Annotated in this window: 83 protein-coding genes, 1 riboswitch and 1 other annotated feature (1 of these 85 cut by a window edge); of the genes, 62 read left to right on the forward strand and 21 right to left on the reverse strand. The window is 44.3% G+C overall.

All coding sequences use genetic code 11. The annotated features are described in order from the left end of the window. The first annotated feature begins 119 nt into the window (after window positions 1–119). The 7 genes from V6W81_RS12895 to V6W81_RS12925 all read left to right on the forward strand — a co-directional run bounded on the left by V6W81_RS12895 (window position 120) and on the right by V6W81_RS12925 (window position 8,419). Window positions 120–890 carry an ABC transporter ATP-binding protein gene (locus tag V6W81_RS12895; RefSeq protein WP_145048517.1) on the forward strand — a complete coding sequence of 257 codons (771 nt, stop codon included), beginning with the start codon at window positions 120–122 and terminating at the stop codon, window positions 888–890. After that, a complete protein-coding gene (locus tag V6W81_RS12900) occupies window positions 865–2,820 on the forward strand; it encodes an ABC transporter permease (RefSeq protein WP_338543573.1) in 1,956 nt (651 codons plus the stop codon). The genes V6W81_RS12895 and V6W81_RS12900 overlap by 26 nt, the downstream gene beginning before the upstream one ends. 209 nt (window positions 2,821–3,029) lie before the next feature. Then, window positions 3,030–4,454: a 4-hydroxyphenylacetate 3-hydroxylase family protein gene (locus tag V6W81_RS12905; RefSeq protein ID WP_338543997.1), complete on the forward strand. Its 1,425-nt coding sequence runs from the start codon at window positions 3,030–3,032 to the stop codon at window positions 4,452–4,454. Window positions 4,455–4,652: 198 nt separating this feature from the next. Continuing rightward, window positions 4,653–5,360 carry a response regulator transcription factor gene (locus tag V6W81_RS12910; protein WP_338543574.1) on the forward strand — a complete coding sequence of 236 codons (708 nt, stop codon included), beginning with the start codon at window positions 4,653–4,655 and terminating at the stop codon, window positions 5,358–5,360. Beyond that, window positions 5,338–6,789, forward strand: a complete 1,452-nt coding sequence (locus V6W81_RS12915) for a sensor histidine kinase (RefSeq protein ID WP_338543575.1) — start codon at window positions 5,338–5,340, stop codon at window positions 6,787–6,789. The genes V6W81_RS12910 and V6W81_RS12915 overlap by 23 nt, the downstream gene beginning before the upstream one ends. 95 nt (window positions 6,790–6,884) lie before the next feature. Beyond that, window positions 6,885–7,967, forward strand: a complete 1,083-nt coding sequence (locus tag V6W81_RS12920) for an AI-2E family transporter (RefSeq protein WP_338543576.1) — start codon at window positions 6,885–6,887, stop codon at window positions 7,965–7,967. Window positions 7,968–8,017: 50 nt separating this feature from the next. Further along, window positions 8,018–8,419 carry an Asp23/Gls24 family envelope stress response protein gene (locus tag V6W81_RS12925; RefSeq protein WP_145048527.1) on the forward strand — a complete coding sequence of 134 codons (402 nt, stop codon included), beginning with the start codon at window positions 8,018–8,020 and terminating at the stop codon, window positions 8,417–8,419. Window positions 8,420–8,512: 93 nt separating this feature from the next. Here V6W81_RS12925 and V6W81_RS12930 read toward each other — a convergent pair whose 3' ends face one another. Then, a complete protein-coding gene (locus tag V6W81_RS12930; RefSeq protein WP_260985413.1) occupies window positions 8,513–9,355 on the reverse strand; it encodes an AraC family transcriptional regulator in 843 nt (280 codons plus the stop codon). 216 nt (window positions 9,356–9,571) lie between these two features. Between V6W81_RS12930 and V6W81_RS12935 the strand changes: the two genes are divergently transcribed. The 3 genes from V6W81_RS12935 to V6W81_RS12945 all read left to right on the forward strand — a co-directional run bounded on the left by V6W81_RS12935 (window position 9,572) and on the right by V6W81_RS12945 (window position 13,711). Then, complete coding sequence (locus V6W81_RS12935) at window positions 9,572–10,576, forward strand: aldo/keto reductase (RefSeq protein ID WP_338543578.1); 1,005 nt, start codon at window positions 9,572–9,574, stop codon at window positions 10,574–10,576. A gap of 300 nt (window positions 10,577–10,876) precedes the next feature. Beyond that, window positions 10,877–12,418: an acyl-CoA synthetase gene (locus V6W81_RS12940; RefSeq protein ID WP_260985419.1), complete on the forward strand. Its 1,542-nt coding sequence runs from the start codon at window positions 10,877–10,879 to the stop codon at window positions 12,416–12,418. A gap of 48 nt (window positions 12,419–12,466) precedes the next feature. Beyond that, the gene (locus V6W81_RS12945) at window positions 12,467–13,711 is read left to right on the forward strand and encodes an aminopeptidase (RefSeq protein WP_338543579.1); all 1,245 of its coding nucleotides are present in this window, start codon (window positions 12,467–12,469) and stop codon (window positions 13,709–13,711) included. A 205-nt stretch (window positions 13,712–13,916) separates the two neighbouring features. Here the strand turns inward: V6W81_RS12945 and V6W81_RS12950 are convergent, their stop codons facing one another. Then, window positions 13,917–14,378 (reverse strand): AraC family transcriptional regulator, encoded by a 462-nt coding sequence (locus tag V6W81_RS12950; RefSeq protein WP_338543581.1) that lies wholly within the window; start codon window positions 14,376–14,378, stop codon window positions 13,917–13,919. Window positions 14,379–14,600: 222 nt separating this feature from the next. Between V6W81_RS12950 and V6W81_RS12955 the strand changes: the two genes are divergently transcribed. Further along, window positions 14,601–15,761: a leucine-rich repeat domain-containing protein gene (locus V6W81_RS12955; RefSeq protein WP_338543583.1), complete on the forward strand. Its 1,161-nt coding sequence runs from the start codon at window positions 14,601–14,603 to the stop codon at window positions 15,759–15,761. A gap of 160 nt (window positions 15,762–15,921) precedes the next feature. On the opposite strand, the gene V6W81_RS12960 is transcribed toward V6W81_RS12955, so the two are convergent. Beyond that, a complete protein-coding gene (locus V6W81_RS12960; protein ID WP_338543585.1) occupies window positions 15,922–16,554 on the reverse strand; it encodes a nitroreductase family protein in 633 nt (210 codons plus the stop codon). Between the two features lie 131 nt (window positions 16,555–16,685). Between V6W81_RS12960 and V6W81_RS12965 the strand changes: the two genes are divergently transcribed. After that, on the forward strand, window positions 16,686–16,925 hold the full coding sequence (locus V6W81_RS12965; protein ID WP_338543587.1) for a hypothetical protein: 240 nt from the start codon (window positions 16,686–16,688) through the stop codon (window positions 16,923–16,925). 199 nt (window positions 16,926–17,124) lie between these two features. Here the strand turns inward: V6W81_RS12965 and V6W81_RS12970 are convergent, their stop codons facing one another. Together V6W81_RS12970 and V6W81_RS12975 are read right to left on the reverse strand one after the other, a co-directional pair. After that, complete coding sequence (locus tag V6W81_RS12970; RefSeq protein WP_145048541.1) at window positions 17,125–17,898, reverse strand: M15 family metallopeptidase; 774 nt, start codon at window positions 17,896–17,898, stop codon at window positions 17,125–17,127. Between the two features lie 287 nt (window positions 17,899–18,185). Continuing rightward, window positions 18,186–18,551: an iron-sulfur cluster biosynthesis family protein gene (locus tag V6W81_RS12975; protein WP_056692205.1), complete on the reverse strand. Its 366-nt coding sequence runs from the start codon at window positions 18,549–18,551 to the stop codon at window positions 18,186–18,188. 224 nt (window positions 18,552–18,775) lie between these two features. On the opposite strand from V6W81_RS12975, the gene V6W81_RS12980 reads away from it, so the two are divergent. Further along, window positions 18,776–19,384, forward strand: a complete 609-nt coding sequence (locus V6W81_RS12980; RefSeq protein WP_338543998.1) for a DUF1349 domain-containing protein — start codon at window positions 18,776–18,778, stop codon at window positions 19,382–19,384. A 136-nt stretch (window positions 19,385–19,520) separates the two neighbouring features. Here the strand turns inward: V6W81_RS12980 and V6W81_RS12985 are convergent, their stop codons facing one another. Beyond that, window positions 19,521–19,985, reverse strand: coding sequence for an SET domain-containing protein (locus V6W81_RS12985; RefSeq protein WP_338543590.1), 465 nt, complete (start codon window positions 19,983–19,985; stop codon window positions 19,521–19,523). Between the two features lie 241 nt (window positions 19,986–20,226). Between V6W81_RS12985 and V6W81_RS12990 the strand changes: the two genes are divergently transcribed. The 4 genes from V6W81_RS12990 to V6W81_RS13005 all read left to right on the forward strand — a co-directional run bounded on the left by V6W81_RS12990 (window position 20,227) and on the right by V6W81_RS13005 (window position 26,801). Further along, a complete protein-coding gene (locus V6W81_RS12990; RefSeq protein WP_145048547.1) occupies window positions 20,227–21,783 on the forward strand; it encodes an ABC-F family ATP-binding cassette domain-containing protein in 1,557 nt (518 codons plus the stop codon). Window positions 21,784–22,173: 390 nt separating this feature from the next. Next, window positions 22,174–24,009, forward strand: a complete 1,836-nt coding sequence (locus V6W81_RS12995) for an assimilatory sulfite reductase (NADPH) flavoprotein subunit (RefSeq protein ID WP_338543999.1) — start codon at window positions 22,174–22,176, stop codon at window positions 24,007–24,009. A gap of 49 nt (window positions 24,010–24,058) precedes the next feature. Beyond that, entirely contained in the window at window positions 24,059–25,780 is a 1,722-nt protein-coding gene (cysI, locus tag V6W81_RS13000; protein ID WP_338543591.1) for an assimilatory sulfite reductase (NADPH) hemoprotein subunit, read from the forward strand. A gap of 301 nt (window positions 25,781–26,081) precedes the next feature. Then, entirely contained in the window at window positions 26,082–26,801 is a 720-nt protein-coding gene (locus V6W81_RS13005; protein ID WP_145048685.1) for a YebC/PmpR family DNA-binding transcriptional regulator, read from the forward strand. Between the two features lie 170 nt (window positions 26,802–26,971). Here the strand turns inward: V6W81_RS13005 and V6W81_RS13010 are convergent, their stop codons facing one another. From V6W81_RS13010 to V6W81_RS13025, 4 genes are all read right to left on the reverse strand, one after another. Next, a complete protein-coding gene (locus tag V6W81_RS13010; RefSeq protein ID WP_338544000.1) occupies window positions 26,972–27,451 on the reverse strand; it encodes a DMT family transporter in 480 nt (159 codons plus the stop codon). Between the two features lie 18 nt (window positions 27,452–27,469). Then, a complete protein-coding gene (locus V6W81_RS13015) occupies window positions 27,470–28,168 on the reverse strand; it encodes a Crp/Fnr family transcriptional regulator (RefSeq protein ID WP_145048563.1) in 699 nt (232 codons plus the stop codon). A gap of 34 nt (window positions 28,169–28,202) precedes the next feature. Continuing rightward, window positions 28,203–28,628: a DMT family transporter gene (locus V6W81_RS13020; protein ID WP_145048565.1), complete on the reverse strand. Its 426-nt coding sequence runs from the start codon at window positions 28,626–28,628 to the stop codon at window positions 28,203–28,205. A gap of 237 nt (window positions 28,629–28,865) precedes the next feature. Then, window positions 28,866–29,663 (reverse strand): Nif3-like dinuclear metal center hexameric protein, encoded by a 798-nt coding sequence (locus V6W81_RS13025; protein ID WP_338543594.1) that lies wholly within the window; start codon window positions 29,661–29,663, stop codon window positions 28,866–28,868. 432 nt (window positions 29,664–30,095) lie between these two features. Here V6W81_RS13025 and V6W81_RS13030 point away from each other — a divergent pair, with 432 nt between their 5' ends. From V6W81_RS13030 to V6W81_RS13110, 17 genes are all read left to right on the forward strand, one after another. Then, window positions 30,096–30,692, forward strand: a complete 597-nt coding sequence (locus V6W81_RS13030) for a biliverdin-producing heme oxygenase (RefSeq protein ID WP_338543596.1) — start codon at window positions 30,096–30,098, stop codon at window positions 30,690–30,692. Between the two features lie 49 nt (window positions 30,693–30,741). Beyond that, complete coding sequence (locus V6W81_RS13035; protein WP_338543598.1) at window positions 30,742–33,288, forward strand: diguanylate cyclase domain-containing protein; 2,547 nt, start codon at window positions 30,742–30,744, stop codon at window positions 33,286–33,288. Between the two features lie 144 nt (window positions 33,289–33,432). Next, window positions 33,433–35,052 (forward strand): TerB N-terminal domain-containing protein, encoded by a 1,620-nt coding sequence (locus V6W81_RS13040; protein ID WP_338543600.1) that lies wholly within the window; start codon window positions 33,433–33,435, stop codon window positions 35,050–35,052. Between the two features lie 6 nt (window positions 35,053–35,058). Further along, window positions 35,059–36,399 carry an ATP-binding protein gene (locus V6W81_RS13045; RefSeq protein ID WP_338543601.1) on the forward strand — a complete coding sequence of 447 codons (1,341 nt, stop codon included), beginning with the start codon at window positions 35,059–35,061 and terminating at the stop codon, window positions 36,397–36,399. Then, window positions 36,396–38,609, forward strand: a complete 2,214-nt coding sequence (locus tag V6W81_RS13050) for a DEAD/DEAH box helicase (RefSeq protein ID WP_338543602.1) — start codon at window positions 36,396–36,398, stop codon at window positions 38,607–38,609. Before V6W81_RS13045 ends, V6W81_RS13050 begins: the two co-directional genes overlap by 4 nt. A 117-nt stretch (window positions 38,610–38,726) precedes the next feature. Beyond that, a riboswitch (purine riboswitch) is annotated at window positions 38,727–38,837 on the forward strand. Between the two features lie 179 nt (window positions 38,838–39,016). Then, the gene (locus tag V6W81_RS13055) at window positions 39,017–39,964 is read left to right on the forward strand and encodes an EamA family transporter (RefSeq protein WP_338543604.1); all 948 of its coding nucleotides are present in this window, start codon (window positions 39,017–39,019) and stop codon (window positions 39,962–39,964) included. Window positions 39,965–40,180: 216 nt separating this feature from the next. Then, window positions 40,181–40,615, forward strand: a complete 435-nt coding sequence (locus V6W81_RS13060; protein WP_186380952.1) for a cupredoxin domain-containing protein — start codon at window positions 40,181–40,183, stop codon at window positions 40,613–40,615. A 258-nt stretch (window positions 40,616–40,873) separates the two neighbouring features. Next, on the forward strand, window positions 40,874–41,896 hold the full coding sequence (locus V6W81_RS13065) for an SDR family oxidoreductase (RefSeq protein ID WP_338543606.1): 1,023 nt from the start codon (window positions 40,874–40,876) through the stop codon (window positions 41,894–41,896). 11 nt (window positions 41,897–41,907) lie between these two features. Further along, on the forward strand, window positions 41,908–42,558 hold the full coding sequence (locus tag V6W81_RS13070; RefSeq protein ID WP_338543607.1) for a prolyl oligopeptidase family serine peptidase: 651 nt from the start codon (window positions 41,908–41,910) through the stop codon (window positions 42,556–42,558). A 174-nt stretch (window positions 42,559–42,732) separates the two neighbouring features. Then, complete coding sequence (locus V6W81_RS13075; RefSeq protein ID WP_338543608.1) at window positions 42,733–50,232, forward strand: fibronectin type III domain-containing protein; 7,500 nt, start codon at window positions 42,733–42,735, stop codon at window positions 50,230–50,232. 144 nt (window positions 50,233–50,376) lie between these two features. Beyond that, a complete protein-coding gene (treR, locus tag V6W81_RS13080; protein WP_056692148.1) occupies window positions 50,377–51,087 on the forward strand; it encodes a trehalose operon repressor in 711 nt (236 codons plus the stop codon). Window positions 51,088–51,326: 239 nt separating this feature from the next. Beyond that, window positions 51,327–53,396: a bifunctional aldolase/short-chain dehydrogenase gene (locus V6W81_RS13085; RefSeq protein WP_338543610.1), complete on the forward strand. Its 2,070-nt coding sequence runs from the start codon at window positions 51,327–51,329 to the stop codon at window positions 53,394–53,396. Window positions 53,397–53,480: 84 nt separating this feature from the next. Next, entirely contained in the window at window positions 53,481–54,752 is a 1,272-nt protein-coding gene (gene rhaA / locus V6W81_RS13090) for an L-rhamnose isomerase (RefSeq protein WP_056692142.1), read from the forward strand. Window positions 54,753–54,960: 208 nt separating this feature from the next. Next, window positions 54,961–56,634, forward strand: a complete 1,674-nt coding sequence (locus tag V6W81_RS13095) for a ribonuclease J (protein WP_145048593.1) — start codon at window positions 54,961–54,963, stop codon at window positions 56,632–56,634. A 319-nt stretch (window positions 56,635–56,953) separates the two neighbouring features. After that, window positions 56,954–57,937: a LacI family DNA-binding transcriptional regulator gene (locus V6W81_RS13100; RefSeq protein ID WP_338543613.1), complete on the forward strand. Its 984-nt coding sequence runs from the start codon at window positions 56,954–56,956 to the stop codon at window positions 57,935–57,937. Between the two features lie 200 nt (window positions 57,938–58,137). Continuing rightward, window positions 58,138–59,613: a glycoside hydrolase family 32 protein gene (locus V6W81_RS13105; protein ID WP_338543614.1), complete on the forward strand. Its 1,476-nt coding sequence runs from the start codon at window positions 58,138–58,140 to the stop codon at window positions 59,611–59,613. 93 nt (window positions 59,614–59,706) lie between these two features. Continuing rightward, complete coding sequence (locus V6W81_RS13110; RefSeq protein WP_338543615.1) at window positions 59,707–61,698, forward strand: sucrose-specific PTS transporter subunit IIBC; 1,992 nt, start codon at window positions 59,707–59,709, stop codon at window positions 61,696–61,698. Between the two features lie 73 nt (window positions 61,699–61,771). Here V6W81_RS13110 and V6W81_RS13115 read toward each other — a convergent pair whose 3' ends face one another. The 3 genes from V6W81_RS13115 to V6W81_RS13125 all read right to left on the reverse strand — a co-directional run bounded on the left by V6W81_RS13115 (window position 61,772) and on the right by V6W81_RS13125 (window position 65,469). After that, entirely contained in the window at window positions 61,772–62,671 is a 900-nt protein-coding gene (locus tag V6W81_RS13115; protein ID WP_056692131.1) for a manganese catalase family protein, read from the reverse strand. Window positions 62,672–62,890: 219 nt separating this feature from the next. Beyond that, a complete protein-coding gene (locus V6W81_RS13120; RefSeq protein ID WP_338543617.1) occupies window positions 62,891–64,612 on the reverse strand; it encodes a cellulase family glycosylhydrolase in 1,722 nt (573 codons plus the stop codon). A gap of 257 nt (window positions 64,613–64,869) precedes the next feature. Then, window positions 64,870–65,469: a TetR/AcrR family transcriptional regulator gene (locus tag V6W81_RS13125; RefSeq protein ID WP_338543619.1), complete on the reverse strand. Its 600-nt coding sequence runs from the start codon at window positions 65,467–65,469 to the stop codon at window positions 64,870–64,872. A 180-nt stretch (window positions 65,470–65,649) separates the two neighbouring features. Between V6W81_RS13125 and V6W81_RS13130 the strand changes: the two genes are divergently transcribed. The 5 genes from V6W81_RS13130 (at window position 65,650) to V6W81_RS13150 (ending at window position 73,481) form a co-directional block, all read left to right on the forward strand. Further along, window positions 65,650–66,420, forward strand: a complete 771-nt coding sequence (locus V6W81_RS13130) for an SDR family NAD(P)-dependent oxidoreductase (protein WP_338543621.1) — start codon at window positions 65,650–65,652, stop codon at window positions 66,418–66,420. Window positions 66,421–66,744: 324 nt separating this feature from the next. Beyond that, window positions 66,745–68,187 (forward strand): 6-phospho-beta-glucosidase, encoded by a 1,443-nt coding sequence (locus tag V6W81_RS13135; RefSeq protein WP_145048607.1) that lies wholly within the window; start codon window positions 66,745–66,747, stop codon window positions 68,185–68,187. Window positions 68,188–68,449: 262 nt separating this feature from the next. Continuing rightward, window positions 68,450–69,280 carry a BglG family transcription antiterminator LicT gene (gene licT, locus V6W81_RS13140; RefSeq protein WP_056692118.1) on the forward strand — a complete coding sequence of 277 codons (831 nt, stop codon included), beginning with the start codon at window positions 68,450–68,452 and terminating at the stop codon, window positions 69,278–69,280. 292 nt (window positions 69,281–69,572) lie between these two features. Next, window positions 69,573–71,468, forward strand: coding sequence for a beta-glucoside-specific PTS transporter subunit IIABC (locus V6W81_RS13145; protein WP_338543623.1), 1,896 nt, complete (start codon window positions 69,573–69,575; stop codon window positions 71,466–71,468). A 549-nt stretch (window positions 71,469–72,017) separates the two neighbouring features. Next, window positions 72,018–73,481 (forward strand): Msr family ABC-F type ribosomal protection protein, encoded by a 1,464-nt coding sequence (locus V6W81_RS13150; protein ID WP_338543625.1) that lies wholly within the window; start codon window positions 72,018–72,020, stop codon window positions 73,479–73,481. A 154-nt stretch (window positions 73,482–73,635) separates the two neighbouring features. Here V6W81_RS13150 and V6W81_RS13155 read toward each other — a convergent pair whose 3' ends face one another. Continuing rightward, complete coding sequence (locus V6W81_RS13155) at window positions 73,636–74,226, reverse strand: biotin transporter BioY (RefSeq protein WP_056692111.1); 591 nt, start codon at window positions 74,224–74,226, stop codon at window positions 73,636–73,638. Between the two features lie 112 nt (window positions 74,227–74,338). Between V6W81_RS13155 and V6W81_RS13160 the strand changes: the two genes are divergently transcribed. From V6W81_RS13160 to V6W81_RS13175, 4 genes are all read left to right on the forward strand, one after another. Beyond that, the gene (locus V6W81_RS13160) at window positions 74,339–75,181 is read left to right on the forward strand and encodes an ATP-binding cassette domain-containing protein (RefSeq protein WP_056692108.1); all 843 of its coding nucleotides are present in this window, start codon (window positions 74,339–74,341) and stop codon (window positions 75,179–75,181) included. Further along, the gene (locus tag V6W81_RS13165; RefSeq protein ID WP_338543626.1) at window positions 75,178–76,959 is read left to right on the forward strand and encodes an ATP-binding cassette domain-containing protein; all 1,782 of its coding nucleotides are present in this window, start codon (window positions 75,178–75,180) and stop codon (window positions 76,957–76,959) included. Before V6W81_RS13160 ends, V6W81_RS13165 begins: the two co-directional genes overlap by 4 nt. Window positions 76,960–77,057: 98 nt before the next feature. Further along, the gene (locus V6W81_RS13170) at window positions 77,058–77,351 is read left to right on the forward strand and encodes a hypothetical protein (RefSeq protein ID WP_145409359.1); all 294 of its coding nucleotides are present in this window, start codon (window positions 77,058–77,060) and stop codon (window positions 77,349–77,351) included. Between the two features lie 264 nt (window positions 77,352–77,615). Next, window positions 77,616–78,188: a GNAT family N-acetyltransferase gene (locus V6W81_RS13175; RefSeq protein WP_338543627.1), complete on the forward strand. Its 573-nt coding sequence runs from the start codon at window positions 77,616–77,618 to the stop codon at window positions 78,186–78,188. 125 nt (window positions 78,189–78,313) lie between these two features. Here V6W81_RS13175 and V6W81_RS13180 read toward each other — a convergent pair whose 3' ends face one another. Together V6W81_RS13180 and V6W81_RS13185 are read right to left on the reverse strand one after the other, a co-directional pair. Then, entirely contained in the window at window positions 78,314–79,873 is a 1,560-nt protein-coding gene (locus V6W81_RS13180; RefSeq protein WP_338543628.1) for a sensor histidine kinase, read from the reverse strand. Continuing rightward, window positions 79,873–80,556, reverse strand: coding sequence for a response regulator transcription factor (locus tag V6W81_RS13185; protein ID WP_056692096.1), 684 nt, complete (start codon window positions 80,554–80,556; stop codon window positions 79,873–79,875). Before V6W81_RS13185 ends, V6W81_RS13180 begins: the two co-directional genes overlap by 1 nt. 178 nt (window positions 80,557–80,734) lie before the next feature. On the opposite strand from V6W81_RS13185, the gene V6W81_RS13190 reads away from it, so the two are divergent. The 5 genes from V6W81_RS13190 to asd all read left to right on the forward strand — a co-directional run bounded on the left by V6W81_RS13190 (window position 80,735) and on the right by asd (window position 86,959). Continuing rightward, entirely contained in the window at window positions 80,735–82,939 is a 2,205-nt protein-coding gene (locus tag V6W81_RS13190; protein ID WP_338543630.1) for an ArnT family glycosyltransferase, read from the forward strand. A 91-nt stretch (window positions 82,940–83,030) separates the two neighbouring features. Beyond that, window positions 83,031–84,017 carry a glycosyltransferase family 2 protein gene (locus V6W81_RS13195; protein WP_056692090.1) on the forward strand — a complete coding sequence of 329 codons (987 nt, stop codon included), beginning with the start codon at window positions 83,031–83,033 and terminating at the stop codon, window positions 84,015–84,017. Beyond that, window positions 84,010–84,459: a GtrA family protein gene (locus tag V6W81_RS13200; protein WP_338543633.1), complete on the forward strand. Its 450-nt coding sequence runs from the start codon at window positions 84,010–84,012 to the stop codon at window positions 84,457–84,459. The genes V6W81_RS13195 and V6W81_RS13200 overlap by 8 nt, the downstream gene beginning before the upstream one ends. After that, window positions 84,449–85,321, forward strand: coding sequence for a UTP--glucose-1-phosphate uridylyltransferase GalU (gene galU, locus V6W81_RS13205; RefSeq protein ID WP_338543634.1), 873 nt, complete (start codon window positions 84,449–84,451; stop codon window positions 85,319–85,321). Before V6W81_RS13200 ends, galU begins: the two co-directional genes overlap by 11 nt. Window positions 85,322–85,419: 98 nt before the next feature. Further along, window positions 85,420–85,704 (forward strand) — a binding site (T-box leader). A 169-nt stretch (window positions 85,705–85,873) separates the two neighbouring features. Beyond that, window positions 85,874–86,959, forward strand: a complete 1,086-nt coding sequence (gene asd / locus V6W81_RS13210; RefSeq protein WP_145409352.1) for an aspartate-semialdehyde dehydrogenase — start codon at window positions 85,874–85,876, stop codon at window positions 86,957–86,959. Between the two features lie 64 nt (window positions 86,960–87,023). Here the strand turns inward: asd and V6W81_RS13215 are convergent, their stop codons facing one another. After that, a complete protein-coding gene (locus tag V6W81_RS13215; RefSeq protein WP_338543636.1) occupies window positions 87,024–87,875 on the reverse strand; it encodes an aldo/keto reductase in 852 nt (283 codons plus the stop codon). Window positions 87,876–88,055: 180 nt separating this feature from the next. Between V6W81_RS13215 and V6W81_RS13220 the strand changes: the two genes are divergently transcribed. Further along, window positions 88,056–88,571, forward strand: coding sequence for a MerR family transcriptional regulator (locus tag V6W81_RS13220; RefSeq protein ID WP_145047523.1), 516 nt, complete (start codon window positions 88,056–88,058; stop codon window positions 88,569–88,571). 134 nt (window positions 88,572–88,705) lie between these two features. On the opposite strand, the gene V6W81_RS13225 is transcribed toward V6W81_RS13220, so the two are convergent. Further along, window positions 88,706–89,674, reverse strand: a complete 969-nt coding sequence (locus V6W81_RS13225; protein ID WP_338543638.1) for a bile acid:sodium symporter family protein — start codon at window positions 89,672–89,674, stop codon at window positions 88,706–88,708. Window positions 89,675–89,828: 154 nt separating this feature from the next. Between V6W81_RS13225 and V6W81_RS13230 the strand changes: the two genes are divergently transcribed. The 4 genes from V6W81_RS13230 to V6W81_RS13245 all read left to right on the forward strand — a co-directional run bounded on the left by V6W81_RS13230 (window position 89,829) and on the right by V6W81_RS13245 (window position 94,987). After that, on the forward strand, window positions 89,829–90,296 hold the full coding sequence (locus V6W81_RS13230; RefSeq protein WP_310139503.1) for a DUF6376 family protein: 468 nt from the start codon (window positions 89,829–89,831) through the stop codon (window positions 90,294–90,296). Between the two features lie 154 nt (window positions 90,297–90,450). After that, window positions 90,451–91,206: an SDR family NAD(P)-dependent oxidoreductase gene (locus V6W81_RS13235; RefSeq protein ID WP_310139506.1), complete on the forward strand. Its 756-nt coding sequence runs from the start codon at window positions 90,451–90,453 to the stop codon at window positions 91,204–91,206. Between the two features lie 476 nt (window positions 91,207–91,682). After that, a complete protein-coding gene (locus tag V6W81_RS13240) occupies window positions 91,683–92,480 on the forward strand; it encodes a sulfite exporter TauE/SafE family protein (protein WP_338543642.1) in 798 nt (265 codons plus the stop codon). A gap of 125 nt (window positions 92,481–92,605) precedes the next feature. Beyond that, complete coding sequence (locus V6W81_RS13245; protein WP_338543643.1) at window positions 92,606–94,987, forward strand: polyprenyl synthetase family protein; 2,382 nt, start codon at window positions 92,606–92,608, stop codon at window positions 94,985–94,987. 136 nt (window positions 94,988–95,123) lie between these two features. Here V6W81_RS13245 and V6W81_RS13250 read toward each other — a convergent pair whose 3' ends face one another. Beyond that, window positions 95,124–96,890 (reverse strand): ABC transporter substrate-binding protein, encoded by a 1,767-nt coding sequence (locus V6W81_RS13250; protein ID WP_338543644.1) that lies wholly within the window; start codon window positions 96,888–96,890, stop codon window positions 95,124–95,126. A gap of 177 nt (window positions 96,891–97,067) precedes the next feature. Here V6W81_RS13250 and V6W81_RS13255 point away from each other — a divergent pair, with 177 nt between their 5' ends. The 4 genes from V6W81_RS13255 to V6W81_RS13270 all read left to right on the forward strand — a co-directional run bounded on the left by V6W81_RS13255 (window position 97,068) and on the right by V6W81_RS13270 (window position 103,545). After that, a complete protein-coding gene (locus tag V6W81_RS13255) occupies window positions 97,068–98,300 on the forward strand; it encodes an MDR family MFS transporter (protein WP_338543645.1) in 1,233 nt (410 codons plus the stop codon). Window positions 98,301–98,449: 149 nt separating this feature from the next. Beyond that, entirely contained in the window at window positions 98,450–99,265 is an 816-nt protein-coding gene (locus V6W81_RS13260; RefSeq protein ID WP_338543647.1) for a copper amine oxidase N-terminal domain-containing protein, read from the forward strand. 768 nt (window positions 99,266–100,033) lie between these two features. After that, window positions 100,034–101,779, forward strand: coding sequence for an ABC transporter ATP-binding protein (locus tag V6W81_RS13265; RefSeq protein WP_338543648.1), 1,746 nt, complete (start codon window positions 100,034–100,036; stop codon window positions 101,777–101,779). Further along, window positions 101,776–103,545: an ABC transporter ATP-binding protein gene (locus V6W81_RS13270; protein WP_145047532.1), complete on the forward strand. Its 1,770-nt coding sequence runs from the start codon at window positions 101,776–101,778 to the stop codon at window positions 103,543–103,545. The genes V6W81_RS13265 and V6W81_RS13270 overlap by 4 nt, the downstream gene beginning before the upstream one ends. A gap of 150 nt (window positions 103,546–103,695) precedes the next feature. Here V6W81_RS13270 and cyoE read toward each other — a convergent pair whose 3' ends face one another. Next, on the reverse strand, window positions 103,696–104,625 hold the full coding sequence (gene cyoE, locus V6W81_RS13275) for a heme o synthase (RefSeq protein ID WP_145047533.1): 930 nt from the start codon (window positions 104,623–104,625) through the stop codon (window positions 103,696–103,698). Window positions 104,626–105,125: 500 nt separating this feature from the next. Here cyoE and V6W81_RS13280 point away from each other — a divergent pair, with 500 nt between their 5' ends. Then, window positions 105,126–106,046: an NAD(P)/FAD-dependent oxidoreductase gene (locus tag V6W81_RS13280; RefSeq protein WP_338543650.1), complete on the forward strand. Its 921-nt coding sequence runs from the start codon at window positions 105,126–105,128 to the stop codon at window positions 106,044–106,046. Between the two features lie 146 nt (window positions 106,047–106,192). Here V6W81_RS13280 and V6W81_RS13285 read toward each other — a convergent pair whose 3' ends face one another. Next, a complete protein-coding gene (locus V6W81_RS13285; RefSeq protein WP_338543651.1) occupies window positions 106,193–106,780 on the reverse strand; it encodes a LysE family transporter in 588 nt (195 codons plus the stop codon). Between the two features lie 144 nt (window positions 106,781–106,924). Between V6W81_RS13285 and V6W81_RS13290 the strand changes: the two genes are divergently transcribed. From V6W81_RS13290 to V6W81_RS13305, 4 genes are all read left to right on the forward strand, one after another. Next, the gene (locus V6W81_RS13290; RefSeq protein WP_338543653.1) at window positions 106,925–107,485 is read left to right on the forward strand and encodes a helix-turn-helix domain-containing protein; all 561 of its coding nucleotides are present in this window, start codon (window positions 106,925–106,927) and stop codon (window positions 107,483–107,485) included. Between the two features lie 96 nt (window positions 107,486–107,581). After that, on the forward strand, window positions 107,582–108,160 hold the full coding sequence (locus tag V6W81_RS13295; protein ID WP_056692037.1) for a TetR/AcrR family transcriptional regulator: 579 nt from the start codon (window positions 107,582–107,584) through the stop codon (window positions 108,158–108,160). Between the two features lie 253 nt (window positions 108,161–108,413). After that, a complete protein-coding gene (locus tag V6W81_RS13300; protein ID WP_145047783.1) occupies window positions 108,414–109,895 on the forward strand; it encodes a DHA2 family efflux MFS transporter permease subunit in 1,482 nt (493 codons plus the stop codon). Between the two features lie 1,242 nt (window positions 109,896–111,137). After that, window positions 111,138–115,343: the 5' portion of an amino acid adenylation domain-containing protein gene (locus V6W81_RS13305; protein ID WP_338544001.1), read on the forward strand. 1,233 nt of this gene lie beyond the right edge of the window; the window shows 4,206 of its 5,439 coding nt (coding positions 1–4,206); its start codon is at window positions 111,138–111,140; the stop codon falls past the right edge of the window.

A 115,343-nucleotide genomic window follows, 5' to 3' on the forward strand; every position in this document is an offset into this window, starting at 1 on the left:
AAACAGCGGTTCGGATAGACTGAATGTATAAGTTGAAGGAAAGAGCTATGGAATGGAATGAACATTCAACATGCTTAATCCAACATAATGAGATACAGGTCAAGAGGAGTGGTTATCTGATGGAAATATGTTCAGTGCAACAGATTAGCAAAATTTATAAAGGTATTGTCTCACATGAAGCATTGTCAGGTATCGATTTAAGTATTCAAGAAGGTGAGTTTGTAGGCATCATGGGACCATCGGGTAGCGGCAAAACAACGCTGCTGAACATGATCTCCACAATTGACCATCCAACATCAGGAGAGCTTCGAATCGCAGGGCAGAATCCGTTTCAACTGGGGCACGACGAGCTCGCATTGTTCAGGCGTAGACAGTTGGGATTTGTTTTTCAATCCTTCAATTTGCTGAACACCCTGACCGTGAAGGAGAATATTGTTTTACCTCTTACCCTGGATGGAGTAGCCCTTCATGAGATGAATGAACGTGTTGAGCGACTTGCAGAGAAGCTGGGAATCACAGCGATTCTGGATAAGCGCACATATGAAATTTCTGGTGGTCAAGCACAGCGGACGGCAATTGCGCGAGCACTTATCCATGCACCCAAGCTGATTCTGGCTGATGAACCGACAGGGAATTTAGATTCTAAGGCTGCCCGAGACGTCATGGAAATGTTAGAACAGCGCAATCGGGAGGATCAAGCGACAATGTTACTGGTTACTCATGACGCTGTGGCGGCGAGTTACTGCAGTCGGGTTGTATTTATCAAAGATGGCAAGTTGTACAACGAGATACATTACGGCGATAATCGGGCGGCTTTTTACCAAAAGATTATTAATGTTTTATCCCTAATGGGAGGGTCAGGACATGAATTTTCGCCAGTTCGCTACTAATAATGTCGTTCGGAACAAAAGAATCTATCTGGCTCATTTCCTGAGCAGTACATTCTCTGTCATGATCTTTTTTATCTATGCCTTGTTATTATTTCACCCCGATCTAAGTGAGGGGTTGAAGGGCTCAAGTGAAACGGTCACATCGCTTGCTAATCAAGGATTTATTATTGCTGAGTTCATTATATTTATCTTCTCGTTTCTTTTCTTGTTGTACTCCGTTGGTTCATTTCTCAAGACACGCAAAAAGGAATTTGGTATTTTCCTGATCCTAGGCATGACGCGCAAGCAGATGAATCGACTTTTATTTATGGAAAACATGTGTATCGGCCTTGCCGCCATCATCACAGGAATTGGGCTGGGCTTAATCTTCGGCAAGTTGATTTTACTGATCTGTAGCTCTATGTTAGCTGTGGAAAATGGTTTGCGTTTCTATTTACCCTTGAAGGGTATGGCACTTACGATGGGTGCATTTCTACTGCTGTTTGTGGTCATCGCCTTATCTTCATCGCTGCTCATTCGCAAAGGGACACTGATTGACCTTGTCAAATCAGAGGAAAAACCAAAACCAGAGCCGAAGGCTTCTCGCTTGCTGGCATGGTTGTCCGTGGCTTTGATCGGTGGAGGATATGCGGGCGTGTTCACTTTTGTATGGGGATCGTATTCGTTTCCGATACTGTTTGGAAGTGTTCTATTCGTTATTGTAGGTACGTACTTGCTGTTTACCCAACTTAGTGTGTATACCATTCGGGCACTCAAACGCAATCAACGTCTATTTTTCCGCAAAACGAATTTGTTGTTTCTATCCGAGCTTACCTATCGGATGAAAGATAATGCTATTATGTTCTTTATGGTTAGTGTCATCTCAGCTTCGTCTTTCACGGGTATTGGAACCATGTTAGCTATTGCTGATCCGGGTCTGTCGTCCATGACGAATCCATATGCATTCACATATATGAATTCATGGGATACCGATGTGGCTGAGAAGCAGCTTAATCAGATTGAGGAGTCATTAATTGAACATGAAGTACCTTATGTCAGAGGTAGCTATGAAACCCTTTATGAGAATAATAACGGCAATCTGATTAAATTAAGTCAATACAATCATCTAGCCAAGGCACTTGGTTACGAAGAGCGAACACTGAAGCAGGATGAGGCATTTCTAACTCCAGGCAATCTAACGGAGCGTAAAAAGTTACGCGCACAGATTGATCAAGGCCTCTCATCAACGGAAACAAGTTTAGAAGTGGAAGACCAGCGCGAGCAGGTTCAATTAGTTGCCCCAGGTACCGAAATCGTGATTCCTGTAGAGTATGAAATGAGTCTGTATGTCGTTTCCGATGAGTTGTTTGACAAGGTCAAGCTGGCCTATTTTGAAGAAGCGAATCTGGATGCAACGTTCTACTCTAACCGAACAACCCAATTTGTCGTCAACGATTGGATGGGCACACGTAGCTTCGCGCCGGAACTCATTGAATCCCTTAGATCAGAGCCGCTGGAGCACGGTTACTTCTCCGTTAGCGCTCTTGTTGTAGATTGGCTGAATTCGAAGCAGACGAATGGGATCATTCTTATTCTGAGCGGCTTGATTGGCATCGTCTTCTTTACTTTTGCTGCAAGCTTCACGTATTTCCGCCTTTATGCTGATCTGGAGCGGGATGAAGAGCAATACCGTATGATTGGCAAAATGGGATTAAGTCGCCCAGAGCTTCGCCGAATGGTCACGCGTCAACTATTACTGATGTTTTTCCTGCCGATTCTGGTTGCGATCATTCACAGCTCCGTCGCTTTTATCGCATTGCAACAATTGGTCGATTTCTCCGTAGTGGGGTATACACTTCGAATTTTCTTGGTGTTCTCCTCCATGCAAGTGCTATATTTTGTACTTGTACGCTGGCGTTATCTACGCAACATGTATACGAAGTTGTCCTAGGAGTTGTTATAAATCTTACTTAAGGACATCTTTCATTGCTTAAAGGATGCGCATATATGTAACATCTTCAGAACCAACACCAGACCTGCGTTTGGTGTTGGTTGACTTTCATAAGCAAAGCGAAGTACTATTTCCTTAGATACATATTGTATCATTCGAAAAGGGATGCGAACAGTTCCTTTGAAGGAGGATTTAGTTTGAGCATAACCATGTCTCGGGGACAAGCTTACATACACCGATTGAATGATGGACGTAACGTATGGCTAGATGGTGATCGAATTCATGTAACCAACCATTCTGCGTTCCAAGGTACATTACAGACGATTGAAGGCCTCTTCAATCTGGTGGATGAACCAGAATCAAGAGATACCGTAGCATATTGGGATGAGAACATCAGTGGGTATGTGCATCGAGCGTTTCAAGTGCCGAATTGTAGGGAAGACCTTGAACACCGTGCCGGTGCATTTCGGTTGTGGTCTGAACGGACGTATGGCGTTATGAGTCGATTATCCGATTATGCACGCTCACGTCTAACGGGGTGGTACGCAACTCGCGAGGCTATGGCTAATCATGATACCTATTACGCGGACAAAATATCCAAGTATTACGAAGAAGCGAAACGCCATGATCTGTTCCTGACGATTGTGCAGCGTGATCCACAGATGAATCGTTCTTTACCGATAGGTGAAGATGAGGATGCGATGCTACGTATTGTACGAAAGAACGAAGAGGGTGTTGTGATCCGGGGTGCTAAGATGATTGCGACTGCGGCTCCGTATGCCGACGATATTCTTATTTATCCTGTACAACGTATTCCTGGGGATAAACCGGAGCTGGCTCATATGATGATTGTGCCTTTGAACAGCACGGGCTTGCACGTATTATGTAGAGAATCGTTCGCTGCAACGGATAAGCAGTCTTCCCACCCATTAAGTCATCAATATGATGAGATGGATGCCGTCTTATTTTTTGAAGATGTATTGGTTCCTTGGGAACGTGTGTTACTTCATCAAAATCCAGAAGCGGTGTGGCAGATCCGTTGCAATGAAGCCTCCGCCAGCCTAGCCTACCATCAAAGTGTCATTCGTCTGTATTCTAAGCTAGAGTTCGTTACAGCCATCACCTCTTCCATTGCCCAAGAAATTGGCGTGGACTCCTTCCTCAATGTGCAAGAGCAGTTGGGAGAGATGATCAGCCAGATGCAGACGATTGAGGGATTAATTATTGCTGCGGAAGCAAAAGCCAAGCCGGATGTGTACGGAAATTGGCTTCCTGAATTTAAGTACATTGAAACTGCGCGGAACTTAGGCAACCGTTATTATCCACGTTCCATCGAAATTTTGAAAACAATTGCCGCGGGTGGACTTATTCAGATTCCATCCGGAATGCCAGGTACGAACAAGCCCTTGGAGCATATGATCCATCAGTATTTAGGTGGTGTGACGATATCGGCACAGGAGAAAACAAGACTCTTTCAATTGGCTTGGGAGCTTACGGGAAGTCCGCTGGGTGCCAGACATGATCTATATGAGCGCTTCTATGCAGGTGACCCACTCCGCAACCGTGCGAATCAGTATATACAATATGACAAACAGCACTTGGTTAATCGAGTTAAGCCTTGGCTGAAAGCATAATATAACGTCCTAAGCTGTGACTTTACTAACGATTTCGTTTGAATAGTCACATCGTAGAGCAAGATTCAACCGCCTGGGTTTACGAACCTGGGCGTTTTATTTAGATTATCTTTAGAAAGGGTTTAGGTTGTATTAAGAGACGTAGGTTATAGTAGGTATATGAACATTCTAACTTAACACTGAAATGAGAGGGAACGTATGAGATACACATTGTTGATTGCAGATGACGAACCCGAAATTGTGGAACTGCTTCAACTGTATTTGGAGAAGGACTACAACATTTTAACCGCTGCAAATGGAGAGGAAGCATTACAGTGCATACATTCCAATCCAATTGACCTAGTTATCTTGGACATAATGATGCCTGTTATGGATGGTCTACAGTTGATCAAACAGATCCGGGCTACCTATCATATGCCAGTACTCTTTTTATCTGCGAAGAGCCAGGATCATGACAAGATTTTGGGACTTGGACTAGGAGCTGATGACTACATATCCAAACCGTTCAACCCACTTGAGATTGTGGCTAGAGTCGAGGCTTTGTTAAGACGGGTCAACCAATTCGATGCACTGGAACTATCGGCACCTCAAGAGGCAACCCGCACGCTTGGTGAGCTATCTCTTGATCGTTCCAAATGTATGTTGTATCGCTCGGGACGACCTGTGACGTTAACCTCAACAGAGTATAAAATTGTGGATCTGCTGTTAGAACAACCGGGCAGAGTATTTACCCGCAAAAAAATATACGAAGCGGTGTGGGGAGAGTACTATGCGCATGAAGACAGCACCATCATGGTGCATATCAGCAACATTCGCGAGAAGATTGAGCGTGATTCCAGGCAACCCGAATATTTGAAGACGATAAGGGGATTAGGATACAAAATTGAAGCGCCTATGGAAAACTAGAGAAAAGAGACCGCTGCATACGTCGCTGACACTGGACTTTCTGTTATTTAACTTCTTTCTGCTATTACTCGTACTGGTTGTATATATTATCGTATCACTTGATGTCGTTGATTTTCGTATCTCTGACCATATCGTCGATCCCGATCTGAATGTAGAAGCGCATGTGTATGTGGCTGAACTGGAGAAGGCAAGGGGTCAGGAAGGTACGGGGGTCACGTCCAATATCGAAACGCAGCGACTGGAGGATAGCGGTGGATGGTTAGAGATTTTGAATGCAGATCGCTCCGTTGTAAGTTCAGTAGGCAGTAAAAAGGACGCCATTAACCAGTACACGGAGTCCGAGTTATTTGCCAAGTTAGAAAATCGCAGCGACCAGCCCTATTATTATTCCATTTCCCCGTTCGTAGCAGAGGGAGAAGCAAAGTACCTTTTACTCAAACTTCCACGGGATCTGGTAAGCATTCGGATGAATGATAACCAACTGATTACTAATCTCAAGCATCCCTTGCCATTTTACATCTTGGTAGGTATTGGACTTCTGCTCGTGCTGACGATTGTATACAGCTATTGGGTTGCCAAGCGAATTAAGAAACCGCTTCGAGTGTTATCGCTGGGGCTCACCCAAATGATTCGGGGGAATTACAGTACACGCATGTCCATATCTGCCGAGAAGGAGTTTGTGCAGATTGGTGAGACCTTTAACTTTATGGCAGATGTGATTGAGAAGACGTCGGCCGAGAAACGTTACGCGGAAGAAAGCAAGCAACGACTCATCGTGGATCTTTCGCATGATCTCAAGACACCGATCACCTCGATTCAAGGTTATGCTCAGGCGCTGGTTGAAGGTCGTGTTGGTGATGCGGAGAGACAACAACGGTATCTAGGCTACATTCACAATAAATCTGTACAAGTTGCACGAATGATCCAAAATATGCTGGAACTGCTCAAGGTGGATTCACCCGACTTCCATATGAGCATCAAGCAGCGTGAGATTGGAGAATTTGTGCGTGAGATTATGGCCGATACGTATGGGGAAATTGAGCAAAATCAGTTTGTACTGCATGTCCTCGTACCAGATGAAGAAATCTATGCCCGGTATGATCCGGAGCTGTTATCTCGAGTCATCCAGAACTTGATTACGAATGCACTTGCATATAATCCAAGAGGTACAGCATTACGCGTAGAGTTGATCCCGCAGGAAACGCATGTCTCCATTGAAGTCGCTGATACTGGGGTAGGTATACCCCAGAATTTATGGGCAACGATTTTTGATCCGTTTGTCCGAGGGGATGCAGCGAGATCGGGAACGGGCGGAACTGGACTCGGGCTCGCTATTGCCAAACGTAATACAGAGAAAATGGGTGGACACCTAACGTTATCACAGCGAGGAAGGGAAACTACCATCTTCACCATTGTCATACCAAAATAAAAGAGATGTAGCCGATCCGTATACGATTTTCACATCATGTATAGAGGGCTCGCCATACACTCGCACATTAGAAATGGGAATCTGGAGGGGACATATTGTTCAAAGTAAAAAACTCATTTGTACGATTCAGCATTGGATTAGCTCTTGTGCTGATCAACATCTATCTATTATCCAAAGTGAGCTTCATATTCCAGCCATTAGTTACGATGATTACGGTAATTACTGTGCCGATGATGCTTTCCGTGTTCTTTTATTATCTACTGAGGCCCTTGGTTAATTATATGGAGAGAAAGAAGCTTAACCGAACGCTCAGTATTCTGCTGATCTATCTGATCTTTGGCATTCTAATTGTGCTGTTTGTCGTGGGGTTGTGGCCAGCATTGCGTCAGCAATTGATTAATCTGGTAGAAAATGCGCCAAACCTGCTCAATTCACTAAGTGTTCAGCTCAAAGCATTAGAACAAAATGGTGTAATTACGACCTTGTTCCCGGATAATTCAACGCCGTTCTCTCAAATTACCGAATACATCAATAAAGGATTTAACTTCGTGACGGACTACGTTAGTGGTCTCATCTCGCTTCTTTCCAGTTTTGCAATTATCCTGTTCACCTTCCCGATCATTCTGTTCTACATGCTGAAACAAGGCGAGAAGTTTGGTCGTATCCTCGCATCGATTGCGCCCAAGCGTTTTCAGAAGGACAGTCGTGAAGTGGTACTGGAGATCGATCAGGCACTCAGTGGATTTATCGTAGGACGAGTGCTTGTAAACCTGGCATTAGGTGTATTAATGTATATAGGTTTTCTTATCATCGGTTTACCTTACGGACTGCTGCTGACCGTCATTGCTGTCATTATGAACTTTGTTCCATTTATCGGTGCGATCGTATCGTCGATCCCCATTGTGATTATGGGACTGGTCGTATCGCCGTCTGTGGCGATCTGGTCACTCATTATCATTCTTGTTGCTCAGCAGATTCAAGATAATCTAGTTGCTCCGTATGTATTCGGCAAAAAGCTGGATATTCACCCGCTCACAACCATAATTTTGGTACTCGGTGCGGGGGACTTGGGCGGAATTATAGCTATTCTTATCATTATTCCGTTCTATATGATTCTCAAAATCTTGTTGGTACGTATCTACAATTTGTTCTTTAAGGAAAAGTGGCAAAATGCCTAGGGAGTTTCAGACACGACCTAATTCAAATTCATATGAATGGAGCGATCCGCATGACTGAAATCGTACCTGTAACCTATAATGAACCCGAATATATTGAACCTCAGCCAGCTCTGATCGGTGCAGTTCATATCGCTACAGATGTTGTATCCAAAATTGTAGGCATAGCTGCACAGACAACCGCGGGAATATCGTCTATGTCTGCAGGCATAACGGAAGGCATTGCCAAGAGCATTAGTGGCAAGAGCCTGCAAAAAGGAATTGATGTGATTGTAAAAGAAGAGCGTGCATCAATTCAATTAAGAATTGTTTTGCAATATGGTTGTCGTATGCATGAGGTCTGCCGTGAATTGCAGCATAATGTGCAGCAAGCTGTAGAGAATTTCACCGGACTTTTCGTTGACGAAATTAAGGTTCATGTCGTGGGAGTATCCATGCAGGAACAGCAGGTGTAATCGAGGTTTAATTGTGATCCGTTACCCGGTTAATACCATCTAAAGTTCAATTTTTAAAGTATTCGCTCGAATACGAGAAACAGCACATTCCCTTTAACTACGAAGTGGGGAAGGTGCTGTTTTTTGTTTGCGATATTGAGTTGGAGATTGTCCCATGACCTTTTTGAACATTTTGGAGAAGAGCAATTGATCCAGATACCCGACTGATCGAGCAATGTCACCAATACTTAGGCTGGGATCAAGCGTCAATTCAGCCGCTCTTCGCATGCGATAATTCACCAGGTAGGATTGAATGCTGCTTCCGATCAGATCTTTGAAGAGTGAGCAGAGGTAACTTCGTTGTAAGCCAACATGAGAAGCAATCGCTTGAACCGTAATCGCATTGGCATAGTTCATCTCAATAAAATCAATCACTTGCGTAACATACGTATCTTTCGTGTAATCCTGCACGACGGGATGACTTGTCTCACTAGCTTGATCAATCAGCACCGCGAAGAATTGATATAACAAGCCGGTCATACTAATTTCCCAGCCTTTATGTGTATTTCTAGAGCTGATCATGCGATGCAGACACGAGCGCAATTCATCATCATTATGCAACTCGAAGATCGGACGCTGTTCAGACAGGCAAGCTTGTTGTAATAAAGAAACGACATTGCTACCTTGGAAAGCCACCCAGCTATATTCCCATGGTTCGTTTTGGTCAGCTTCATAATGAACAACGGAGTGAGGCACAATGAGAAATCCTTGTCCTTTGTGCAACTTGTACGTTTGCCCTCCAACTTGGAAGGTACCTTTGCCATTCAGAATATAATGAATTTTGTAGTAATCACGCATCGCTGGGCCAAAGCTGTGCCCTGGTGTGCAAGGTTCGGTGCCATAATGGAGCAGCTGCAGCTCCTGGAATTGATTGTTCTTGAACATATATGTAATCACTTTAGGTCACTCCTGTTCCAAAGGCTATATCATGCATTTTAACATATTTATATGAGTAATGTATGCTTAATTGTTTTGTTAATCTCGACATCGGATGATGATATAACAATCATTTTGCCATACGTAGGTAGTGAAATGCCATATGGTTTTCGGTGGGGATTGTCTAAGATAAAAGGGTGATCAACAATAACGCATAAGCAGAAATGAGAGATAAGCATGCCCTACACTGCAAGTAGTGAACGATACAGTGAAATGAACTATATCCGCTCCGGTAAATCCGGAATTAAGCTGCCTCAGATCGCATTGGGATTATGGCAAAATTTTGGCGGTAATCGCACCATGGATGTTCAGACAGAAATGATTCTTCGTGCCTTCGATCTGGGCATTAATCATTTTGATCTGGCTAACAATTATGGACCACCTCCTGGATCGGCAGAGGAGAACTTCGGTGTTATTTATAAAAAGCATCTACGTCCTTACCGGGATGAACTGCTGATCTCGAGCAAGGCGGGATATCATATGTGGGAAGGGCCATACGGCGAATGGGGTTCTCGCAAAAACTTGATTGCCAGCCTTGATCAGAGTCTCAGCAGAATGGGACTTGAGTATGTCGATATTTTCTACCACCACCGTCCAGACCCTGAGACACCACTTGAAGAGACGATGGCTGCTCTGGATCATATTGTAAGACAAGGCAAAGCCCTATACGTGGGACTGTCCAACTATAATGCTGAGCAGACGCAAGAAGCTGTTACCATTCTTCGCCGTCTGGGCACACCATGTCTGGTTCACCAGCCGAACTACTCTATGCTGAATCGCTGGATAGAGGATGGTCTTCAGGATGTATTAGACGAACAAGGCGTGGGTTCGATTGCATTCTGCCCTCTTGGCCGTGGACAGTTAACGAATAAGTATGTTGAGAAGATTACAGCGGAACGAGCGAATCCAACAGGTAATCTGAAAAAAGAAGCCTATACGGACGAACGCATTTCCAAGTTCGAGGCGCTTCAGGCGGTTGCTGAGCGCAGAGGTCAGACGATATCCCAGCTTGCGCTGAACTGGATTCTACGTGGCAACCGTGTAACCTCAGCTCTGATCGGTGCAAGTCGGGTGTCACAGATCGAAGAGAATGTCGCAGCTCTCAAGGCACCGGAATTAACAACAGAAGAGCTGAATGAGATTGATCGCATCCTAGATGGAATTGGGAATTACCCTTGGTAATGTGATAGCAATGTGAGATCGTAAAGAGTGAGATCGTAGTTGGAGAGCGCCTTTCTATCAAGAGAAAGGCGCTTTTGGTTATAAACATTGGAATTTGGTGTAACATGTTAATAATGAGCTAATAACAGCCGACAGATAGGCTGTTTTTTTATTTTTGTAATGAGAGTTCAGTTCATAGCACCTGGTCCTAGGATTTGAGGTATAATATATAGATGCTTTACATTTTGAAACATGAAGGAGAGGCTCCATTTGAACTTTGAACAGTGGATTTCGCCTGAAAGCTATAACCTGACATCCGAGATGGAGAATCACCCGTCAGATCGGATTGCACTTAGATGGCTCAGCGATCATCAAGAGTTGGAAGAGATCACATACGGTGATTTGTTTAAGCAAGCCAACCGTCTTGCTGGTGGATTACGTGACTTAGGACTAGAGAAGGGGGATAGAGTACTGGTCATGGTACCACGTCGGATTATTGCCTATGTTATTTACATTGCTTGCCTGAAGCTGGGCATTGCCGTGATCCCTTCTTCCGAGATGCTGCGAGCTAAGGACTTGGAATATCGTCTGCGGCACTCTGAAGCCCGTGGAGTGATTGTGTGGTCTGAGACAACATCAGAAGTGGAGAAGATGAACGCAGATCTGCCATCCCTCGCACACCGGATCGTTGCAGCACCTCATGGTGAAACTGGCGTACCAGCCGAAGGCTGGGTGAACGTGGAGCAGTTAATGCAAGGTCAGTCGGACGAGATGGCTGCGGTAGAAACACACCGAGATGATATCGCCATCCTTGCTTACACCTCAGGAACAACCGGTAATCCCAAAGGAGTTGTACATAGCCATGGTTGGGGATATGCTCACCTGCGGATCGCTTCTTCGTTATGGCTGGATATCCAACCATCAGATACCGTATGGGCAACCGCAGCACCTGGATGGCAAAAATGGATCTGGAGTCCATTCCTCTCTGTTCTCGGAAGAGGTGCGACAGGTCTGGTCTACAACGGTTCATTCCAGCCTAAACGTTACTTACAACTCATGCAGGAACATGAGATCAGTGTGCTATGTTGTACACCGACGGAATATCGATTAATGGCAAAAACAGATGATCTGGGACATTATGACTTGTCCAAGCTTCGTAGTGCCGTATCTGCTGGTGAGCCGCTTAATCAGGAGGTTATTGAGATATTCCAACGTCATTTCAACCTCACGATTCGGGACGGATATGGACAGACTGAAAGTACGTTGCTTATTGGAAGCTTAAGCGGTGCGCCTATTCGAATTGGCTCCATGGGTCAATCCATCACACCAGGGCTGATTGAGATTATTGATGAGGATGGGCATCCGCAGCCAGCAGGACAAGTTGGAGATATCGCGGTGCACAAAGATATGCCTGCCTTGTTCCGCGAGTATTATCAAGATGCAGGACGCAAGGAAGCCAGCCAACGGGGCGATTATTTTGTAACAGGAGATCGCGCACGTAAGGATGAAGAAGGCTACTTCTGGTTTGAAGGCCGTAGTGACGACATTATTATCAGCTCAGGGTATACGATTGGGCCATTTGAAGTCGAAGAAGCTCTTATGAAGCATGCGAGCGTGAAGGAATGTGCGGTGGTGGCGAGCCCAGATGAGATCCGTGGGCATGTGGTGAAAGCCTTTGTCGTTCTTAGAGATGAATCATTGGCTTCAACGGAACTGGTACGGGAGTTGCAAAATCATGTCAAAGAATGGACAGCACCTTACAAGTATCCACGTAAAATTGAATTCGTCACTGATCTGCCGAAAACAAGCTCAGGTAAGATTCGCCGAATTGAACTGCGTGAGCAGGAAAAACGAAACGTATAACTGAAATCTAGGATACTTTAAAATCTTGAAACAGGAGTGAATAAATTCATGAGCGCATTTGAACAATCTTTTGAAAAATCGCTAGAACAATACGCCGAGTTGGTAGTCAAAGTCGGTGTGAATATTCAGAAAGGACAAGACCTGTTGGTCACTGCACCAATCGAGACTTTAGAGTTTACCCGTTTGATCGTACAGAAGGCATATGCGGCCGGTGCGAAGTATGTGCAAGTAGACTTTGATGACGACAATATTACTCGCAGTCGTTTCGAGCACGGTTCGGATGATAGCTTTGATTACTATCCTGCTTGGAAAGGCGACATGATGGAACGATTCGCCGAAGCAGGTGGAGCGACATTAACGATTAAAGTACCTGACCCTGAGCTGTATAAAGGTATTGACTCAGACAAGGTTTCCCGTGCAACAAAGGCTGCTGCGGAGGCACGCAAAGGATATTCCAAATACACGCGTAACCATGAAATTAGCTGGTGTCTGATCAAAGCGCCAACGAAGGCGTGGGCTAACAAAGTATTTGCCGATATTCCAGAAGAAGATCGCATTAACGTGATGTGGGAAACGATCTTCAAAATGAATCGTGTGGATGGCGGCGATGCTGTACAGAACTGGAGAACACACCTGGATACACTCAATACCATGAGCGATTTGCTGAATAAGAAAAATTACAAGAGTTTGCACTACCGGGCACCAGGAACCGACTTGAAGATTGAACTCGTCGACAACCACATCTGGGGCGGTGGCGGCAGCGAAAATAAACAAGGGGTCTACACCGTGGCAAATATGCCGACGGAAGAGGTATTCACAATGCCTAAGCGCAGTGGTGTGAATGGTTATGTTAGCAGTACCATGCCGCTGAATCTGAACGGACAGCTTGTAGACCAGATGCGCATTACGTTTAAGGATGGACAGGTTGTTGCTTATACAGCAGCATCTGGTGAAGAGCATCTGAAAAACCTGTTTGCTACAGATGAAGGTGCACGCTATCTAGGTGAAGTAGCACTGGTGCCGCATGATTCTCCAATTTCTAACCTGAATCGCATCTTCTACAACACCGGTATTGACGAGAATGCTTCCTGTCATTTGGCTGTCGGAAGTGCGTACCCGTTCAACATGAAGAATGGCACGTCCATGTCCAATGAAGAATTGCTTCAACATGAATGCAATGTGAGTCTGACACATGTGGACTTCATGATCGGCTCTGCAGAGCTTGATATTGATGGTGAATTGCAAGATGGAACGATTGAACCGGTATTCCGCAAAGGTAACTGGGCATTCTAATTGGTTCGTGAACTAATTACATGATAGTACGAGAGTACTGATAAAAGATTATTAATATAAGAGATTTTGTATAAGGATATTGCTATAACCGTGTTAAGGGAGAAGTGACTTCGGTAAACGAAGTCACTTCTTCTATTTCTATTCATTTGTGAGCTTAACGAAAAAGCAATTAAATAGAGTTACCGTCCTGCTGACATACAAGAGTTTAGACCAGATTTACAGGTACACAAATCTCACAGAAATGATTTTTCAGAAGCTGATAGCGGTATCGTTCCATAACCGGTTTGGTATGATCGAGCGTGTGATGATTTTTTTGCAAATAAGGGATGATCTCGTTCCATGCTTGCTGCATATCCTCTGCCGTATGTTTGACCTTACAGATCAGGTACTCACCGCCAGACAGCTCACTCATTTCGACAGCATCCGAATGCACAGGCTCAAGTTCAGTCATGACAATAGCCGCATCGTATCTACAATGCTGTGCAGGTGTGCTAGCCTGGTCATCCTGCGGAATGCCGAGTAGAATAGCTGATTCGGTAAGTAGCTCCTGATCATTCGCCCATTGCTTTAACCTATCCATAGCCTCTACATTGGCTGCCCCGTAAGGGCCGATCTGACGGACATAAGCGATGCGATACGATTGCAGCGTTTCGAAATACATTTCCATTGGATAGCATCCTCTCTATATTGATTTCTGTTACATGCTGGATGTTAACATGTTATAAAAAAAATTACATAACTATTTTTGGATAAATGAAGAGGATGCTCTGAAATGGAAAAATGGAATTTAAGACTTCTCACGCATTGCTTCCTTTCAAAGGACATCATAGAATAGGGAAGATATGTTATTCAGGATTAATAGGATTATAGTTGAGGGGAGAATCCAGTTATGGATATTACCAAGGCGTTCACGGATGAACCGTTTAGACAGTACATATTGGAGCATTTTTGTGATCAGCGTGGATATATACAAGAAAGTGATGTTTCTGAGGTGACAACGTTAAAGTTGTCCAAAATTGGCGTGAGTAATCTTCATGGGATTGAATATTTTGTAGAGCTTCTAGAACTTGATTGTTCGTATAATCAACTAACCAGTCTGGATCTAAGTCATAACCACAAGTTGAATAGGTTAGATTGCAGAGAGAATCAGCTGCTCGCACTGGATCTCCACGCCAACACAGATTTGGAAGTGCTCCATGTTAGTTTTAATCGACTTCGGAAGCTGGATTTATCTCATAATCACAATCTCGTCGCTGTCGAATGCCATTGGAATATGCTATCTAATTTAAACTTAGATGCTCTACATCAGTTAAAGGAGCTTAGTTGCAGCTATAATGCACTTTTTTCCCTTGAGCTTGCACACAACAAACAATTAAAGCGGGTCGATTGTGCACATAATTATATGTTGGAGCTTGATCTAACCGCATGTACTAATCTGGTAGAGCTCCGTTGTAATCATAATCATATCAAGAAGCTGAATCTTCGATCCAATCTATTCTTGGAGAGTGTTCGGTGTTTTAATAACCACATTGACGAGCTGGATCTTAGCCAGAATGAGCATTTGGTTGAACTATATTGTTCTGAAAATAAATTAAAACAGTTGGATTATCGTCATAATCCCAAGCTAGAGAGACTCCAATATGCAGATAATCTAATCGTGGAAGAAAATCATGAAATCCATGGTATGGGTGTATTCCAATATGACGCTACAATGGTTAACTATCAGATGCCTGTGCTTATTCAGGAAAATGAGCTTGTAGTTACGGTTCAAGTCTCTACCAAGGCCGAGATGCAAGAGTTATCGACTTATATTGAAGAAGTATGGAGACAGTGGGATCTGCTCTGTGCCCGTGCACTTGAGATGATTGCTGAGGCACATCCTGATGAAGATGTGAATGAATTAGTCTTGGCTGATGCCGAATTCCAGCCAGACCGTTTTTTACGTTTAGGTTATGACGCGGGAGAGACACCAGCCGGGCAATTATATATCTATGTCGAGTTTAATGATGATCTGGAGATTGCAAATGATCTAGTCTATGAAACGTATTGAGGACATCCATGATTAAAATTGATAGATCATGTATGAAAGTAGAACACGATGTGATCTTTCTGTATCCAAAAAGGCTATTCCCAGATGTGTGCAATCTGGTGAATAGCCTTTTATTTGAATGAGTTAGAAAATCGGGTTAGCGTGCGGTGGTCAATTTGCCTTATTCGGCATTCATTTTGTTGAAGCTAACATATTCATGAATCGGTTTACGATACCCGCGCGGGCGCTGCTTCACTTCGGACTTTTTGCCCATGGTGATCAGCATCGCAGGTACGTAATGTGCGGGAATATCCAAGCTACGTTGCAGTTCTTCAGCATCAAAGCCAATCATAGGGCAGGTATCCCAGCCACGATCCTGTGCGATCAGCATCAATTGCATGGCAGACAGGCTGGCATTGCGAATCGCATCCTCACGTTGGAAGAACTTGCCGCGTGTTTCATAAAATTCAGTGACGCTCTGCGATTCCTGTTCATATTGGAACGGGGTGAGTGCCCCGAGATTCAGCAGACCTTCGTTGATTGTGCGGATATGGTGGTGTGCGTTGACATCGCCTAAGACAACAATAACAGCCGAGGCTGTTTTTACTTTATATTGCTGGGAAGCTTCATATACTTTCTCTTTCTGCGTTGCATCTGTAATCACCAAATAATGCGTATGCTGCAGGTTGAAGGCAGAGGGTGCGAATTTATTTAACGCGAACATTTCTTGCAATTCAGCTTCCGAAATCTCAATACCTTCTTCAAAAATAACGGCGGATCTACGTTCTTTGACCAATCTCTCCAGCTCACTCATGGTAGGTTACCTCGCTTATGTATGTTTTATAAACTGACTATAACACACTTAGTTACTTTATGTAAGTATTATTTTCGAATAAGACAAGGTGGGTTTGCCATATTGTAAAATAAAACAGTCTGAGGTGATTCATGAAAACCTTCATTACACGTCTAAAAACAATGAATGCTCATCCTGAATTCCGGGTGTATGTCATTGAATCCTCTGCTATAAAACGTTTTTTTGTCTTGGAAATTATCTTAGGAACCGTCGTATATAATCTCGCTCTGTACTTATCCCATAATGCACTGTTAGCTGGTGTTGGTTCCTGGGCGGGAACTGAAAGTGTGAAACGATTGCCCATTATGTTCAAAAGACTTGCTTTTGCATGATTTGCTGTGATGACAAGTGATCAACGAGGAGTGCGTGAATTGGTGTATGTGTGAAAATGAATTAGAAGAGCAAGAAGAGCTATCAAAAACTCTTCTTGCTCCAATCATAGCCGATCTATATGAGATAATTAGCATGCGGGAATATCATACAACCATCATCCTTTGGATGTTCTTATTGAATGTGTCTAGTGTTGCTGACTTATTTGGCACGCTCTAAATATTGTTCAAGCGTCAGTTTCTGACTTGTAATTTCACCTGCGATATATACGCCGACATAACGTACATGCCATGGCTCATACGAATAACCTGTTAATTTTTCCTGATCTTTGCCATAACGAATAATGAATCCGTATTTGTGCGCATTAGCTTTTAGCCACTTACCTTCTTTGGTATTGCCAAAGCTTTGCTGTAGATCGTACCCAGCAGAGGCGCTGGATATATCCATGGCTAGTCCAGTCTGATGCTCACTCTGACCTGGACGAGCGCTTGTTTTATTCGCAACGGCTTCACCTTTAATACTCGCATTACGATCGAAGATAGACTTCTGAGTTGCGTAAGAGCGGTATCCTGACACAGCTTTGATATCTATGCCGTCTTTTTTTGCAGCAGCAAACAACTTCTCAATTGCAGTTGCCGCAACTTTACGCATTTGCTTCTTCGGGCTGGAGCCAGAGAAGCTAAAAGGAATACTAGGCACAACTAGATCTTGAGGTGTGTAAGTAGAAGGTAGATTTCTCTTTTTGTTAACAAGCACAACCGTGCTAGAAACATTCGTTACAGTAGCTACATTTTTAACGGTTTTGATTGTACGTCCTGGTGCATTATCATGCAGAAACTGTGTGAAGCTAGAGCTTGCAGCTGATGCTACTGGAGTCAGTGTATGATTTAGTGGAAACGTAGTAAATGCGGAGCCGGCTACTACAGAGCCAACAAGTATAGTAGAAATAATGGATTTGCGAGACAACGATTTCATGATGTGTGTTCCTCCTCGGTTATATCAATCTATATACCGAGTATACTAGGGGATTATATCCATAGGTTCTCCAATTGTTTCCGAGTTGTAAACAAAGTTTATTAATCTTCTATTTTGTTCTGAGAGTAGAGATAGCATTTAATAGATTGAAGACTTCCTCACATGAAGTAGAGGATAAGAAAAGTGGATAAAAGAGATGCAGAAAGATATAAAAAGACGTTGCAATAACTGCAACGTCTTTTGGGCTCGAATGTACATCATAGCACTTCACTTAATGGTCTGAGTGGTTATTTCAATGAACAAGCGTCGGATGCGCTTGAACTGCCAGCGGCTACAGCGCGAATATCTCTTACACGCACGTTGCTGCTAAGTACACCAGCATCACTGCTTAATGTGAATGAGGCGTAATTCTGCTCTGTGTCCAGTTTCATCTGCTGTTCAAGGTTCAATTGCTGTTTCGGATCAACATAGAATGGAACCAGGTTGGTCTCAATCTGTTCATCTAGTGCAGCGGGTTCATCGATAAGCAAAATAACAATGATTCCATTACAGCCGCATCCTTCGGTATCATAAAATACTTTGAAATATCCGGGCTGATCATTCAAGCTCTCAGTTAGCCGAGCAGCAGCAAGATCTGTAATTTGAATATGCATATCGTTACACTCCTTTATAGGTTGACCGCAGTCATGAATGTAAATGGTTGAAACTTACTTCTTCTTTCATTATACCACTTTGGCAAAGAATCAACGCAATTTTTTGATCATGAGCGTGAAACGGAGGGTATTTAGTATTAGGCCTGTTACTTATTAGAGGTTCCGCAAGCTTACTTGCCGAAGTATGGAGAGAGCGGATGTAGAACATAGAAAGGATGATAATGATGACATTAAATTTACTTCAGCGTCAGGCAGGGACATGGACAACAGAACCAGTCGCTAGTCGGATGGAAGGTGAACGTCTTATTGTAGAAGCGAAGGAAGGCAGTGACTTTTGGGAGAAAACTTTCTATGGATTCGTTCATCAAAGTGGACATGCCTTACTTGAACCTTGGGAGGGCAACGAGGCGATTGAGGTTTCATTTGATTTGAGCTCATTTACGGAGTTGTATGATCAAGCAGGGCTAATGCTCTGGCATGGTTCGAATCAATGGATCAAGGCGGGTGTGGAAGTAAACGACGGTGTGGTTCATGTTGGAGCGGTTGTCACCGATGGCTACTCGGATTGGTCGTTATCTCCTGTGCCCGAATGGGGTGGAAGGATCGTTACGATTCGCGCATCGTATCATAATGAAGCTGTGGTGATTCGTGCCCGCACGGACGAGCATGCATGGCGAACGATCCGGGTTGCAAGATTCGCATACCCTGAGAACAAACAAGCAGGGCCATTTTTGTGCTCACCGAAGCGTGCAGGATTTGAGGTTGCATTCACGAAGTGGAGATCAGCAGCACCCGATGAGGATTTGCATACCGACCCGCCTATTTTAGATTGAATGAATGGAATGGAGGTAAACTCAAAAAAAGACGGTGCTGGATAGCCCCGTCTTTGTGTTTGCATTTTGTGTGCATGATCGTTACTTATCTATAACAATAGAACATGAAGAAGAGTGTACATAATCTGCACTACTTTTAATTCAAATCTTTAGCTTCAGAATTGGAGTCTGTGTTACCCTCACTGTTTTCCTCTGCTTCGTTCAACTCACGCATGCGCTCTTCATAATCATCGAGGAACCATAGTGGATCCATATTATCTTCCTCACCGTTATAATTAATCAGTACTTCGTCACCAGCTTGAATGTCCGTATACGCATAAAAATCAAACGTATGATTTTCAAAGTTGATCTCGTAAGTTGCATTGGGTTCGTAAGAGTGGTTAATCAAGCTCCCATATCCAAGCAGGATGGCTGTGTGATTAGCTCCATATTCGAATACGTAATCTTCAAGAATAGTTTTCTCAATATGTTCATGATCCTCGTTAGGATAAGGGACAACCGGTGCCTGATGGAACAACTGTCCTTTAGGAATACTAACGGTAGCAAAAACCCCGCGGTTGAATTCGCCATCACCTAATTTGGATTGTTTTACTTCAATCATTATGTTCACCTAATGCTCTGCCTAGAGCTCCGTTCTTATTAATAGTTTAAGGTCAAATTTTACCCCATCTCATCTTATATGGCAAATGCTAGCCTATGTACGTTATGATCAGATAAATTCATAAGATGAAACTGTCCAATAGAAGACATCTAACTAAAATTTTAAAAAGTTGACGTTGAGTTGTACAGGATAGAACGCTTATAATATACAAGAATAAGTCTATATAGAAAAGGTGTCATGAATGAGTATATTAAATGTGGAAAAATTAAGTCACGGTTTTGGTGACCGTGCTATCTTTAATGACGTTTCTTTCCGCCTCCTGAAAGGCGAACACATTGGATTGATCGGAGCCAATGGTGAAGGTAAATCAACCTTCATGAACATTATCACAGGCAAACTCCAGCCAGACGAGGGCAAGGTGGAATGGTCCAAACGGATGCGTGTAGGTTATTTGGATCAACATGCCGTATTAAGCAAAGGACAATCCATCCGCGATGTACTTCGTAGTGCGTTCCAGTATCTGTTTGATATGGAGCAAGAAATGAATGACATGTATGGCAAAATGGGAGATGTGACTCCAGAAGAACTTGAGCAACTGCTTGAGGATGTAGGCACAATCCAAGACACGTTGACGAATCAGGATTTCTATATGATCGATGCTAAAGTGGACGAGACAGCGCGCGGTCTTGGTCTTACAGACATTGGCTTGGATAAAGACGTTAACGATCTAAGTGGTGGACAGCGTACAAAGGTATTGCTTGCTAAACTGTTGCTTGAGAAACCAGACATTTTGCTCTTGGATGAGCCGACGAACTATTTGGATGAGCAACACATCGAATGGCTGAAACGTTACTTGCAGGAATATGAGAATGCCTTCATTCTGATCTCGCACGATATTCCATTCCTGAATAGTGTAATTAACTTGATCTATCATATGGAAAATCAAGATCTGACTCGTTATGTCGGAGACTATGACCATTTCCAAGAAGTCTATGAGATGAAGAAGCAACAATTGGAGTCTGCTTATAAGCGCCAACAACAGGAAATTGCTGACCTCAAAGACTTTGTTGCTCGCAACAAGGCAAGTGTGGCAACGCGGAATATGGCGATGTCCAGACAGAAGAAGCTTGATAAAATGGACGTAATTGAGCTGGCGAAGGAAAAACCGAAGCCACAGTTTAACTTTCGTGATGCAAGAACTTCCGGCAAGCTTATTTTCGAGACGAAAGGGCTTGTGATTGGTTATAATGAACCCTTATCCAGACCGCTTGATTTGCGTATGGAACGTGGTCAGAAGATTGCACTTGTCGGCGCAAACGGAATCGGTAAAACGACGCTGATGCGCAGCATTCTGGGAGAGATTCAAGCTCTCGAAGGTACTGTCCAACGTGGAGAACATCTGGAGATTGGATACTTCCAACAAGAAATGAAGGACGCAAACTACAATACCTGCATTGAAGAGATCTGGCAGGAGTTCCCTTCATATACGCAGTTTGAAGTACGTGCTGCTCTAGCGAAATGCGGATTAACTACGAAGCATATCGAGAGTAAAGTTGCCGTACTTAGTGGTGGGGAAAAGGCTAAAGTTCGCTTGTGCAAGCTGATTAACAATGAAACCAATCTACTTGTACTCGATGAGCCGACGAACCATCTGGACGTTGATGCGAAGGAAGAACTGAAACGTGCACTCAAAGCATACAAAGGCAGTATTTTGCTAATCTCTCACGAACCTGAATTTTACCGTGACGTTGTTACCGAAACGTGGAACTGCGAATCATGGACTACAAAGGTATTCTAGAATCCGAAGCAGTGAAGCTGTCTGAGAAAATTAACGTTCAACTTGAATTAGAGTTGATGAACAACGTAAACCATCATTGGAAATGGATTAGTCCCATGCCAATGATGGTTTATTTTTTTACCAAAAAACAATGGAAAACAATAAGTGAAATGATAGTATCAGTTTTTCAAAGCATCCATTTCACTGCGTGAATAACGAATAAAACCATCCTCAGTTCGAGAGGATGGTTTTGTTGTTTTTTGTCCTTTATTAGAGAAACTGATAAATGGTATAAAATCATTGAAATTGACCCTTAACCATTGGGTGTGATAGGTTCAATGTAGTAGAAATTTATTAATATGATCATTTTAGTAGGAATTAAAATCGAAGCAATGCGTGAGGTGGACAATGGTGGAACTACAAGTGACTAACAGCCCTTTTAATCAGGAACAGGTGGAATTGCTCAATCGCCTTCTTCCGACTCTGACCGATGGTCAACGGGCTTGGCTGAGCGGATATATAGCTGCTCAACAAGGAAACGTAGCAGGGGTGTCGGGTTCAATTGCAACTCAGGCAGTTCAGACGACAAACCTTGTGACTGAAAATACACCTGTTGCGTCAAAAGAAGTAACGGTGCTCTTTGGCTCTCAAACGGGGAATTCCAGTGGACTATCCAAGAAATTGGCTAAAAAGCTCGAAGAACAGGGGCTGCAAGTTACCTTATCTTCTATGGGAGATTTCAAACCGAACGGACTGAAAAAAATTGAGAATCTCCTAATCGTGGTGAGTACGCATGGTGAAGGTGAACCACCTGATAATGCGATTCCATTCCATGAATTCCTAAACAGCAAACGAGCGCCTAAGCTTGATAGCTTGCGTTACTCAGTTCTGGCTTTGGGAGATACGTCATATGAGTTCTTCTGCCAGACGGGCAAAGATTTCGATAAACGTCTGCAGGAGCTCGGCGCTACACCACTTGTCCCACGTTCTGATTGTGATGTTGATTTTGACGAACAGGCTGCAGAGTGGATGAACGATGTATTGGCTTCATTAAGTACTGCAGCGACTTCCACCGGTTCAGTGACGAGTGAAGCAGTCGTAGCTGCAGTTAGCGGCGGTGAATCTGAATTTAGTCGTACGAATCCTTTCCAAGCAGAAGTGCTGGAAAATCTTAATTTGAATGGTAGAGGATCGGATCGTGAAACACGCCATGTAGAATTGTCACTTGAAGGTTCGAATCTGAATTATGAGCCCGGCGACAGTCTAGGCGTATTCCCAGAGAACCACCCTCGCCTTGTTGATGAATTGATTACTGCGATGGAATGGAATGCAGACGAACGTGTTGCTGTGAACAAAGCAGGGGATCAGGTATCGGTACGTGAAGCAATCTTGCGTCATTTCGAGATTACTGCAGTGACCAAACCGGTAGTTGAGCAATTAGCTAAATTAAAACCAGAGAGCGGCCTTTCTGCTCTGCTTGCAGATGATTCAGAGTTCCGCAAAGTAATGAACAGCTGTGACCTGCTCGATATCGTTCAGGATTATGGACTGCAAGGCATTCCGGCTGGGCAGTTTGTAGCGGTATTAAGGAAGATTCCAGCACGACTGTATTCGATTGCTAGCAGCGCCAAGTCATTCCCGGATGAAGTACACCTTACGGTGCGCGCCGTTCGTTATGAATCACGGGGAAGAGAGCGTTACGGTGTATGTTCCGTTCATCTAGCTGAGCGCATTGAAGCAGGCGACACATTGCCAATATATATTCAACACAACCCTAACTTTAAACTGCCAGAGAATCCCGACACCCCAATTATTATGGTAGGTCCTGGTACGGGGGTAGCTCCATTCCGATCTTTCCTCGGAGAACGTGAAGAGATTGGAGCGGAGGGTAAATCGTGGTTGTTCTACGGTGATCAGCATTTCTCTACAGACTTCCTCTACCAGACCGAGTGGCAACGCTGGCTCAAAGACGGTGTTCTCACGAAGATGGATGTAGCCTTCTCGCGTGATACAGAGCAGAAAGTTTATGTACAACATCGCATGTTGGAGCACAGCAAAGAGCTATATCAATGGCTTCAAGAAGGTGCGAGCGTATACGTTTGCGGAGATGAGAAAAGGATGGCTCATGACGTTCACAGTGCACTTGCAACTATTCTGGAGCAAGAGGGCGGTCTAACTCCTGAGCAAGCAGCGGAATATCTGACAAGATTGCAACAGGAAAAACGTTATCAGCGGGACGTGTATTAATTCATCCATTGCCACAGGGCACCCCGTAGAAACGAGAGGAGAAAGCAGCATGGTTTATAATAATTTACTTAACCCACAGCGCACGAACAGTGATGTGGAAGATATAAAGATTAAAAGTGATTACTTGCGCGGAAGTCTTACCGAAACGCTTGCAGATCGTATTACTGGTGCGATTCCTGAGGACGATAACCGTTTGATGAAACATCACGGTAGTTATATGCAGGATGATCGTGACCTTCGTAATGAACGTAATAAGTCGAAGCTTGAGCCTGCTTACCAGTTCATGCTGCGTGTCCGTGCTGCAGGTGGAATCGTAACACCTGAACAATGGCTTATGATGGATCGTGTCGCGCACAAATATGCGAATAACACGATTCGTTTGACCACACGTCAATCCTTCCAGCTGCACGGCGTATTGAAATGGGATCTCAAAAATACGATTCGCGAAGTAAATGACTCCTTGCTGAGCACACTTGCGGCATGTGGAGACGTGAACCGGAACGTGATGTGCAATCCGAATCCTAATCAATCGGAAGTTCATGCAGAAGTATACGAATGGGCTTGTCAGGTGAGTAATCATCTTGACCCCCGTACTCGTGCATATCATGAGTTGTGGTTGGATGGAGAGAAAATCATTGATTCCCAGGAGAACGATGAAGAAGTAGAGCCAATCTATGGCAAAGTATATTTGCCACGTAAATTCAAGATCGGTATTGCCGTTCCGCCATCTAATGATGTTGATGTATTCTCACAGGATCTTGGTTTTATCGCCATTGTGGAAAATGGAAAACTTCAAGGCTTCAACGTCTCTGTCGGCGGTGGCATGGGCATGTCTCATGGTGATTCCAAAACGTATCCGCAGGTGTCTAAGGTAATTGGGTTCTGTACACCGGAGCAGATGATCGATGTCGCTGAGAAAACAGTGACGATTCAACGCGATTACGGGGATCGTGCCGTACGTAAACATGCGCGATTCAAATACACGCTGGATGACCGCGGAGTAGAATGGTTCGTTGAGGAATTAAGCAGCCGTCTAGGATGGAGTCTGGAAGCGGCACGTCCATTCCATTTTGATCATAATGGGGATCGTTATGGTTGGGTGAAGGGCAGCAACGGTAGATGGCACTTTACGCTATTCATTCAGAATGGCCGGGTGAAAGATATCGATGGATATCCTCTTATGACGGGTCTTCGCGAAATTGCTAAGATTCATACAGGAGATTTCCGCCTGACTGCCAATCAGAACCTGATCATTGGTAATATTAGCAGTCAGAAGAAGAAAAAGATCGAAGCATTGATTCAAGAGTATCATCTGACGGACGGAGCACACTACTCAGCGCTGCGGAGAAGTTCGATGGCTTGTGTGGCCTTGCCAACATGTGGTCTTGCCATGGCTGAATCCGAACGTTATCTTCCATCTTTGATCGATAAACTGGAGCCGATTTTGGATGAAGCGGGTCTGCGAGACGAAGAGATTGTTGTTCGTATGACAGGATGCCCGAATGGCTGTGCAAGACCCATGCTTGCAGAGATTTCATTTATCGGTAAAGCGCCTGGTAAATACAACATGTATCTCGGGGGCAGCTTCACGGGGCATCGCTTGAATAAATTGTACAAAGAAAACATTGGCGAAACCGAAATACTGGAGACGTTGACTCCAATGATTAATCAATATGCGACACAGCGTAATGAAGGCGAGCATTTCGGCGACTTTGTCATTCGTGCAGGTTATGTTACTGAGGTGCTGGATGGCCGGCAATTTCATGCTTAACTGCATCCGAAATGTTACACAATAGTTCTGCGAGTATTTTTGAATATTTGAAACATAAGAAGCATTCCTTCACAGGGTGCTTCTTATTGTGTTTGACCAAATCTAGAAAAATAACAAAGATGATATGACCGCTATAAAGCGTGGAATCAAATGGACAACCGTGGCAAAACTTTAAACTCAGATCAATAACAGTCGTCGTTTTTCCCATTATTTCGTGGGTATTAACTTGTTGAACTACGCTCAACAAGATATAATGACAAAGTAGAAAGCAGATTACATGTTGAAAGTGAGCGGAAACGATATGGGTCGTAAATGGAATAATATTAAGGAAAAAAAAGCTTCAAAAGATGCAAACACGAGCCGGGTCTACGCCAAATTCGGCGTTGAGATTTATGTAGCTGCCAAAAAAGGCGAACCAGATCCGGAAGCGAACCGTGCACTGAAAGTCGTGCTGGAACGTGCGAAAACGTATAATGTACCCAAAGCTATCATTGACCGTGCGATGGAAAAAGCAAAAGGCAGCGGGGATGAAAACTATGAAGAACTGCGTTATGAAGGTTTCGGTCCTAATGGTGCAATGGTAATTGTAGATGCACTGACCAACAACGTGAATCGTACAGCGCCAGAAGTGCGCTCTGCGTTTAACAAAAACGGTGGGAACATGGGTGTCAGCGGTTCCGTGGCATACATGTTTGATCCAACGGCTGTAATCGGTGTAGAAGGTAAGAACTCCGAGGAAGTGCTGGAGATTCTGCTCGAAGCTGACGTAGATGTTCGTGACATTGTGGACGAAGAAGATGCGGTTATCGTATATGCAGAGCCGGATCAGTTCCATGCCGTACAAGAAGCTTTCAAAGCTGCGGGCGTAACTGAATTCACGGTTGCTGAGCTGACGATGCTGGCGCAAAACCACATTGAACTTCCTGAAGATGCACAAGTGCAGTTCGAGAAGTTGATTGATGCATTAGAAGACCTCGAAGATGTTCAACAAGTGTACCATAACGTGGAGTTTGCAGAGTAAGCTGCAATTCAAGTATAGCTGTAAATTTGAAAGGACGGATCATTGATTACAATGATCCGTCCTTTTTCTGTCTACTCATGACTACTAATAGCTGTTATACATATATCGGTCGTCATCTAGAATTAGCTACAACATGGCAACTTGATGAAGTGAACGTTGAAGACCGATCATCAATGACTTTGTCTGCTAGGCGCTGAAGTACGTGAGGACTTCGCTTGACCGCCAAACTTAAACAGAACAATTCCGCCTACAATAACGAGCACGCCGATTAACTGGTTCCACGAGAATGGGATCTGCTCTAGTCCAAACCATCCCATGGCATCAAATAGAAGAGCGAAGCTTAACTGGGAAGTAAGCACAATTGAAATGGCATACGTTGGGCCTAAGAGCTTCATACCTTGCACAAGACAAAATACTACCCCAACGCCGATCGCTCCGCTAAGCCAGTACCAAGGCTGCATATGCTGTAGGCTAAACGTATTTTTGCCTTCCACTAGGATAGAGATTAGAAACGAAGCCAAAAAGCCGGTAAACAGTACCAAAGTCGTTGTAGACCAGGAGCCAGTACGCTCATTAACTTTACTATTAAAGATCGTCTGTAAACTGACAAGTGCGCCTGCTAGCAGAGCAAGCAAAATACCTGTAATCATCATGGGTTGTAAAGCTCCTTATTCGTAAATGTTATGACCCGCCACTTCCCGTAGACCTGCCCGGTCTTTGACGAGGATAAAGCCTTGGTTACGCTCAATGAGACCATCCGCACACAGTTTTTGAATAACACGATTCAAATGCCGATAACTTGTGCCGATCAGATTCGCGATATCCGTTAAATTGAAAGCATCCAATTCTTCATGAAATACGGTACCATCTTCCTCGGTTGAGATGGAGAGAAGGTAACTGGCTAACCGAACTTCCACAGGATACATCAGATTAAAGTTAGAGAAGTTGGAGTCGATATAAAACTTGTGGGAGATGATTTTCAGTAGAAATTTGAGCATGGGTGCGTATTCGCCAGCATATTCAGCCAGATAACGATAATGGATACGCAACATAACTACGGGTGAGACCGCTTGAACCGTGTTAACAATGTTACTCTCCCGAACATATTCGACATCACCAACAACTTCCAAGGGTGTCTTGAAACAGAGCACTAATGTTTTATCTTGAGCCGATGTAGTGAAGATTTTGATCTTGCCTTCAACCAGCACATATAAATATTCGGAGGCCTCTCCTTCACGGCAGATGAGTTCGCATTTCTCAAAATGACATAACGTCATATGTTCACGTAGTGGCTCATAAAATACCGTCTCCAGTTGATACTGTCTAAGATAATGAAGTAATTGTTCGTTATTATGGATTTCTTCCATTAGGTATGCACCCCCACCGACCTAAACTAGCTAACTATAGCTTCATGATAATGACTCCTGTGATCATAAGTGCAATGCCCAGAAACTGTGGTAGTTTCATCTTCTGCTTCACTACACCAAACCATCCATTACTATCCACTAGAAACGTTAACGTCAATTGTGCAATCAACAGAGCAGAGATGGTGAAGGTCACACCCATTTGCTGAATCGCTGATACTTCACTGAATATAATGACAGCACCGAATGCGCCACCTGCGAGATATAACGGCTTCACCTGCTTGAGTCCTTGTACGTTAGCATCACGTACAACGATCAAAATAAGCGCAGCCAGAATGAAACCGGTGAGCTGGGTAATTGTAGCGGCTTGCCATGTGCCAATGTCTGTACTAATCCGAGTATTCGCAACTCCTTGTAGCGTAATACAAGCGCCGCCTAATATTGCAAAAATAATTCCTCTCATGGTGGTACTCTCCTTATCCTGCATGTTGCAACAGTTCCAGTTCAATGTAGACTGTCGATAAACTTCCGAATTCTATTAAATGACAAATCAGCTCTGTAAGCCAAGGACAAATGTCCTGAGCTTCAAAGTTACAGCATTTAGATTACACGAAGAGAAAACAAAAAGCCACTCACAAGGAGGGCTTTGGATAACATTCCAGTTCAATTGAAGATGAATCGATTTACATATAACAACTTGTTATAACACTTTAAATATGGATTGGTCCGCTACAAAATGAATCGGTACAGTAGGGAACACTGCAGATAATCTGTCAGCCAAAAGTTTCATACCAGACGCTTCACTCTCCGCATGTCCCATCATAATAAGTGCCTTCTCTTTCCCTTGTTGTACAGCGTCTCGTACATATTCTGGGGTCTCCCACTCGAAACCTTCGCCTGCAATGATAAGATCAAGCTCTTCATTCTGAAATAGAGGGATGGTCAGAGGCCCATTACCGCGAAACCCGACAAGGACTGCTGCACGCTTACAATCCATGGTTGGGCTACCAGCAACGCGTACGTATTCAAGACCTAAAGTTTTCTTCATATGGTTAGCGATATCCTGAACCGTTGTACCAGCCGGAAAAGAAAGAATGTCAGCTTCGGGTCTGTGTTTCTCCACATACGATGACCATCCCAACGCCTGAATCAACCCTTCCGTAATACCGTCTGGCTGGTATCGATGAATCGCATCATGACAGCGATATATCGCAACTCTTGCTTCTTCAATTAAGGTTCTTTTGGCTTCATAGACAGGGTCATTCATGAGCCAATCCGTCTGGCTGTGATGGTTGTAGAAGGGAGGTTCATGGGCAATAATCAAATTGGCATTCAAACGAACGGCGTGTTCAATCACATGATGTGTTGGCATAAAGGTGACAAAAATGCCTTGTACGTCTTGACCAGCTGAACCAATTAATAGTTGATCAACTGTATTTTCCGGTAACGTTATGTCTGTCGTGAGATGTTGAATTACATCTTGAATGGTTAATTTCATATGTATAATTCCTCCAGTGACAGGTGATATGTACAGTGTATCATGCAAGGGTAGAGTGAACTACCTTTTAATGAGACGAACTGGAGACTGTCTGTTGGGTTTACATCGATGAGTGTGAGCATTCATAGTCCAGACTTCAGGAGGTTTGTTTCAATGCGGAGACCCTTGGATAATGAATGAGTTAAGGATGTTTTTTGCATTTTGGAGAAGCAGGTTAGATCTGCATTTAGTTTACGCTTGTGGTAACAACCATAAATCGAATGTCAGCTGACATGCCGGGGATTGTTGTAGTTTTCTCACGCAAGAAAAAGTATACTAGCATAGTATCTTTGTCGGATAAAATGGAATATCTAATCCTATCTAAACTGATATTGCCTGCAATAAGTCCTGTTTATTGATGAAGAGAACTTATAAAAAAGGATGATGATTTTCATGACAACAAGCAATCTTATGGAACGTCTCAAAACAGAGACCGCTCATTATCATAGACAAATTGAACTTAACCCTTATGCCAAAGCGATTATGAATCAAACGATAAGCTTGGGAGAATATAAGCAATATCTGGAGAAATTCTACGGGTTTATTAAACCGATTGAAGAACAGGCTGTGAACATGCTTTTTTGGAATAATACAGGTCTTGATATGGAAGTCAGAGGTAAAACGGCTCTTCTAGAGAACGACTTGCGGAATTTAGGTTCAAGTGAAGAGGACATCCGAAATCTGCCCTTGTGTGAGCAATTGCCGGACATTTCTTCTCCTGCTCAATTGTTCGGCTATTTCTATGTAATTGAAGGTTCTACGAACGGTGGTCAAATTATGACCAAGCGATTGTCGCAGTTTTTGCCCATTGAGGCTGATCGTGGTCTTGCTTATTTTAACGCTTATGGCGAAGACACCAGAACGAGATGGAAAGAGTTCATGGAGCTTCTGCTTCAATCTGTTTCGAAGACGGAAGAGCATGACGAGATGGTGCATACAGTTTCTGAGACATTCCGCTTATTGGATCAGTGGATTAATACAGCAGATTAAGTGACAATTATCGTACAATAACAACTGTAATGGAGGGGATTTATAATTCATGACCGAATCGAATTCGAGCAAAGAAAACAAACGGTTAAACCGTACGCTGCTGAGCCAGGGCACGTATACGAATGATCCTATAGATTTAAATAATTGCGATAAAGAGCCCATCCACATTCCGGGTTTTATCCAGCCGCATGGTGTGCTCTTGGCGGTGAACACCTCTCATACACCTACTATTGTTCAATGTAGCCAGAATACCGAAGAATATCTTGGTCTCACTACAGATGAGATTTTGGGACTTCCACTTGAATCATTGGTTGGTAAGGAAAGTCTAAGAGATTTGATGAGCTGCACCTTCAATGCCGCGGTTACATCCGACCTACAGTACATGGACGTAACGGTGGATGTATCTGGAGAGCTACGAACTTTTTTGACAGTTATACATGAGAGTGAAGGTTTATTAATTCTGGAGATGGAACCATCCAATTCTGACGAGAAGGCTGATGTAGAGACCAGTGATTATTTGTGGATTTCCCGTTTTTTTGGACGGATTAAGAGCACAAGTAACCGCACGCAGGCTAGTCAGATTGCAGCAGAGCAAGTGAAGGAAATGCTAGGGTACGATCGGGTCATGATTTACGAGTTTGATGAAAAATGGAACGGAAAAGTTATTGCTGAGGCACGCGAAGAACATCTCGAACCTTTCCTCGGACATCACTATCCTGCATCGGATATCCCTAAGCAAGCTAGGGAGCTGTACCTGCGTAACTGGTTGCGTACTATTGTAGACGTGAATTATCAACCGGTAGAGATTGTACCATTGCTTCAACCTTTGACAGGTAAACCTCTTAACTTAAGCTTATCCGTGCTTCGAAGTGTATCACCTTTACACATTGAGTACTTGCAGAATATGGGTGTGGGTGCTACGGTGACGATCTCTCTCATCAATGACAACCAGTTATGGGGGTTGATTACGTGTCATCATTATTCACCAAGGTATGTACCGCATCGCATTCGTAACCTGTGTAATTTCCTAGGGGCATTTTTCTCCAGCGAATTGTTCCAACGGCATCAACTAGACGAGTATCAGGCTGAGATTCATACACGTGAGCAAGCTGCACGAATCTCGAATATTTTTATAGGCAATACAAGCCCAGCGAGAGTAGTGGAGGAATTACAAGGTGAACAGCAAACCTTGCTTAATCTTATGGGAGCTTCGGGAGCAGCCGTTTGTTATCAGGACAAGTTACTGCTCTATGGGAATACACCAACTTGGGAGCAGGTGAGAGGACTCGCAGCATGGCTGGCGGGTGAGTCTGAGGATTACAGTTATCATACGTCCCAGCTTAGCTTGGAATATGAACCGGCTAAGGCGTATAAGGAAAAAGCATCTGGTATCGTATATGTCGCTATATCCCCAGGCCAGCATCATTACATCATCTGGTTCCGACCAGAAGTCGTACAATTGGTTGATTGGGCAGGAGACCCGGCCAAAGCGGTGATTAAAACGGATGATGGGATTCGATTGTCTCCGCGAAAATCGTTTGAGAAGTGGAGGGAAGTTGTGCAATCAACATCCTATCCTTGGACAGCTAAAGAACTTAATGTTCTGCCATTGCTCAAAACGATCGTACGACGTCAAACCGAGAATCAGTTGGTACAGGCTGAGGAACAGGCATTGCAGAATGCCCGTATTTTGCGTCAGAATGAGCAGCGTTATTTGCAGTTGATGGATTTCTCGCCCGTGGCTTTCCTCACGTTAACAGATGGGAAAATAATATACTGTAATAGCCGTGCAGCCGAGCTACTTGGGTTTGAGACGACCAAAAACCTCATTGGTATGGACTTTAAGAAACTGGTACCGGAGAAGACGCAAGGAACGCTGCAGAAAAGCATTGATGAGTTACAACTTAACAGCACACAGCTGTTCACGAACCAATTGTATTTCGTTACAGCCACGGGAACATCGCTGCTGCTTGAGATCACTCTTGCTTCGGTAACTCATGGAGGGAAGCCATCATTAATGGTGCTCCTTAACAGTGGTGCTTCGCATCATGATCAGGATCATTATAATCAAACAACACATCAGCTACAGAATGTCCTCAATACGGATCCATTAACGGACATGCCGGTTCAAGCGATATTTAAATCGCAGCTCCAGGATGATTGGGATGAGTGCTTACGTGATAACTGTAGCTTAGGATTACTGTTTATTGATATTGATGATTTTCGTTCATATAATGCGACGTATGGCTTACAAGGCGGGGATTTGTGTCTGCAATGGATCGGCGAAGTGCTCACCGTTGTATGCGAGCAATATGATGCCTTAATCTCTCGCTTACAAGGGGGAACCTTCATGTTGAAGCTGAAGGGAACGACTTCAGACCGTTCTGCTGAACTTGCAGAAGAGATTAGACAACATGTGTTAGCGTTGCAAATTCAGCGTGATTTATCGGATCCGAATGAAATCGTAACGGTTAGTGTTGGAGGAGCGGTATTGGTTCCTCAGGAGCAGTTAACGATATCTGATCTAATCGAGAGGGCTAGTCAGGCACTGCTACAAGCCAAAAGGGAAGGCAAAAACCGTGCTGTAGTCGTTTAGAATCTTATGAGATATGGCGTTTGAACTGGCAACAGTTCAGGCGTCATTTTTTGTTCACCATTGGAATAGGACAAGTGTTATAATGAGCGGTATGGATACACTTGTTCGTATTCTCTACTAGAGGATGGGGTGAAGCATGAAGCAATGGAAGACAATTCAAGACAATTGGAATTTACCGAGATTGACTTAAGTGAGGATGTTAGTACAACTGAAGTTCCTATACCTGATCGATCAACTTTGGCTCGCGCTCCTTTGGATAAACAAGTGACGAACGGGGGCGTTTTGTCCTCGGAGCGAAGGTTCGCTGAGGAAGCACGACAATATGTTGAATTGTGCGGAGATGAGACCCCATTTGTACCTTTTATGAGTTACTGGCCAACCTATGGTGTGATGAGTGAGTCACAACGAAGCTGGTACTTCTACTGGCGAACTGAAGTACGTGCCGAACGATATCCGGATACGGACTTATCGTATCTTTTTGTACACATCTACGAGTTAATTAATGGTATTGGATGGCAAGATCCAGAGTGGGGATATGAGCAATTAAAACGATTATGGGTTAATTATCGGGAACGATTCCCTCAACTTGATATATACATGCAGGATTGGCTTGTCGATTATGGGCTCGTGCATCAAGTGCATATGTCGTTCACTGAGATTATGGATATCACGAGTGGTTTTCTTCCAATGGAGATATCGGATATGGAGCTTCATCGGTTGCTGACGAGCGACATGTCGAAATTATCGTTAAAATTACTTAGCAGATATTATGAGTATGACATCACACTCAGTAAATTTTATAGAGACCAAGGTCAGATTGCATTGGAACGATATATTCCACAAGTGATGGTTGTAATGGAATCCTATCTGCAACGAACGCGTGGAATAGGCTTGATTGATCATTTGCAGTTGACGAAGGAGAAGAGCATTCAACGTACGTTATTTCGCAAGGCTGTTTATGATGATACGTTATATGGGAAATCGATTGACCTTACTTTTGTTCCTGTTGGTGAAAGTGCTCCGTTCTGTTCATTGGTTACGAGGGTTTTCCGCTGTACTGAGAATAAACTACGGGAATTACTCGGTTTCAGAGGCAGATTGCGTGGCAAGACCCTCGATACGGAGTTTGCTCAAGTCATTGAGCGATATTTAGATAAGGTATTTGCTGCTGAGCAGGAAGACCTTAAGGAGAAGCCAACGGTTCGAATTGATCTGGAGAAGCTTGCCGTTCTACAGCAGGAGAGCGACTATGTTCGAGAAGCTCTTATGATAGACGAGGAAGCATATTCGGATGACAAGCTTGCGCTAGACAACCAACCTCTGAATCAACATCAAGGAATGCAAGTAATCGGGGAACAAGTCACATCTAAGAAAGACGAATTCAGTACATCTCCTCAGCCAGAGGATGTCAACGTACAGCGTACAACGGAAACTATGGAATTCTACGATGGTCGTACCGATATGGAGACAAAAGAAGAAGACTTCACTTTACAATGGGAGGATTCTTTCATCGCTGAATTGGATGAGGAATGGGTTCTTTTCGCAAATGAGATAGCTCCGCGACATGTGCAGGCGATATATGCATTATTAGGTGATGAACCTGACCGTGAACTGATGCAGGTGGCTGAGCGGAATGGGACAATGCCTGCGCTTATGCTTGATGAGATCAACGATGTAGCTATGGAAACGATCGGCGATCTACTCATTGATAACGACCGGATTGTTCCGGATTATATAACCGTGTTTGAACATGTGAAGAGGTGATATGTTATGACAGAACTTAAAATACCGAAACGAATCACAACTGCTCTTGTCAATTCTTTAACGGCTGGTGTTGTGCCGCGGATTGGATTGGAGCAGATTGCGGTTGGGCGGAAGCCTGAAGTAGAGGCTATTTTGCGAGATATGGATAATATCGCAGAAGGCGGAGCTGCTTTTAAACTGATTACAGGTCGATATGGTAGTGGCAAAAGTTTTCTTCTGCAAATGATTCGCAATTATGCGATGGATCGTGAGTTTGTCGTGGCAGACGGCGACCTGTCCCCTGAGCGAAGACTTGTGGGAACCAAAGGTCAAGGATTGGCTACATATCGTGAGCTGATGACCCGTCTGTCTACGCGTACACGACCGGATGGCGGCGCATTGGAGCCAATTTTACAGAAATGGATTGCAGCATTACAACAACAAACGATGCAAAATAACGGATTAAGACCAGACGATCCAGCACTTGCCTTGCAAGTAGAACAGCAGATCTATGCCGTAACGAATGAGATGCAGAATCTGGTTCATGGATTTGATTTTGCTAAAGTGTTGGCTTCGTACTGGAACGGCTATAAGCTCGGTGACGATGACCAGAAGCAAGCAGCTCTGCGCTGGTTAAGAGGGGAGTATGCAACCAAGACAGAAGCTAAGAAAGAACTGTCTGTTGGAGTGATCATTGACGATGATAACTGGTATGACTACTTCAAATTATGGTCTGAATTTATTGCCAAGATCGGATATAAAGGTTTGCTGCTGTTTATCGATGAGGCAGTTAATCTGTACAAAATTACAAATAGCGTATCGCGTCAGAGTAACTATGAGAAGCTGCTCACGATGTTTAATGATACGATGCAAGGTAAGGCCGAGCATCTGGGCATTTTTGTAGGAGGAACTCCACAGTTTGTGGAGGATGAACGTAGAGGGTTATTTAGTTATGAGGCGCTTCGCTCCAGACTCATTGACGGCCGGTATGCAGCAAGAGATTATGCGAATTATACAGGGCCTATTTTGAAGCTATCCATGTTATCTCATGAAGAAATTCTAATTCTGCTACAGAAGCTTCGCCAGATTCATGCCTTACATTTTGGATATACTGCAAGTTTGCGCGATGAAGAATTAGTTGATTTTATGCAAATGGCAGTTAACCGACTTGGTGCCGATGAGATGCTCACGACCCGTGAAGTGGTGAGAGATTTTATGGATGTGTTGCACACGCTGCATCAGAATCCGGAAGTGACGTACACTCAATTGCTTGGAGAGCGAGCTGTTAAACCCGAAGGAGCGGGTAAAGCAGGCGGTTCATCATCTACGGATGAGCTGGATGACTTTCTCGCGGAATTTGAGTTATGAGTGAAACGAACCCCTTTTATCGCTTAGCGCCGTTTGTACAGGAATTTATATATAAAAAAAGATGGGAGTCTCTTCGTCCAGCCCAGATCGAAGCGTGCAATATTTGCTTTCATACTCCGCATCATATGTTGATTGCGGCGGGCACAGCCTCTGGCAAGACGGAAGCAGCTTTTTTTCCTGCGTTAACCGAATTGTATGAACGTCCATCCAAATCGGTTGGGATTTTGTATATTGGGCCTCTGAAAGCCTTGATTAATGATCAATTTGAGCGGTTGAAGGATTTGTTGTCTGAAGGTCATATTCCAGTGTGGCATTGGCATGGAGATGTAGCTCAAGCGGAGAAAACACGTTTGGTGCGAAATCCGTCGGGTGTACTCCAGATTACACCGGAATCACTTGAAGGTCTGTTGATGAATCGACCGAATGCCATCCCAGCTCTGTTTCATGACCTGAGGTATATCATTATTGATGAAGTGCATGCCTTCATGGGAGCGGATCGGGGAATACAGGTACTGAGTGAGCTGGCTCGCATTGAACGTATGGCAGGGTGTAAGCCTCGCCGTGTTGGCTTGTCCGCAACTCTCAGCGATTATGAGGCAGCGACTGCCTGGCTTGCCGCTGGAACAGATCAGGGTGTAGATGTTGTGTCTTCACCCGGTGGTCGAAAATTGCGTCTTCGGGTTGAACATTTCTCGTTTCCGGATGCGCGTGATGAAGAACAGGCAGAACATCTGCATAATGCCCGTAAAGCGTATTATGATTTTATTTACGAGAGTACCCATCGGAAGAAGGCTTTAGTCTTCACCAACAGTCGGACAGATGCGGAAGTTACCATTCTTGAGCTACGGCGAGTTGCAGCAAGAAGGCAGGAGCGTGATGTATTCCACGTACACCATGGCAGCATTTCAGCGATGCTAAGAGAAGAGACAGAGGCTGCGTTACGCACAGGAGCAGGACCGGCGGTAGCCGCTGCAACCGTAACACTGGAACTCGGCATAGATCTTGGAGAACTTGAGCGAGTTGTGCAGCTTGGTGCGCCTTACAGTGCGTCGAGTTTTGTTCAACGACTAGGACGATCGGGTCGCCGGGATGATATGGCTTCAGAGATGTTATTCGTGTGCCCAGAGGAAGAGGCGGAGGATGCTGAGCTTCCTGCATGTATGCCGTGGACGTTACTTCGTGCGATTGCAGTCATTGAATTATATGTGAAGACGAAGTGGGTTGAACCACTTGAGGCTCGTAAAATGCCGATGGGGGTACTCTACCACCAAACGATGAGTATGCTCAAAAGTATGGGGGAAGCCGAACCAAGAGAGCTGGCAGATGCTGTCCTCTCGCTTGCACCTTTTGCCCAAATCAACCGCAGTCAGTATGATGTATTTTTAAATTATCTGATTGATACCGATCATTTGCAGTGGACAGAAGAGCAGACGTTAATTATTGGACTAACGGGTGAGAAAACGGTGAATAATTATCGTTTCTACGCCGTCTTCAAGGATGATGAAGAGCATAAAGTGTTGAATGGCTCTGAAGAAATAGGCTCCATTACGACTGTGCCGCCACCAGGCTACTGCTTCTCTCTTGCAGGGAAACTGTGGAAGGTCGAAGAGGTGGATCGCAAACATAAGTCGGTATATGTTAAGTCTGCGAAAGGCAAAGTGGATACATTATGGCTCGGCGCAGGCGGCGATATTCATACGATGGTGATTCAGAAAATGAGAGAAGTGTTATCTAGTTCAGTCATCTATCCGTACCTGTCACCGCAGGCAGTAAATCGACTAGAGCGGGCGCGTAGGTTGGCTCGCGAGACTGGACTACTGAAGCAAGTCGTTATACCGGCAGGCGGCGATTCTCATTATGTGTTGCCATGGGTGGGTAGCAAAGCATTCCGTACACTGGAGCGACTTATGAAGCATAATCTATCAACCAAGCTAGCGTTAAGGTCTGTGGTGCCTATGGAGCCTTATTATTTTGTAGTCTCTGGTCAAGTGGATGCACGCACATTGTTAGCTGAAATTATGAGTGAATGTCGTGCAGCTGAAGATGCATCTGCGTTGCTTGCTGAGGATGAATCGCCATACCTTGGTAAATACGATGAGTTTGTAGCTCCGCCATTAATTCGCGATGCCTTTGCGGTGGATGGTTTGGATCTGCGTGGACTACAAGCAGGCTTACAGCATACGCTGGAATGGAATACAACGGATGTATAACGTATGTAAGGCGAAAGAGGTTATACAACTTTCAGTTTCCATTTCTAAATTTGTGAAACAGGGTTGACACCATCTCACCTCCCATGTAATATATGAAAAGTCGTCACAGAAGAACACATCACAAAAGCATATTCATTTCGTATAACCTCGCAGGCCGAAAGTGTACACAGGGCGAGGGTCTCTACGGGAAGCCTATACTTCCTAACTACGATGCCAAGGGATTCATGTATTCCTTGCACGTAGTTAGGATTTTTTGCATTTTGGATGTTTCTTTCTAAGCAGGGATTCTTAGGAATCTGGAGAGAACAGTTGTCATTCAAGATTGTTCTGTCCCCGAGTGACAAGTGTAAAGAGACTTTATTCTATTGAAATCGATATTGTTGGAACATCAGGAGGTTTGTTCATCAATGAAATATTATGTATCTGTTCTTGCGGGAGCAATGAGTTACGGCATATTATCCACGATCGTGGTCTTGGCTTATGGTGAAGGCTATAAGTTAGGTGAGGTTGTGGGAACGCAACTGATTACAGGATTCATTCTTTCGTGGATGCTGGCACTATACACAAGATTTAACATGAAACGCAAACATAATAAAGCAGGTAAATCATCCACTGCATCGACTCATGTTTTTCAAAAATTAACGTGGAAACAGCGTTTAATGCTCATGGCGGCCGGCACACCGACCGTAATTACCGGATTAGTGTATTATCAATCACTGCGATACATTCCAGCATCGCTTGCCATTATTCTATTGTTTCAATTCACATGGATTAGCGTATTGATTCAGGCCGTAAGCAAGCGGCAGCGTCCGAATAAAGTCACCCTATTCACACTAGTTATACTCTTTGGGGGGACATTGCTGGCTGCTGGTTTCCTCGAACAGGGACTTGCTGAATTTAGTGGTCTAGGGATTGCGCTGGGACTTATGGCAGCTGTAAGTTACTCTTTATTTGTTCTATTTAGTGGAAAAGCAGTTCCGTCAGCGCATCCCGCATTTCGCAGCGCATGGATGGTGACTGGAGGTTTGGTTCTGCTATGCATCCTGTTCCCACCGACGTTCTTGTTTAATGGCTTGATCTGGAGCCAGCTGCTCGTCTTCGGTTTATTGCTCGGATTCTTCGGAGCTTTTATCCCACCAGTACTGTTCGCCATTGGCGTTCCGCATATTGGAGGGGACATGGCAGGCATACTAGGTGCGGTAGAACTTCCGGTTGCGGTGCTGCTCTCAGCTATCGTACTTCATGAGCACGTTAGCTTGTTGCAATGGTTCGGGGTTATTGTGGTGTTACTTGGCGTTGCCTTACCTGAATTGCACAAGCTAAGAGTAAAACGAACTTCGCCTTCATATTCATGAAATAGTCATTTTTATTAAAATGAAACGAGTTTTTCTTACGAAGCCTGAGAAATCAGGCTTTTTTTGATATGTAAATTTAAAATTTGATTGGAAATGTGTGACTGCTCCGGCATTGAAGCTGGCTATAGCCCACTGGAGTCATTTTAATTTTGAGATGAATCAGGTATGCTTAGAACGTGTGCTTGAGCTATGAATGATGGAAAGAGGAGCGTTGATATGAATAGTTGGATCCGTAAAGCATGGCCAATGTTAACATTGGGTCTTGCTGTAGTTGTTTTACTTGGTTCGTTTCTAGTGTATTTTATGGGTAAAGATATGTCCCCGGGTTCGGAAAGCGCCAAAGCCGCTAATGCAGCTAAAGTCGAGACAGCAGAAGATCTGCAGGGATTTGAAGTTATTGATGTGAGTGTAAGTAACGACGGTTTTGGTCCTGATGTCATTGAAGTAAAGGCAGGGGTTCCGACCAAAATTAATTTTATCCTTACTCGGCAAGTTACACATGTTAAGTCATTGCTATCTAGTGATCTTGGCATGGATCTATACATGCAAAAGGGAGATAATTACTACACGGTCGATCCTGATTTAAAACCAGGTGAATACCAGATTAATTGCGGAATGTATATGATTTACGGGAAAATTAAAGTTGTCTAAGGCATGTCTGAAAACTCCGAAGGACGCAGATTTAACAGGATTTTCGTTCCAGGCCAGGATGTTTTCCGCAGGCGTGCCGAGGCACGTCAAGGGAAAGTGACGCAGCAGGGGGCGACAAGGTGGTAAAAGTTGCACTTCAGTGAGTTTCACACACGTCCTAAATAAAAGGAGCAAAGTTTCGGAGACCCCGGAGCTTTGCTCCTCTTTTGCATGCATGATATCATGGTAGAGTCATATATTCCATCTGGAGGTGCAAATATGAAAGCGCTATTTATTGGAGGCACAGGAACAATCAGTACGGCGATTACAACTCAACTTGCTGAGCAGGGATGGGAGCTATATCTCATCAATCGAGGGAATCGTAATGCAAACCTTCCTGCGGAAGTGAAGGTATTGCAAGCAGATATTAATGATGAAGCAAGAGTAGCAGAGCTGATTGTCGATCTGAATTTCGATGTGGTGGCAGACTTTATTGCATTTGTACCCGCGCAGTTGGAGCGAAATTATCGTCTGTTCAAAGATAAAACAAAACAATTTATATTTATTAGCTCCGCATCAGCATATCAGACTCCGCTTGCAGATTATCGGATCACGGAAGGTACACCATTATCCAATCCGTATTGGGAATATTCTCGCAACAAGATTGCTTGTGAGGAATACCTATTGAAACAATATCGGGAGCACGGATTCCCAATAACGATTGTACGTCCAAGCCACACCTATAACGAGCGATCCGTACCTTTGGGTGTACATGGTGCGCAAGGAAGCTGGCAGGTGCTTAAGCGTATGCTTGATAATAAGCCGGTTATTATTCATGGGGACGGTACGTCATTATGGACTATAACGCACAATCGCGATTTTGCTAAAGGCTTCATCGGTCTGATGGGCAACATCCATGCAATCGGAGAGTCGGTACATATTACGTCAGACGAATCCGTCACGTGGAATCAAATTTATGAGATCATTGCGAATGCGCTGGGCGTTAAGCTTCATGCCGTACATGTATCCTCTGAGTTTCTGGCTGCCTGTAGTGATCAGGATCTTCGAGGAGGATTGCTTGGCGATAAGGCGAATACCGTTGTCTTTGATAACAGCAAGCTGAAAAGGTTGGTTCCTGAGTTCGTAGCAACCACGCGCGCAGATCAAGGCATTAGAGATACTATTGAGCATATTCTTGCCCATCCTGAGCTCCAAACAGAAGATCCAGAGTTCGATGCATGGTGCGACAAGGTTGTCGATGTACTGGATGAAGCGTTACTGAAGATCAGAAACGAAGTGTAAGGGGGATAGACATGACCCAGAATAGCCATCGATTAATCAAAGAAATTAAGAAGACTGTAACGATGGATTATTTACTGCATGTTCCCAACTCTGTTACAGAGACAAATGAGCTTTGGCCCGTCATTTTATTTCTCCATGGTTCCGGTGAACGTGGAACAGATCTGAACAAGCTGCGGCTGCACAGCCTTCCTCACATTGTAGAAAAGGATGAAGGTTTCCCCTTTATCGTTATCTCGCCTCAATGTCCAGAGGACGAATTTTGGGCAAATGAAAAAGAAGCTGTTATAGGCATTGTAGAATACGTGCTGGCCAATTATGCGGCCGATCCGAAGCGAGTATACCTCACCGGTTTAAGCATGGGAGGATATGGTGCATGGCATCTTCCGGCGGACTTTCCGGACGTTTTTGCGGCTGTAGCACCAATCTGTGGAGGTTGTAATCCGGCTAAGGCGGAGGCATTACAGGGATTGCCTATCTGGGCTTTTCATGGCGCCAAGGATGACGTGGTACCGCTCTCGGAATCACAAGGCATTGTGGATGCACTTCTTGCTTTGAACGCTGATGTTAAACTTACGGTTTACCCTGAAAGTGACCACGATGCTTGGACTGAAACGTACAACAATCCTGATCTGTACAAGTGGTTTCTTCGACATTCGTTGTAACTGATTCTAGTTATATATGAGTTGAATACCCAACGATTAAGTATTTACATTCGTTAAATGAATCGTTATAATCAAGAAAAAATGACACTGTTTAGGGGAGGCACCCCAGCAGAGGACTCAGTCCTTTGTTGGGGTGCCTCCTTTTTTTTGGTGTATCCAAAGGAGAGCAGAAGCTTGGCTAAATTGAATAAACGGGTAAAGAAACAAGCAGAACAGCTTACCAAAGTCGTGCTTGCATTTGCTTTATTATCTCCTCATGCCTTGATGTATGAGATTGGTCTAACTGCTGTGATGGCGGAAGCTGTAGAGACGATCAGTGTTGTATCAGATACCGCTAGTATGAAGGCTGTTCAATCCTCCAAAGTGAAGGTGGAGATGAATAGTGAGGGCAAATACAGAATTGTATTGCTACCTAATACCAATGTCTTTTATGGCGGAGATACAGGCAATGTATCCACTATTATTGACCATAATGGCACAGCTATTAACTTCAAATCCTTACCGCTCAACTATTATCGAGTCCAGAATAATGTAATCGAGATGTCAAGGCAAAAGGATAACGTGGAGTATATTTTGCGGGTATCCATCGTTAATGCAACCTCGCAAGGGGGCTATATGAAAGTTGAGCTGGAAGCCGTTAATCGCAGTGGTTCGACAATGAATCTCGGAGGTACGTTTTATTGGGATACGATGGTGAATGGCAATGATGCTTCGCCGTTTGAGGTGATTGAGAACGGTTGGCGCAATTATAGTGGAGGCGTTCAGGTCACAGCCTTTTATGCCAATACGTACAATGTGGTGGATGCAGATCGAATCTATATGGGTCAATACAGTAGTCCAGATAGTGCCCGGCTTACAGGAGGTCAGCACCCTTCGACGTTTGTCTCAGGACAAACCGTAACGGCGAGTGATACAGCTGCACAATTCTGGTGGGATGGTAAGGCAGTAGCTAATCAAAGCTCACGCAAATTTTCAACCATTGTAGGCATTGGTCCCAAGAATGCCCCACCTTCGTTTGCCTTGACTGCACCTTCAACGGGTCAGACGTATTATAAGGGAGAACAGCTTCAGATTGTTGGTACAACCCGAGATACCGATGTTGGAGATTTGTTGACGGTCAAATGGTCGATAGACGGAGGAGAAGAGAATACTTTGACACAGATCCGAGCTACGGGAGCTAATCAGAGTTTTAATACAACGTATACTTTGCCTAATACACTGAGCGATGGGACACACACGTTGCAGGTATGGGTTATGGATGACAAAGGAGGCGTGTCTTCGGCAGGAACGGTACATTTTACGGTTCGGAGTTTCGTCGTTCCCGGGACACCGACGTTTAACTCGATCAACAATAATAGTCTATTAGTAAGCTGGGACAAAAAGGCGAATGACTCATCAGTAACATACGAACTGAAGAATCTAACAACCAATCAGAGCTACGACACAGGTTCACTACATAGTCGGCAGATCACAGGACTGACACCGAACACGATTTATAGTTTCGCGGTACGTGCCAAAAATTCAAGCGGTACCTATACAGGCTTTTCAAGCCCATCTAATGTATATACACATGCCAATACTCCAGTAGATGCAAGTGTAGTCCAGTCAGGAAACTCCGTTACAGCGAGTTGGAGTGCCAATGGTAATCCTGCTGGGACGAAATACAAAACTGAAATTCGCACATCAAGTGGGCAAGTACTCGCAACAGGAGAGACGACCAACATGCGAGCAGACCTTGCGTTGACCGGATTAGCTGATGGTGAGTATGAGGTTGTTGTTGCCGCTGTCAACGGTGCTGGCATTCAGACAGCCTTTCAGTCAGCTGGTCAGATCATGAAGGATACGACAGGGCCAACAGCTCCAACGATTGTTATAGATCCTTCTTCATGGACTAAGGATGATGTACGGATCACGATTACGCCAGGAAGCGACACGTTAAGCGGTATTATGAAGACGCAGGTTAAGGTTGGTCTAGAAGAAGATTGGCGAGATTATGACGAGCCTTTTAGCGTTTCTTTTGAAGGAAAGTCGGTCATTACATCAAGAAGCATTGACACATTCGGTAATATCGGACAGGAGAGCTCGGTGTGGGCAAGAGTAGATCGTACTGCTCCAACACCTCCTGTTATCTCATTAAATCCTCCAGGGTGGACGAAGTCTGGGGTAACGGTAACTTTGACGGAAGGTAGAGATGAAGCAAGTGGCATTGCCGTCACGGAGTATAGATTAGGCAGTGAAGGAGCATGGATTGCTTATGATGAACCTTTTACGATTGATATAGAAGGTATTACCGAGATTCAAGCGCGTAGTGTAGACCATGCTGCCAATATTAGCTCTCTATCATCATCTAATGTGAGGATTGACAAGACCGGACCGGATGAACCCGAGATTGATTTGAGTGATGAGGGCTGGACGAACCATGACGTTACAATTGTGATTACTGGCGGTGAAGATCACGGAAGCGGGCTAATCAAGACTCAATATCGTTTAAACGAAGATGGACCATGGATCGACTATGTTGGCGAAGTTATGGTTTCTCATGAAGGAGAGACGACCATCTATGCACGTTCATTGGATCTAGTTGGTAACGTGAGTCGTGTCGCAAATGCAACTATTCGTATAGATAAAACTGCTCCGACGGAACCAACAATTACATTAGCACAAACCGGATGGAGCAAGGATCCTGTAGAATTCACACTTGGTGAAAGCATCGATAAACAAGACATAACGTATGAATATAGCCTTGATGGAGAGACATTTATTGCTGGAGATCGGGGTGTCATAAGTACCAATGGAATGACAACCTTAAGAGCCCGAGCGATAGATGCCGTTGGTAATATCGGTAAGGTCAGCACACGTGAGGTGTATATTGATCAGGTTGCTCCAACCGTTACATTCTCATCCAACGGACATCAATGGACGGACAATGATATCACGACGACGATCCGGTTTGAGGATGCGGATTCAGGCATTGATGAGTCAAAAAGATTGTATAAACTAACGGGTAGTGATACTCCACCAGACGACTGGATTGAGGCTCTATCAGATGAGCAAACCGTTCAGTTAGCGTCAGAAGGAGTCTGGTATATCCATGTAAGAGCAACGGATTATGCAGGAAATACATATCAGACCGTATCAGCACCGTATCAGATTCAGCGTAAACCAGAGCAGCCTGGACGTGTACGTGCGGTACAAGTTGGCGAAACGTCAGCAGAACTTATGATCGATTTACCCACGGGAGATTCGTACACGGACGGCTATCAGTACCATATTTTAAATAAAACGACAGGTCAGTCGTGGACGTTGGATTATCCAAGTCATACCATGATCGATACTGGTCTAAGTGGTGGTCATACGTATGAGTATGAAGTGGTATCCCGAAATCATACAGGCATAAGTGAGACAGTATCGTTACAGGTATTGACGCTTCCAGCAGCCCCTCAATCTGTACACATTCGCAAGGTTGAGTCCCAGCCAGACATGGCAGAGCTTTACTTCGAACCTGTGGACGGTGCAACAGCGTATCGGGTTACTGCTGAAAGCTTAGAAGGTCAACTCGTATATGATGAGTCCGTTTCCGATCCAACTCATGTTTCTTACCTAACGAATCTCATCCCGGGTACAGTGCATACCATTTCGGTGACGGCTAGTAATGGAAGTGGTGCTGGGCGGAGTAGCAGGGTAGGATTTCTTACCTTACCTGGGATACCTGGCGAGTTGAGCGCTGTGCAGATTCGAGAGCATGAAATATCTCTATCTTGGGACAATGTGCTTTCTGCGACAGCTTACCTTCTCTCCCGTGAAGGAATGAACGTCTACGAAGGGATAGAGACAGAGTATGAAGATAAGGGGTTAGAGAGCGGCACAGCGTACAGTTACGAGTTAGTTGCTGAGAATGAAACTGGACTCGGGCCAGCAGCAACAACTCGCACATTAATGACGTTACCTGACGCAGTTACAGCGTTGAGAATTAGTGATTCGACAACGACTAGTTTACGTTTGAGTTGGGATGGTGTTAGAGGCGCCGATCAGTATGCAATCTTAGTGAATGGAGTTAAGCAAGATACAATTCCTTCTGGAACAGAGGAATGGGCTGTGACAGGACTTGTTGCTGGAACGGAATATGAACTGCAAGTGCAGGCAGTAAATATTAGTGGGCAGGGAGTGTCAACTTTCGTTACGGGCATGACACGCCCTGAAGTTCCTTCAGGTTTAAGTGCTGATCAACTAACGGAGACAGGTGCGGTTGTAAGCTGGAATGCTGTATCTGGGGCGACCAAATATCGAGTGACAATCGATGGTCAGAGCTACGAGATATCCGATACACGTCTGACCTTACGTCACCTCCAAGCTAGCAAGCACTATACATATCAGGTAGAGGCGGGAAATGCTGCTGGATATGGTGCAGATGCCGTGGGAGATCTGCTTACTCTACCAAGCAGACCTGGTGGACTTTCAGTTACACGTACAGATGAGACGAGCATAGCTATGAAGTGGGATGTTGTAGATACGGCTAACAACTACATTGTGAGTGTTGATGGTGCTGAGGTGGGAAGAACCTCTGAACCTGAATACGCGGCAGCAAATCTACTTCCTGGGATGGAATACGTGTTAGAAGTGCAGGCAGTCAATGAATCAGGCGTGGGAGAGTCCGCTCAGCTGATCCATCTATCCCAACCTACTCAGCCCGACGAACTTGTCATTAAGCCTGAGGCACATCAGGCGGAAGTGATCTGGTCGGCAGTTAAGGGAGCATCCGTATATGTGATTGAACGAGAGGGACAAGAGATATATCGTGGACGCGATACTCGGGTAATCATACCGGGGTTACTGGAAGGAACGCAGTATAGCTATACCCTGAGAGCCCTGAATAGACAAGGAACTAGCTCCGAAGTGGTGAACGTGCCTATACTGACTTTACCTGCACAGCCGCTTGAAATAAAAACATTCGATGTGAATATAACCGGGTTGCATTTAGATTGGACCACATCAGGTGTACGAGGAGCAGATGGATATATTCTTGAACGTGATGGGCAGGTTATTGCACGAATCGAATCTAGTACAACTGTTTTTCAGGATACAGATTTATTTCCGGGTACTAGATATGTCTATTCGCTTCGGGCATTTAACAATAGCGGTGAGGGGAAACCACTTAACTACATGGTAACAACACAAACTGCACCCATACTTGCCACGGCTATAACGACGAATAATGGAACACATGAGATGGGTTTGAAGTGGGAGCCAGTGCAGGGAGCATCCGCGTATGAAGTTCGAAACAAGGTTACAGGTGAGACGCAGACGGTGACTGAATCATTGATTCAGCTCGTCAATCTGGAGAGTGGAACAGGTTATACACTAGAGCTTGTCGTATTGAATGAGGATGGTCAACGATCAGAAGGGGTTCAGATTGAAGTGTTAACCAAGCCCCTATCTCCCCAGACGGTATCGGTCTCCGACATTACCGATGAATCGGTAGTTCTTGATCTAACAGGTAGCTCTACGGAGGGAGCGAGAGAGTTAATCATTTTGCGTGATGGTATCGAGGTAGGGAGAGTTCAGGCAGGCACATCTTCGTATGAAGATCATGGTCTAACGCCAGGAGAGAAATACACATATACAATTAGAACCTCCAATGCATCAGGGGAGAGTGAATCCGGCTTTGACTTAGGGGTACAAACGCTACCTGCTACCACGCTGGATCCTGTGCTCTCACAAGAGGTTGGAGAAACGGAGGCAGTGCTAGCTTGGCAGAAGGTGCAAGGTGCAGAGGGGTATATCATTCGTATTGGAGATCAAGTGATCAATACAATAGATGATCGTGAGATAACGGAGTTCAAACTCACACATCTTACGAGTGCTGCACCATATACTGATGTTCAGATTGTTCCGTATAATGCGACTGGTGAGGGTAGTCCAATTGTCGTTTCACCGTTTTATACCAAGCCTCATGTGGAATCCATTGAAATGAAATGGAGTCCAGAGACAACACAGGCAAGTATGATGTGGGAATTTCCGTATTCGAACGAAATATTTGTGGTGTTGTTAGATGGAATAGAGGTTCATCGAGGCAAGCAGAAGGAGCTGGTGTTGGATCAACTCGATGCTGGGACGAAGTATACCGTTGAACTGTACACGGAAAATGAGCAAGGCGATGTTTCGGCGAAGCTATCATATGATCTACTGACGAAACCGGATGCACCACCGGAAGTTGGTTATCGTTCAACACAGGATAGTATTCGACTTTTGTTTGATAAGAGTCATGTAGTGGGAGCAGATCAGTTCATCATTGAAAGGGATGGCGAAGAAATCAGTCGTGTAGCTGCAGATACGTTAATTTATGAGGATCAGAGTCTGGAGCCTGGAACCAATTATAGCTATGCGATCCGTACATCGAACGAATCTGGGATAAGTGAAGCAGCCTATCAACTGAATGCAGTCACGTTGCCGGGAAATCCAACAACTCAGCCAATCGTTCAGGATCGTACACAGCATGGTGCAGATGTCCTATGGGACATCATTCCCGGTGCGTCTGGATACCGAATCTATCACGATGATGAACTTCTTACAACAACAACCGAAACATCCGTGCATCTGTCAGGGCTGAATACTGCTGAACGTTATAGCAGCTTTACAATCATTCCTTATAATGAGGCCGGAGACGGTTCACAGATCAGTGTGCCAGAATTCGATACACTACCTTCAGACAAATTTTCGGTCTCAGCTGCAGCTCGCGGGACAAGTGATATTCTGCTTAGATGGAATTTGGATTCCCGTAATGAGACGATTGTTGTTGAGTATAACGGGCGGGAACTTTATCGCGGGAAAGAGCGAAGCTATACTTGGATGGGATTGACTGGTGGACAGCATTATGAAGTACACGTCTGGACTGAAAATGAGGCTGGTGAGCAAAGTGAGCGACAGATCGCGTCTGCCACGACACTACCGTATCCATCTTCAAACGTAGGTGACGGAAGTGCTTCCGGGAATTCATCTGACAAGTCGGATAACTCAGCATCGGTTGTTATAGAAGCAGACAAGGATAACAATCAGGAACAGGACAAGCAAACGCCACTGCCTATCAAAAAGGAATTAAAGTTTGTAGACATAGACCACACATTCAATAAGGAACAGATTACATTGCTTGCTGAACAAAACATCATTCAAGGTGTGAGTGAAACACGGTTTGAACCTCGGCGTCCGATTACACGGGCAGAGTTCACAGCGCTCATTGTTCGTTTATTGAAGCTGGATACGTCAGCAGATTATGATCATGCTTTTCAGGATGTTAACGAAGAAGATTGGTTTGCTCCGGAGATTGAAGCTGCAATCAGACATGATATGGTTCACGGGATGGGTAACGGAAAATTTGCGCCCCATGCACTTGTGACCCGTGAACAAGCATCCAAGATCATTGCCAATGTAGTTCGCAGCCTGAATTCAGAATCGAGTGCAGAACCGAAATCGGGCTTGATTGCCTTCACAGACCAAGTCAATGTATCCCATTGGGCGACAGAGGAAGTAAAAGAGCTCGCGGGACTATACTTATTAACAGGATATGAAGATGGCAGCTTCCGTCCCTTGCAGCATTTGAACAGAGCAGAAGCCGCTGCGTTAATTTATCGATTGCAGAAGCTATTAAGTACGCTTGAGATGAATGGAGTCTTAACATAACCACTGGCACGGGGAAGAATATCAGGCAGCGCATGAAGAGCTTCAGTGCATAATCCTTCATTACCTTTGCTAACGAAAACGCTCATGCTATAATGAGTTGCTATATAAGTTAATAATAAGGGTAATGAACAGTGGTGATGACGAATGAATAATAAATTTATCCGGATTTATGAGGATATCGCAGCGGATATTCGGACAGGGGAAATTGAGGCAGGAACACTGCTTCCATCTGAGCTGGATCTGTCTGAGCAATATCAAACGTCCAGAGAGACCATCCGCAAAGCATTGAAAATGTTGTATGAAGAAGGATACATCCAGAAGATTCAGGGTAAAGGCTCTATTGTATTGGACATTCGCAAAATCGACTTTCCTATCTCGGGTCTTGTGAGCTTCAAAGAGTTAGCCCAAAAAATGGGCCATCGTGCGAAGACGTATGTGAACGTGTTCGAAGATCGAGAAGTAGATCAGAACTTATTCAAGCAGATTGGCTTCGCGTTGAACGAGAACGTATGGGAGATCGTGCGTGTACGTAATGTAGACGGGGAGCATGTCATTCTGGATAAGGATTATATTAGCCAGAAGCTTGTTCCAGGACTTAGTAAGGAGATCTGCAATAACTCGATCTACGAGTACATTGAAGGAGAGCTGGGTCTCGCCATCTCGTTTGCTAAGAAGGAAATATTGGTTGAAGAGCCTACGGAAGAGGATCGGAAATGGCTTGATCTGGATGGGTTCCATAACGTAGTTGTGGTGAGGAGCCAAGTGTATCTTGAGGATGCGAGTCCGTTCCAGTATACGGAATCTAGACATCGTCCTGATAAGTTTAAATTTGTTGATTTTGCCCGACGTCGTTGAGTAGGATTGAGGTCTAAACCTGAGAAGTACCTGTTCGCATCTTTGGATGTGGATGGGTGCTTTTTTTGTGTTAAAGTGCGAAATGAGGAACAGCATACTACGTTCGAGGTGGAAATGATCATCACTTCTATGTGTTTTTGAATTTTTCCGTTTATATTTAAAATCTTTTTGTTTTCAAAACAAAACAAAGATGTTAAACTCTGATTAGGAATAAAACAAACATTATCGGAGGGAAACGAATGGTACAGAGTTTATGGAATTCAGCGCAGGCTTCAGAGAAAACAACAGGACTAGATCAGTTGGTTTACCGCTCCAACCTCATTGGTGCTGATCGCAGTGTGTGCAATATTTTCGGCGGTAACACATCTACCAAAACGACAGTACAGGATTTCCGTGGTCGTGAGATCGAAGTTATGTACGTTAAAGGCAGTGGCTCTGACTTGGGCTCCATGCAAGCGAAGCATTTTACAGGACTTGCCCTTGAAGACATTCGTCCATTAATTGAACGGGAATCGATGACAGATGAAGAGATGGTAGAGTACTTAGGACATTGCATGATTGATTCCAAGCACCCACGTGCTTCCATTGAGACACTACTGCATGCGTTCCTTCCATATAAACATGTTGACCATACACACCCAGATGCCATAATCAGTTTGTGTTGTGCAGATAACGGAAAAGAATTAGCAAGAGAAATTTACGGAGACCGATTCGTATGGGTACCGTATGTACGTCCTGGTTTTACATTGTCTAAAATGATTGCTGAAAGCGTATTCGCGAATCCCAATGCAGAGCTTGTACTTATGGAGAAGCATGGATTAGTTACTTGGGGAGAAACATCAGAAGAGTGTTATGCACAGACGATCAAAATCATTAACGAAGCAGAAGCATTCATTGAAGCACGGGTAGATGAAGCAAGCCTATTTGGTGGTGTGAAGCATCCAGCACTTGCGGCTGAGGTTCGTCGTGAGATCGTATCCCGTGTGATGCCAACGATTCGAGGAGCAGTATCGGATGGCAAAAAAATGATTTTGTCCTTTGACGATCAAGATGACGTTCTTGCCTTCGTAGGTGGAGCAGACTCACCGCAATTATCCCAAGTTGGAGCAGCGTGCCCGGATCATTTGGTACATACCAAAGTGGTTCCATTGTTTATTGATTGGACACCTAATGCAGATGATATTGAAGGCCTTCAAGCGAAGCTGGTCGATGGCGTAGCAGCGTATAAAGAGCAGTATCAACAATATTTTGAGAGCAATAAAAATGAAGGCGATGTGATGTTCGAAGCTGCACCACGGGTTATTTTGATTCCGGGTGTAGGTATGATTAATACAGGTAAGAGCTGGGCGCTTTCCCAAGTCAGTGGAGCATTGTACCATAGAGCTATCGCCGTGATGCGTGGGGCAACCAGTCTCGGACAATTCGTATCTCTCAGTGCCAATGAGTCTTACAATGTAGAATACTGGCCACTTGAGCTGTACAAACTCTCGCTTGCACCAGCGGAAACGGAATTCTCTCGTAAAGTTGCCTTTATTACAGGAGGCGCAGGAGGCATTGGAAGTGAAACAGCACGTAGACTCGTATCCGAAGGAGCGCATGTTGTCCTTGCTGATCTGAATCTTGAAGGTGCACAAAAGGTTGCACAAGAGATTAATGACCAATATGGCGCCAATCGTGCTTATGCACTTAAAATGGATGTAACCGATGAAGCGGCGGTGCAAGCGGCTTATGCGGAAGTTGCCATCCAATACGGCGGTGTAGACATCATTGTGAACAATGCGGGACTAGCGACATCCAGTCCGTTTGACGAGACATCCTTGAAGGAATGGAACTTGAACATGAATGTCCTGGGTACAGGTTACTTCCTCGTTGCTCGTGAAGCCTTCAAGCTGATGAAGCAGCAAGGAATTGGGGGCAGCATGGTCTTCATTGGTTCCAAAAATTCGGTATATGCTGGGAAAAGCGCATCTGCATACAGTTCTGCTAAAGCACTTGAAGCGCATCTTGCTCGTTGTATTGCGGCTGAGGGCGGAGAGTATGGCATTCGTGTAAACACGATTCTACCAGATGCTATTCTGCAAGGCTCAGCGATCTGGAACGGTTCATGGAGAAATGAACGTGCGGCAGCGTATGGCATTGAACCGGATCAATTAGAAGAGTACTACCGTAAGCGCACCACGCTACTTGTTAATATCTATCCAAGAGATATCGCAGAAGGTATTGCTTTCTTTGCTTCTTCCAAATCAGAGAAAACAACCGGATGCATGATGACTATTGATGGCGGTGTTCCAGCAGCATTTACACGTTAAATTGATAGAAATCATCTCATAGTTTCACTTTGAATAACCCGTATATCTTATGAACATGGACAAATAGTATAGGGAGGGTTCTTGATGGATAATCAAGTCAAACAAGCGTACGAAGCGGCTAAGTCTCTATATGCACAGCACGGGATTGATACTGATGAAGTTCTGAAGAAGCTCGCAGAGATCAAAGTTTCTGTGCACTGTTGGCAAGGCGATGACGTTAAAGGTTTCTTGAATCAAGAAGGCGAGTTAACTGGGGGAATTTCCGTAACAGGTCAATACCCTGGAGCTGCTACGACACCAACTGAACTTCGAACAGATTTGGAGCAAGCTTTTGCCCTCATTCCTGGTAAACATAAAGTGAATTTGCATGCAATCTATGCAGATACAGATGAACGCGTTGAGTTGGATCAAATTGAGCCAAAGCATTATGAGAATTGGGTTACATGGGCTAAAGAGCAAGGGCTCGGTTTAGACTTTAATCCAACATGCTTCTCCCATGAAAAATCAAGTGATGGATTCACGTTGAGTCACCCTGATTCGGAAATTCGTAAATTTTGGATTGATCATTGTAAGGCTTCCCGTCGCATCGGAGCTTATTTCGGAGAACAGTTAGGTCAGACCTGTGTGACCAATGTATGGGTTCCTGATGGCTTTAAGGATAACCCTGTAGATCGTATGGCTCCGCGCAAACGGTTGAAAGACGCTCTGGATGAGGTTTTTGCTGAGAAGCTTGATCCGAAGCATAATCTGGATGCAGTCGAGAGCAAATTGTTCGGTCTAGGCTCTGAGGCTTATGTGGTAGGTTCACATGAGTTTTACATGGGATACGGCTTGCAAAATGATACATTAATCTGTCTGGATGCTGGACATTTCCATCCAACAGAAGTCATTTCGAATAAATTGTCTTCGTTAGCTCTGTTCACGAGTGGCATTCTGCTTCATGTAAGCCGCCCTATGCGCTGGGACAGTGATCACGTCGTTATTATGGATGATGAGCTGCTGGAGATTGCACGTGAACTTGTGCGTCATGATCTGTTATCTACAACACACATCGGTCTGGATTTCTTTGACGCAAGTATCAATCGGGTGGCTGCATGGGTGGTTGGAACGCGGAACACGATCAAAGCACTGCTTCGCGCGATGTTAGAACCGATTGAAGCATTGAAGGATGCTGAACTTAAAGGGGATTACACGCTGCGTCTGGCGTTAACAGAAGAATTCAAATCTTATCCATTCGGCGCGATCTGGGATTATTACTGTGCTCAGCAAGGTGTGCCGGTACGTGAACAATGGATTACTGAAATCAAAAATTATGAGCAAAATGTACTGCTTCAACGTCAAACCTTGCTTGTGTAGTTTGTTAGCATTAGCAAGTTAGATGTGAAAGAGCCTTTGTTGAACTTCAATGTTCATCAGGGGCTCTTTTCTATATTTAATTGTGACATCGAATTCAGCATCTCATGTATAAGAGAAGGGAGAACTTCCATAATAGGAAGAAGCGTAATGAATTCGATCTTATGTTTAGACCAACCACCACAGTTATTGTAGAGGAGGATCTGTTGATTTGAACCTTGCACACAACAAATTGTACGTTGCAGCGCTCGGCGGCGTGAATGAAATTGGAAAGAATATGTACATCATACAGTACGATCAGGATATCATCGTGATTGATTGTGGTTCTAAGTTTCCGGATGAGACACTATTAGGTATTGATCTAATAATCCCGGATGTATCGTATTTATTAGAGCATTTGGACAAGGTAAGAGGGCTGGTCGTCACACATGGACATGAAGACCATATTGGGGGCATTCCCTATTTATTAAAACAACTGAATATTCCCGTGTATGCATCGCGTTTAACCCGAGGACTAATCGAGTTAAAGCTTAAGGAACACGGACTGTTCCGCAATACGGATATGCATACGGTCGATGCACATTCGAGTATTAAGCTTGGGCAGATCGATGTTTCTTTTTTTGCAACAAGTCACAGTATCCCGGATTGCCTTGGTGTTTTCTTTCAAACGCCTGGAGGAAACGTCGTTCATACGGGGGATTTCAAGTTCGATATGTCACCGGTTAACGGCCCTTACCCGGATTTGCATCGCATGAGTGAGATCGGTAAACAAGGCGTAAACATCCTGTTATCTGAGAGTACCAATGCTGAGCGACCGGGATTTACACCTTCTGAACGTGTGGTTGGTGACCACATCTTAGATGCTTTTATCCGTGCAAAGCAAAAAATATTTATTTCTACTTTTGCTTCCAATGTGAGCCGAGTTCAGCAAATTGTAAATGCTACGTTTGAAACAGGTCGTAAACTGGCTTTATTAGGCAGGAGTATGGTGAATGTCGTGTCTGTAGCGACTGAACTTGGATACCTAGATGTCCCTGATGGATTATTAATTGAAGCGATTGACTCGGATCAATTCCCTCCTGAGCAAGTCGTTGTGTTATGTACGGGAAGTCAAGGCGAACCGATGGCGGCATTGTCTAGACTTGCAGCAGGCAAGCATCCTCATGTGAGGGTTGCGACTGGAGATACGGTCATCATTGCAGCAGGGGCAATCCCGGGTAACGAAAGAGATCTTGCTCATGTGATTGATAATCTGTATGTCCTGGGTGCACGGGTGATCTATGGCTCAAGCGGTGCTTCGGGCATGCATGTATCCGGACATGGAAGCCAGGAAGAGCTTAAGCTCATGCTGACATTGATGAAACCTGATTATTTAATCCCTGTCCATGGGGAGTTCCGTATGTTGTATCAGCATCGTCTGCTGGCAGAATCGGTCGGAATCGAGAATGATCATGTATTTATCGTTAACAACGGGGACATGATTCAGTACAAAGATGGCGTTGCTTCACGCGGACCTAAGATTGCTTCGGGCAACAGCCTTGTGGACGGTCTTATCATGGGCGATGTTGGTAATATTGTGCTGCGAGATCGGAGACAACTCTCTTCGGACGGAATGCTGGTTATTGTGACGACACTAAGTAAAACCGATAAAAATATGGTTACTTCTCCTGAGATCATTTCCAGAGGGTTTGTCTTTGTGAAGGATTCGGAAGAGTTTATGAATGAGATTCATGAGCTGGTTCTTCGGAAAATGGAGGAGCTAACGGGTGCCGGTGTGAACCAGTGGAATGTAATCAAACGAAAGCTTAAAGACGAGATCGGTCATTACATCTATGCTCAGACCAAACGTAGACCGATGATCCTTCCCATCATTATCGAGGTATAGGAAGTAAACAACATTCACAAATCCTTTATAATGACGGGTTGGAGCGTGTTTCCCATCTGAATATTGATTGTTCGTAAAGCAACGCCCAATTGATGTGTAATCATACCAAGGTATGAATTCACATGGATTGGGCTTTTGGTGTTTAGCCTGATGACACAGATGTGTAACTAAAACAAGTTTAAAGGTCATTCTGTCATAGAAGAGATAAGTGTTACGCGCTTCAGTTGAACAGTATAGAACAGATTCGCCATACGCGAAGCTTCGAAGTATAATATGAACAGATATTACTTTACATTTTAATGAATTCAAAGGGGTAAATATGAACAAAACCATTTCTGATATTGCTCAGATGGCAGGTGTTGCGAAGAGTACTGTCTCCCGGTTCCTAAACGGAGGGTCGGTTAGCGAGAACACAAGGCATAAGATTGAGCAGATCATCAAACAATATAACTATGTCCCCAATACGTTTGCACAGAGCTTGAAGGCGAAGAAAACTAGTATTATTGGAACAGTTGTGCCAAGGCTTGATTCGTTTGCAACTTCACAGACCTTAATCGGGATTGATGAAGAATTGCGCAACAATCAATATCAGATGTTAATTGCCAATACAAGTCAGGACATGAAACGAGAAATTGATGGCATATATGATTTTGCTAGACAGAAAGTGTCAGGTATTATTCTTCTTGCCGCGGAAGTAACCGAAGCACATCTCAAAGCTATTGAAGAGATTGGTATTCCAGTTCTATTAGTTGGACAACAACATCCGAATATCCATAGTTTAGTCCATAATGATGATCAAGCAGGGTATGAGATGGGGAAATATATCGTTCAACAAGGCCATCGAAACATTGTATATATGGGCGTTACCGAGAGAGATCAGGCAGTAGGTATTCATCGTAAGCAAGGTTTCAAGCGTGCCATTGCTGAATGTGGTGAATGTCAAGTTACATATCATGAAACAAGCTTTAAAATGTCGGAGGCGGTTGCAACGGCAGAAGCTATTGTCCGAGATCGCAAAGCGACCATCATCGTAGGAGCAACGGATAACATTGCGCTTGGTGTGATGAAAACAGCCTTTTCCAACAAAATACGAATTCCACAGGAATTGTCCGTTACAGGGTTTGGCGGATATGATATTACGGAGATGATCCACCCAACGCTGACAACAGTGAAATTTCACTATTTACAAGCGGGTAAATTGGCGGCGGATCACATTATTCGACTCGTTCAAGGCGGCGTTGTGGAGAAGCAGACTGTGCTTGATGTAGAGATTATTCCAAGAGAAAGCGTTGACAAACTATAAAAGGTTCCTTTATGATAATTCCATCGAACCGGTTCCATTCGATTGCTTTATAAGTACATCGAATCGACACCGGCGGAGAAACGCAGGTGGAATTATTTTTTTGTTAGTTTTGGAACCGGTTCCTATGTGCAAAATAGTTCATGCACATTTTTTGTGGTGTGTAGCCACATATTGATTTACAACGCAAGGGTGGAATGGTTATGAAAATGAATAGAGAACAGCGTTATCGGCGGATAGAACAAGCAGAACCAGGTGAAGTGGACAAGCTTAGAGCATTGATATCTGCGTGTCCGTGGAGACAGCAATATCATATTCAACCCATTACAGGACTACTGAATGATCCTAACGGATTTTCCTACTATGAAGGTCACTATCACTTATTCTATCAGTGGTTCCCTCTAGGAACCGTGCATGGAATGAAATATTGGTACCATACCCGTTCAACGGATCTTGTGAATTGGGAAAATGTAGGCATCGGTATAAGCCCGGGGGAGCCATATGATTCACATGGAGCATACTCCGGCAGCGCCATTGAGAAGGATGGGAAGCTGCATCTTCTCTACACCGGTAACTCGAGGGATGAAGAGTGGATCAGGCATCCGTATCAATGCTTAGCCATTATGGATGAGAGCGGTTCAGTGGTGAAAATGCCTCTGCCTGTGATTGATTCAGTACCTTCAGGTTATACCGAACATTATAGAGACCCTAAGGTCTGGCAAGATGGGGAGCTATATTACTGTGTGATTGGAGCTCAACGGACGAATGAAACGGGATGTACTGTTATGTATCGTTCAGCAGATCTCAAGCATTGGGAATTTCTTGGTGAGGTTGAAACTAAACTCCCGAATTTCGGCTATATGTGGGAATGCCCTGACTACATGTCAATCGATGAGCAGGGGGTTCTGATCTTCTCACCTCAAGGAATTCAGCCTGAAGGGGATTTGTACAACAATATCTATCAGTCAGGATATCTTGTTGGTGAACCGCTAGATCTAGAGACAAGAGTGTTCAACCACGGTGCTTTTCAGGAACTAGACCGAGGGTTTGATTTTTATGCACCTCAGACGATGAACGCACCAGACGGTAGACGGATTCTTGTGGGCTGGATGGGGCTTCCTGATCTGGAGTATCCCACAGATGATAGTGGATGGGCACACTGTTTGACGATTCCTCGGCAATTGACGTTGAGGGATGGGAAGCTGATTCAGCAACCCATTGCGGAAATGGCTAAGCTGCGAGCGTCTGAAACAGTTGAACAGCTACATGTCATTATGGATGATGAGATTCGATCTTTTGCAGGTTTTGAAGGTATCGCGTATGAGATAGAGTGTGAAATTACAGATTTTGATGCGGAGCGCTTCGGTATTGAGTTTCGAACCAATGAAGATGAGAAAACCGTGGTACAGTACGATCGACTGCAACAACAATTGACGCTGGATCGCTCTTTATCTGGTGCTACATTAGATTCAAACAATGGAAATATTAGAAATTGCGCTTTATCTGGGGATATCATCAAAATTCATATGTTCGTTGATACATCTTCAGTGGAAATATTCGTGAATGATGGGGAAGAGGTATTCACTAGCCGCATATTCCCAAGCAGAGATAGTGTGGGCATTCGCTTTTTTGCACATGCAGGCAAGGCAGAGTTCAAAGTGAGCAAATGGAATTATTAGAGAGGCTGTTCAAAAAGTACGCTTTTGATTACGAAGGATACCTGTCGGCATCTCAGGCGGCGAATATGGATTTATTGAGAGGAATGAATAAGGATGTCGGAGAACAAAAAAATTGCCGAAGAAGTCATTCAGGCCATCGGAGGCAAGGAGAACATAGCTTCCTTTGCCCACTGTGCGACACGTTTACGTATCATGGTCAATGACAAAGAAAAGATCGATCAGAAGCAAATTGAGAATATTGATAAGGTCAAGGGTGCCTTTTTTAATTCAGGTCAATATCAGATTATCTTTGGTACAGGTACGGTCAATCGCATTTTTGAAGAAGTTGAGAAGCTTGGCATTGAAGGGTCTTCCAAAGAAGAGGTGAAGAGTCAGGGGAAAAAGGAAGGCAATGCGTTTCAACGTGGCATCCGTACGTTCGGTGACGTCTTTGTTCCAATTATCCCTGTGCTTGTGGCGACAGGTCTATTCATGGGTCTACGTGGCTTGCTTACACAAAATGAAATTTTATCCTTGTTCGGTGCGACGCCAGAGGATATTTCACCGAATTTCCTGCTGTTCACTCAAATTCTGACGGACACTGCATTTGCATTTCTACCTGCACTGGTGGCATGGTCAGCATTCCGTGTATTCGGCGGAAGTCCAGTCCTCGGTATCGTCCTGGGTCTAATGTTGGTTAACCCAGCGTTGCCGAATGCCTACGCAGTAGCTGATGGATCAGCACAACCGCTGCATATGTTTGGATTTATCCCGGTGGTAGGGTATCAAGGCTCCGTGCTTCCGGCATTCTTCGTGGGATTGATTGGAGCGAAGTTCGAGAAGGTACTCCGCAGACGTGTGCCTGAGGCGCTCGACTTGATCCTAACACCGTTCATTACGCTTACAGTCATGATTACGCTAGGATTGTTTGCAATCGGGCCAGTATTCCACTCCCTTGAAGAATGGGTACTTCAGGGAACAACAGCTGTATTGGATCTGCCGTTTGGTATTGCGGGAATCATCATTGGTTTCTTTCATCAAATTATCGTTGTTACCGGCGTGCATCATATCTTCAACTTTCTTGAAATTCAGTTGTTGGAGAAAACAGGCTTTAATGCGTTTAATGCCATTATAACCTGCGCTATGGCTGCTCAGGGTGCGGCTTGTCTAGCTGTAGGATTAAAAACGAAGAACATGAAGTTAAAAGCACTTGCACTACCTTCATCATTGTCTGCATTTCTCGGTATTACAGAACCGGCCATTTTCGGTGTGAATCTGCGCTACATGAAACCATTCATTATGGGTCTTGTGGGGGGAGCTGTTGGTGGCTTCATCGCTTCATTGTTCCACCTACAAGGCACAGGTATGGCTGTCACCGTAATTCCAGGAACATTGCTGTACCTGAATAGCCAACTTCCATTGTACATTCTGTCCAATCTGATTGCGATGGCTATCGCATTTGCACTGACATGGTTCTTTGGTTATAAGGATGCACCTGTTGTGGAAACGGCTACGTCTACGCATTCAGGCGGTGCCAATGGGATTAGCACGAATCCAGCAGTAGCAGTAGATCAATCAGAGGTTGATCGTACTCATACGAATGAGATAACAAGCAGCCGTCAAAAGGTAGAATCGCTAACCATTTTGTCACCTATGACAGGCACGGCGGTTGATCTTGAGCAGGTTCCTGATCCTGCTTTCTCAGAGAAGCATATGGGCGAAGGAATCGCTATTGAGCCATCCGAAGGTCGTGTAGTTGCACCGTTTGATGGCACGATCGCCCATGTCATGATCAAGAGCAAACATGCAATCATTCTAGAACATGAAACTGGAGTACAAATGCTTGTGCATATTGGGATCAACACGGTTGGACTCAAAGGTGAAGGCTTTACCCTGCACGTCAACAATGGGGATGTGGTAAAAGCCGGACAATTATTGATTGAATTCGATATGGATTTCATTCAGAATGCCGGTCTACCGATGATTACACCTGTATTGATTCCAAATGGAAATGAAACGATTGAACGCGTGGAAACATCCATGACGGGTAGCGTGCAAGCAAATGGTGAAGCTATTATGGTTGTAACATTTACGGAACCACAATAAGGAAATATTCAGAAGGAACCTGGTGAGTCTATCAGGTTCCTTTTTGCATGTTAAGAGTGATGATTATTCCAACCTATAGACCCGCTTCTCGTTTTAGCCTTGAAGCAATCAGCAGAAGATCTTCTGCAGAGATGCCTGGAGCGAATTCTTCGGGTAGATCAGGCAGATCAGGAATGCTTCCACTATGACCAGGTAGGCCGGCATAGGCTTCCAATTTGCCTCCATCAATAGGATGCACACCTTTCCAGATCTGTGCGATGTTCTGATAATCCTTATCGCTAAATGTATAAAGCCTGCGATGTTCACCCATCGCTTCCCATTTACGAGTGGTATCAAACACTTTATTGTCGAGTTTCGGAATCGGAAATAATTTAGTCACGTCAACCCCAGTGGCGATCTGTAGTGCTTTTGCATAAGCCAAGATATGTACGCCTCCGCGGACAAGCAAATAACCGGTCATCTCCCTAGCCGCAGGATGATCCGTCATTTCGTAGACTCTCATTTTATGCGTACGTGCACCGCATTCCAGAAAAAAGTTATGCAGCAGATCGAAGATCAGATTGCCACTGCTTACAACATATGAACCATTCCAAGGTCTACCCATGGAATCATATGGGAGTGCGGTTTGGGCAGATTCGATGAAATGGGAGGTCATACGTGCATCTTTACCGATGCGTAAAGGTGTGGAATCTGGATCGCCCGGAGATGTAGAACCCACTAACATGAGATTAATCGTATTGGCAACTAATTCAACATGTCCGAATTCTTCCGCCGTGATACTTGCGACAATGTCATAGAAGGCACGAAGCTTTGTTTTTCCCCGAAAATTAAAAGATTGAAACATGTAATTGTTGAGCGTTGACATTTCCCCGAATCGTCCACCCAGTAGTTCCTGTACAGCACTCGCTCCGTTGGGATCAGGACTTCCTGAGAGGGGAAGCTCAATCGCCAAACGATCGACACGTTTAAACATGGTGTTACCTCCTCTAACCAAATTACAGTATAGGTATGAGTCGCTACTTGTACGTTATTCGGAACTATCGGAAACATCCAAAAATAAATACAGATAAGGTCATCTACGGTAGGAGTGACACAAGTCTAAATATACACAAACGCCCTGTTAGAGCGAAGTGCTCTGACAGGACGCCGTATTGAACGATTTTTAATTGAAGTGAGTCAGGTTATGTCGAGATCAGGAAGCTGTGCCAACAACGCTGTTCCCATTTTTCGTGATTTTGTAGGTGATGATATCTCCACTCCAGAAATGGAACTTAAGAATGACTTGTCCATCATTGGTTTCGTTGAAGAAGTTTTGTTTCAACTCAATTACATTACTATTGTAATTCGGGCTGAACGTGTAGGAGAACTCTTTAAACGATGTCCAGTTCTGTGGCCCTGCATTACCGCCATTGACATAGGTTGCTTCCATAGTGGCAAGTTGGTTGCCATTGAATGTTGTTGGAATTGCGAATGAGCTTGTAGTACCTGTTGTACTGTTCAATTTAGGCGTGTCATATTTGATAAGATTGAAATGCCAGTTAGCCCCTTTGTTGAATTTTGCTGTGAGCTTCGCGTTAACACCAAGGTTGCCTGAAGAGGTAAGTCTAGTTAACAAGCTGGACTTCAATGTGAGGACATCACCGCTAATAGTGTAATCTGACCCTTTAACAAGGGTTGTATTTCCATGAACAAGAGAGTTGAAGGTATTGCCATTCAGGTTCAATTTTACGGTTTTATCTTGTACTGCAGCGCCTTTTTTCAGATAGACTTGATCTGATTCTGCTGTTGCAGAGCGTCCAGTCCAGCTTGCTTTCATCGTATTATAGAGATCTTGGTCAGACCAAGTGAAGGATGTACGGCCAAAATGCTGACCATTATCCCATAACATCGTTGTCATTTGCTTTTGACGAAGGTACTGCCCAATGAATTCGAAGAATTTCAGCTTTTCACCTTGTTGAATGACACCGGTATGCTGGTCAAATCCAAGCAAGCCATATTCGCCGACAATGACAGGGATGCCTTTAGCTACAAATGCATTGTAGACGCGGTCAAATGTGTCCGTAATATCTTTTTGAACCTCAGCGTTATATTTGGTCACACCTGCAATGTTTACACTGAACGGCCAAAAACCATAATAGTGCACTGTAGCGATAATGTTCGGATCATTTAATTTGGAAATGGTCTGTAATAAGGCATCCAAATCAGCTTGGTTAGAAGCTGTATGTAACGTTGGGAGAACGAGAGGGCGAGTAGCGTTGTTACCACCAGATGTTCTCACAATGTTATGGAATGACGTATTTAGCTCGTCCAATAGACGGTATGAAGTTGCAGGATCTGTTGTTCCACCTTCAGTGAAGCGAGGCTCGTTGACACTTTCGAACATCAGCTTGTTCGAGCTGTTCTTGAACTTATTGGCGATCTGAGTCCAAGCCGCATTGTATCGAGCAAGAACATTCGTGCGATCATTCTCCATGTAACTGATCCATTGCCATGAATCATGATGAATATTAATCATCACATAGAGATTGGCATCGAGCGCCCAGTTTACCACTTCTTGCACTCGGTTCATGTAAGCGGCATCAATTGTGTAGTTAGGTGCTCCTCCAATGTGAGCCTGCCAGGTCACAGGGATACGAATGCTTTTGTAGCCTTGGTTAGCAATATTCTGAATCAACTCTTTGGTGATGCGGGGATTACCCCAAGCGGTCTCATCTGCTCCAATGGCATCCAGTGAATTACCGAGGTTCCATCCAGGTTCCATCGCTGACACATACGATTGAATGCTCGAAGGTGCGGCAGTCACAGAAGGCTGAACTTGTTCGTTACTAGCCGCTGATGCGATGGCCGAGGAGAAAAGTGATACAATCATCGCCGTGACGAGGGTAAGAGAGAGAACAGATTTACGTTTAGTCATTAATCATAATCTCCTTTTCTAGAAAATGAGTGTGTACTACCGAATGAACCAACGAAATACGGGGTATCTAGGTTCAAGAAGTAACATTTTACTTAATGTCCAAAAAAGGAACCACCTCCAAATAAAGGATTGAAAGCGTTTTCTGAATTGAAATATATCATGATTACCAAAATCAAAGTACCCCAATAATTAGGTTAAAAATCATGTAGAAATTAGTGGTATAGACACCAATTTTGTAAATAGAAGTAAGCTTAAAATTATGTTCTCTCCCGTTTCACATGGAAAACTTCAGTGGATAACAGCATCAGCTCCACAATCTGAGTACTCATATACTGCGGGGAAGTGGGGAATTCTTCTTCAATCCAACGAATCAAGAGACCCGCGACACCATGCGCACGATAGATGTACAGCCACTTAGGGTCAATTAAGGTTCCTTCCTCCAGTTCGTACTCATACTCCGATAGAAATAGATTCTCTATGGCTCGCGCGATTTGGTATCTAAAATCGACCTGGATATGATCGCTTAACAGCAATTTATAAAGAGCGGCATGCTCTTTAAGATATGTAAATAACGTGATATCATCCGTCTGCATTTCTTTCAAATTCACTTTGCTAATCGACTGATAGGGATGCTGTATTTGTCTAATGAACTCATCCAATACATCCTGAATGACTTCGTGTAACAGTTCGTCTTTAGTGGCATAATGGGCGTAAAATGTTCCCCGGTTATAGTTAGCTTCTCGCACAATTTCGGATATGGATAGTTGCTGGAACGGCTTTTGGAATAACAAATGCACAAACGTCTCTTTCAATGCGGTTTTGGAGCGTAGAACACGCTTGTCCAATGAATCTGTCATCGTATGTTCACCTCAAATTCAGTATGGTCGAATATCACTATTCCTGCAACTTACTGTACAAATCATATGCATATGTACAGTAACGTACAAATGCTGGTAGATTACGGATTGATGGTGATTCAAATAGTTTATATATTGGGAGTTGAGAGGGTTAAATACAATAAAATTGGAGGTATTCTAATGACATTTCCCGTACTAGAAGGCAAAGTAGCTATTGTAACAGGAGCAGCAATGGGCATGGGAGAGGCAACAGCGAGGCTGTTCGCAGAGGCCAAAGCTAAAGTGATTGTTGCAGATTTTAATGAAGAAAAGGGACGTGCCGTAGCTGAAGCGATTCAAGCATCTGGTGGCGAATCTGCTTTTTACAAAGTTGATATTTCAAAATCTGAAGAAGTGCAGGCGATGGTGAAGTTTGCCGTAGATACTTATGGTAAACTCGATGTAGCTGTCAACAATGCGGCACTTACACCAGATGATAAACCAGCCGCAGAGTTTGACGAAGCGTACTGGCATCGTTTGATGTCCGTCGATCTAACAGGAACCGCTCTGTGTATGAAGTATGAATTGCAGCAAATGTTGAAACAAGGGCATGGTGGCTCAATTATTAATATCTCTTCCGTGAGTGGATTCCGTCCTCAACCTAATAACATTGCTTATGTTGCTGCCAAACATGGAGTCGTGGGCATGACGAAGGTAGCTGCTATGGAAAATGGCCCACATAACATTCGCGTAAACACAGTAGCACCAGGTGCGATTGACACACCGATGCTTCGTGGGGCGTTGGATCAATTCGGCTTTACTGCCGAGGAATATGCTCCTCAGCTTAGCTTGCTGAATCGTTTTGGACAACCTGATGAAATCGCACAAGCGAGCCTCTGGTTGGCATCGGATGCATCGTCCTATGTAACGGGCACGACAATACATGCTGATGCTGGTTACACCTCGCGATAAGAGTAGATTACTGCACTGGTACTGAAGGTCAGCATTGGAAAATCCCAGCTGTGCAGCCGTGCAAGCAAGGTGAAACCGCTCTCATTATTATTATTTCTAAAAAAAGAATCTACATTAAAATTGACATTTCCTCTATTCCTTGCTAAAGTTTTATCCAATCCGCATAATTGTGATCTGGGAATGTTACCGATACGGGCATAACCTGAGCTGGCTTGCTTACACGTCAAAGTGTAACCAGGCTGGTTCGGGTTTTTTCTATTTATTTATCCTAGATTGCAGAATCGTGGTAGATGATGAATTACATAATTCGGAAGGAGCATAATGATGACTAACTTTAAATTTCCTGCAGATTTTCTATGGGGTGGAGCCATTGCTGCCAATCAAGCGGAAGGTGCTTACCTGGAAGATGGCAAAGGACTGAGTATTGTTGATCTCTTACCAACTGGTGAGAATCGTAGAAGCATTATGAAGGGGAATGTTCCAGGTTTTGAACCGCTGGAAGGCGAATTCTATCCTTCACATGGGGCGATTGATTTCTATCATCGTTATCCTGAGGATATTGCTTTGTTTGCTGAAATGGGCTTCAAAGCACTGCGTGTATCCATTGCGTGGGCGCGCATTTTCCCATCGGGTGAAGATGCACAGCCGAATGAGGCTGGTCTGAAATTTTACGATGATCTCTTCGATGAATTGTTGAAGCATGGCATTCAGCCTGTCGTTACGCTCGCACATTTTGATGTGCCTGTGAATCTCATTCAGAAGTATGGCAGCTGGAGAAGTCGGAAGCTGGTAACCTTGTTCGAAACTTATGCAACAACCGTGTTTACACGTTATAAAGATAAAGTGAAATACTGGATGACTTTTAATGAGATCAATATGTTGCTGCATCTGCCATTCTTGGGAGCTGGGTTAGCGTTTGAAGAAGGCGATAACGTTAAGGAAATTCAATATCAGGCTGCTCACCATCAGTTGGTTGCAAGTGCGCTGGCTGTAAAGGCTTGTCATGAGATTATTCCAGATGCCATGATTGGTTGTATGCTTGCTGCCGGCAGCTTCTATCCATATACATGTAATCCGGAAGATGTGTTCCAAGGCATGGAAAAGGACAGAGAGTCATATTTCTTCATTGATGTTCAGTCACGTGGTGAATACCCTGGTTATGCCAAACGTTTCTTCAAGGATCACGATTTGAACATTGAAATGCAGCCAGGCGATGCCGAAATCCTGAAGAATCATACTGTGGATTACATTGGCTTCAGCTATTATTCAAGCCGTACAACGAGCACTGATCCAGAAGTGATCAAAAATATGACAAGTGGCAACGTATTTGGCTCTGTGGCGAACCCGTATCTGGCAAAATCCGAATGGGGCTGGACAATTGATCCAAAAGGATTCCGTATCACTGCGAATCAATTGCACGACCGTTATCAGAAACCACTGTTTGTCGTAGAAAATGGATTCGGTGCTCATGATGAAGTCACAGTAGAAGGTGAAGTAAACGATAGCTACCGGATTGATTATTTGAAACGTCATGTTGCCGAAATGGGTGAAGCAATTCAAGACGGTGTGAACATTATTGGTTACACGAGCTGGGGGCCAATTGATATCGTTAGTGCTTCATCAGGCGAGATGAGAAAACGCTACGGCTATATCTATGTTGATCGGGATAATGAAGGGAACGGAACTCTGCAACGTGTGAAGAAAAAGAGCTTTTATTGGTATCAAAATGTAATTCAATCTGACGGAACCAATCTTGGCGAAGAATAATACCTTAGCTTGGCAATCGGAAGAACCAGAACAGTGGGACTTCCGGTTGTCCCCTCATTGAAAGCGTTGACATATGGACACGTTTCGCGCTATACTTGACGCAAATATATCGTTTATGGGATTGTTACTACACGAAGTAGGCAAAACCTGAGCAACAAAAAAAGAAGACATGTTGTCTTGTTTATTTTGTGTTGCTTCAGGTTTTTTTGTGCCCAAAAATGATAAATTACAGATATACGTGGAACGTGACGGGGGGATTGAAGTGAAAATAGCTAAGGTTATCAATAATAACGTGATCAGCATATATCAAGCCGATGGAGCAGAGCTTGTGGTGATGGGACGTGGGATTGCCTTTAAGAAGAAACCGGGAGATATAGTAGATGAGACCCGTATTCAGAAAGTATTTGCACTAAAAAACAAGCAGACATCGGATAATTTCAAAATGCTGCTTCGTGAAGTACCATTGGAGCTTATTGAGATTGTTGAAGAAATTATTACTTACGCTAGAGATCAGTTAGGCAGAAATTTGAATGAAAATATCTATGTATCTCTAACCGACCATATCAATTTTGCGATTGAACGTTATCGCGAAGGAGTCGAGATAAAAAATGCTCTGATGTGGGAGATCAAACAACTGTATAAAGCGGAGTTCAGCTTAGGTTTAAGGACGTTAGAAAATATTAAAACCAAGATGAATCTTGATCTTCCGCAAGATGAAGCAGCGTTCATTGCCCTTCATATTGTGAATGCAGAGATGAATGAAGAAGTGATTACCACGATGAATATTACGAAGTTTATTCAGCAAATTATTAATATTGCCAAATATCATTTCAAAATGGAATTCGATGAAGAGTCACTCAGCTATTTTAGATTCATCACACATCTGAAGTTTTTCTCCCAAAGGGTACTGAGCGGTACGCATTATGATAATAACTACGACCATATTTATGACTTGATTAAGGTGAAACATCCTGAAGCGGCAGCTTGTACAGAGAAAATAGAGATGTTTGTGAACAAAGAATACAATCATCAGCTTACCAACGAGGAAAAACTATATTTAACCGTTCATATTGAGCGAGTAGTTAATCGTTGAAAACTAGGAACAATATCACATATGATCGAGCATAAATGTTTGTGGATAATAAATGTTGACAAATTTGGTTAAATTATAATATTATTATATTAACAGGAAATGAATACGATTTAACTGGGATTGTTACTGGTTATGCAGGCAAAACCTAAGTCATGAGAAGGCACGGATGAAAGTGTCCCCCTTCCTCAAGGCTTAGGTTTTTTGCGTGCAAAAAAATCGGTAGGAGGCCTGTGAGAGAACTTTGCACCAATGCAATAGGTAGTGTGAGTTCAGAAAATATGGGGGTGCAATCATGAGTCAACAAAAACTGGCTAAAGAGATCGTAGAGCTAGTCGGCGGCGAGAAAAATGTAGTGTCATTGGTTCATTGTGCAACACGACTGCGGTTTGTATTGAAGGATGATAGTAAGGCTGACAAAGCGAAGCTGGAGAAAACCGATGGTGTTATTGCAGTCAAGGAAAATGGGGGACAGTTCCAGGTTGTCGTAGGTAACAAAGTGCCGGAGGTGTATAGTGCCATCGGTGAAATTAGCAACATTCTGAATGATTCATCGGACAAGGAAAAGCCGAAGAAATCAGCTAAAGGTCTTGGTGGCATCATTGATGTCATCTCAAGCATCTTTGCACCACTACTAGGAGTTATGGCTGGTGCGGGTATACTTAAAGGGTTACTACTTATCGCTAGTAATTTGGGGTGGTTAGAAACAACGGACACCACCTATATCATCTTATTTGCAGCAGCTGACAGTTTATTTTATTTCTTGCCCCTGTTGTTAGCGGTTACAACGGCTCGTAAGTTCCAAGGTAATATTTTTGTAGCCATGACGATTGCGGGTGCCTTGATATATCCAACCATAATTGGGCTTAAAACAGAGGGAACTCCGACTGATTTCTTCGGAATCCCTGTCGTATTAATGACTTATTCATCTACCGTTATTCCTATTATCCTCTCTGTCATTGTCATGAGTAAGGTAGAGAAATTCTTCAATAGAACGCTACACGATAGCGTGAAAAACTTTGTTACACCGTTAATCCTACTCGTTATTATGGTACCACTTACATTAATTGTGTTCGGTCCATTTGGAGTTTATGTAGGTAATGCAATTGCATCCGCACTTGTTGCGGCCTTTGGATTCAGTCCATTGCTTGCAGGTGCAATCATGGGAGCTAGCTGGCAGTTACTCGTAATTTTCGGAGTACACTGGGGTCTGATTCCTGTATTTATTAACAACGTTGCTGTTTATGGACGAGATGGTGTTAAGCCGGCTGCAACTGCATCTGTCTTCGCTCAGACGGGAGCTGCCTTCGGCGTAATGTTGAAAACAAAAAATAAAAAGCTAAAAACGTTAGCAGGTTCATCGACATTAACCGCACTGTTCGGAATTACAGAGCCAGCGATCTACGGGGTTACGTTGCCACTTAAACGTCCATTCATTGCTGGTGTAATTGGGGGCGCAGTTGGTGGTGCTATTATCGGGCAAGCAGGAACACAGGCGTTTGCATCTGGAGCGCCAGGATTGTTAACTTTGCCTATTTTCTATGGACCAGGTGGTGAAGGTTTCCCAGGATTGATTCTTGGTATCACAGCTTCCTTTGTTGTCTCAGCGGTATTAACGTACATTATGGGCTTCAAAGACCCGGTTGAAGAAGAAACATCAGCAACGACCACTACGACTGCCACTGTTACTAAGGAAGCACCGGTTCGTACGTCGGCCGTTTCTGATGAACAAGTGTTTAGCCCGATCGAAGGTACAATCGTTAGTTTGACAGAAGTTCCTGACCCGGCATTTTCCTCTGGAGCAATGGGTGACGGAATTGCGATTGAGCCAACAGTTGGTAGAGTGGTCGCTCCGTTTGACGGAACGGTAACGGTTGCCTTTAAGAAGAAACATGCACTTGCGGTTGTATCGGATACAGGAGCCGAAATTTTGGTTCACGTGGGTGTGGATACGGTTAAGCTGGATGGACAACATTTTACATCTCACATCCAAGAAGGTGACCGTGTCAAAGCTGGTGATCTATTGCTAGAGTTCGACATCGCTCAGATCAAGGCTGCAGGGTATCACACGGTGACACCGATCATTGTAACGAATTCAGCTAATTATGAGAAAGTTGTACCCATGGCAACCGGTGAAGTCCGGGCGCAGGAAGCATTGTTGACTTTGCATAGTGCTCAGCCTCAAACGTAACTTAGAGAAAGAAGAGCGTGCTAAGGAACGTTCATAGATTACTTAATCTACATTGCCTAATCCACATTACAATTCTTATAGCCGTGCCTACGTTAAGTATAGAAATCTTGGTTAATGGGGTGCGGCTTTTTGACTTTTAAAGGGTGGGAAATTATAATTAATCTTGTTAATTTATACTAGAACGGGAGGAGAATTGTTGAATATGATACATGCGATCAGATTGCGTTTCCTGACCTTGAACCGTTAACTAAATACGTTCAAAGGCTCTGTAACGTTCAGAGTAAACAGGAGCAGTCTGTCCATTTTTGACAATTCTCAGGTAGGCGCTATGCGCAAATCATATATTCCTGTTTATACTGAATCACAGGCCGTAGCCTGTGATTTTTTTGTTTTTTTACTTTGGAAATTGAAGGGCTCTTGTGAGTCTGGTGGGATAAGGAGGTTCGCGTATGTCCATGTTACTTTTCTATTGATACGAGCGAGGTTGACTTGCTCGTATCGATCAACGCTATCGATACGAAATCATTATAAATTTCGGAGGTAGCGAATATGGAAAAATGTTGTTACGAACTTGAACAGGTCAAAATGACCTTTTTAGATAAAGAGATATTAAACATTGAGCGTTTGGCTATGCATCAGTTGGATCGGATCGGTATTGTGGGCGGAAATGGTCAGGGTAAAAGCACATTATTGAAGCTAATTGCCGGACAAATTCAGCCGAGCGCGGGTAGGATTAAACGATATGTTGATCATAGCTATTTCGAACAAATGGAGGCTCCGCATCCTGATGAACATATGGAGACGGATGGGGAATGGTTGGGCAGACTCAGTATTCCTGTCCATCATGAACGGTTAAGTGGAGGGGAGCAGACGAGGCTGAAATTAGCGGGCATGTTCGCGAACTACCATGAAGCGCTATTGTTCGATGAACCGACGACACATTTGGATCAAGAGGGAATTACTTTTTTGGTCAACGAATTGCGTTATTACTACGGTGCGCTGTTGATTGTCAGTCATGATCGGTCTCTTCTAGATGAGCTTGTCACGACGATATGGGAAGTGAACGATGGCGCCGTTAAGGTGTATTCGGGCAACTATAGTGATTACAAGGCTCAGCAGCGATTGGAGCGAGATCAACAGAATCAAGCCCATGAGCAATTCTTGAAAGAGAAGAGACGGCTTATGCATGCTGCACAAGACAAAATGAAAAAAGCTGAGAAAATAACGCAAGCAGGCAGTATGTCTAAACGAGAAACGAAGGCTAAGGCGAACCGAATGTTTGAAACCAAGTCTAAGGGAACGAGTCAGAAAGCTGTGCATCGGGCGGCTAAGGCCATAGAACAGCGAATGGAACAGCTTCATGAGGTTGAGGCAGTACAGGAGAATCGTCCTATTCATTTTCGACAATCCAAAGCGCTGGAGCTGCATAACAAATTTCCGATAATGGCGGATCGTTTAACTCTTCAAGTGCAGAGCAACGTATTACTGGATCAAGTCAGTTTTCAAATTCCTTTGAAACAGAAGGTAGCCATTACTGGCTCTAATGGATGTGGGAAAAGCACGCTGCTTCGTCATATCCTAGATGCTAACACAGAGATTATTTTATCTCCCAAGGCCCAGATTGGTTATTTGGATCAAATGAGCTATCGGTTCCAAGGGAACGAAACTATACTGGAGTTTCTGATGAAACGTTCTGACTATAATGTCGCGGAGCTGCGAAGTTGTCTACATGCAATGCAATTTACCGGCACTGATCTCAATAAAGAGGTTAGATCGTTAAGTGGTGGGGAAGCCATTCGTCTTCAATTATGTCGGTTGTTTCTAGGGCAATATAACATTTTGCTGTTGGATGAACCGACAAACTTTCTAGATACCCAGGCGTTGGAGGCGTTGGAGCAATTTGTAGTTGGTTATGAAGGAACGATCCTATATGTTAGTCATGACCAAACCTTTATCAGAAATACAGCAGATATGGCACTGCATATAGAGCATCGGAAAATAACCATATCATAGTGTATAGTGTGATGAATTACAGTCTTATATGAAATAAAACCAAAGCTGTCCAGTTTATCTGGGCAGCTTTGACCTTGCTACATAGTTACATAGACGGAAGACGGACAAGATCGTCGAACTTCCAAGTGTAAGTATGAAAGAGATACGGAGCAATTTACGCGTCTACTTTCACAACAGATGAATTCATCTGTCCCGTCAGGCGCTGTGGAGGAAAGACCATTCGAACAGGTGCAATGATGATGACCGCAAACAAAGCCTTGATTAGATCGCCGATAATGTAAGGGTAGAATCCTTGAATCATGGCCTCAGTAAAAGACATTTTATATTGATACGCGAGCCATGGTACACCAGAGGCGTAAATCAATAATGATCCGAACAATTCAAGTACAATGAACGCAAGGAAGTAACTGACGAATCCATTCAGCTTAATTCGCGCAAGAAATAGACCAATGAGCATTGCGGAGAAAGGCCACATCCATACATATCCGCCTGTTGGACCTAGAATAACCGCCATACCTCCTGTACCGTGAAGCAGAGGAAAGCCAATCGCTGTGAGTACAACGACAAGCGCGATACTCAAGAATCCATAGCGTGGACCGAGCAGCCCTCCAGCAAGCATCACTGCAAGGGTTTGCAGTGTAATGGGTACAGGTGAGAATCCGATGGGGATACTAATATAACCAAACAGAACAAGTATGGCTGCCATAAGGGCACTAAAAACAATTCCACGCAAAGATAATTTCATGTTTGAACAATCCTTTCAATTTTGCTAATCTTATTGTTAACCAACAATGGAGATCTGGTTAACAATTCGGATCGTATCACAAAAGAATCAAAAGGGGAAGGACAAAATATCAATGCAAGATGGAACAACTTTAATTACACTGGACAACGTCCGGGTTTATTATGCTTCATCGCCTGAGAAAGTTCGAAAAGCTGTTGATGGTGTATCATTGCATGTTCATAAGGGAGAATGGATCAGCATTGTAGGAGCCAATGGCAGCGGGAAAAGTACAATTGCTGGGCTGTTAATCGGTTTTACACCACTTTCCAGTGGATCAAGACTAGTTGAACCAGATGTTACTATTCGTGGGGTGCTGCAGCATCCAGATGCACAGGTACTTGGAGATACCATAGAAGAAGAGTTTCATTTTGCGCTATCCTCGCTCTCCGTGTCTGCCGAAGAAAAGCGTAGACGCAGAGAACAAGCTTTACATATCGTAGGACTTCAGATGTCACCCGATTCAGCCATTGCACGGCTATCTGGTGGTCAGAAGCAGCTCTTAAATATTGCAGTGGCGCTTGCGGCTAAGCCGGATATCTTAGTGCTAGATGAGCCAACGGCAATGCTTGATCCTGGTGCTCGTGAACGGATTGAAAGTATAGTTGAGCAGATTATCCAGCAAGGAACCGCTGTAATTTGGATTACGCATCATTTGGAAGAAGCGACCTTATGTGATCGAATTATTGCCATGGACAAAGGGGGCTGTGTCTATGATGGTGACCCGGTTGCGTTCTTCTATACACCTGAGGTTGAAGGGGATGCATCGAGGAAAGTAGAGACAACATCCGTTTGCCGCCAGTTAGGGCTCGACCCACCATTTACGGTGAAGACCGCACAGCTTCTTAAACAACAAGGAATGCTTTCCCAAGCGACACCTCTCCGACCTGAGCAGCTTGTAAGGGAGGTAAGTTCTTGAATATTGAGTTAGATCATGTGAGCGTCGAAGGTGTAGAACTTCATCAACGGAATTTAATTCATGATATATCTATCACGCTACGCAGTGGAGAAATTACGCTGCTATTAGGTCGGACTGGATCAGGTAAAACGACAATACTGCAGATGTTGGCTGGTCTGAAGCCTCCAGATCAAGGGGCAATTCGACTTGGAGATGAGCTGATCTGGCAGCAAGGTAAGGTTTCGCAGTCGATGTTGTTACGAATGGGGATGGTGTTTCAATTTCCAGAGCAACAGGTTTTTGCCCGGACAATTCAGCGAGAATTCGCTTATTCCATGCGTCCTTATCGGTATACCGAGAGTCAGCAGAAGCAATTAATCACACAAGCACTTGAACAGTGGGATACTGCAAAAGGTCAAACAGATTCACGGCAATTCGACCTGGATGGATCTCCGTTTGCGTTGAGTGGAGGAGAGCGTAGACGGCTGGGGCTTGCCTTGGGAACTGTAGTTGATCCTGAATGGTTATTGCTAGATGAACCGAGTGCTGGGCTAGAAGCAAGTAGCGTTGTATTACTATTGGATGCTCTTGCTCAACATCGACTGGATGAACGAGGAGCAGTGGTAGCAACGCATGATCTGGACACGTTTCTACCTATAGCAGACCGGGTTTTGATACTGCAAGATGGCCAGCTGATAGCGGATTTGACGCCAAGAGAGCTTCATGCGCAGCCTGAGCTTCTGATCCAGGTCGGAATGGGTCTGCCGCCTTCTATGCAATTAACGCAGCAATTTGCGGCAGTGGGGGCAGCACTGTCATCGACGGCACTAACACCAGAGGCGATGGCAGCGAGTATAATCCAAATGAAGGCAGAAGGACAGGAAGTGAGGAATAACACTGGGAAGTCTGCTTCAACTGGTAATGAGTCTACTAAACACCAGATGTATACTCAATTGAATTCGGAGACTAATGAAGGTAATGAAGGCACAGCGAGTGTCCCTGTTCATTCAGCGACAAACAACTACAATCAATACATTCATTCGAATGGGCTGTATCGTGTCATGGATCCACGTTTGAAATGGATATTGTATATTTTGTTAGTGACGGCAACGATGCTACAGCATCGCTGGTGGGGGCTAACGCTAACGTTAGTGCCTGTCGTGTTTGCACTTGGAATCTTACCCCGTCAGGCACTTGTAAGTTGTATGAAGTTAATGAAACCGCTGCTGTTCTTTTTCATCATTTCTACCGCTTTATCAGGAACAACACTCTCCACAGCAAGTGGAAGTTTGCAACTGGGTTTCTCTCTTATTCAGGCAGAAGCTACACTGCTTAATGTATATCGTTTGTTTATCGTGACCCTTGCGAGTCTATGGTTCTCACTAACAACACCTTATGGGCGGATGGTGGAAGGCTTGAATTGGGTGCTGGCAATCGGACAAAAGATCAAGTTGCCTGTTACTTCGTTTGCCCTGGCTGTGTCTTTAATCTTCCGTTTTATCCCGATGATCTGGAGTGAATGGCAGCGATTCTCGCTCATTGTACGCGCACGAGGCAAAGCTGCAATAAGACCTAAGACAGTACGTGTACGTGACCTCGGACCAATGGTTATACCACTAATTATGTCCTTGTTCCAACGGGCAGAGGATATGACGATTGCAATGGAGATGCGAAAGGTTAGAGAGAATTATCGTGTTGGATCAACAACTTCCTTACTAAAGTGGTCTAAACAGGATACGTGGATTGGTGTAATCGGACTACTGATTTTTATAAGTTATATTTGGATTCGAGACCTCTAATGATTCTGTGACTTCCTTATAAAACATGCATAAATTTTGTACTGCTTGATCAATCTAATCATGCTTTGACTAGTTCGAAGCGGATAGGAGGTTGGACAATGAAGGACAAATTTTTGCAAGAGGATCGACAGGAATCAACAGATCTATCTACCGTAGAATCCCAACGAAATGATCTGTTTCTTGAAGAATTCCCGGAGGGGCCGTACGGATCATCACTAATGTCAGAATCACTGGGGAAAAGCTCGCCTTGGCGGGTGGATCAGAGAACGGCACATCGGTTTGACTATGAGAACCATGAGCTTCACGAAGGTGATATTAGAGATTACCCAGGTCAGGATGTATTTGATGAATCCGTACCTGATAAGGTTAGTAGACCTCAATATCCAGAGTAAATACGTTTAAGTTAGTCTAATTCATTTATAAATGATAGGCCTCCGGCATGATGGTTGCTGGGGGCTATTTTAGCCTATAGAGGTGGTTCAAAAAGTCCGCCTTCTTGGTACTGAAAACCGACCTTTTTGAACACGCACATATAGATGAATTCCACAAATTAGGTTAAAATTGCTGTAGTTAGGAGGGGCGTCATGAGAGAAATTGGCTAGTGTTATCTATATAGACTACATAAATTTAATTTGTGAAATAGAGAGGAAATAACAATGCATCATAACGAAATGTTAAGTGAGTTAACGATTGAGTGTCAGGATATTTATTTGCGTGAGTATCGACTTGAAGATCTGGATAAATTACAAGAGATCACATGGCAGCCAGAAGTTTACGAATTTCTTCCAGGATGGAATGCTTCGGCCGAAGATCGGGCGCATTGGTTGGCTGAATACGAGATTCCAGAAAATCAGAAGTTTAAACAAGCCGTCAAGGCTGGGGGAGACATCGGCTCGCTCTATCTACGATTGGCTATCATTCATAAGGAAACGGATGAGTTTGTAGGCTGGTGTTGCTCAGGGATAAAAGAAGAGCTGCCCGAGCCTAATCGAGAGATTATGTACGGCATCTCCAAGAACTATAGAAACCGTGGCTATACAACACAGGCCGTTAATGGAATAACGCAATATTTGTTCACTCATACAAATGTGGAATTACTACATGCTATTGCATTATTAGAGAATGCTGCTTCCAATAAAGTCATACAGAAATGTAATTTCAACTATGTAGATATCATCGAAATAGACCATGAACAGTACAATCATTATCAGAAGGTAAAGGGTTCGTAAACGTTTATTTCGTACATTACTAATGTGTTGCTTATAAAATGATTAACCCCAAGAGGCTCTAATGGATTTAGGGCTCCTTGGGGTCTTGCTTATTCCAGCAACCAACTAACTAAGCGATCGATATGTTATGACTTGGAAACAGTAGTAGGTTTGCTTTCTTTACACAGGGGCAATGTAATTATGAAGCTTGTTCCAATGCTAACCTGGCTATACACATTAATGTTCCCACCATGTGATTCTACGATGGAACGAGTAATGGCAAGACCGAGCCCTGCACCACCTTCTTTTCTGGAACGGGATGAACTGGTTCGGTAAAATCGCTCAAAAATATGATCAATGTGCTCTGGCTCAATGCCCGTACCGTTATCCTTCACGGTCAGCTCTGCCACATCCTGATTCGCAAAACATGTAATTGTGATGAAACCGTGCTGCGGATCGGTATGCTGTACAGCATTCTGAAACAGATTTAGGATGACTTGCTTCAGCTTGTGAGGGTCACCAACGATATATAACTTAGCTGTCAGCTCCAGATGTACCTTTCGATCCTGAGCCATCATGACGAGTTGCGGCTGCATTTCATATAAGAGACCATCCAGAGCAATGACCTCTTGAATTCGTTCAGGTGCTTGATCTAACTTGGTTAACAGCAGCAGGTCTTCAACTAATTTGTTAATTCGCACAGACTCACCATACATGCTGCTCAGAGCGCTATTCAACTGTTCACGATTGGTTGCTGCCCCGCGCTGGAGTACCTCAATGAACCCGTGAATAGACGTGAGGGGCGTACGCAGTTCATGAGAGGCATCGGACAGGAAACGCTGCATTTGTTGCTTGGATTCTCGTTCTGCTTCGAATGAATCCTCCAAACGTTCAAGCATGCCGTTAAAAGAAAAAGCTAATTGATCAATCTCCTGTTGTCCTTGGATGACAGGTAATCGTTCACCTAAACTGCCGGCATCGACACGCTGCACGGTCTCCACGATGTTGGATAATGGATGTAACGTCCGCCGAAGAACCTTGGCATACAGAATGAGGCCTGTAATCATGGCAAGCAGAGATAACCCGACGAAAATAAGTAATTGTCTCATCACTAAGTCGTGTATAGGCTGAGTAGCTACACCCATCTGAACCATAGGTGCCGCTCGATTACGCGGGCCGGGTGAGGCAAATACGATGAGCTGTTCATTGCCCTCGTTGTCTTTCACCAGTTGATAGGGCACATGTTCGTGAGCGTTTAACCGATCTGCTATGTCTTGATAAGCAGCTGCAGTTAGGCGAGGGGAGGCTAACCCATCCTCACCAAATACATCTTCATACGTTGCATCTTTATCAAAAAGAGCCAGTGAACGATCTGGAATATACAACAAACGGTTATTAGACCCCCGTCCGTCGGATGAAGATTGTCCGCCAAAGGGCAGATTTGAAGCTCCGTTACGTGCTTGCACACCAAGCCAGACCGGCGGCATAGACATCAGTTGTTCTTCCATCGTCTTAGCCTGGTTACGATAGAGGAAGCTTTCCATAATCCAAAACTGAAGAATACCAATGAACAACAACAGAGCGGCTAACACGAATAGAGAGCGGGTGAGTAACTGTGAGCGTAGAGAAGAGTTTTGCGAGAATCGTTGATGCAGCTGATGGAAATAACAGTATTTTGGTTGCGGTGCTGAGGTTGGAGCCGCCATTATAGATCAACCCTATAGCCGACGCCTCGGAGTGTACGAATGAGCTTATGCTCTTTATCCCCGAGTTTCTCACGCAAGGAACGAATATAGACCTCTACGATGTTCTCTTCTCCGCCAAAATCGTAACCCCATACTCTGCTTAAAATAGTTGCTTTACTTAGAACAATGCCATGATTCGTCACAATAAATTTTAATAGTTCATATTCTGTCGGCGATAACTCGAGCACACGATGGTCATAGGTAATTTCTTTACGCAGATCATCAATGCGGAATGCGCTGTATGTGACAGCACCCATTAAGAGTGGAAATTGATTACGTAGCCTCGCTTGAATTCGAGCAAGCAGCTCATCGAACGCAAATGGTTTAATCATATAATCATCAGCACCAAGCCACAAACCTTTGACTCGGCTCTCCACTTCATCCTTGGCAGTCAGCATAATGACCCCGACTTGAGTACCTGTCTTGCGAAGTCGCTCAACCACCTCGAATCCATCGATCTCTGGCATCATTACATCAAGAATGACCATATGCGGTTGGAATTCATGTGCAATCTCGAGCGCTTCTGCTCCGTGTTCTGCCGCACGCACCTCAAATCCTTCATTTCTCAAACCAAGCTCTAGAAACTGTAAAATATGTGGTTCATCATCAACAAGTAGTATTCTGATGCCTGTACTAATTTTCATAGGTGGACGATCTCCCCTTATTCACTCCTGTTTATATGCACTATTATGACTCACGAAACTGAAAATTAGCTGAAAGGTTGGTGGGTTATCCTCAGGCAACATTCAGCGGGCACTCATCCCAAATTTATTTTGGCATGTCACAATACTAGACATGAACAATCTAAAGGAGTGATTGAGTTTGAATATTGCTAAACGAAGGATTGATTTTGTCCTTCTACCGATTGTAATTCTTGCAGCAATCTTGAACGCATACGGCATCTGGAACGATCAATATGCCAATTCCTATTATACGACTGCAGTGGGGAGTATGCTGAGAAGCTTCCATAATTTCTTCTATGCATCCCTTGACTCGGCTGGTTCAGTAACGGTCGATAAACCGCCTGTTGTTTTTTGGATTCAGACTGCATTTGCTTATGTATTCGGACTGCATGGATGGAGTGTGATCTTACCACAAGTCCTTGCAGGAATTGGTGCGGTACTGTTGATCTACTTCATTGTTAAGCCTTCTTATGGACTTGCAGCAGCACGAATTGCTGCACTGGTCATGGCGACAGTACCCGTAGTTGCAGCGGTCAGTCGGACGAACAATATTGATAGTATGCTCGTGTTTACTTTGCTGCTCGGATCGTGGTTTCTATTTAAAGGTGCAAAACAAGGTAGTTCATGGCGAATTTTGATGGCCTTTGCGCTGATCGGACTTGCTTTTAATATGAAAATGCTTCAGGCCTATATGGTTCTTCCGGCATTTTATCTGTTTTACTTGCTCGCTTTTCAAGCGAAATGGCGAAAGAAACTGCTCTTGCTCGTGGGGAGTACAGCTATAATGGCGGCTATTTCCTTGTCGTGGGCGGTCACTGTTGATTCTATTCCGGCTGATGAACGACCTTATATCGGCAGTAGTGAAACGAATTCGGTGCTTGAACTTGCCTTTGGTTATAACGGTCTGTCCCGTCTCACTGGTAGGCAGAATACTGCAGCTAATACGGGTATGCCTGACGCATCGAATGTAACCAATCCCCAAAGAGACAGGGGCGATTCGACATCGGTACAGACATCGAACCCGCGCGGCGGAACGAACGGTAACAGCGGAATGAACCTCCCACAAGGAAATGAGATGCCCAATGGCTTCACTATGCCTCAGGGAGGATTCGGTGGTGGAGGAGGAATGGGTGGCATGTTTGGCACAGGTCAGGCAGGGCCATTACGTCTGTTCCAAACCGAACTATCTGGTCAAGCTAGCTGGTTATTACCGTTGGCTCTATTGGGTTGTATTGCAATTATGACAAGCTTAAGGCGAAGAAACGGCTCGAATCAAATGAAAGAAGCGATATTCTGGCTGGCGTGGTTATTACCGGTAGCGGCATTTTTCAGTGTCGCAGGATTCTTCCATCAATACTATCTGATCATGCTTGCGCCTCCAATAGCTGCATTAAGTGGTGCTGGGTTCGTAGCAATGTGGAAAGCGTACCAGGAACGAACCGGTTGGCGAGCTTGGCTATTGCCGCTATCTGTGCTATTAACGACTATCTTCGGATGGTACATTATGCAGCCTTTTGACGAAACCATTGGTGCAGGATGGTCAATCAGCGAGCTGATCGCTGGAATTGTGGTGACAGTTGTTTTGACCGTCATGATGAATCGCACGCATCCTTGGAAACAGGCACTGGTTGTCGCAGGTTTCATGGTTACCCTGATCGGCCCTGTGTATTGGGCATTTACGCCAATTACATATGGTGGCAATAGTATGATCCCAGCCGCAGGTCCTACCGGTTCCAATGGCATGTTTGGAGGCATGACTATGGGTGGTAGACAGGGTGATCGCAACAATGCAATGACTCCACCGAGTGGGCAAGGAGATATAGAGCAACAGTCTCCATCTTCGACTGGTGATTCGAGCCCGAATAATTCAAATACCGGAACACCCTCATTTATGGAAGGTGGCATGAACGGTATGGGCAGTGCACAAGGTATACCTACTGGTGGTGGACGTGGCGGCTTTGGTAATCGTAATGAAGAGATAGACAGCACGACTCTTCAGTATTTGCGAGAACATAATACAGGTGAGACTTATCTGTTTGCAACGTCAGATTATAATCAAGCAGCCCCATACATTATTGACGAGAATGAAGCGGTCATCACATTAGGCGGTTTCTCTGGTTCCGATCCAGTGTATACAACAGAGCGATTAGAACAGCTTGTGAAGAGCGGACAAGTGAAATACTTCATGATTGGCGGAGGAATGGGCGGCCGTGGAGGTAACTCCGAGATTACGAACTGGATTATGGAGCATGGGACGGAAGTACCTACATCCGAGTGGAGATCCAATTCAGATGAAGGTGGCGGCTTCGGTAATCAGTCTACGTTATATGAAGTGAAATTGTGAGCTTACAAACGAAATGAACGTTAAGGAACAAACAGCGAGGGATCTGCCCTGGAGAATATAGACGTGTAATGATCAAAAGGAGGGAACGAACATGAGTAGAGCCATTCACTACAGTGTCATCATCCCGATGTACAACGAAGAAGCGGTCATAGAGGAAACATATCGCCGTCTGAAAAAGGTCATGAGCAGTACAGGTGAACCCTACGAGCTGTTATTTGTCAATGACGGTAGTGTGGATCGAAGCGCTCAGATGATTCGGGATTATGCGCGTTGGGACGAAAGTGTGAAATTGATTGATTTTGCCCGAAATTTTGGGCATCAGATCGCGATAACAGCAGGCATGGATTATGCAGCTGGATCAGCAGTAGTTATCATTGATGCTGATCTTCAGGATCCCCCTGAACTTATCATAGATATGATCGCTAAATGGAAAGAAGGCTATGAGGTCGTCTACGCCCGCCGTACGAGACGAAGCGGGGAGACTCGCTTTAAGAGGTGGTCCGCAAGCCTGTTTTATCGTGTACTGCGCGCTTCAACGGATACGGATATTCCCGTAGATACAGGAGATTTTAGGCTGATTGATCGCAAAGTATGTGATGAGATGAAGCGACTTCCAGAGAAAAATCGATTTGTGCGCGGCTTAGTGAGCTGGGTAGGATTTCGTCAGACGGCGATTGAGTACGAGCGGGATGAACGCCTAGCTGGAGAGACGAAATATCCACTGAAGCGAATGTTGAAGCTTAGCCTGGACGGTATTACGTCCTTCTCCTACAAACCACTTAAGATTGCGGGGTATGTGGGAGTGATTTTATCTATCGTTGGATTTATCTATATGGTTAGCGTCATTGGGTCTGCTATCTTTACAGATTCGACTATGAAGGGTTGGGCTTCCATTGTCAGCATCATGCTGATGTTTAATGGGTTCATTCTCATTATGTTGGGTATTCTTGGTGAGTACGTTGGGCGCATCTACGATGAAACGAAATCCCGTCCGTTATACATCGTGAGAGATGTGTATCAGATGGAGACAACGTCCAGACAAGGACATCTGACAGGCAGAATTGCACAGCATGATTAAGCGATTCACGACGATATTCAAATTCGGTATTGTTGGCATATTGAACACAGGAGTCGATGCTGGAGTATTTGCGATTCTTGCTTTTGTAGGTATGCCGGCGATGGTTGCCCAAGCGATATCATACAGTTGCGGGACAATGAACAGCTACTGGTGGAATAATCGGTGGACCTTCCGTGATGTGAAGAGTCAGGCTCAGCGTATACGAATCGTACGATTCGTGATTGCCAATCTGTTCGTTTTAATATGGTCATCCTTCATTATATATGTAGCCCATAGCTTGTGGAGCTGGAATCTTATGAGCAGTAAAGTGGTAGCAACGCTGCTTGGCATGTTGATCAACTATCTTATTAGTCGGTATTGGGTGTTCAGATCATCATCTGAGGCAGCTAACGACGTATCCATTGGAACAAATGAAAGGAGAGATCATTTCTATGAGAATTAAAAAGGCGGTCATTCCTGCAGCCGGTCTAGGTACACGATTTCTACCAGCGACGAAGGCTCAGCCGAAAGAAATGCTGCCGATTGTAGATAAACCAGCTATACAGTATATCGTAGAAGAAGCGGTACAATCCGGCATTGAAAATATCATCATTGTCACGGGGCGCAACAAAAAATCCATTGAGGATCATTTTGATAAATCGGTTGAGCTTGAGCAATCATTATACGCCAAAGGGAAACAGGCCTTGTTAGATGAGGTGAGAGCGATAAGTGAGCTTGCAAGTATTCATTTTATCCGGCAAAAGGAACCGTTAGGATTAGGTCATGCGATTGGATGTGCACGTCAATTCGTTGGAGATGATCCATTTGCCGTGTTGCTAGGCGACGATATTATGGTGTCCGATCCGCCTGCATTGGCACAAATGGTTCGTCTATTCGAGAAAACGAATAACCAGATTATCGGTGTACGTTCTGTGCAGACAGCAGATGTGGGCAAGTATGGGATCATAGCTTCGGAGGGGGCTGAGCATGGTGTTCATCGGGTTACAGATCTAGTCGAAAAGCCCTCCATTGCTGATGCACCCTCTCGCACGGCTGTGATGGGACGTTATATCCTTAAGCCATCCATCTTTCCCATATTAGATCGGATCGAGACTGGAGCAGGCGGAGAGTATCAACTAACAGATGCTCTAAAAGAAGTCAGCCAGGAGGATGATCTGCTGGCATTGGAGCTTACTGGTCGTCGGTACGATATTGGAGATCAATTCGGATACATTCAAGCTATACTGGAAATCGGCTTAATGCGCCAAGAGTTACAGCCCATGCTGGCTCCCTATCTACGCAGCCTTGCAACGCAGTGGGCATGATCATTTGGGAGAAACTAGATGTAGAATCTGTCGTTTTTAGACAAATAATAAAAAAGTGTTTACTTCATAACCGATCTTTTGATATTATAGTCGCAATATCAAATGCATTGAAGAGACGAGTAGACTAAAGTATTCTTTTGGCAGAGAGCTCCGGTAGCTGAAAAGGGGTAAAGAATTTTTGGTTGAATAAAGACTCAGAGCAGCACATCGGAACTTTATGAATCTGTAAAGGGATGGTGTGACAGGAGCTCCTGTTACAGAGCTAGAGTATAAGTAGGCACACGTGCATTGCCGTTGTCGTTCTTAACTCAAAGAAGAGGCTAGTATGGCGACATATTGGCGAATCTGGGTGGTACCACGAGTGATCCAATCTCGTCCCTGAGACTTCGGTCTTGGGGGTGGGATTTTTTTGGTTTTTCCAGCGTGAAGTTTACACGTTTTGGTAATACCTGAATAGGTTTTAATAAGGGAAGAATCACGGCGTCAGAGCAACCAATTAACGAATATCAGAGACCCAACATTCAACTTACACCGAAAGGAAATGATGATATTATGTCAGCAAAATTGAAAGTCGGCATTGTCGGAGGGACAGGAATGGTAGGTCAGCGTTTTGTGGATCTGCTTAATGGTCATCCATGGTTTGAAGTAACAGCAATCTCAGCAAGTGCAAACTCCGCAGGTAAAACCTACGAGGAATCGGTTCAAGGTAGATGGAAACTGACAGCTCCGATCCCCGAAGGTGTTAAACATATTGTTGTTCAAGACGCTTCCCAAGTCGAAGCATTCGCTAGTCAGGTTGATTTTATCTTCTGTGCGGTTGATATGAAGAAAAATGAAATCCAAGCGCTTGAAGAAGCTTATGCCAAAACAGGCACACCTGTAGTGTCTAACAACTCCGCTCATCGCTGGACAGCAGATGTACCGATGGTCATTCCTGAAATTAACCCAGGTCATCTGGAAGTCATTGAAGCGCAAAGAAAACGCCTGGGTACTTCGACTGGATTCATTGCGGTGAAACCGAACTGCTCTATTCAAAGTTATGTACCAGCACTTCATGCCTTGCGTGAATTTGGCCCAACACAAGTCGTAGCTTCCACATATCAGGCAATATCGGGAGCAGGCAAAAACTTTACAGACTGGCCAGATATGCTGGATAATGTCATTCCTTACATCGGTGGCGAGGAAGAGAAAAGTGAGCAGGAGCCACTTCGCATCTGGGGTAGCGTTGAGAACAATCAGATCGTGAAAGCATCTGCACCACTGATCACAACGCAATGTATTCGTGTTCCAGTAACCGATGGACATTTGGCTACAGTCTTTGTTAACTTTGAGAATAAACCAAGCAAAGAGCAAATCTTGGAGCGTTGGTTACAATTCAAAGGTCGTCCGCAAGAACTGGCTCTGCCAAGTGCACCAAAACAGTTCATCACGTACTTTGAAGAAGAAAACAGACCACAAACGAAGCTGGATCGTGACATCGAGCGTGGAATGGGTGTATCCACAGGTAGATTGCGTGAGGATTCCCTCTACGATTACAAATTCGTTGGACTGTCCCACAACACACTCCGCGGTGCGGCTGGTGGTGCGGTATTGATTGCTGAGTTGCTCAAAGCTGAAGGTTACATTCAGCCGAAATAATTCGGAAGCAAATTGTTATAGAAGAATGAAGAAAAACCATCACTTGGTGATGGTTTTTTGTCGTTTACAGATCAACCTTTAGATTGCCCAGCATTTTGGCAACTTCAGGATCATCGACTGACATGAAGAGACTTTCACGGGCATCAAGTGTAGAGATAGCTGCCATATCCTCCGTGGTTAATTCAAAATCGAAAATGTTAAAATTCTCGATTAGACGTTCTTTGCGGACTGATTTGGGGATTACAACAATTCCATTCTGCACTAGCCAGCGCAGTACAACCTGAGCCACCGTTTTATTGTGTCTATCCGCAATTGTGGTCAGAAGCTCATTGCTAAACAAGTTGTTGCGACCTTCGGCGAACGGTGCCCACGATTGATGCTGAACACCATGTTCTTTCATAAAAGCAGCATTTACGATCTGCTGTTGGAATGGATGGGTTTCAATCTGATTGACTGCAGGCACGATTTCGTTATGAAGGATAAGATCCATCAAACGGTCAGGCAGGAAGTTACTAACGCCGATTGCCTTAATTTTGCCTTCGCGGTACAGCTCTTCCATTGCACGCCATGCGCCATAGTAATCACCGAAGGGCATGTGAATCAGATACAGGTCAAGATAATCAAGCTGCAGCTTCTGCAGGGATTTGTGGAAGGCGAGCTTGGCACTTTCATAGCCTGCATCCTGAATCCAAAGTTTCGTTGTGATAAATAATTCTTCCCGTGGCACACCGCTGCGCCGAATTGCCCGTCCAACAGCCTCTTCATTCATGTAACCCGCAGCGGTATCGATTAGGCGATAACCGGCCATCAGTGCTTCATATACCGTGTTCTCACATTCTTCAGCATCAGGGACTTGATACACTCCAAAGCCGATGATTGGCATGTTCACGCCATTGTTCAAGGTTACAGTTTGCATATAGATTCCTCCTAAGGATATTGTGAATTAACTACAAATGATCAGATTACATCACCCGAGTGTCAGGGCGCTGTAGAAGGGCTTTCACTACTGATCTGCTTGCGTTACAATAAGCCTATTACCTTCGTGTAACACGAAGTCAAGCGGGTATCCTAAATTTTTTTGTGAGGAGGATTACATATGTATACGGTTCAAGATGCGGCATTAATTACGGGGCTTACTGAGCATGCTGTGCGCTTCTATACAGATAAAGGACTGGTGCCTAGCGTTCAACGGAATAAAAACAATGTCCGGCTGTTTGACGAGGAATCCATTAATTGGCTACACGGGGTTAGATGTTTGAAGCAGACGGGACTACCAATCGAGAACATCAAAACATATGTCGATCTCTGCCTGGAAGGTGATTCAACCGTTCCGCAGCGTCTCGCACTTATGATGGAGTATAAGGAGGCCGCGTTAATTCAGCTGGAAGAGGCGAAGCAGCGCGTTGCGCATCTGGAAGAGAAGACTCTCCACTATCAAGCCATCCTAGAGCGAGGCATTCCGGACATGACCAACCCTCGTACTTGGGAAACAAATCGGGAGGAGCCGGCTGATTGCCCAGCCTCTCGTTCGGCCAATAACAGTCTTTCAGCTGTTGAAGCATCGGGTCAATGCCCAGCAGCGATGCAGGAGCAGATCACCAGCGTTTCTTAAATTCAACCAATCCAATTACCTGATCCGCTAAAGTCTATAGACAGACCCATAAATATGCTTGCTTCAAAATAAATAAAAAACGCCGACATGTATTGTCGGCGTTTGGCATTATGATACATCGTCGTACGATGTTGTTACGCAGCGGATGTCTTATCTGACTTCTGCAGCAGTTGAGAACGGCGACCCAATAGATAACCTGACAAGGAAGCGAGCATTTGCTGAAACACCATACCGAGGACAACGGGAACGGCAACGGGCGGTGGGAAATAAGTAACAGCCAGTACCGCGCCAGCACTAATGTTACGCATGCCTCCGTTAAAGACCAGAGCCACCTGATCGGCCTCATCCCAGCCTAGTACTCGGGCAATGAAATAACTTAGGGCATAGCCGAATGATGCGAGAAAAACAATAATCACTGCAAGACCAGCTAATTTCCAATTGAAATTAGCTAAGTAAGGTGCAACCACAGAGCCATTAATCGCGACGACTGCTGCCATGAATAGTTTGGATAACGGATTCAATCTTGGTCCCCAGATGGGAACGATTTTGCCCTTAGTCCATTCATTTAACAGCATGCCGACCAGTGAAGGGACAACGATCATCCAGAACAGACTGCTCATCATGGCAGCCGTGTCCAATGATACACTTGTGCCGATCAACAGTGACAGCACCCCTGGAACTACAAAGGGAGCAAGCATTGTATCAATGAGAATAATCGAAAGAGTTAATGCAATGTTGCCTCGATAGATACTGACCCAGATGAAACTGCTGATACCTGTTGGAATAACTGCGGCAAGAACAAGCCCGGTAATCGTATATGCATCTGTTGGGAAAACCAAATGCCCCATACCTAAAGCTATTACAGGCATTGCTAAATGCAAAATAAACAAACAAACAAATAACGGAAAAGGTTTCTTCAGGACATTTAGAAAATCTCGTATCCCCAGACTGATACTTCCCGCAAAGGTCATGAAGGCAAACAACCATGGTGACAAAAAGGTATAAGAAGAAAGAAAACTACCGCATAGTACACCAATAACAATACTGACTGGAGTAATGAGTGGCATAATGCGGTTCAAGCGTTGATTCAAAGCTTGAAGCATATGCAAGACATCCCTTTATCGTATGATGATTATATTATACATCTTAAATGACATAAATGGAGGCTACATTTGCCATAAGGTGGGTTAAACAGCTATCATGGATGTGAAAATGACTTTAATTTTATTTTAAATTTTAGAAAAAAGGAGAGATTTCATGATCAAAATTAGAAAACGTAGCTGGATGCTGACAGGGCTTCTTGCTTCGAGTCTTTTCGTAATTTCCGCCTGCTCTGTCGTTGAACAAGCGAATGAAAGTTTGAATTACGTCAGTGGAGCTACAGAATATATAGAACAAGTATCAAGCGCGGGAGCAGAACTTCAGCAACTTGCTTCCCAAGCGGTGAACAATGCAGAAGTAACCACTCAGATTCAAGAGAAGATCGACCACATTCAAGCTGAAGCTAGTGAGTTCTCACAATTAACTGCACCTGCAATTGGAGAGGGCATTCATGAGAATCTGGTGGGTTATAATAATCAACTTACGGAAGTCATCAACCAATGGGAAACGACAATTGCTGAGCAAGGCTTCACAACTGAAAATTGGGAGAAGACAGGGATACCTGAATTAATCTCCAACATCAACAGTTTGAGTGATCCGTTAAGTGGCCTTCAGAGTGAGTAAAAGGGAATGCTTCATCATTATATGCTCTAATTCAAAACACTTATGATCTTACCCTTTATTGGCTTGTATGGGATACATGAATATTAATTTTGGGTAAAAGTTACACTAAGATGTAATTTGTATTCGAGAACATGTAACCAAAGGAGACCTACTTATGGCTGAACATCATGGGAAAGTTATTATTATTACTGGTGGAGCAAGTGGTATTGGTAGAGAAACGGCACTTCAACTGTCAGATCAGGGAGCAACGATTGTCGTAGCGGATTTCAACGAAGAGGGTGCGAAGCAGGTTGCCGCTTCGATTGAAGCAGGCGGTGGAACAGCGGCGGCATACAAAGTGGATGTATCCAAAGGCGATGAGATCAAGGCTCTTGTCGATTGGACAGTTGATAAATTCGGTACACTCAGCGGTATTTTCAATAATGCCGGAATTGGGCTTGTAAAACCTTTCCTAGAGATGGATCCAGAATCATATCACAGAGTCATCGATGTAGACCAACATAGTGTGTACTATGGGATGTACTATGGTGCGAAGAAGATGGTTGAATTGAACGTGCCAGGAACCATTGTGAATACAGCCTCCATCTATGGAAGCGTGGCGGCAGTAGGGAGCTTCAACTACAATGCGGCCAAAGCGGCTGTTGTGATGATGTCTAAATCCGGTGCGCTCGAACTCGCAGAGCATGGCATCCGTGTTGTTGGCGTTGCCCCGGGCTACATTGATACACCGATTCTTGGTGACAACCAAGAGGTTAAGGATGCTCTCGCTTCGCAACATATGAGTGGTAAACTCATTCAGCCTGAGAAGGTTGCAAGTGTCGTTACCTTTCTGTTCAGCGATGCAGCAAGTGCAGTAAATGGATCAACAGTTGCTGTCGATGATGGGTTCCTAAGCTTTAAAACGAGGTAATGTGTAAGGCTTACCTTAAGGGGTTATTCAATTCGTTAGCTTTGGCAAACACACTTTCCTAAAGAAGAACCAAAAAACGGTGCTGAACGATTAATCGTTCGCACCGTTTTCTATTTATCTTAATCCTATACATATTGAAAGAAATGTTACGTAGTCATCATCGATCATGATACAATAAACAGATGTGTTTTATCATTTTGTGGTGTCATAAACAATGCGTACACCAAGAGAGCCATAGCTCTCTTCCTTGTATTGACAATTAGAGCAAGCTTTTATTGAGCAAACGGCATCGTGTTGAACTTGTAATTTTTCGTTACAGTGCGGACAATTGTTATCAAAAAGAGTCTTCAACACGTTGAACATGCTTAATCACTCATTTCGGATTAATTTACTTGGAATTATTATATCCGATTTTGGGGCAGACGTATACTGTTTTCGTTATATTTTTTGCGGAATTTTGAAAGGAAGAAAAACCGATGGATGTTATGCTTTTTATCATCATGTTTATACTGGGTCTAACGGGTTCATTCTTCTCTGGATTGTTAGGTATAGGTGGAGCAATCATAAATTACCCACTTTTGCTGTATGTTCCTTCACTCGTAGGCTTGCAGCCTTTCTCGGCACATGAAGTATCTTCAATTAGCATGTTTCAGGTGTTTTTTGCCTCATTGTCTGGGGTGATTGCCTATCAGCGAAAACAAAGACGTACACCTCATCAGAAGTCGTATATTCATCGAGGTCTAGTTGGATATATGGGGAGCAGCATTCTTGTGGGCAGTCTAATCGGAGGGTCGGTATCCGGTTATCTGAGCGAGCAAGTGATTAATCTGATCTATGGAATTTTGGCGGTGATTGCGATTGTTCTTATGCTGATCCCTAGCAGAGGAACAATCGATAGCTCTGATGATCTTGAGTTTAACAAAGGCATTGCTTCAGTTACTGCTGGAGCAGTTGGTATCGTCTCAGGTATTGTAGGAGCAGGTGGGGCGTTCATTCTTATTCCAATTATGCTTACAGTACTCCGTATTCCAATCCGAATAACAATTGCCTCATCGCTTGCGATCGTATTCATATCAGCTATTGGGGGCGTTCTCGGAAAAATCACAGGAGGGAATATACCGCTTGAGCCCATCATATATACTGTCATTGGTAGCTTGATTGGCGCTGCCTTGGGTTCCAGAGTAAGTTCGATGATTAATGTGAAATTGCTAAGATATGGATTAATTGTGCTCATCGCATTTACCGCGGTGAAGGTGTGGTCTACCATTTTATAAATGTGATCTGCAGTAGGTTGAACAATACGTATCAATTTCGTAACCAAAATGTGATTTCGCCGTATACCAATTAAGAACATGAGCTGACGAAATTAACACTAATAGAAGTTGAGGTATTTCATCCTATGAATAACGCATTGATTGAGCGAGTTGATGCAGAGTATGGGCAAGCCGAGCAAAAGGCAGCGCAGTACTTTGCTTCCCTCCATAAACAGCTTATGAATCATACGTATACGACTGAACTTACACAAGACATTCATTTATGGCAAAAGAAACACATTCACCGCTATCCCTGGTTGTCCTTCCTATCACGAAGTAAACGAAAACCAGACCCTCAAGACGTTCAGCGTTATATTCACCGGTTGAATGTGTCGGGGAAATTAGACGATTATCTAGATCGCAGTATTTCTTATATTTATATGAGAGATTTAGGAAAAGCACTGGATTCTGCGGATACTCAAGCTCGTATTCAGCGAGTTGTTCAAGATACAAAACGGTACTTCTTATCATCTGCGTCCCAATCGAACAGAGAGCCGGATTACATCAGTTTGGCTGCCTTGTATCGCTGGTCTCAGAAGGAGAATGTAGAATCTGCAATCATCTGGGTAATGAACAAACTGAAGAGCGTGGCAGCCAACATTCCTGAGGAATTGGATGCAGAGAATGCACAGCGCAAGCTGATCAAAATCATACTTGGTGTTGTGCTGCACGTTACGGATGATATGAATGCAGAGACACCCTCTGATGAACGCGCTCAGCGATTAGATGCGGCAATTCGATTGGGCTATTCTTACGGATTAACCTATCCTTTTATCGATGATTTGCTGGACTCGCAGGCACTCACTGTAGAAGAGAAGGAGCAGTATTCTCTTATGATCCGTGAAGCACTTCTGACAGGTGTCGTTCCAGACATCGAAGAGTGGAAGGGGGAGTATCATGATGTCATTCAATATGTGCATGCGGAGTTACGCGAGGCATTTGAGTACATTCATAATTATCAGCGACCCGAGACACAGCGCACCTTTTTGCAGCAATCTTATGTGTTCTTCCAATCCCAAGAGATAGATCGCGCCAAAACGTTATCAAACGCTCATTACTCAAATGAGGAATTATACATTCCGATTATTATCAAGTCTTCTTCTTCACGATTGATTGTTCGTTCGGTGCTTAGTGCGCCAGAAGATGAAGGGTTTGATCTACGTACCTTCTATTATGGGATTTATAATCAACTTGCGGATGACTTTGCTGATATGTTTGACGATCTGGAGGAGGGTGCGGTCACCCCATACACATATTATCTGACGTATCGCGATCAGCGACCGGATCTTATTAATCCTTATGAGTTGTATTGGACTGTAATCTCTCACCTGATCCATGACGTATATCATTCAGATGATCAGACACGTGAAGTCATACTCGACCGTGCCATCAATGGACTTAAGCGCTGTAGAGAACGTCTGGGTCAGCCTAAATATAATGAAATTATGGACATTCTGGCATCCGGCCAACCGGAGTTCAACCGACTCGTACAGAAAATGGTACAGAAAGCCGATGATGTCGATTTCCTGGATAAATTACTTCGTGATCAGGTCGTCATTCATCTACGACAGGACAAGAAGGAGAAGCAGGAGTTTGTAGATACGATTCGCACGGTTCGTGAACAGATCAATAAGGAGCTACAGATTTCTAAGCCAACCGGACTTCATGAAATGAAAGAAACCCTTATTGATGCATCGAACTACAGCCTTCAGGGGGATGGTAAGCGAATAAGGCCCATTCTGACGTGGGTAATGGGAGTACGTGAATACGGATTGCAGGAAGCAGCGATTGTACCGCTCTTGCGATCGCTCGAATATATGCACACTGCCTCGCTTATTTTCGATGATCTGCCTACACAGGACAATGCATCGACACGCCGCGGCCGCTCTACATTGCATCACTTGCATAACAGTGCAACAGCTGAGCTAACGGGTCTGTACTTGATCCAAAGAGCCATTGGAGAGCAATCCTCGTTGGATCGTTTCGATCCCCAAACGGTACTTTCACTCATTCGCTACTCTGCACAAAAAGCGGAGGATATGTGTATGGGACAGGCGATGGACTTGAATTCCAAAGGCAAAGTGCTGAACCTGGAGCAACTGAACGAGATCTGTTTTTACAAAACAGGCATTGCGTTTGAAGCTGCACTCGTTATGCCGGCTATTTTGGCACAGGTACCTGAATCTGAGATCAACACACTGAAAAAATTTGCCTATCATGCAGGCATCGCTTTTCAGATTAAGGACGATCTGCTCGATCTGGTTGGAGATCATTTGTTGCTTGGCAAACCAGCAGGTCAGGATGTGCGGAACAATAATTCAACCTTTGTATCCATTCTTGGTGAAGAAGGTGCGAAGAAGGAGATGTGGGAACACTACTGCCAGGCAACGGATGCCTTGCATGAGATGCGTAAGAACATTCCTTTTCTCCGACATTTGTTAGATTATATCATTGGGCGAGAGCGTTGAGTCATAGAAGCAACAACAGTAGCAACACCAATAGAGTGAAGAACCGTCTTTAACATGAAGGCGGTTTTTTTAATGGATACAACTTAAGATGTGCGTGTATGTGAGGGTTAGGGTATAAATGTGATCATCGCAAAACCTATTGATTCTTAATCCACAGCTTGGAAATGTCCATATAGCCAAAATCAGCTGTTTGCATGCCGAATAAACTTTGGTTCAGCTGAGCACGTTTGTTCATGTGACATCCATGTAAAATCCAGTAATTGTCCCTGAGCAAATCCTCGGCTTCATCTAACAGTTGTGCGCGTGCTTGCTTATCAAGCTGTCCAAACGAATCCAGTTTCTGTTCTAACTCGTCTAGTGAATGTGGCGCCATGCAGATATGAAGGTGATTCGACCGATTCGTAAAAAAATGAATCAACCCATATTGCCAATCCTCCTCCAAAATTTCTTCAGCTAAAATTAGATCGGCATTCATCGCATTAGTAGGATACAGACACTCATTCGTCGGAGACAGTTCGATATGTAAGCCAATTTGCTGTGCTCGTTGTTGAAGCCAGTTGGCAGCTAAGACATCCTTGTTCTCCGAGTACGATAATATGAGCGTCTCACCCAGATATCCGCTGCTGTGTAGCAGATCACGTGCTTGCTCAAGTGAGGAAGGAGTCCAATGATGCTCGGCACTTTTCCAGGGCAAAAGGCTGTTTGCTGGCGTAATGCGATTGCCTCCCAGTTCTGCTACCAGTGAAACAGGATCATAGACCATTTTCATTGATTGCCGAAACTTGGGGTGATGAAAGATACCAGGTTTATTAAAATTGAACAATATATATTGGCAGCCCAGAGCAGGATAATTGAAACTGTTAGTTTGTGCGTAATGAGTAGATTGCTCCAACCGATCCGTTCCGGGTAGTTCATAGTGACGTTCATTGGACTCAAGGTCTGGTACAAACCAAAAATGGACTTGATCAAGGTAAGGACGAATACCGTAATAGTTATCAAATGCGCTAAGTTTCAATAAATCCTCATTGATCTCACTAATCTGAAAAGGCCCAGTGCCAATGAGTTGTTTGGATACATCAACATCGTATGGGAGGATCGTCATTGGAATACAACTGAACAAATGCAAGAAGAATTGATTGGGACGGCTCAAATAAAAGCGAATGCAGTAATCTCCAGCAACTTCGATTTGTTCAATGTCACGATATAACCAAATAACTGGACTATTTACTCTTCGTAAACGCTGTAATGTAAATTCAACGTCTTCAGATGTCAACATTCTATTGTGGTGGAAGCGCACACTCTTACGTAAATAGAAAGTCCATACTTGATGATCCTTGCTACTTTCCCACATGTGAGCCAGATCAGGCAGGAACGTATCGGTTTTGGCATCGTAGGTCACCAATGTACTACACACTTGCCCAAGCAAGTAGGTTTCAAAAGCATTGTATACAAATGCGGGATCCAGATCTGCCAATCTACGAGATCGCATCATACGCAGAACATCCTGACCCGAAGAGCTTTCCGAATGGCTGTGAAATCCCATTTGTTTATACAACGAATCTAACAATTGTTCCCGAAGAGTCTCATTATTCTCCATAGTGCCAATGAATTCAATGGCTTCCTTCATCTTACCTTTCCTCATGAGTTCCGTGAAGCGATCTTCCATGACCTCATTCTCACTGTGGAGCAAGGTTAATGTAGAATGATGACCTCTGCCAATCCCTGGCTGCCAGTGGATAAAGCCTTTCTCTTCCAGCTTTCGCAAAATGAATTTAACATTTCGAGGCGTGCAACATAGGACAGTGGATAGTGTATCGATCGTTACGGGAACCGGTGTATGTAGTTTAAATGTAACCTCATTCGCTGTTGTAAGTCGCATATAATGAGCGGTTGTTGTGTCCAAGAAAAGATAATCTCCTTTATAAAAAATGTTGTTCAAATTAGAGTTCAATAAAAGGTGAAATGTCTATTTAATTTCTTACACTTTTATTTCCCCCTTTGTTCTATACAATTATACATAATTCAACAGACGAAGGGCAGACCTTCTAGACGTTAACAACGAGAACAGGAGAACATACGAATGAAGCAACATTTAAGGCAGATTCACCCTTTAGCTTGGACAATCATTGTTGGAACGATGTTTGGACGTTTGGTAACCTCGATGAGCATTCCGTTTCTATCGATTTATCTAACGAGTGTGCTTGGAGCAACACCGACGGAAACTGGATTCACAGTCGCTGTCAGTTCATTGGCTGGAGTGATGGTGAGCTTTTATGGAGGCTATATCTCAGATCGGATTGGTCGTAAACTGGTTATGTTGGTCTCCATTTTTTGCTGGGCAGGGGTCTTTTTCATCTTTTCCGAGGCAGAGTATTTATGGGTGTTCTTTGTGGCGAATACGCTCAATGGGTTATGTCGCGCTGTCTTTGAGCCAACGTCACGGGCACTGTTATCGGACATCACTCCACCGGAGAACAAACTGCTCGTATTCAATCTGAGGTATGCCGCTATTAATCTTGGGGTTGTATTTGGTCCAATCATTGGATTTCAATTGGGGTCAGCGCAATCGACTTTTCCATTTCTGATCTCTGGGCTCGTATACATTGTTTATGGTCTTGTGTTAATTGTACAATTCCAGCTTCAACATGCTAATCTACCACAGCCCTCGAAGGCGAAGGCACCACGCTTACGCGATGCATTGGCTACGGCTGGACGTGATCGTGTATTTTTGCCAGTACTGATTGGAACGACATTCTGTGTACTTGGTTATGGACATTTTGGTTCAACGCTTGCCCAATACATGGAGCGTAGTACAATGTTTGATAATGGAAGTCAGTTGTTCTCCTATATGTTATCGCTCAATGCTGTAACGGTGCTAATCGTGCAGTATCCTATCGTGCGTGCATTTCGAAATGCACCGCCGCTTGTACCGCTCATCTGGGGTAATCTCTTGGTGGCAGCAAGTTTGTTACTGTTCGGTATGGCGAGTGGCGCAGCACTACTGATGGTCAGTGTTGTATTATTCACCGTTGGAGAAGTGTTGTTATTTACAATGATGGATATGCTGATTGATCGAATTGCGAAGCCAGAATGGAAAGGCACGTACTTTGGCACAATTGGTTTTAACAATTTTGGTAACGTTATGGCACCGATTATGGGTGGTTTATTACTGAGCCAATTCGGAGGACATGGAATAGCTGTATTTCTTCCGCTTGCGTTGATCACGGCACTTGGGCTTCCTTTTCTATGGATTGCTCACAAGCGGCTGATCACGAGGGAGCGGGAGGCTCACGCGCTACAGCAGAGTGCATAAACCAATGTATTTCATCACGAATGTATGTGTGGTTTGTTTACAGTGATCAGCACTTTTTTAAATGTGTCACAGTAACTTCTAGGGGGCATGAAGTGTTACTTAGGATAGAGAAAAGTGAAAAACGATCATCTATACCTAGGAGGTTGAATATGTTTAAGAAGGTCGTATCCGTATGCGTTGCATCCGTGCTCTTTGGCATAATGGCAGTACCTGGATTTGCAGAAACGAACCGAGCGGAGATTCATACGGGGGTCATTGTGAATAATCGGGTGCTCATTCCACTGCGGGTGGTATCACAGCATCTGGGTGCAAATGTAAAATGGGATAAGTATTCGAAGAGCATTCTATTGACCAAAAATGATAAGAAGATTGCTCTGGCCGTTAATTTCAAAAATGCCATTGTTAATGATTACATTGAATCTATGGATTCACCCGTTGAGTTGATCCATGCAACAACATATGTTCCGCTCCGATTTGTCAGCCAAACGTTAGGAGCCGAGCTACAATGGAACAAGGAAGCCAAGCAGGCAAATGTTAGTCTTGATAATCACCATATCATGATTAGCATACAACCTGATCCCGTTCAGATTGCTGATGCTCAGAAACTAACTCAAGCCCGATTGAATGAACTGTTAACCAAGTTAGATGCAACGTCTAATATGCCAGATATTAAACAAATAAGGGCGTATTTTAAGCCCTATTTTACGGAGCAATTGATTCAATCCATTCTGGATGGACTGCAGTTGCAGGGTGAAGGCGTGCGATTCGGTGCTCCAGAAACCGGCATTCATTATACGAGCAGTACAACAGCAACATTGTCTCAATCTTATGTTCTTGGGAATACATTAACCGGTGACTCCCATTATGTATATGATCGAAATGTTGAGCTATTATACAGCAGAGGAATATGGAAGGTGCATAAGATAAAAGTCTACCTCAGAGATATTCCATACTTAGGTTATTAAGCGTGCGTAGCATACGTTCACATTATTAATCACATGAATTAAATAACAATTCAGTAAATATGTTCTTGACGTACTGACCTTTTAACGAATACAATAAACAACAAATATGTGAGACGGGTGGGTGTAGTAATGATGTTCATGCCAAAATTGATATCTAATCGATAACTGAATACGCATGAGCATGATGACACAACCATTTGCGTTAGAGTACATGTTCAAGAAGACGGGTTTCCATACCGAGAAGATGGGATGAAACTAGAAAGAAATCGACTTTTTGAACGACCTCTGAAAGATAGCGTCTGGCAGTCCTGTTTATGCATCCTGTCATGGACGCTCATCCGTAGTGCGAATGTCAAGGAGAAGGCCAGTAACGTTACATAATCTAATGGTATTCTTCTTGTTATAGAAGCCATAGATGAACTTAGTTCATCTATGGCTTTTTGTCGTGCACTGCAAGCAAAAGTTTCATAAGAAAGGGGGCGATCAAGCATGTGAATTAGGTATACGTTTGTTCGTGTTGGCTCGTGAAGAGATGTAGGGTCAAGTTTAGAGTTGGTTAGGTTTTGGAATTATTGTAATCATTCAGAATCATCCAGAAACAAAATAAATAATAGGTAGGAGAATGTAAAATGGTACAACATCAATACAATCATAGAATTCATGTATGGTTTAGCGAAATTATATATGATTCAGCCTAGTTAAGCAGAGTTTGAGATGATGTATTTAATAGTTCTAACAAAGTGATCCGTACGTTGGAGGTGGGGCGAGGTGCCTAAACAAGAGAAAAAATCGATGTCATGGCTATTGAGGTATCTAAAGCCAGTCCGAATGAGACTGGTTCTGTTGTTAATTATTTTGCTGACATCGACGGGATTACAGCTTCTCAATCCGCAGATCATCAAGCGGTTTATTGATACAGCAGCGAGTGGGGGCGTAGCTTCTAGTCTCATTCAGCTTGCAGGTATATTTCTAATTATTGCGATCTTCAATCAACTGTTAACTGTAGCTGTAAGTTATTTAGGTAATGATGTCGCATGGCGGGCAACGAATCAACTAAGGGGTGATCTGCTGAAGCATTGCCTTGGACTTGATATGAGGTTCCATAATGTGAAAACGCCTGGAGAGATGATCGAACGGGTGGATGGCGATGTCACGAGCATTTCTAATTTCTTTGCGATGTTTATTGTGCAGGTTATTGGCAGCTTTGTACTTCTTGCTGGAATCCTTGGTTTCATGTTCACGATTAATACACCGATTGCACTGGTAATGACGGTGTTCACACTGGTATCGATTCTGTTTATGGTCTTTATTCGAAATATGGGTGTGCAGTCATCCAAAAACGAGCGAGAAGCAAGTGCGTCCTTGTTCGGTATGATTGAGGAGCGTATTGCTGGTATTGAGGATGTGCAGGCAAACGGTCATGTGCCTTATGTGATGAATCGCTTCTATCGATTGATGCGAATCGTGTTTTTGAAAGGGCGCAGAGCTTGGATGCTTCGCGTTATTCCGTGGAATACAACGGTGATTTTGTTTGCCATAGCTGTAACTGCGGTACTCATGCTTGGTGTTCACAATTACATGCAAGGGGCGATTAGTCTAGGAACGTTGTTCCTCATATATCAATACACACAGATGTTGAATGATCCAATTGAGATGCTGGGAGATCAGGTGCAAGAATTTCAGAAAGCCAAATCCGGCATGCTTCGCTCACGAGAACTGCTCTCCCTGAGCAGTGAGATTAGAGACGGAAACCGAGATACACTTCCTGCAGGTGCACTGGGTCTGGAGTTCGAACATGTGCATTTTAGCTATAACGAGGATAAACCGGTATTGCGAGATATTTCTTTTAAAATTAAGCCTGGGGAACGTCTTGGTATTATCGGACGCACGGGTAGTGGGAAATCCAGTCTGAGTCGTGTTCTTCTTCGTTTGTATAATCTGAATCAGGGTGTAATCCGGGTCGGAGGCCAGGATATCACGGAGCTAACACTACCTGCTTTATACCGCCGGGTTGGAATGGTTACGCAGGATGTACAGTTGTTTGACGGTACGCTACGGGATAACTTGACGTTATTTAACTCGGAAGTTTCAGACAGCATGATTATGGAAACGACAGAGCGACTCGGGCTGCGTCAATGGATCGATACACAACCGGAAGGATTAGACACTCACTTGAAAGCAGGCGGTTCTTCGCTTTCGGCTGGAGAAGCGCAGCTATTTGCACTAACACGTGTATTTCTGACAGAGCCAAGTCTAGTTATCCTAGATGAACCCTCTTCACGTCTGGATGCTGCTACAGAGATGTTGCTGCAGCAAGCGGTTGATGAACTAATGAAACAATGCACAGGCATAATTATCGCACATCGATTAGCTACGCTAGATCAAGTAGATCAGATTATGGTGCTGAGTGATGGTGAGATTGTCGAATTTGGAGCGAGAGAAGAGCTCGCGAATAATCCGGATTCACATTATGCAAGATTGCGCATGACGGGTAGAGAGGAGGAGTTGGCTTGAATGTCGCAGGATTTATAGGTCGTTTATTTCGATTCAAATTATTATTATTTATAATCAATGGGTTGTTATGGTGTATATTTCATTCCCTTCCGCTTGCCATCGGGATTGGTATGCAATGGTTTTTTGACCGTGTGACCATCGGATCTACCGATTACTTGTGGCTTGCGGTTCCATTAATCTTTCTTGCACTAGTTAGAGTGGCCAGAATCGGCACATTCTTTACTGCTTTTTATGCTTGGATTACCTATGTGTATCACATACAAGCGATATTACGAACGAATATGCTTGCAGGTATTATGCGCTGGCCTGGTCGGAATCTTCCGGCTTCACCAGGTGAGGCGATGAGTCGGTTCCGCGATGATGTCGATGAAGTGGTTGAGTATGTAGAGTCCTGGGTCGACTTCTGGGGTAGGCTGGTATTTGCCATCGTTTCAATCATCATTATGGCTAATATCAATTGGAAGATTACATTGGTTGCTGTACTTCCACTGGTTATCGTTACAATGCTTAATAACCTGTCAGGCAATCGGGCTCGTAAGTATGCTCAAGTCAATCGTGAATCGACCGGTCGGATCACCAGTTTTATTGCTGAGACATTTGGAGCTGTGCAGGCGCTGAAGCTCGGGCAAGCAGAAGAGCATGTCTCATCCCGCTTCAATACCTTGAATGAACAACGCCGCCAAGCAGCACTGCGGGATAATCTGTTCAAGCAGTGGATGAGATCACTGAATCAACACGTTCTTAGTATCTGTACTGGCTTAATTCTGCTGATGTGTGCAGCGGAGATGAGAGCAGGGCAGTTTACGGTGGGTGATTTTGCACTCTTCACGTCCTATCTTGCCAACATCGGCTTTAGTATTTCCTTGTTTGGGTATATGGTATTCCAACATAAACGGCTAAAGGTGTCCTTTGATCGGATGCGCAAATTATTTCGCCCTGGCGAGGAAAACCGAATTATGGATTATCGGGAAATCTATCTGAATCAAGATCCTCCTGAGCTGACTGACATCGAGCGAAGTCCAGGAGATGAACTCCAAGAGTTAGAAGTGAGTAATCTGAGTTATCAGTATCCAGATTCCACGAACGGGATACAGAATGTTGAGTTTCGCTTGCAGAGAGGGCAATTCCTTGTCATTACAGGGCGTATTGGATCAGGGAAATCAACCTTGGTGCGCACGCTTCTGGGTCTTCTGCCGAAACAGGAGGGAACGATCCGCTGGAATGGAAAAGAGGTAGATCCAGCTACATTTCTGATGCCTCCAAGAGCAGCATATACACCGCAGGTTCCACGCTTATTCAGCGATACATTACGTGAGAATATTGTTCAAGGTAAACGAGAATCGGTAGATGAATCGCTGGAAAAAGCGATTCGATTAGCCGTAATGAAGAAGGATATTGAAAATCTCGATGAAGGACTTGAGACATCTGTGGGTCCTCGGGGCGTTATGCTGTCAGGCGGACAGATTCAACGGGCGTCTACCGCGCGTATGCTGATGACCGAGGCAGACCTGTTTATCTTCGACGACTTATCCAGTGCGCTAGATGTGGAAACAGAACAATTAGTTTGGGAAGGATTGGCCAGTGAGCGAGAGGTAACCTGTATTGCGGTCTCCCATCGTAGAGCCGCATTATCTAGAGCCGATCATATCATTGTAATGAAGGATGGACGCATTGAAGCGGAAGGCAGTTTGAATCACTTACTTGAAACGAGTGAAGAGATGCAACTGCTCTGGCAAGGTGAACATACACCTGCTAAGGTTGGATAAGGTAGAATGAAAAGCAAAATTTGAAATGCAACTGGTGAAGGCTTGTTAAAGTAAATGATTTAACTTAACTAGCTTATCGTCACATGAAAAAGCCATATCAATCACTCGTCTTGAGTTGGTCGATATGGCTCTTTGCTTATCTATCTATTATTATTTGATTAATTGAGCAATTAGAGAATAAGCAATGATAACAAGGAAAACAATCGTAATGTGATTAATGGAGAAGATGAACATTTTTTGTGACCATTTCTTCATTTCGTTTCTGTCAAAAGTAGCTACGCTCAAAATGAACCATGCCAAGCTTACAAGGAAGGCAACGATCGCAACAAATGGACTTAATGGCCAGAATAAGAAGCTGGAAGCCATCAGTAATACCAGATAAACATTTGTCTGGATGTAGGTACGTCTGATTCCTTTTACAACAGGAAGCATTGGAACATTTGCTGCTTTGTATTCATCAAATCTGCGAATCGCAATACCGTAAAAGTGAGGCATTTGCCACAACAGCATAGTCACCACTAGCGCCCAGATTTCAAAGTGACCAAGTTCTGGGGAGATGGCTGCCCAACCGATAAGAGGAGGTACAGCTCCAGACAAGCTTCCTACTTCAGTGTTATAAATCGTTGTGCGTTTGGTCCACATTGTGTATGGGAACACGTAGAGCAGTAGACCTAGAATACCAAAGACAGCAGCCGACGGGGAAGCAATGTAGAGAAGTATTCCGCCGATAATGGTGATGGTAATACCTAGAATTAGTCCAGACTTAGTGTTGACTTGTCCAGTTACAGTTGGACGTGTTCTGGTGCGCTCCATGATGGCGTCAATGTCACGATCATACAAATTGTTGAATACGCCGGCAGCTCCTATAATGAGAGAGGAGCCAATGACCGAAAGAATAATCGGTACAATGTTAGCCAAGAATGAAGCATCGAATACATACAGAGCCAAGCATAAACCTGCCAACATGGCGATTAAATTGGACTTGATAATTCCAACTTTGATCGTGTCAAAGAAGACTTTGGGAATAGAGTTGAACTCTAGTTCAATTTTGGGTTGAGACCCTTTATTCAATGTTTTCAAGTACTCACGTCCTATATCTATACTTATATATCTTGTGAACTTATTATAGCATTCCGTTTACTATGTGAAATAAGCAACTTTTTAGTATTAAAAATACTGTCAATTGATTGTGAACAATTTAAAAACAAGAGCTTTTTTAATTGTGAAAAATTAATTTATGTGTTACTGGGGAGAATCTTAAGATGGTGCTACAAAATTTATCTTGCCAAAGATCAATTGAATGTATATTATCGATATAAGGGGTCTTTAATAGTTTGATTAAAGCAGGTGTTCACTATCGATCCTGTACCATTAAATAAGTTCATCGATGTCGCGATCGTATCTATCGCTGTACATACGGTTACCTGCACAGCTTTCTATAGTTCGGTCTACATGGAAGAAATTAAGAAATAACGATTCATTGTATCACTGATTTTCTATTAAGTAGATTAACATCTGCTTAGGCAGTTATTTTTTTGATTAAATTAGAGACATAATATATCTGGAAAGGGTGTATTGATATGAAAGAAATTTTGGATGCGATAATTATTGGTGGAGGACCTGCGGGTCTGAATGCAGCTTTGGTATTAGGTCGGGCAAGAAGAAGTGTTGCTGTAATTGATGCTGGGCAGGCAAGAAATCGGGTTACGCAAAAAGCTCATAATTTTCTGACAAGAGAGGGAGTTAGCCCTAGTGAATTTCGACGGATTGCCAAAGAGCAGATTAGTGCTTTTCCTTCAGTACAATTTGTAGAAGATACGGCAGCTTCTGTGGAAGGAAGCGATGGTTCGTTTCGAATTACGACTTCGGATGGTTTAGTGCTACAAGGTAAAAAGCTTCTGTTTGCAGTTGGTAAGAAGGATCTCCCACTTGATCTTGATGGATTGTCTGAAGTATATGGCAAGACCGCATTTGTATGTCCTTATTGTGATGGATGGGAGCTGAGGGATCAACCTCTCGTATTAATTGTAAATGGAGCGAGAGCCTTACACTTAGCTCAAATTATCGCAGGCTGGACGAACCAATATACAATTTGTACGAATGGACCAGATGAAATGACGGATGAACAACGTGAGGAATTGCAGCAGCACGGCGTTCCGATCTATGAATCACCAGTTGGGCGCATTGAATCACAGGATGGGATAGTACAACGCGTAATCCTGCAAGATGGCAACCAGATTGAGTGCAGTGGTATCTTCTTCGCACCGAAGCTGTCTATCGGATCAGACCTGCCGCAATCTTTAGGATGTGAAGTAAATGAATTAGGTACAGTCGTTGTGGATGAACGAGCGAAAACTTCTGTTCCAGGTGTGTTTAGCGCGGGCGACGCTGCATCTGAATATCATCAAGCGATTGCGGCTGCATCCTTAGGAGCACTTTCGGCAGTGAGTATCAACAGTGAATTAGCTATGGAGGCGTGGAATAAACGAGGTATTGAATGACGTGTTAAAAATAGGGAAGTACAGATAATGAACTAGTTAACATGCATGAAATGATACAAATGATCTAAACGAAATATGACTATTATACAAGGATATAAGCGTTCAACTCCGGTATGGGGGCTGAACGCTTGCTTGTGTTCTGTGTTCTACTTAGAAACTAAGATGGATACGGCGCTGTAGATAAGCATGATCCCCATCAACACATTGAACAGCCTTTCATGTCTCAATAATAAGTTCTGGAATAACGAACCACAGAGTGCCCATGTCATATTGGCGCTAATCCCAATCAGCGTTAGTATCAACGAGAATAAGATTAGATGGTGGTGTGATTGTCCTAGTGGAATGACAAACATGGAGATGGCAGTCAGACCATATATGATGACCTTGGGATTGATGAATTGCAGCACGCAACCAAAACTGAAGCTATAGGGAGAAGTACGTAAAGCGTTGTCCTTTTTGGAATGACTTAACATGACTTTTACAGCTAAATATAGCATGTACATACATCCCAATAGATTAAGTATTGGACGGACGGTTGGAATGAATTGATGAAGCATGAGGCTGAAATAACTGGAGAGTAACATAATGATCATACAACTTAATGCGACTCCTCCTATAAAAGGAAGTGTCTTGCTGAACCCGTGATCTCGTCCGCTTGTCATTGCGATAATGTTATTAGGTCCTGGGCTGAAGGAAGATACGATAGCATAGATCAGTAACGGAATAATAAACATATAGCCTCCATATCCTTTTCGTGTGCCATATAAAGTATTTTTGTGCTTTATAATGCACGAATTTATTTTATTGTACAATATGTGCTCTATAACGCACAATAGGTTTATAATAGAGTACAGAAGAAAAAGAATGGAGAGTGAGGCATGGTGAAGAACCAGGTTAATACGATCCTGGCGCAAAATTTGAAATCAATCCGGGAAGAACGAAAGTTAAGTCTAGATAAGGTAGCTGAATTAACGGGGATCAGTAAGACAATGTTAGGACAGATTGAGCGTGGTGTATCTAATCCAACCATCGCAACCGTATGGAAGATTGCTAACGGATTGAAGACCTCTTTTACATCATTAATTCATGAACAGGCTTCAGATACTCTTCTTGTGAAACGATCGGATGTCCAGCCATGGATTGAGGACAATGGAAAAATACGAATCTATCCCCATTTTCCATTTGAGGATGGACGTCACTTTGAGATGTATATGATGGAAATGGATCTGGAAGCTGATCTACAAGCAGAGCCTCATATTGAAGGAAGTGAGGAATTTATTACGGTCTTCGAAGGAGAAGTTGTCATTCGCATAGAGGAAGAAGAATACATGGTTCGAGCGGGGGAATCCATTCGTTTCCGAGCGAATAGACCGCATGCATACCAACATTCTGGAGCGGTTACGACGAAAATGAGTATGGTAATTCACTATTCAAAATAAGGAAGTTAAAAATTAAAACAAATGATTGACAATGCATTCAAATGCGGTTTTAATTATATAGACCGATTGTTATAATTTTTTGAAGGAAGTGGCTCCATGAGTGAAAAGTCCAATGCTAGAGAGCTTATTGTCAGCACAGCAGCGAGACTGTTTTTTTCACAAGGATATCATGCGACAGGTCTGAATCAGATCATCAAGGAGAGCGGTACGCCGAAGGGATCGTTGTATCACTATTTCCCAAGCGGCAAGGAAGAGCTGGCACACGTATGCATTGAGAAAGCCAATCAGCATATCCTACAGGTGTTTGAAGAGACGTTTGCTGCACATGACAACACGGGAGACGCCATTCAGCAATTCATCCATGACTTGGCTGACGAGACGGAAGCTGCAGGATTTACGGGTTTTTTGCCGTTTAGTTTCTGGGCAGCCGTAGAGACTTCCTGTATCAGTCATCAATTGCGAATTGCGTGTCAGGGTGTATTCGCTGATTGGCAGCAGATCATCAAGAAACATCTGTTATTGGATGGCATGAATGAAGAAAAGGCACGTGATACAGCACTTCTGATCATCTCCATGATGGAGGGAGCACTGATTATCAGCCTGACGAATCAGGACAAACAGCCTCTGCTGACGGCTGCTGATTACTTGTCGGTAGCGGCGAAAAACGCCCTATAAGTAAGCTATATAAATCGAACTTAGTCATTACACGGGAACGGAGGGGACAGAAATAACATGAAGAAGCAAAGCGTTCGCCTTTATCACCGGATTTTCCCTTTGGAGAAGGGAATCAAAAAAATCTGGGGATAACAGCGATCGGAAAGTTATTCTGTCATCGGAGTGGCAAGTGTAATATGCGTAAGTTCATTTATATAGACAAAGAGAGAAATAGTTTGAAACGTTTGAGGAGGATGGGATCGTGGAGGCTTCCATGAAAGGCGGTTCTGTACAGAACCAGGAAGAAACAAAGCAATATAAGGTGTTTCCAATCTTATTTGCTATGTTATTAAGTGGATTTATCGGATTGTTCGGCGAGACAGCATTGAATGTGGCACTAACGCCACTGATGGGATTGCTGGAAGTTGGCCCAACGACGATCCAATGGTTGACTACAGGATATTTGCTCGTTCTAGGTATTCTGGTGCCGGTATCCGGTATGTTATTACAATGGTTTACAACGAGACAGTTGTTCACAACTTCTCTGATATTCTCCATAGCAGGAACATTTGTAGCTGCTCTTGCACCTAGCTTCGAAATTTTATTAGTGGCTAGGGTATTACAAGCGGTCGGTACAGCATTACTTCTTCCGCTCATGTTCAACACCATTTTGGTTATTTTCCCGATTGAGAAGCGCGGTGCAGCTATGGGTCTGATCGGTCTCGTTATTATGTTCGCACCTGCCAGTGGTCCGAGTATCTCGGGTCTGATCTTGGCTAATCTGAGCTGGCACTGGATCTTCTGGATTTCGTTGCCGTTCTTCGTAATCTCCTTAATTTGTGGTTTGCTGTTCTTGCCGAATATTTCGACCTTGACGAAGCCAAAAATTGATGTGCTTTCCATCGTTCTATCTACACTTGGATTCGGCGGTATAGTATATGGATTCAGTAGTGCAGGTGGTCATGGAGATACCGGCGGTGGATGGACAAGTCCAGTCGTAGTGATTACGCTCGTTATTGGTGTGCTGTCCTTGTTAATCTTCAGCATCCGCCAATTGAAAATGAAGCAACCTATGATGGATCTGCGAGCTTTCAAATATCCGATGTTCACAATCGGTCTGATCTTGATCTTCATCTGTATGATGATGATGTTGTCTTCCATGTTGATTCTTCCGATGTATCTGCAGCAAGGTATGGCAGTTACAGCATTGACTGCGGGACTTGTATTGTTGCCGGGTAGCTTGCTCAATGGATTCTTGTCTCCAGTGATGGGACGTCTCTTCGATAAATTCGGCCCGAAATGGCTCGTTAGAATTGGGCTTGCAGTTGTTGCGGTTGTTCTATTTATGTATTCAACTATTACTGCAACCACAGCGCTGGGTACAATCATTACATTACATGTATTTATGATGGTCGGAATCTCGATGATCATGATGCCTGCTCAAACAAATGGTTTGAACCAATTGCCACCAGCATATTATCCTCATGGTACAGCAATCATGAACACACTCCAACAAGTATCGGGTGCGATTGGTACGGCCGTAGCTGTAAGTATTCTGAGTGCTGGTCAGACTCGATTCTTAAGCGGAGTGGCGAACCCTGAAAGTCCTGAGAATCAATTGGCAGGCTTCACATCCGGTGTACAAAATGCCTTTGTTTTTGCACTAGTGCTTGCGCTAATCGGACTGGTCACTTCCTTCTTCATTAAACGTGTTAAAGTAGGTAACCAACAGGGTCAGCAAGGTCCTATGCATTAATGTATATTAGATATTAAACGCAAAAAAACGGTACACTTCCTGTTTATGCAGGGAGGTGCCGTTTTTTTTTGTGTCTTGACGTGAAACGGGTTTCAACCTGTCGAGGGACAAGAACATTGTCCCATTGAAGTCGCTATTTTAGCGGCTTTTTTATTTTATCGGTACAAGTTCTTGTCCCGAGCCAAGGACAAGAACTTGTACCGATTACCGAAATGGACAAGAACATAGTCCGATTGCCGATTAGGTGAGCATCAAAAAAAACGATGTGATTTAAGACTCAACAGGCAGCATATTGTAGCACAGTTATCAATTTTTTTATGGAATAAACAGCTCGATAGAAATAAAAATGGGCGGGTACGTATTAAAAAAGCGAAATATTGGCATTAGAACTAGCCGCTGAGGACAAGAACTTGTACCGATTACCTGAATTAGACAAGAACATGTTCTCATTGCCGATTAGGCGTTTATCTAATCGTTATTTTGCCTGTTAATCCATTAAACTAATAGGCAGATTAGTTTAATTATAAAGCCCAAACTCTTGTCCCTGTTTAGGGAGAGAGTTTGGTCCCTTTACTTTATTAAACTGTCGATTATGCATAATGGCCTGATGTATGTCGATCCAGACGGCAGACATACTATTGTTTACTTCTTAATCTTCAAGCTGGGCTTCTCTTAGCTGTTCATGAATGTTACAAACATAGTAATACGATAACATATGAATCAGATCATATTCAGGTTTGTAATGAGGGCGATACTCTTCAATTTATTAACCAAACTCCCTTGTAACTTGTAGGAAAGAAAGCCTGCTTGACACCAACAATCCCCTTCGCCAAGAATATAATTATTTGGCCCACTTCAGGCACCCTTGTCGCTTCACATATTACTTCTGCTGGTAATCACTTACTCTGTCTTTAACCGGCTAATCTCTTGGGGGTGGAAGTCCGTGGAACTGGTGCAAGTTAGGACCTTTGCCATGTAGAAACTCTGTTCTCATCTTAATCTTCTTTCATCACCAGTTTTACCGCAAAGTCTAAGGAAAGCTGTTCTCAACCCGATCTTATCGCTAAGTCATAGTTCCTGTTGACTAGTTGGCCGTCTAAATTGCTCAGGAAACTTTATTTTTTCTTAGCGACTCCTCCTTTCAGACCCATTCAACTCTCTTTGATCATTGGCTCCGACCTCTAAAGACATATAATCTATCAGGTTAACGTTGTTGGAAAAGTGTGCTAGCCTTAACTAAAAATAAAATTTGACGAACTTATTGACCGTCTAAACCTCCGCCGAGATATTAGTCGCAACCCATTGTTTGATGTAATGTTTGTACTGCATAACCATGAGGGTAACGTCTCGGAGCTACGTCTTGACAAACGGACAGTGATGCGCCAATACAACGACTTGAAGCATGAGCCGGCAAAAGTTGATTTGACGCTGGTCGTGACAACTGGAGGAGACAATAGTCTTCAATGGTCGTTCGAGTATAGCGTTGATTTGTTTCGCCAGGAAACCATAGAGCGACTGTCGGCGAATTTTGCACAGTTGTTACAAATAGTTGCAACGGAGCCTGATATGTTGATTGGCGACATTAGCCTGCTGACAGAGCAGGAGAAGCAAGGGACAACGGAGTCCTGGCATGGAAAGGCAGCGGAATATCCACGGGAGCGAGCGATGCACGAGCTGTTCGAGCAACAAGTGAGGCAGACCCCGCAACGAATCGCAATTCGCGCGGGAGAGCGTAGCTGGAGCTACGCCGAGCTGAATGAACGGGCGAATAGCATAGCGGAAAAGCTACTGTCATATGGCGTAGCTGCCGAGGATCGGATCGGGCTACTGGCGGAACATTCGCCGGAGCTGGTGGCGGCAATCTGGGGCATACTCAAGGCGGGGGCGGCTTATGTACCGATCGATCCGTCGTATCCGCAGGAGCGCATTCGATACATTGTAGAAGATAGTAAAATGGCGTTATTACTGACGGAGGCACGACTGGAATCGCAGGTTCCTGCAGGCGTGGTCTGGCTGGACATCGACGCAGGAGCGGAAGTTCATCTCGTTAAGGAATCCAAAGCTGGTGCAGCAGTTGTTACTGGAAGCAGAGAAATGAACGAGACGGACGGGCATCAAGCACCTGTGAATGTGGGCATCGATGTAAAATCGTCGCAACTCATGTATATGATCTATACCTCTGGATCGACAGGAAAACCGAAGGGGGTCATGGTTGCGCATCAGAGCGCAGTGAACTATGTATGGTGGGCGTGCAAGGTGTATGCCGGTGGAGAGCCGATAGACGTGGCATTGTATTCATCGATTGCCTTCGATCTGACGGTGACGTCGCTGTATGTGCCGCTACTGACCGGGGGTAGCATCGTTATCCATGCAAACGCAGATAGAACGGTTGCTATTGCCGAGATTGCCGCAGCGGACGAAGTGGAACTACTGAAACTGACGCCGACGCATCTACGTCTGTTGCTACTCAGCGGTCATCGTCCGAAGCGGTTACGGAGCTTAATTGTAGGCGGCGAGGCGCTAGAGACGGAGCTAGCGCGGAGGATTCACGAGCAGTTTGAGGGAAGAGTCACCATCTACAACGAGTACGGGCCGACAGAGACGGTGGTGGGTTGTATGTTGCATGCCTATGACCCCTCACGCGACTTGAACGCAACGGTGCCGATCGGCTTTCCGGGAGACAATGTGAGCCTATACGTACTGGATCGCTGGTTGCAACCGGTACCTGATGGAGCAGTCGGGGAACTCTATATCGCTGGTGACGGCGTGTCGCGTGGCTACTGGAATCGGGAGGAGCTGACCGCGGAGCGATTCGTAGCCGACCCATTCATAACAGGGCGGCGGATGTACCGAACTGGCGACCTTGCGCGTAGGCTGGTGGACGGGACGCTACTGTACCTGGGCCGGGAAGACGAGCAGGTTAAGGTGCGAGGGTACCGGATTGAAACGGGCGAGATCGAAGCGCAGTTACTGGAACAAGGAAGTGTGCGTGAAGTAGCTGTCGTTGCCCGGCAAGAAGGCGAAGCGGGCCTTAGCCTGTGGGCGTATGTAACCGCAGATCAACCTGTGGAGACGAGTGAATTATCCCGTTATCTGAAGGAACGGTTGCCAGAATATATGGTGCCGACGGGTATAGTGCAACTGGAGCAGCTACCGCTGACACCGAACGGCAAGACCGACCGGAGGAAGCTGATGGAGGCTCCGCTGCGACCGGAGCAGGCGATTGTCCATGCTAAGCCGCAGGGAGAGACGGAAAAGCGATTGGCGTTATTATGGGAACAAGTACTCGGAGTGGACCAGATTGGACGGACGGATCACTTCTTCGAACATGGTGGTCATTCATTGAAGGCGATCCTGATGCTGTCGAAGGTGCAGAAGGAGTTCGGCGTTACCGTACCGCTGCAGACCCTGTTTGACATGCCGACGATTGCCGGACTGGCAGCATATCTGATCGAACACGGAATGACGGAGGTGATGCAATCCTCCGAAGAGAATCAGAGTGGACTGGACGACAAATCATTATTGCCAACCTTTGAACGAATTCAAGTTACCGCAGCTAGGACGTACTATCCAGCCTCAACTGCACAGAAGCGTCTTTACGTTCTCAATCATTTGGCAGACATCACTTATAATGTACCTGATATTACGCTTGTTCGCGGCCCGCTGGATTTAGCCAGACTGCAGGGCGCTGTACAAGCGCTGGTTGACAGGCATGAGACGTTGCGCACCTCGTTTAGTTGGGTCGATGGTGAACTTGTTCAACGGGTACATGAGGATACTACGATCACAATCCCATACTCCGAGGCTGAGGAGGAGGAGGAGATTGAGGAGCGGATTGAAGCGTTTGTAAGACCTTTCGATCTTAAGACTGCTCCACTACTACGTATGGAAATCATCAAGCTGGGCGAGGAAAGGCATCTCATGCTCACTGATATGCACCATATCATTACAGATGGTGTCTCGATGGAGATTTTCGGTGATGAGCTTGCGGCTCTCTACTCGAGTAAGACACTGCCTCCGATAAGCATTCAATACAAAGATTATGCGCTCTGGCAACTTTCCGCTCAGGGTGAGCAGCGCAAGAAGGCGGCAGAGGCCTATTGGCTCAGCGCGTTCGCTGATGCGGGTCCGCTTCTTGAGTTACCGATCGATTATCCCCGTCCGTCGATTCAGAGCTTCAGGGGCGGTAGGGTCGATTTCAAAGTACCAGAACACACCGTAGAGGCTCTATTTCAGCTTGCTCAGGAGACAGGATCCACGCTCTACATGATTTTGCTGGCTACGTATAATGTGTTGCTCTCCAGGTACAGCGGGCAAGAGGATATTGTGGTTGGCACGACGATTGCAGGACGCAACCATGCAGATACAGCCCATATGATCGGAGCTTTCATTAATACGTTGGCACTACGTAATACGCCGCGGGGCGAAAACTCCTTTACGGAGCTGTTGGAGCAAGTAAAACGTAATACACTGGCAGCCTACGAGTATCAGGATTACGCGTTTGAAGAATTGGTTGACCGATTAAATACACGGCGTGATGTCAGCCGCAATCCCCTCTTCGATACGATGTTTGTGCTCCACAATCATGGCAAAGGGGAGCTAGTGAAAAATCTGGGGCATGGCGTAAAGCTCTTTCCGTACGGAGGTTTTCAGCATCGTGTTGCTAAGTTCGACCTGACGCTGGTCGTTACCTTAACTGAAGATCAACAGCTCTTCTGGAGCCTAGAATACTGCGCCGATTTGTTCCGTCATGAGACGATCCAACGCATGGCGAAGCATTTCATGCAGCTACTACGAAGCGCTACTGAGAATCCGGGGCAAAATCTTCAGAGTATGGTGATGCTATCGGAGGCGGAGAGATATGAAGTCATAGAAGAGTTTAATGCAACGAAACAGCCGCTTCATGAGCGTGATACGGTAGTGAGTCGCTTCGAAGATCAAGCCTGGATGTCTGGGGAACAGGTTGCAGTGCTTGCTTCAAATGCCGAACCTTATACGGGGCAGCTGACTTATGCGGAGCTACTTGCACGGGCTGATCATATGTCCAGTTGGCTACGCGCAAATGGCATTCGTAAAGGTGATATTGTCGGACTGATGGTCGAGCGTTCGACGGATATGCTGGTGGGGTTACTCGGGATATTGAAGGCCGGTGCGGTCTATCTGCCAATTGATCCAACATACCCTAAAAAACGAATCGAGTACATGCTACTCGACAGTGGTTGCAGCTACGTTGTCACGAAGGAGAGCTTTAGCATGAGTATTGATCATGCTGTGAATATCCTGCTTCTAGAGCAGTTAGATAGTTTTACGCCACATGTGAGCGAGTACGATGAACAGGTGTCACTCGGGCCGGATGATGCCTGCTATCTGCTGTACACTTCGGGAACAAGCCGTAAGCCGAAGGGAGTACAGATCGGACACGGCTCACTACTCAATAGGCTGCAATGG

This window comes from Paenibacillus tundrae, assembly GCF_036884255.1.
Taxonomy (GTDB): domain Bacteria; phylum Bacillota; class Bacilli; order Paenibacillales; family Paenibacillaceae; genus Paenibacillus.

Bases quoted from the DNA above. Each gene is read 5' to 3' on its own strand.
- V6W81_RS12895 (WP_145048517.1), top strand. From the start codon at position 120: ATGGAAATATGTTCAGTGCAACAGATTAGCAAAATTTATAAAGGTATT.
- V6W81_RS12900 (WP_338543573.1), top strand. From the start codon at position 865: ATGAATTTTCGCCAGTTCGCTACTAATAATGTCGTTCGGAACAAAAGA.
- V6W81_RS12905 (WP_338543997.1), top strand. From the start codon at position 3,030: ATGTCTCGGGGACAAGCTTACATACACCGATTGAATGATGGACGTAAC.
- V6W81_RS12910 (WP_338543574.1), top strand. From the start codon at position 4,653: ATGAGATACACATTGTTGATTGCAGATGACGAACCCGAAATTGTGGAA.
- V6W81_RS12925 (WP_145048527.1), top strand. From the start codon at position 8,018: ATGACTGAAATCGTACCTGTAACCTATAATGAACCCGAATATATTGAA.
- V6W81_RS12935 (WP_338543578.1), top strand. From the start codon at position 9,572: ATGCCCTACACTGCAAGTAGTGAACGATACAGTGAAATGAACTATATC.
- V6W81_RS12940 (WP_260985419.1), top strand. From the start codon at position 10,877: ATGGAGAATCACCCGTCAGATCGGATTGCACTTAGATGGCTCAGCGAT.
- V6W81_RS12945 (WP_338543579.1), top strand. From the start codon at position 12,467: ATGAGCGCATTTGAACAATCTTTTGAAAAATCGCTAGAACAATACGCC.
- V6W81_RS12950 (WP_338543581.1), bottom strand. From the start codon at position 14,378: ATGGAAATGTATTTCGAAACGCTGCAATCGTATCGCATCGCTTATGTC.
- V6W81_RS12955 (WP_338543583.1), top strand. From the start codon at position 14,601: ATGGATATTACCAAGGCGTTCACGGATGAACCGTTTAGACAGTACATA.
- V6W81_RS12960 (WP_338543585.1), bottom strand. From the start codon at position 16,554: ATGAGTGAGCTGGAGAGATTGGTCAAAGAACGTAGATCCGCCGTTATT.
- V6W81_RS12965 (WP_338543587.1), top strand. From the start codon at position 16,686: ATGAAAACCTTCATTACACGTCTAAAAACAATGAATGCTCATCCTGAA.
- V6W81_RS12970 (WP_145048541.1), bottom strand. From the start codon at position 17,898: ATGAAATCGTTGTCTCGCAAATCCATTATTTCTACTATACTTGTTGGC.
- V6W81_RS12975 (WP_056692205.1), bottom strand. From the start codon at position 18,551: ATGCATATTCAAATTACAGATCTTGCTGCTGCTCGGCTAACTGAGAGC.
- V6W81_RS12980 (WP_338543998.1), top strand. From the start codon at position 18,776: ATGACATTAAATTTACTTCAGCGTCAGGCAGGGACATGGACAACAGAA.
- V6W81_RS12985 (WP_338543590.1), bottom strand. From the start codon at position 19,985: ATGATTGAAGTAAAACAATCCAAATTAGGTGATGGCGAATTCAACCGC.
- V6W81_RS12990 (WP_145048547.1), top strand. From the start codon at position 20,227: ATGAGTATATTAAATGTGGAAAAATTAAGTCACGGTTTTGGTGACCGT.
- cysI (WP_338543591.1), top strand. From the start codon at position 24,059: ATGGTTTATAATAATTTACTTAACCCACAGCGCACGAACAGTGATGTG.
- V6W81_RS13005 (WP_145048685.1), top strand. From the start codon at position 26,082: ATGGGTCGTAAATGGAATAATATTAAGGAAAAAAAAGCTTCAAAAGAT.
- V6W81_RS13010 (WP_338544000.1), bottom strand. From the start codon at position 27,451: ATGATTACAGGTATTTTGCTTGCTCTGCTAGCAGGCGCACTTGTCAGT.
- V6W81_RS13015 (WP_145048563.1), bottom strand. From the start codon at position 28,168: ATGGAAGAAATCCATAATAACGAACAATTACTTCATTATCTTAGACAG.
- V6W81_RS13020 (WP_145048565.1), bottom strand. From the start codon at position 28,628: ATGAGAGGAATTATTTTTGCAATATTAGGCGGCGCTTGTATTACGCTA.
- V6W81_RS13025 (WP_338543594.1), bottom strand. From the start codon at position 29,663: ATGAAATTAACCATTCAAGATGTAATTCAACATCTCACGACAGACATA.
- V6W81_RS13030 (WP_338543596.1), top strand. From the start codon at position 30,096: ATGACAACAAGCAATCTTATGGAACGTCTCAAAACAGAGACCGCTCAT.
- V6W81_RS13035 (WP_338543598.1), top strand. From the start codon at position 30,742: ATGACCGAATCGAATTCGAGCAAAGAAAACAAACGGTTAAACCGTACG.
- V6W81_RS13040 (WP_338543600.1), top strand. From the start codon at position 33,433: ATGGAAGACAATTCAAGACAATTGGAATTTACCGAGATTGACTTAAGT.
- V6W81_RS13045 (WP_338543601.1), top strand. From the start codon at position 35,059: ATGACAGAACTTAAAATACCGAAACGAATCACAACTGCTCTTGTCAAT.
- V6W81_RS13050 (WP_338543602.1), top strand. From the start codon at position 36,396: ATGAGTGAAACGAACCCCTTTTATCGCTTAGCGCCGTTTGTACAGGAA.
- V6W81_RS13055 (WP_338543604.1), top strand. From the start codon at position 39,017: ATGAAATATTATGTATCTGTTCTTGCGGGAGCAATGAGTTACGGCATA.
- V6W81_RS13060 (WP_186380952.1), top strand. From the start codon at position 40,181: ATGAATAGTTGGATCCGTAAAGCATGGCCAATGTTAACATTGGGTCTT.
- V6W81_RS13065 (WP_338543606.1), top strand. From the start codon at position 40,874: ATGAAAGCGCTATTTATTGGAGGCACAGGAACAATCAGTACGGCGATT.
- V6W81_RS13070 (WP_338543607.1), top strand. From the start codon at position 41,908: ATGACCCAGAATAGCCATCGATTAATCAAAGAAATTAAGAAGACTGTA.
- treR (WP_056692148.1), top strand. From the start codon at position 50,377: ATGAATAATAAATTTATCCGGATTTATGAGGATATCGCAGCGGATATT.
- V6W81_RS13085 (WP_338543610.1), top strand. From the start codon at position 51,327: ATGGTACAGAGTTTATGGAATTCAGCGCAGGCTTCAGAGAAAACAACA.
- rhaA (WP_056692142.1), top strand. From the start codon at position 53,481: ATGGATAATCAAGTCAAACAAGCGTACGAAGCGGCTAAGTCTCTATAT.
- V6W81_RS13100 (WP_338543613.1), top strand. From the start codon at position 56,954: ATGAACAAAACCATTTCTGATATTGCTCAGATGGCAGGTGTTGCGAAG.
- V6W81_RS13105 (WP_338543614.1), top strand. From the start codon at position 58,138: ATGAAAATGAATAGAGAACAGCGTTATCGGCGGATAGAACAAGCAGAA.
- V6W81_RS13110 (WP_338543615.1), top strand. From the start codon at position 59,707: ATGTCGGAGAACAAAAAAATTGCCGAAGAAGTCATTCAGGCCATCGGA.
- V6W81_RS13115 (WP_056692131.1), bottom strand. From the start codon at position 62,671: ATGTTTAAACGTGTCGATCGTTTGGCGATTGAGCTTCCCCTCTCAGGA.
- V6W81_RS13120 (WP_338543617.1), bottom strand. From the start codon at position 64,612: ATGACTAAACGTAAATCTGTTCTCTCTCTTACCCTCGTCACGGCGATG.
- V6W81_RS13125 (WP_338543619.1), bottom strand. From the start codon at position 65,469: ATGACAGATTCATTGGACAAGCGTGTTCTACGCTCCAAAACCGCATTG.
- V6W81_RS13130 (WP_338543621.1), top strand. From the start codon at position 65,650: ATGACATTTCCCGTACTAGAAGGCAAAGTAGCTATTGTAACAGGAGCA.
- V6W81_RS13135 (WP_145048607.1), top strand. From the start codon at position 66,745: ATGACTAACTTTAAATTTCCTGCAGATTTTCTATGGGGTGGAGCCATT.
- V6W81_RS13145 (WP_338543623.1), top strand. From the start codon at position 69,573: ATGAGTCAACAAAAACTGGCTAAAGAGATCGTAGAGCTAGTCGGCGGC.
- V6W81_RS13150 (WP_338543625.1), top strand. From the start codon at position 72,018: ATGGAAAAATGTTGTTACGAACTTGAACAGGTCAAAATGACCTTTTTA.
- V6W81_RS13155 (WP_056692111.1), bottom strand. From the start codon at position 74,226: ATGAAATTATCTTTGCGTGGAATTGTTTTTAGTGCCCTTATGGCAGCC.
- V6W81_RS13160 (WP_056692108.1), top strand. From the start codon at position 74,339: ATGCAAGATGGAACAACTTTAATTACACTGGACAACGTCCGGGTTTAT.
- V6W81_RS13170 (WP_145409359.1), top strand. From the start codon at position 77,058: ATGAAGGACAAATTTTTGCAAGAGGATCGACAGGAATCAACAGATCTA.
- V6W81_RS13175 (WP_338543627.1), top strand. From the start codon at position 77,616: ATGCATCATAACGAAATGTTAAGTGAGTTAACGATTGAGTGTCAGGAT.
- V6W81_RS13180 (WP_338543628.1), bottom strand. From the start codon at position 79,873: ATGGCGGCTCCAACCTCAGCACCGCAACCAAAATACTGTTATTTCCAT.
- V6W81_RS13185 (WP_056692096.1), bottom strand. From the start codon at position 80,556: ATGAAAATTAGTACAGGCATCAGAATACTACTTGTTGATGATGAACCA.
- V6W81_RS13195 (WP_056692090.1), top strand. From the start codon at position 83,031: ATGAGTAGAGCCATTCACTACAGTGTCATCATCCCGATGTACAACGAA.
- V6W81_RS13200 (WP_338543633.1), top strand. From the start codon at position 84,010: ATGATTAAGCGATTCACGACGATATTCAAATTCGGTATTGTTGGCATA.
- galU (WP_338543634.1), top strand. From the start codon at position 84,449: ATGAGAATTAAAAAGGCGGTCATTCCTGCAGCCGGTCTAGGTACACGA.
- asd (WP_145409352.1), top strand. From the start codon at position 85,874: ATGTCAGCAAAATTGAAAGTCGGCATTGTCGGAGGGACAGGAATGGTA.
- V6W81_RS13215 (WP_338543636.1), bottom strand. From the start codon at position 87,875: ATGCAAACTGTAACCTTGAACAATGGCGTGAACATGCCAATCATCGGC.
- V6W81_RS13220 (WP_145047523.1), top strand. From the start codon at position 88,056: ATGTATACGGTTCAAGATGCGGCATTAATTACGGGGCTTACTGAGCAT.
- V6W81_RS13225 (WP_338543638.1), bottom strand. From the start codon at position 89,674: ATGCTTCAAGCTTTGAATCAACGCTTGAACCGCATTATGCCACTCATT.
- V6W81_RS13230 (WP_310139503.1), top strand. From the start codon at position 89,829: ATGATCAAAATTAGAAAACGTAGCTGGATGCTGACAGGGCTTCTTGCT.
- V6W81_RS13235 (WP_310139506.1), top strand. From the start codon at position 90,451: ATGGCTGAACATCATGGGAAAGTTATTATTATTACTGGTGGAGCAAGT.
- V6W81_RS13240 (WP_338543642.1), top strand. From the start codon at position 91,683: ATGGATGTTATGCTTTTTATCATCATGTTTATACTGGGTCTAACGGGT.
- V6W81_RS13245 (WP_338543643.1), top strand. From the start codon at position 92,606: ATGAATAACGCATTGATTGAGCGAGTTGATGCAGAGTATGGGCAAGCC.
- V6W81_RS13255 (WP_338543645.1), top strand. From the start codon at position 97,068: ATGAAGCAACATTTAAGGCAGATTCACCCTTTAGCTTGGACAATCATT.
- V6W81_RS13260 (WP_338543647.1), top strand. From the start codon at position 98,450: ATGTTTAAGAAGGTCGTATCCGTATGCGTTGCATCCGTGCTCTTTGGC.
- V6W81_RS13280 (WP_338543650.1), top strand. From the start codon at position 105,126: ATGAAAGAAATTTTGGATGCGATAATTATTGGTGGAGGACCTGCGGGT.
- V6W81_RS13285 (WP_338543651.1), bottom strand. From the start codon at position 106,780: ATGTTTATTATTCCGTTACTGATCTATGCTATCGTATCTTCCTTCAGC.
- V6W81_RS13290 (WP_338543653.1), top strand. From the start codon at position 106,925: ATGGTGAAGAACCAGGTTAATACGATCCTGGCGCAAAATTTGAAATCA.
- V6W81_RS13295 (WP_056692037.1), top strand. From the start codon at position 107,582: ATGAGTGAAAAGTCCAATGCTAGAGAGCTTATTGTCAGCACAGCAGCG.
- V6W81_RS13300 (WP_145047783.1), top strand. From the start codon at position 108,414: ATGAAAGGCGGTTCTGTACAGAACCAGGAAGAAACAAAGCAATATAAG.